Origin of the sequence: Chryseobacterium ginsenosidimutans (genome assembly GCF_039536845.1) — a bacterium.
GTDB lineage: Bacteria > Bacteroidota > Bacteroidia > Flavobacteriales > Weeksellaceae > Chryseobacterium > Chryseobacterium ginsenosidimutans_B.
The window spans coordinates 1-115,343 of sequence record NZ_BAAAZJ010000010.1 but is presented as its reverse complement, the minus strand read 5'-3'; the positions used below and the strand labels follow the sequence as shown (position 1 = coordinate 115,343).

Sequence of the window (115,343 nt, the reverse complement as noted above, 5' to 3'; positions counted from 1 at the left end):
ACGAAGGATAGGATGAAATCCTATTATCAATAGGAACGGGCTTTAGCCCGTTTAAAGATGAAGAGATACAATTTGGCTTTAGCCAAAATTTATTTAAATAAAAATTAAAAGAAAATCTAATGCGCTATTTCCGACTGTACATCCTATTATTTCTAATGATTCCATTAACGATTTTCGCAGAAGACGGAAGTCAGCTTTGGCTTCGCTTCCCTGCAAAGAATGGAGTTTCAGCAGATAAAATCATTTCCAAAGGAAACAATCCGACTCTGAATATCGCCAAAAAAGAATTAATGAATCATTGGCAAGGTCAGGAAATTGAACTTCGAACCGACAAATCATTAAAAAATCTGAAAGGCGGTTATACCATAAAATCACTTCAAAATAAACTGGTCATTTCTGCCGAAAAAGAAATCGGATTGTTGTATGGTGTCTATCATATTCTACGTTTGCAGCAGACAAAATCTATATTAACAAATTTGAATATTACCGAAAAACCATCATATGATGTCAGGATTCTCAACCATTGGGATAATCTGGATGGAACCATTGAACGCGGTTATGCAGGGCATTCGCTTTGGAAATGGGAAGATTTACCCAGTAAAATTTCCCCCAGATACGAAGAGTATGCAAGAGCAAATGCATCCATTGGAATCAATGCAACCGTTCTTAACAACGTGAATGCTTCACCAAATATGCTCCGTAAAGACTATCTTGAAAAAGTAAAAATTCTCGCAGATATTTTCAGACCTTACGGAATCAAAGTTTATTTATCAGTCAATTTTTCGTCGCCTAAAGTTTTGGACGGATTGGAAAATTCTGACCCGTTGAATAAAGATGTTCAAAAATGGTGGAAAGACAAAGCATCAGAAATTTATAAATTAATTCCTGATTTTGGTGGTTTTTTAGTGAAAGCCAATTCCGAAGGACAACCGGGACCGCAGGATTACGGAAGAACGCACGCAGACGGCGCCAATATGATGGCTGACGTTTTGAAACCTTATGGCGGAATCGTAATGTGGAGAGCGTTTGTGTACAGTCCGAGCAAAGAAGACCGCGCAAAACAGGCTTATCTGGAATTTGTTCCGCTAGACGGGAAATTCAGAGATAATGTGATTGTTCAGATTAAAAACGGACCAGTTGATTTTCAGCCTCGTGAAGCGTTTAATCCGCTTTTCGGAGCTTTGAAAAAAACTTCCGAAATGGTTGAATTTCAAATTACTCAGGAATATTTAGGGCAAGCCAATCATCTGGTTTACCTTGCTCCTTTATTCAAGGAAACTTTAGACAGTGATACGTATTCTGACGGAAAAGGTTCTACAATTGCGAAAATTACAGACGGAACTTTAAGACCTGCAAAAATTTCGGCTATTTCGGCAGTTGCCAATATTGGTGAAGATAAAAACTGGACGGGACATCACTTTGCACAAGCCAATTGGTATGCTTTCGGACGTTTAGCTTGGAACCACGATTTGACTTCTGAACAGATTGCCGACGAATGGATTAAAATGACCTTCACTGACAACGAAAAATTCCTCAATCCTGTAAAACAAATGATGCTCACTTCAAGGGAAACGGCGGTAGATTATATGATGCCGCTTGGTTTGCACCACATTTTTGCAGGAATGCACCATTACGGACCGGAACCGTGGGGTGACTATAAAGGTACGAGAGCAGACTGGTCACCAGTTTATTATCATCAAGCAAATACGCAGGGTTTAGGTTTTGACAGAACCAAAACGGGAAGCAATGCTGTTTCACAATATTTTCCTCCACTCAACGACATCTACGGAAATATCAAAACGACTCCCGAAAACCTTATTCTCTGGTTTCATCACGTTCCGTGGGATTATCAGATGAAAGACGGTAAAACCTTGTGGGAAGAACTATCATACAAATATGATACAGGTGTAAAAAATGTCAGAGATTATCAGAAAATCTGGGACAAAATGCAGCCTTATGTTGATGAAGAAAGATTTACCGAAGTTCAATCAAAATTAAAGATTCAGTCAAAAGATGCCGTTTGGTGGAAGGATGCTTGTCTGTTGTATTTCCAGACGTTTTCAAAAATGCCGATTCCTTACGACATAGAAAGACCGGTTCACGAACTGGAAGATTTGAAGAAAATCAAACTCCCAATGGGTCATCACAATTAAATAAAAATTTAAGCAACAACTTTCTGAATCTTTTTAAGACAGAAAATTGTTTGTTTTATTTATTAAGTGTAAATTTAACACTTAAAATACAATTTAAAATATAAACATTCACTTTGATAAATTATAATCAAATTTCAACAACACCTTTGTCATTCCGTAGGAATCTAAACTGCTTTATTCTTGCTGTGTTGAGATTCCTACAGAATGACAAAAGGGTGCTGAATGGAATGAAATAATCAAACCTAATAACTGAACTAATAACAAATAAAAATCTACATATGAAATTTTTTATCGACACTGCCAATCTGGATCAGATAAAAGAAGCTAACGATTTGGGAATTCTGGATGGCGTAACTACCAATCCATCCTTGATGGCAAAAGAAGGAATCAGCGGAACAGAAGCTATTTTACAACATTACAAAGACATTTGCGAAATTGTAGATGGCGATATTTCTGCGGAAGTCCTATCTACAACATATGAAGAAATGATTGCAGAAGGTGAAATTCTGGCAGCAGTTCATCCAAATATCGTTGTAAAAATTCCAATGATAAAAGATGGTGTAAAAGCTCTCAAATATTTTTCCAACAAAGGAATCAAAACCAATTGCACCTTGATTTTCTCTGCCGGGCAAGCTCTTTTAGCCGCAAAAGCAGATGCGAGTTACGTTTCTCCGTTTTTGGGAAGATTGGATGATATTTCGACAGACAGTTTGAATCTTATTGAAGAAATCCGTCTTATTTTCGATAATTATGGCTACGAAACAGAGATTTTAGCGGCTTCCGTAAGACACAGTATGCACATCATCAATTGTGCAAAAATCGGTGCTGATGTCGTGACTTGTCCGATTCAGCCGATTCTTTCCTTGTTAAAACATCCTTTAACAGATTCAGGACTGGAGCAGTTCGTCAAAGATTCACAAAAAATGCAATAATATATGGAACACGATATTTCAAAACTTAATCACATCGCTTCGCAGGTCAGAAGGGATATTGTAAGAATGGTTCATGCCTGTCAATCCGGTCATCCCGGCGGTTCGTTGGGTTGCACAGACTTTCTGGTCGCTCTTTATTTTGATGCGATGAAAAGAAAGGAAGGATTTGATATGAAAGGTAAAGATGAGGACGTTTTTTACCTGTCCAACGGTCATATTTCGCCTGTTTTTTACAGTGTTTTGGCGCACGCAGGTTATTTTGATAAATCGGAACTGGCAACTTTCAGAAAACTGAATTCAAGATTACAGGGACATCCCACCACGCACGAGCATCTTCCGGGTGTTCGCATTGCTTCCGGTTCTCTGGGGCAAGGAATGTCGGTGGCAATCGGTCACGCAGTCGGTAAAAAACTGAATAAAGATAAAAATCTTGTGTTCACCCTTCACGGCGACGGCGAATTGCAGGAAGGGCAGAACTGGGAAGCCATAATGTATGCCTCTCACAATAAGGTTGATAATTTGATTGCAACCATCGATTATAATGGTCAGCAGATTGATGGCCCGACTTCAAAAGTCCTTTCTTTGGGTAATCTTAAAACCAAATTCGAAGCCTTCGACTGGAAAGTTCTCGAAGTGGAAAACGGAAACGATATGGAAGAAATTCTTAACGTTCTGGACGAAGCAAAATCATTGACCGGACAAGGGCAGCCGATTTGTATTCTCCTGAAAACCGGAATGGGTCACGGTGTCGATTATATGATGGGAAGCCACGCGTGGCACGGAAAAGCGCCTAACGATGAGCAACTGGCAAAAGCATTAGACCAGTTAGAGGAAACTTTAGGAGATTATTAAAATTTAGTTGTTTGTTGATAGTTTTTAGTTGATAGAAAAAAATCTACTTTACTTTCTGACAACCATCAACAGACAACCATCAACCAAAAATAATACAATGAAAAAATATACCTACACAGAAAAAAAAGATACCCGAAGTGGTTTCGGAGCCGGTCTTGCAGAACTGGCAGACAAAAATCCTGATGTCGTGGCACTTTGCGCCGATCTTATCGGTTCTTTGAAAATGGAAAAATTCATCGAAAAAGCACCGGAACGTTTTTTCCAGATTGGAATTGCCGAAGCCAATATGATTGGGATCGCAGCTGGCTTAGCGATAGAAGGCAAAATTCCGTTCACGGGAACATTTGCCAACTTTTCTACCGGAAGAGTTTATGATCAGATTCGTCAGTCGGTGGCGTATTCCGATAAAAATGTAAAAATTTGTGCTTCTCACGCCGGATTGACTTTAGGCGAAGATGGTGCAACACACCAGATTCTGGAAGACATTGGATTAATGAAAATGCTTCCCGGAATGACAGTCATCAACACCTGCGATTACAACCAGACCAAAGCGGCAACGATTGCCATTGCTGATTATGAAGGTCCGGTTTATCTGCGTTTCGGAAGACCTGTGATTCCTGTTTTTACAGACGAAAATCAAACATTCGAAATAGGGAAAGCATGGATGGTGAACGAAGGAAAAGATGTAACGATCATTGCAACCGGACATTTGGTTTGGGAAGCGATAAAAGCCGGGGAAATCCTGGAAGAGCAGGGAATTGATGCCGAAATTATTAATATTCACACCATCAAACCTTTGGATACTGAAGCAATTTTAAAATCAGTAAAGAAAACAGGTTGCGTTGTAACTGCCGAAGAACACAACAGATTAGGCGGTTTAGGCGACAGCGTTGCTCAACTTTTGATTACAGAATATCTTGCACCTCAGGAATATGTAGCTGTAAACGACAGCTTCGGAGAAAGCGGAACTCCAGACCAACTGATGGAAAAATATGGATTGACCGCCAATGACATTGTTGAAGCCGCAAAAAAAGTAATGAAAAGAAAGTAATTGCATGATTTAAAATATGCCACGAATGCGCGAATGTTTTTTAGAAAATATATTTTTATTTGAATTTTTGTTTCGGAAGGATTATTAAAAAGTTATTGATTTAAAATAAATAGGTCCCGAATGCGCAAATGTTTTCTTTAAAAAAATATAAATTTTTATTCGTGCATTCGTGGCAAAAAAAGATTTAAAATCATAAATTGCAGTCATCTATGCAGGAGAAATTAATCAATCATACCAAAGAGGCGTTTCAATCGGCCTTTCAATCTGAGCCAGAAAGTTTTTTTCTGGCTCCGGGAAGAATTAATATTATCGGTGAACACGTTGATTACAGCGATGGCTTCGTACTTCCTGCCGCCATCGACAAACATATTTGTTTTGCTGTCAAAAAGGTGGAAGACTCAGAAATCTGTACTTTTTTTGCAAAAGATTTTAATGAATCCTTCAGTTTTAATATTCATCAAAAGCAGACTCCGGTTGAGCAAACCTGGGCTAATTATTTGCTGGGTGTTTTCAGTGCGATTCAGGAAAGCGGTAAAGAGATTGGCGGTTTGCAGATTGCCTTCAGCAGTACGATTCCGATGGGTTCCGGCTTGTCGTCTTCGGCAGCTTTGGAATGTGGGTTTGCCTATATTCTCAATCAGGTTTTCGATTTAAATTTATCTAAAAAAGATTTGGCGCTGATTGGTCAGAAATCCGAACATACCTTTGTTGGTGTAAAGTGTGGAATTATGGACCAATTTGCATCCGTTTTCGGTAAAGAACACCAAGTAATTATGCTCGACTGCAATTCTCTGGAACATCAGTATTTTGAAGCTAATATCGAAGGTTACAGTCTGGTGCTTTTCGACAGTTGTGTAAAACATACGCATCTTACTTCCGGCTACAACGACCGAAGAAAAGATGTTGATAACGGGAAAAAAGTTTTGTGGGAAAAGTTTCCTGAAATAGAGAAATTCAGAGATTTCAGCTTTTCAATGCTGGATGAAGTGAGGGCAGAAATAGGAGAGACGTCTTACAAAAGATGTCTGTATCTTTTGAAAGAAATAAAAAGAGTAAAAAAAGCTGCAAAAGCTTTATCAGAAGGAGATGTGAAATATTTAGGACAGCTTCTAATCGAAACGCATTCCGGACTTTCAAAAGAATTTGAAGTGAGCTGTGACGAACTTGATTTTATGGTGGAAGAAACTTTAAAAGAAAACGGTGTTTTGGGTGCAAGAATAATGGGTGGTGGTTTCGGCGGATGCAGCATCAATCTTATAAAAGATGAAAATGTTGATGAAGTGATTAAAAATATCAGCGCAAAATACAAAGCAGATTTTGCCATCGAAATGAAAGTGTACCGTGTAAAAATATCAGATGGGATTAATGAATACAAAAGAAATGAATTCGTCATTTAATCAAAAGCAGCACCCTCACAGAAGATACAATCCACTTTTGAATGAGTGGATTCTGGTGTCTCCGCAACGAGCCAACCGACCTTGGCAGGGACAGACCGAAAAAGTAGCTGAAGAAAAACTTCCTGCTCACGACCCGAATTGCTACTTGTGTTCAGGAAATATACGTGTGAATGGTGATAAAAATCCTGACTATAAAGGTGTTTTTGTTTTTGACAATGACTTTGGTTCTTTGATGAAAGATGATGTTGAATTTTCTGAAGAACAATCTGATTTTTTTTCATTAAAGCCGGAACGTGGTATCAACAGAGTCATTTGTTTTTCGGAAAATCATAGTCTCACTTTACCGGAAATGGAAGTCGATGATATAAAAAAAGTGGTAGACGTTTGGCAAGAGCAATATAAAGATTTAGGTTCTGAAGATTACATCAATCACGTTCAGATTTTTGAAAATAAAGGAAGCGTGATGGGATGCAGCAATCCGCATCCGCACGGACAGATCTGGGCGCAGTCTTCGATTCCGTCGACAGTTTTGAGAACGCAGAAAAATCTTAAAAAATATTTCGAGAAAAACGGAAGTTCGCTTCTGGAAGATTATGTCAAAAAAGAATTAGAAGCCGGAGAAAGAATCATTCTTGAAAATGAGGATTTTGTCGCATTAGTTCCGTTTTGGGCAGTCTGGCCTTACGAAACAATGATTATCAGCAAAATAAAAGCGGAAAATATTCTGCAGTTTTCTGATTCAGAAAAGCTTTCATTGGCTGAGATTATTAAAAATTTAACCACAAAATATGACAATCTTTTTGAGATTTCTTTTCCATATTCAGCAGGAATTCATCAGTCTCCAACGGATGGAAAACCCCATCCTGAATGGCATTTCCATATGCATTTTTATCCGCCATTGCTGCGTAATGCTGAAGTGAAAAAATTTATGGTCGGCTACGAAATGCTGGCAGAACCGCAACGTGATATTACACCTGAACAAAGTGCGGAGATATTGAAGAATCTTTCTGATGTACATTATAAAAATAAATGGTAACTATACGCAAGTGGTAACGGTTCAGATGTAGAGTTTTAACTTAATTCGGATAGCTTGATACGAAAATAATGGCTCTACAAAGAACTTTCATTTACCTGACGGTTCAGATGTGGAGCTGATAGACGTCGAAATAGATGTTTTCATTGTAATTAAACTAAAAGATTGATCATTGCATCAACTTGTGTTTTATTTTTATATAAAACGTAATTCTTAAGTAGAGCGGTAGATGAGCTTGCAAAAAGGGCAGCAATAGTTTCTGTATACAGATAAGTTAGTACTTCCTTCATCAGTTAACCGCTATATGTTCGGGTAGCTAGGGGCAGTAACAAAAGCAACTGGACAATATATTGCCAGTTGCTTTTTTTATCCGACTGTTAAATTAAATATTGACTATTATATGTAATTATAGCTTGTAGAAATACTTTTCAATGATCATCAGAAATTGAAATATAACTTTTTACACCCTGGTATTTTTAATACTCCTTGTACTGGAAAGGTGAAAAAATATTCCAATGAAATTTTAATATCAAAAAGCTTAAGAGTTTTTTTTGACGACATCTATCATATGATCGATATCAAAAGGTTTTTGGAGATAATCGTCCGCTTTGCATTCTTTTGCTATTTGCGGTAGGTTGTTTGAAGTGGAAGTAAGTACAGCGCCGATTTCATCGGTATTAGGATCAGATTTTAATTCTTCAATCACTTTTGATCCTTTTTTCCCACCCTGTATATGATCATCTATAATCACTACGTCGGGGTCAATTTCTTCAATTTTTTCTACGGTCTTAGTGGTTAATGATGGAGTAACGTCAAAACCTTCCTCCTCTAATACCTGATCCATGATATCCAAAATATGTTCATTGTCTTGGATAAGGACAACCTTCTTTTTCATAAGAATTAATTTTATATAAAAATAGTGAAAAAAAACATTACGAAATATACTACCATCTGAGTATAAATAAACAACCGCTAAAATACAATATCAAAAAAATAACAGTTAGAAAGCTCTTCTTCATCAAAGCAATTATGAGATGATTCATACATCTACCAGCAAAGCATTCATTTTGCTTGGCACGAGCACGGTACTTTGGCTGATAATATTTATAAAAGGCAGTTTTCTACTGATCCGAAACTGTATAACCGTGTTGTAACAGATTTCCAACAAAGCCGATTGACTATTATAATGAGCCTGTGAAGCAGCTTCCAACCGTCCAGTATTTTGCTGATCGATTGGGATTAACGACTAATTATTTGGGAGACATCATTAAACACTTTACTCAAAAATCGGCTTTGGAAAATATTCACGATTTATTATATTCAAATTATTTTTCAAAATTTTTTAAAAGACAAGAAGGTCTAACGCCCAAACAATATCGTTTGCAATACGCCAAAACACATCAAAATTAATTTAAATGAGTCTTAGCTGAATGTCGTTGGTCTATAACGGGTCGTTGATTTTGTAAGTTTGGAACACTGAAGTCTGATTAAGAAAAGCCTAACGGTAAAATGTTTCTTTTATAGTAGTAATCTGTCTCCATCATATTCAGGAATGAGCTCTAATTTTGAACTGTCAAATTAATGAGGTTTTTACAAGTGCAATGTTCAGTAAAAAATTTCTTACAGGAGACGGTCGTTCAGAAACATATGTTGCTGCTGATGGTTTCATAACAAAAATCGACTGTATTTTTTGTGTTCGTATTTAAAATAGAGATAAAATTAAGTATTATTGTACTAAAATAATCTGTTTGTGGAACATTGGGAAATCATATTGTTTTTTTTAATAATCGCTTTCATTTATTCTTCTGTGGGATTTGGTGGAGGGTCTAGTTACCTTGCTGTTCTGGCAATGTATAGTCTCCCTTATCAGGAAATACGGTTAACAGCACTTATCTGTAATGTTATTGTGGTAATAGGAGGTGTATTTATTTACATCAAAAATAATCAGATCGATTGGAAAAAAATACTACCTCTTACAATGATAAGTGTTCCCATGGCATATCTGGGTGCTGTTTTAAAAATAAGCCAGGAAACTTTTTTTCTGATTTTGGGAATCACTTTAATAATTGCAGCATTGCTGCTGTGGCTAAAAACAGAAACAAAAAATGTAGAAAATACTTCAGCAAATGCAGAAGCTTCCCCGTTCAAAAACGGATTCTTAGGTGGTGGAATAGGCTTCTTGTCCGGATTGGTGGGAATTGGCGGTGGGATTTTTCTTTCCCCTTTACTAAATCTGATAAAATGGGATACTCCTAGAAAAATTGCGGCAACATCAAGTGTTTTCATATTGGTAAATTCATTATCAGGAATTTTCGGTCAATTATCCAAACTGGCTGCAGGTATGGATTATTTCAGAATTCTGAGTTTGTGTTTTGCTGTATTCATCGGCGGGCAGATCGGTTCCAGGATGTCCCTGAAATGGAAACCTTTGGTCATCAAAAGAATGACCGCTGTCCTGGTTTTGGTAGCCGGAATAAATGTTTTAATAAAATATTGGTAATCAGCTAAAATTAAAAATGATACTTAAAATATTAGCATTCGGAATAACGAAAGATATTTTCGGAGCATCAGAAAAAGAAATAGAAATAAATGAAGGTGCAAATGTTAATGCGCTAAAAGAGCTTCTGGAAAAAGATTTTCCGGAACTGAAGAGATTGAAATCCTATTTTATTGCCGTTGACGATGAATATGCGGAAGACGATCAGATAGTAACAGTCTCTAACGAAATAGCAATAATTCCTCCGGTAAGCGGCGGATAAAAGATATGGTTGATATAAAAATAACAGAGAATATACTGGATCTTACGGATTGCTTTAGCCTTGCATCCGATCCTGCATGCGGAGGAATGGCATCATTTGTAGGAACAGTACGAAATCACACCAAAGGTAAATCTGTTACCCGCTTGGAATATGAATGCTATGAATCTATGGCAATTAAGGAAATACAGAAAATAACGGATAAAGCCATTTCGTTATTTTCGGTAAAAAATATTGTAGTTCATCACCGTACCGGAATTTTATTTCCAGGCGATGTTGCTGTGATCATCGTGGTGAGCGATGGTCACAGAAATTCTGTTTTTGATGCGTGCAGCTATATGATCGAAAATATTAAAAAAACTGTTCCCATCTGGAAAAAAGAAATTTTTGAGAATGGAGAAGAATGGGTTTCCGCACACCCGTAATTTAAGGAACAAAATTTTTGTACCTTTACTATACCAGTTATTAAATTATGAAAACTCATTTGTTATTAAATAAGTCGGTAAAACAGATAGAAATTGTCAAAGTTAAGGAGAACAGCAGTTTTCCTTATACGGATGATGTTTCTGTAGAAGAACCTTTGGAAATCAGAGTTTCTTATTATGCAGGAGATAAAAAAGAGTCTAAAAATATATCCGTAACGATGCGGACTCCGGGAAATGATGCAGAACTGGCAATCGGTTTTTTATTTACAGAAGGAATTATTTCCAGCCGTCAACAGGTTAAAAGCACATGTTTTCCGGAAGCAGAATGTTCCAGAAACAGCGAAAATATTGTTATTGTAGAACTTACAGAAGGTTTTATTCCTGAACTTATGAAAGCCGACCGCAACTTTTATACCACTTCGAGTTGCGGTGTCTGTGGAAAAGGTTCCATAGAATCCATAAGAACAGTAAGTACTTTTCATAATCATAGAAAATATAACACAGCAGTTTCCCTGGAAACCCTGTATCAACTATCAGAAAAACTGCAGTCATTCCAGAACAATTTCAGTGCTACAGGCGGTATACACGCTTCCGGCATCTTTGATTCGGAAGGCAATCTTCTTGCTTTACGTGAGGATGTAGGAAGGCATAACGCATTGGATAAACTTATAGGATATGCATTATCTGCAGATTTGCTTCCTCTCGACAATAAAATTTTGGTTCTGAGCGGAAGAGCCAGCTTCGAGCTTATTCAGAAAGCTGCCATGGCAGGAATTACGATTGTCGCGGCAATAGGAGCTCCATCCAGTCTGGCAATAGATCTTGCAAAAGAATTTGATATCACTTTATTAGGCTTTCTCCGGGATAACAGGTTTAATATTTACCATTCCGGCAGCCATTTTAAAATTGAAAATTTGTTATGAAAATAAGAATTAAAGACAACTCAATAAGATTCCGTCTAACCCAATCCGAAGTTGCAGAATTAGGACAAAACGGAAGCATCTCAAGCTTTACAGAATTTGTAGACCGTCCGTTTATTTATTCTATCGAAACAACGGATAACGAAGAGCTTTCAGCGGTTTTCATCGAAAACAGAATTGTACTGAAAATGCCTAAAGCTATGATAAATGAGTGGGTTTCCACAGACAGAGTTGGCTTTGACGGACAAGCCGGATTGGTGAAAATTTTAATAGAAAAGGATTTTGTATGCATTGATAACACACTGGAGGATCAAAGTGACAATTATCCCAACCCTAATATAAAATGCTAAATTTTTTCATTTTTTAAAATTTAAAAATCATGGAAAACAAAGATTCATTCGATAAAATAAAAGAGGGCAGTAGATTACCTTCTGCAGAACCTCCATATAAATTGCTGGATTTGAAACTGAAACCGCCAAAAGCCTGGGCAGCCGGCGTTCCTGCTGTTATCCATTCATTGGACCAGTTGGTTCTCAATGCCTCTGTTATTCGTGGAGGAAGGGCTCTTTTCAGTATGAATCAGTTTGATGGCTTCGATTGCCCAAGCTGTGCATGGCCCGACCCGGATGATGAACGTTCCAGGTTGGGTGAATACTGTGAAAACGGAGCAAAGGCCTTAGCAGAAGAAGCTACCTCAAAAAAGATAGATGCAGCGTTTTTCAGAGAAAATTCAGTGTATGATTTAGCAAAACTAACGGATTTTGAAATCAGTCAGTTGGGAAGAATTGCAGAACCTATGTATCTGTCGCAAGGAGGAACGCATTATCAGCCGATAAGTTGGGATGATGCTTTTTCAAAAATTTCTCAAAAACTAAACACTCTCGATTCTCCCAACGAAGCCATATTTTATACTTCAGGCAGAACAAGCAACGAAGCAACATGGGTGTATCAGTTGTTTGCCCGTGAATTTGGAACTAATAATTTTCCGGATTGCTCCAATATGTGCCATGAAACTTCCGGTTATGCGCTTTCAAGAAGCATAGGTATCGGAAAAGGAACGGTAAAACTGGAAGATTTTTACGATACGGACCTTATTATTATCATCGGTCAGAACCCGGGAACCAATTCGCCAAGAATGCTTTCTGCTTTGACCAAAGGAAAGAAAAACGGAGCAAAGATCATGGCAGTCAACCCTCTTCCTGAAGCGGGATTAAAAGGTTTCAGAAATCCTCAGGAAGTCCGTGCTTTGCTTAATAAGCCTTATGAATTGTCAGATTTGTATCTTCCTGTAAGAATTAATGGAGACATGGCACTTTTAAAGGCACTTCAGATCCTGGTATTGGAAGAAGAAGCCAAAAATCCCGGAAAAGTTCTTGACCATGATTTTATCGCTAATAAAACCGCAGGCTTCAACGAGTTGGCTGCAGAATTAAAATTGTATGACCTCGATTATTTATCGGAAGAATGTGGAATTTCGATTGAAAATCTAAGGGATGCCGCGCAAATGATTGCCTCAAAAAAACGTATTATCATTTGTTGGGGAATGGGAATCACGCAGCAGCACAACGGTGTGGAAATGATTTATAATATTGTGAACCTCCTGTTGATGAAAGGAAGCATAGGAATCCAGGGGGGAGGAGTTTGTCCTGTTCGAGGTCACAGTAATGTTCAGGGTAACAGAACATTGCTTATTAACCACCATCCTACGACCGAACAACTGGACAGACTGGAGGAATACTATGGCTTTAAGGTTCCGCGAGAAGGCGGCTATGATGTTGTAAATGCCCTGAAAGCGATGCATAAAGAAAAGGTGAAATTTATGTTCTGCATGGGAGGTAATTTCCTTTCGGCAGCACCGGATACAACCTTTACGGCAGAAGCAATGCGAAAATTAGAAATGTCCGTAATTGTTTCTATAAAATTGAATAGGAATCATCTTATCCATGGGAAAGAGGCCCTTATTTTACCGGTCATTTCCAGAAGTGAAAAAGATATGATAAACGGCGAACTTCAGCATGTGAGTACGGAAAATTCAATGGGGGTTGTAGAATGGTCAAGAGGAGTTCTCGATCCTATTTCAAAACATCTGATCAATGAAACACATGTTGCATGCAGAATGGCAAAGGCGGTTTTGGGTGAACGTTCCTTAGTGGATTGGGACAAATTTATCAACAGTTATGATGCTGTTCGTAATGACATCGAACAATGTATTCCCGGATTTGAAAATTATAACGAAAGAGTAGTGCAGAAAGGAGGTTTTTATCTTCCGAACGGACCAAGGGATGGTATTTTCAACAGTGAATTTTACCCGGGAAAAGCCGCTTTCAATGTTACAGCTGTACCGGACAATTTGCTTGCAGATGACGAATACCTGATGGGAACGACCAGGACACATGATCAGTTCAATACAGTTGTTTATGGTCTGAATGACCGTTACCGTGGGATTTTCAATGAAAGAAGGGTTGTCATGATGAATGAAAAAGATATTGAGAAAGCCGGTCTAAAAGAAGGCGATCATGTAGACCTTTTCAATTATGATGATGGAATCGAAAGGATTGCTCCTCTTTTTATTGTTGTAAAATATCCAATTCCTCAGAAAAGTACAATGACCTATTTCCCGGAAACGAATGTATTGGTATCCATCAATAATGTGGTTAATGGAGCCAATATGCCTGCTTCCAAATATGTCCGTATCAAAATTCGCAAGCACAACCCTGAGATCTTTAAAAAGATTGATGATCATATAATGGCTGCAACAGGTACTAATCCTGATTAGTAAAACAATAATATTCTTTTAGATAATATTTATATCATGAGGAAACTATTTTTTCTTATTCTGCTTTCCTTTTGTGAGATAGCAGCGGCTCAATCTAATTTCAGATTAAAAGTTTCCGGCGAAGTTTCCCGGCCTTTGGAATTGAGCTTGTCTGACCTTTCAAAAATGCCCCGGAGAGAAGCCATAATGAAAGATAAGGAAGGGAATTTACATACTTTCACTGGAGTCCCGCTCATAGAAATTTTAGGAAAAACGGGAGTTCCATCCGGAAAAGCACTTCACGGGGCAGAAAATTTTTCAAAATATGTATTGATAAAATGTTCCGATGGCTATCAGGTTTTATTTTCACTGGCAGAACTGGATCCTTCAATTCAGGATAAAAATGTCATTATTGCCGATTCTGTAGACGGAAAACCCTTGCCAAAAGAAAAAGGACCGCTTAGAATTATTGCTGAAGGTGAGAAGAAACCGGCAAGAAGTTCTTATCAGGTTACGGAGCTTATCATCGGATCAATTAAAAAATAAGTGCCAAAACTATATTTTAAAATTTAATAATGATAATAAGAAAAAAGGAACATTGGTTCAGAATGCTTTTTGTATGGCACGGTTCTGTTTTGCCGGCATTACTTCCCCGCTTGGGATTGCTTTTAATTCTTTCTTTATTAGTGACTTATTTTCATGGAATAATTTTTTCGTTTAAGATTCCTTTAAATCCTGCACCACTTACCCTATTCGGTTTTGTATTGGCATTATTCCTGGGATTCAGGAACAATGTCAGCTATGATCGGTTCTGGGAAGGGCGCAAACTGTGGGGAGCTTTATTAAATACAGCACGCTCACTAACGCGTCAGGCAATGACTTTGAAAAATATAAAGAACAATAATGTTTCAGTTCACGATTTTGTTCAGCTGCTTAGTGCTTTTGTATTTGCACTGAAGCATCAGTTAAGAGGGACAGATGCCCACGAAGATTTAAAATCCAGGCTTAATGAAGACCAGCTGAAAATAATAACGGCATCAAAATATAAACCCGCAGTTATTATGCGGCTGCTTGGAGAATGGATTCAGAAAGCAAAAGATGAAAATTGTTTAGATTCTATCCAACAGGCACGTTTTGATGAGAATTTTGATAAACTCTCTGATATTTTGGGAGGATGTGAAAGAATAGTTTCTACCCCGATTCCTTACAGTTACCGTGTTCTGCTGCACCGAACGGTGTATATTTATTGTTTCCTGTTACCTTTTGGGCTTGTAGATTCGCTGGGATGGTTTACGCCACTTATTGTTGTATTCGTTGCTTATACATTTGTTGCGTTTGAAGCGATAGCTGATGAAATTGAAGAACCGTTTGGAACAGATGCAAATGATTTGGCTCTCAACAGCATGTGTATTATGATCGATGAAACCATTCATGAGATGGTCGGAGAACAGATTACTGTTTCTCAAAAAATAACTCAGAATATTATTGATTGATTACTCAAAAGATAAATAAGTGGTGGTTTTAGAGAAACAGGTAATAATGCGGTTGGAGATTCCATCTATTCATTTGGAATACTTCATTTAATACTAAAATTCAATAATAGACTATACTTACAAAGATTTAGTTTGTAATCTTATAGCGGTATTTTGCGAATGCCGTCTTTTAAAGAAAATACTTCTTTTTCAGGAAAAATCTTTTTTATTTTTCTTACAGCTTCTGCACTGCGTTTACCAGATTGGCAATAGACTAAAACAGGTCTGGAACAACTGGAAATATAATCTGAATGATCCTGTAATTCTTCTACGGGAAGATTGATTCCTCCTATATTAAACTGTTCATGTTCTTGTGATGTGCGTACATCTATGATTTCAAAATGATCTTTCTCCTGCATAAGCTGCTCAAACGTAATGGTCTTAACCGTCTGAGCCAAACCTGTAATCTGCACAGAAGTTTTTCTTAATTTAATAATCTGGGTTTTGCCGTTCAGAACATTCATCATCCAGAGTTTTCCAGCCAGTGAATCTTCGGGATTTGTAAAATATTTTATAGCTTCATTAGCCTGCATGCATCCGACAATTCCTGCCAAAGTAGGAATAACACCACCTTCTGCACAATTCGGAACCTGCGCATTTTCCGCATCGGGAAAAACGTCGCGGTAATTGGGAGAAAAATTGCCTTCTTTTTGCCTTACATTCCAAATGCTGACTTGCCCTTCATATTGATAAATTGCTCCGTAAACCAAAGGTTTTCCAGATAAAACGCATGCATCATTCAGCAAACATTTTGTTTCAAAATTATCAGTTCCTTCAATGATTAAATCAAAGTCCGAAATCAAATCCATTACATTGTCGGAAGTTACCCGAAAATTGAACGGAATGATTTTTACCGATGGATTTTGTTGCAGTAATTTTTTAGTGGCAATATCAACTTTTGATTTTCCAATATCTTCCGGAGCATATAAAATCTGGCGGTGCAGATTGCTTTCGGAGACCGTATCATCATCCGCAAGACCAATCGTCCCTATACCTGAAGAAGCAAGATATTGTGCCGAAGGACAGCCCAGTCCGCCCATACCTACTATCAAAATTTTAGCATCTTTAAGTAATTCCTGGGAAGAAATACCAAATCCGGGTAAAGCCATCTGGCAATGATAACGTTCAAGCGGGTCACTCATATGCTTTTTATCTTCGGTTAAATCTATTTTCTTAAAATTTCCTTTGCCTTTGCCATGTCTTCAGGTGTGTTCACATTCATCAAAGCATCCGGGTTACCCGGTTTCAGGATTAATGTATCACTGTTGATGAGAACTTTTCTGGGGCAGGTATTTCCTGATCCTAAAAAATTCAGAAGCAGAGGATAGCTTTTAGGCTCCCAAATTGTAATTAATGGTTCTGGAAGTCCATCAAACGGGCTTTCATAAGTGGTTGCTACTTTTTCGGTATTTCTGTTTTCAATTAAAAATTCTAAAGATCTTTCATCCAATAAAGGTAAGTCGCAGGCAACAACCAACCAGGCTTTATCTCTTTGAGAACGTAATGCGGAAAGTATCCCGCCGAAAGGTCCCATATTTAAAAAAGTATCGGTAAGGGCATTATAATCCGTGTCAAAATTTTCCAGCTGGTCTTGTCTGCAGGAAATAAAAACTTCATCACAAAACGGAGCTAAAAGATCAGCCGCATAATATTTTTGTTCTTTTCCATGCCAATTGATTTTGTCTTTAGGATTTCCCATTCGCAGGCTTTTTCCTCCGGCGAGTATCAGTCCGTTTAATTTGGGGAAATTAGTCTCTTTTAAAATCATTTTTACCTCCTGATTTTTCCATTAGTTTTATTTCTTTAATCACAATATCATGACTCAATGCTTTGCACATATCATAAATGGTAAGTGCGGCAACAGATGCTCCTGTCAGTGCTTCCATTTCGATTCCTGTTTTAGCTTCAATCTCGGCAGTACAATAGATCTCAATTTCGTTTTGAGAATTGATTTCAATATCTATCTCGCAGTTATCCATACCGATAGGATGGCAGAGAGGAATCAGGTCACCTGTTTTTTTTGCTGCCATTATTCCTGCAATAATTGCGGTCTGGAAAACAGAGCCTTTTTTAGTTTTGAAGTCATCTTTTTGAAGTGCTTCCAGAATATTTTCGGGAAGTATCACAATAGCTTTGGCAACGGCTTTTCGGTGCGTGATTTTTTTACTGCCAACATGTACCATACCCGGTTGCTCCTTTTTATTTAGATGTGAAAAGTTTGTCATGAGTAAAATTAAAAATTATATCTCCATATTTTATACACTTCGCCTTTCTTAAACTCAGTTTTTTCCAGAGGAAGTTCTATGAATGCATCGGTTTCTGCAAGATGAGAAAAATCTCCGGAACCATTGGTATTTACTGATTCGGCGATTAATTGTCCCGATGGGTTCACACTGAGTTTTACCTGCGCAAAATATTGTAACAAAAAAGGAAAGTCTATATCATTTTGTAAAACCGCATATTGAGGATTTTCCGGGATTTCCAAAGATTTTTCCAGCCAGGGAATAAAATACCGGTGCAGACACATAAATACGGAAACAGGATTTCCCGGAAATGCAAAAACCAATTTTTCGTTTTGGCTTTTTCCAAACCAAAATGGTTTTCCCGGTCTTTGTTTTATTTTGTGAAAAAGCTTTTCTACTCCCAGCTCTTCGCAGGCTTTTGGCAGATAATCGAATTTCCCCATAGAAACCCCGCCGCTCATTAGTAAAATATCGTATTCATCAATACATCGGGAAAGTTCATTTTTTATTAATTGAAAATCATCATTCCAATGCAGCCAATCTGCATTGATTTTATATTTTTCCAAAACGGATTTTATGGTAATCCCATTGGAACGTCTTAGCTGGAATGGGGTAGGAACGTCTTCGGCGGATATCATCTCATCTCCGGTGGAAATAATAATAACTTTGGGAAGTTTTTTTACGGTTAAAATTGTTTTTCCGACCGACGCAGCAATTCCGAGAATAGATGGAGTAATGAGCTGATTGGCTTTTACCAATATTTCCCCGGCTTTTTTATCTTTTCCTTTCCAGTGAATGTTTTGTCCTTTTTTAATAATGATATTGATGGTTGCAGTTCCGTTTTCGATTATCAGATCTTCGTAACGAATAACCGTATTTACTGAATTATCCAAAGCTGCTCCGGTCATGATTTCTATGCATTCGTTTTCTGAATCAATAGAAATGGGTGGTTCGCCTGCGGGTTGTGTTGCTTTGATTTTAAATGTACGAAAACTGTTTTCATAAGCATTAAAATTAATGGCAATTCCATCTACCGTAGACCTGTCAAAAGGAGGTAAATCACAATCTGTCACAATATTTTCAGCTAAAATTCTTCCTAATGCATTTTCGTAGAAAATCTCTTCTGTTCCGAAGTTTTTGATTTGAGAAAATAGGATTTCTTCTGCCTGTTGTACGCTAATCATTTCCATAATTATCCTCCTATTGTTGCCATTGACTGATGAATTTGTGATGTAGTCAAGCTCGATTTTTGAGCTTCCCATCCGTCTTTTGGTTTGTTCTGTACGCTGTTGATGATGATGTTTTTCAGCTCTTCGTCCGTTTTTCCCATACGGATTTCATCTTTCAGGTTTACGCCGGTTCCTTCATACAGGCAGGTTTTTAAAATTCCGGTGGGCGTTAAGCGAAGACGGTTGCAAGTTCCGCAGAATGAGCGTGTATAAGCTGCAATAATTCCAATATTTCCGTTAAAACCCGGAATGTTGTAATTGTATGATGTGGAATTTTTGGGATCTTCTGTCTTTTGAATTTCAGGAAAATGAGATTTGATGTGATTTAGAATCTGAACAGAATTCCATTTTAAAGAAAGAGAGTGTGTTCCACCATTAAAAGGCATTTCTTCGATAAAGCGGACATCTACCGGAAGATCTTTTGTAAGCATTACCAGAGGAATCATATCATCAATATTTTGGTCTTCCATTACCACAGTATTTATTTTTACTTTGATGTTGTGTTGCAATAAACTGTTTAAAGTTTTCATCACTTTATCAAAGCTTTTTCTACGGGTAATTTTGAAAAACCGTTCTTCGTCTAAAGTATCCAAACTCAAATTGACGGATTTTATTCCAAACTTTTTAAGTTGTGGAATATATTGTTCGGTAAGAAGCCCGTTGGTTGTTATACTGAGGTCAGTGAGTCCATCTAATTGTGATATATTTTGGATGAGTTCGATACTGTTTTTTCGGACAAAAGGTTCTCCTCCTGTTATCCTGATTTTATTTACTCCCATTTCCGTAAATATTGTACAGATTCTGAGCATTTCTTCATCGGTCATTAATTCCTTTTGCTTAATCCAGGTAAGACCGTTTTCCGGCATACAATAAGTACAACGGAGATTACATCGGTCTACGATAGCAAGCCGGAGATAATTGATGTTCCTTCCAAATTTATCTGTCAACATTTTTAAATACGATGAGTCGTATTACAAATATACTTATTGTTTTCCTACGATAGGCTATTTTTCGTAACGCTCATGATGAATCATATGTATTACAAATTTTTGAATATTCATGAGAGATCAATTTTATTATGAATCTCAATAGATTAGATATTTAAATCCAATTCAAAATTCATCCAATATTCTTACTGTTGATTTAAATAAAATCTTGTGTATAAGTTGTGAGTATCTGCAGAATCAAGATTAGATTATTAATGTTTACTGTACTTAAAATTGTAAAAGCGGATACTTGAGATTAACTACAAAATTATTTTCAAATATTTTCCAAAATTATTCTGTCTTATTCAATTGATAAGATACTGAATATTAATGTTTTAATTTGTTTTATTCATTGCATAAAAAATGATCTTTTTTCTTTAAAAATTTATCATTTTTTCGGAATTCATCTTGTTATTAAATTGTGATGTGTGCTTTATTAACATAATATTGTTCAACCTATTGGGCCTCACGATTCTAAGACACACTGAAAAAAAATGAAAACACAAATGAATGAAAAGGGTAAAGAAAGATCTTCTCTAGCTAAAAGGGGAAGATTCTTTCTTTTTGTGATTTCAGTGGTTTTATTTTTTCAGCCTTTACATGCGATGGTTCCTGATCATCCTGGAAATGAAAAAATTGCTGAAAGTGATTCTCTCAAGTCTTTTGATGACAATATAGCGAAAATTTACGTTACAGGAGATGCTCAGATCTCAGATATAGAAAATGTAATTACTTCACCTGTCATTATTGTTAAAAATAGCGAACATAAACAAGTTTTAAAAAAAGAAAAATTAAAAAATAAAGTTGTTGCGGAAAAAAACGCAAAAAAAAATACTCAAAGCCAAACTTCCACATCTAAATTTTATTATACAAATCCTCAGGATAAAAAATTTAATTATTTTGTTGTCGGATCAGATAGAGCAGTGGTAACAACTACTCAACAAATCAAATTATTTTCAATAAATAAATTTCTAATTCTAAGTTTAGTATTCTTATGGAGTCTATACTTAATTCCTTTTTTTAAAGAAAATATTTTTTTTATACAATTTTCGGGCAAAAATTTTCAACGACCCCCACCATATTTTTCTGCGCAATTATTTTAGAAACGACGGGATTAATAGCATTTGACTATCTATTAATTACCTGTTATATCATTTCCTTATTTCTTTTTCCCAAAGTAAGAAGTAAGGAAATAAAAAAATAATAACTAAATAATTAAATAATGAGAAAAATATTAACTTTCTTAATAGCGGTATCATCGCCATTAATACTATTTGGACAATCGCCGGGTGGAGTCGTTCCGGCAGCCTGGTACAAAGCTGATGCTTCGAGTACATTGTTTTCAGATGCAGGAGTTACCAACTCAGCTAATAATTCGACAGTATATCAATGGAATGATGCCCAGGGTAACGGATTCAATCTCTTACAGGCAACTGCCGGATTACGTCCTACATTTTCAAATACTACAACATTGGCAAACTTCAATCCTACTGTTACGTTTCAAAGTAAATGGATGGAGTTTCAGCCGGGAACGGGTATTAATATCATAGATCGTGTAAATGGAACATTATTTACAGCTGGATATATAAATACATTAACAGGATGTGGAATTTTCGGATTTGATTCTACAATGGATTATCCGGGATTACACACTTCTAATAATGGCTTAAACAATTTATTGTTTTTTACCGGAGGCCCTGGGTATCAGGGATTAACCAGCAATAGTTTTCAGAATAATTTCTACTTCACGGCAGGAAGCAGCTGGCAAAATGGAGCGGGAACAAATGCTTCATATGCTGCAGCTACTGTATCTCTGAACGGAAACAGAACGGATTATTCAGGAAGTCAGCTTCAAAATGCGGTTCAGGATGTTAATGCAAGAGATATTCGTGTAGGAGGGGATACCAACTGGGGCTCTCTGAATGGGCAGGTAAACGAAATGCTTATTTTTGAAAACAGACTTACTGCCGATGAAATGGATCGAGTTGAGTCTTACTTGTCAGTAAAGTATGGAACTACCTATGCTCAGGGAACCAAAGATTATAAAAATTCTTCTAGTACCGTAGTCTGGAGCTCTTCCGCTAATAGTGCATATAACAATAATATTGCTGGTATTGCAAGAGATGCAACGGGATTAAATCAAAAACAATCATGGAGCGTTAATTCGGGTAAGCAAATATTGATCGGAACAACAGGTTTGGCTAATACGAATGCAGCGAATTCAACTTCCCTTACTGCAGGACAATATCTTATCTGGGGAGATAACGGCTTACAAAAAACGCCAGCTGTTGCAATTTCTGGAATTTCTGGAATTAATTATCGTTTCGCCTCAATCTGGAAAGCTCAGAATACCGGAAATGTAGGAACAGTAAGAGTTACCTGGCCAACCGGATTGACTAACTTAAGACTTATTCAGAGTAATGATGCTGTATTTGATAATACAGATACGGTAACGGATATGTCTGTAAATACTCAGACAGTAAATGGTGTTATTTATAACTATGCGGATGTAACATTAGCAGACGGGCAATATTTCACATTGGCAGCTTATGTCCATGCACCTGGAGGAGTCCTTTCTTCACTTTGGTACAGAGCCGATAAAGGATTAGTACCGGCAACTGGTGCGGTAACAACCTGGACAGATTACTCTGCAGGGCAAATACCTGTTACACCTGCATTATCAAGCAGTACTTCAGCTCCAACTTCAGTGAATGGAACTGGGCTTAACTTTAACTTTAATCCTGCTGTTACCTTTTTGGCAGCTAATGCTTTAGGAAATTCTTCTGTGCTAAATGCTGTTTCCAGTACCAACTATTCGATATATACCAGTATAACATCGGTTACAGGATCGGGTTATGACAGGGTTGTTGGGTTAAATTATTCGGCACTTACAGGAGGTAATAAATATGACAGTCCGGGGATTGCTGCTGTTAATATTAACATGAGGGATAATGCAGCAGGTTCCCATATTAATGCAGCTGTAACACCTGTTGCGGCTCAGTACACACAGCTAAACAATACAACCATTGTAAGAAATAGCTTTACCAACAATCAGTTCCAAAGGGCTCTGAACGGTGCGGCAATCCTTTCTAATATGGCAATGACAGCTCTTACCACTTGGCCGGACGGAGGAATTATATTGGGAAGAAATGCAAATGATGGCGGCGATGATAACGGTACCGGAATGACTATGTCTGAAACTATTGTTTTTGACGGAGCTTTATCAGCAAATGATGTTAACAGAGTAGATTCTTATCTTGCAATTAAAGGAGGTATTACATTAGATATTACCAATACGCCTAATTATTTGAGCAGTACCTCAGCTAATGTGTGGAATAGCTCTACAAATACAGGCTATAACAATAATATTTTTGGTATTGCCAATGATTTTGTTTCTGATCTGAATCAAAAGCAGTCAAAAAGTATAAATAACTCACAAAAGTTAATTATTGGTGCAGGGGGTGCATTAGCAAATACGAATGCTTTAAATACAAATACTTTAACAGACGGTCAGTTCTTGCTGGTAGGAGATAATGGTTTGAAACAGGGCCTTTCTGTTCCTATCAATGGAATTACAGGCATTAATTACCGTTTTGCATCGATCTGGAAAGCACAGAATACGGGTAACGTTGGAACGGTACGTATTGCATGGCCGGCTGGTTTAGCTGCACTTAGATTAATTCAGAGTCCGGATGCTGTATTTGATAATACGGATACGGTAACAGATATGTCTGTAAATACTCAGACAGTAAATGGTGTTACCTATAACTATGCCGATGTAACATTAGCAAATGGTCAGTTCTTTACTTTCGCAGCATTTGCACATGCTCCGGGAGGGATTATCAATGGATTGAGCCAGTGGTACAGAGCTGATATTGATGCAACTAACACAGGAAATGCAACTGATGTAACTTCTTGGAAAGATTATTTCTCAGGAACGGTCTCTGCTCAGATCGCAGGTAAGGCATTACCGAAATATAAAATCGGAGATGCAACGTACTTCAATTATAACCCGGGAGTTAGCTTCACTGCAATTACTCAGACGTTAGGTAATATTACTACACAGACGATAACTAATACAAGTAATGATGTATTTACACTTACTAAAGAAGGAATGACATTCCCGGGAAGTCCGAACCCTCACTTCTTTAGTATTACAGCAGATAATGCTACAACTGATGCGTCGAGCTGGGATTATTTAGGATTTTTCCCGAATGCTACCATAGAAAGAAGGGTTGTAGGAGGCGGAACACAGCTTCCGAGCTCAGGAGTAACTTATTCTACTACAATACCGAGTATTATGTATAATACCTTCACTAATACAAGTTTGGCAAGAGGTCTGAATGGGGCTGCAAACGGTTCTACAGTAACAACTTCTGCAATGGGACTCGCTTTAGGCGGTCATGTATTTGGTGATACACGATGGACAGGTAATTCAAGTGATAACGGAGGTATTGTTGGAGATATGGGTGAGACAATTATCTATGGTGATGGTAATCTTACAGCAGCAGAAAGAAGAAAAGTAGATACTTATCTGGCGATCAAGTATGGTATTACTTTAGGACGTGTAGCTACTGACAATTACGTTTCTTCTGCAGATGCTGCAATTTGGAATGGTGCGCTTAACAATACTTATAATAACAACGTATTCGGATTGGCAAAAGATGATATTTCATCTTTACACCAAAAAGTTTCTAAGAGTGTGAATACAGGAACTATCCTTACAATGGCAACGGGCAATGATTTTGTATCTCAGAATATTGCAGCGTCCAGAACTTCATTGTCAGGGGATCAGAAGTATTTCTTAGCGGGAGATAATACGGTTACCGCAACGCCGCTTGTAGGCTTTACGGTTTCGGGTAACCCCGCACAGCGTATCCAGAGAATCTGGCTGTCACAGAGAACAAATACTTTAGGTAATATTTATTTTGCAGCAGATCTTTCAGCTTACGGAACCGGTCTTGCGTCAGGAAATAATGTTCGTATGTTCGTGGCAGACGATGCCGCGTTCACAGTAAATGTACAGTCTGTTGCAGGTAGCTACAGCGGAGGTAAGTGGATATTCAGCAAGAGTTTCGACAGTGATGCAACGGCGAGATATATTACTTTCGGTTCAGAGTTACAACCTCAGGTACTTTGGGTAAGAGCTGATAAAGGGGTGAATACTGCATCAGGCGTTCCGGCTGATAATACGCAGATCACAACATGGTACGATCAGGAAACTGCCAACGGAAGCCAGGATGGTACTACACCTACTGTAGATCCGGGAGAACCGGCAGAAACAGCAGGAACTCTTCCTACATTGCCTTTCTATAAGTATAATGCTACGGATAATTTCAATTTCAACCCTGTTATTAACTTCTCAAATCTTAACAGAGGTAATGCTGTACAGTTTACGACTCCTACATTCGGAAGTCAGACGGTAATCAGTGTATTCAAAGCAGCTGGATTTGGAAATTCTCAGGCTACAAGTATGCTTTTATATGGCGGTGATGTTTCCAATCCTAGTGCCGGAGACGCTGCACCTGCGAGAGCAGATATGTCTTTTGGTGTATCAGCGGGAAGCTTTCTTTCTTTTGGAGGAGGTTCGGCAGGTGATTATAATTATATAGGAAACCTGGGACTTCAGACACAACCGGCAATCGGTGTTCTGAAAAGAAACAGAGTGGGAGATGAAGAGATCTATTACAGCTCATACGGAAGCGGGTCAAATGATATTCTTAATCAGAATGCTGACCCTTCTAATACATTGACAGGAGAAGGAAGATTATTGAGTGGATTGGTAAGAATCGGTAAACATTTCTCTGCGCCTACAACCCTTAACGATCCTACGGGAAGATTAAATGGTGCTTATGCCGAATTAATTGTTTACGACAGAGTACTTACAGAAGCTGAAAGAGCAATGGTAGAATCTTATCTGGCTGTGAAATATGGTATTACATTAACAGGAGGTACAGATCAGTTTGGTGCTACTGCAGGAAATGTAAGCTATCCTTATGTCAACAGTTCAGGAGCAGTTGTTCGTGCTTCGGATGCTACTTACAAATATGACGTGTTCGGTTTGGGCAGAGATGATTATTATGGACTTAACCAGCGTATCTCTAAATCTAACGACGCAGGAGATATATTAACAGTGTCTACGAATACTGATTTTACATCATTAAACCTTGATGCAACGCGTACAGCCATTGACGGAGATCAGGAATTCATGTTGTTTGCCAATAACAAGGGAAGCGGAAGTGCAGTTGTTGAACAGATAACAGAATTACCTGCAAATGTAGGAAGAAGACTGGATCGTGAATGGAAGGTAGCTCAAACCAATACAGACGGAACAGATATTTCAAATGTATCTTTAAAATTCAACTTAACAGGTATTACTTTAACGGGAGCTACGGCTGCTAACGTAATGCTTTTAGTAGATACAGACGGAGACGGGGATTTCACTACCGGAACGGTTCAGGTGATTCCTGCTTCATCTTACACAGCAGGTTCTGCAGTTTCTTTCAACAGTGTGGTTCTTGCAAACGGACAGGTGTTTACGTTAGGAATTGCTCAGGGATTATGTTATAAGCCCGGAGCTGTAGCAAGTGCAGGTAATCCGGCTCTTAATAGCAAAGTAGGTATTACTTCTCTTAATAGAGCGGGTACAGCCGGAGACAACTGGCCTGGAATCCGTACAGGAGGCTGGCTGGTACTGGAATCTAAAACAAAAGGTTTCGTACCGAACAGAGTAGCGTTCTCAGGAGCTAATCCTGTAGGAATCGCACCTGCCAACTTTGTAGAAGGAATGTTGGTATATGATACTACCAATAAATGTATGAAAATATACACTTCACAGGATAACGGAGTTACTTTTGGATGGTATTGTTTAACGACACAGACTTGTCCGGATTAATAATAGTAAATAAGGGGTTGAGAGTATCAATTCTCAGCCTCTTTTTAACAATTTAAAGTCAATAACAATGAAAAAAATAATAGTAGTATTAATAGTTTCTTTGTCAGCTTCGCAGATTCAGGCTCAGGTGGCGATCAGTAAAGCAAATGTTACGAACGGATCTGTGTCCTTAGAGTTTGCCAATACGGAAAACAGAGGGCTTGTTCTTCCTTATGTCATCGACAAATCCGGGATTACAGAAAACGGGACGATGCTCTATGATACCACAGACCATAAGGTAAAATATTTAAAAGATAACGCATGGTTTGATTTTAGTGTTGATGCCTCAGGTACGGCGGATCTAAGCATACAGGGAACGGATAAGACAGAACAGCCGGGAGCAAAGGTTGCTATCTACACAACCGGAAATCCGGATAATACAGCAGGAATACTGGTGCTTGGTGATACCAACAAAGCAATGATATTACCGCAGGTAGCAAGTCCGCATCTTAATATCATTAATCCCAGTCCGGGAATGATGGTATATGATACTACAAAAAGACAGCTGGCTGTATACAACGGTACGGTCTGGTCTTTTTGGAAACCATAATAAATATGGCTAATTAATTAGAAAATATCTTCGGCAGTCTGAGCTGAGCATAAAACAGAATGTTCATCCAAATTTTTACCCTGAACGCGAAGCTGCCGGAGAATTTCTCTCACAGATATTATCCTTATAAAACACAAAAAAACAACACAAAAACATAAAAAAATTATATAGCAAATGCCTTTTTTAAATTTCGAAAACAGACATTTTTCCGATACGGAAAAATCAGAAGTATTGAATGCTTTAGCAGCGTTACAAGAATCATTATCAGGAAAAACAGCAGTGCTTACTTCCGAGGAACGCCAGCAGTATGGCAGTGTGAATGAGCAGAATAAGCTTATCATCAACAAAGTAAAAGATTTCAGGGATTCTGATCCCGCATTATCCAGTCCGGAAATAGACTGGGATGAGTTTACTAAAGATTTTGAAAGCCGAAATCTTTTGCAATCTTTAACAGCATCGCTCAACGAACTTTCAAGAGGGCTTGATAATGCTAAGCTGATGCATGACTGGGACAACTATCAGGCTTCTCTGATAGATTATCAATATACCAAATACCGAAACGACTCTGGAAGTCCGGGATTTCATACAAAATCTGAAGAATTGAAACAGTTCTTTAACAGAACGGCTTCTCAAAATACAGATACTACAGAAGCTCCAAAGGAATAAAAAATACCTTTTGACGTCAGGAACTCCAATGATGAGGTCAGGTAACGTCAAAAATGTGGCAGTTAGCGTCATTTTTGACGTCAGCCACGCCAAAAATGAGGTTGTTAGCGTCAAAAATGACGTTATGGTATGTCAAATTTGGCGTAAGGAATGTCAAAGTTGACATTGGTGACCACAAAAATGGATTCCGGAACGTCAAAAGTGAATGATCTACAATAATATCCTATGCCAGTAAAGTCATCCTTTAGTGTCATCTGATAAACAACAATAAGTATAATTTTTTTCACTGAGTTTTTGTTATGAAGCCTCCTATTGTCAGAGGAAATCAATATGGAGGCTTCCTTTTTATAAAAAACGGAATACTTAAACCTTTGGAAAAAAATATAAAATATTTAAAACACACTATACAAATGAATAAAAATACATTCTGGAAAAACAGAAAGCTCTCAATTTCCAATCAACGATAATATTAGGGAAAACAAAACAGGAACTTATAGAGCTGTTTGAGCATAAGATCATTTCATGCCCTCAAGTGGGAATATTGGTTTGTAAACTTTCTAAAAAGTGGTTCGTACAGTGAAGAACCTTCTTACTTTATAGAATTTGATTATAAAAGAAAGCAGCTACTATTTAAAAAAAAGAAAAATAACTTTTTAAATAAATTTTTTACTAAAAACAACAAATGAAAAAAATTATAACGACAATTGTACTCACCGTAAGTATGGCTGTTTACAGCCAGGTGGGTATCAATACTACTACACCTCATGCCAGTGCCAGTCTTGAGCTGGGATCAAACAACAAAGCACTCTATCTTAATAGGGTAGCTAATACAGCTACAATAGCAAATCCCCAGCCGGGAATGATGATCTATGACCTTACAGATAAATGTATAAAAGCTTATCAAAGTAATCCGGCTTCATGGTCTTCCTGCCTTACTGGGTATGGATCTACGGGTATGGTGACAGCTATCAACTGCGCTGCCGCTTATTTTACGCCGGCTTTTGCAACAGTAGGTCAGCCTTACACAGGAACATTGACTGTTCCATATACTGGAGGTAATGGCGGAATTTACGCAGCACAAAGCTTTACACAGAACGGTCTCACTTTCACACTTCCTGTAGGTGTTTTTGCTAATGGGAATGGTAATGCAGTCTACAATATCACAGGAACACCTGTTACCGCAGGAACGACTGCTGTAAGTATTGCTTTTGGCGGGCAAAACTGCTCCGGAGCCAACGCTATTTCGTTAACAGTAAACCCTGCAGCAGGTAATCCGGTCAATGTATTGCCGGGAACTGTTATACTGGCACAAAGCAGCCGGTATTGGATAGCCTCTGTAAACGATAATGATTATTTACCTTATACAGCACCTATAGCTCCTGCAAATACTTCTGTAATAAATGCAGATGGAACTGCAGATCTTTTGGTGGATGTACAGGGTAGCATCACAACTACGGGGATTACGGTATATATACCGGCTACCGTAACGGGAAGTGGTGGGAGTGTAGCTGCATGGAGCAATACGATCACAGTCCCTGCAAACCTTACACAGGATGGCATATCCAGACAGGTACAATTATCCTGGGCTTCACAGACCCTTACAACTTCCAATACAGCTCTTGTTGCTACTATAAAAGCTATTGGAGGAACTTTGAATGCCAAGAAATTAGACATCAATGCAGGGATAGGAAACGATTACCTGGGATTGTTATTAGGAACTTTCCAATATCCATATAACCAGGCAGGAGCACTCACTGCTTATCAGTTGCGCGATATACCGGGCATCCCTGACAGAATGTTTGGGCAGATAGACAACGCCGGCAAATATGAACACAACTTCCTTTATCTTCCGGTACAAGCTGAAGATGGCAAAATATGGCTGAACAACAACCTTGGGGCAAATTATGCTAATCTGGATCACCCGGCATTTAACCTGACACAGCAGGCAACAAGTACAACAGATATAAATGCTATGGGCTCTCTATTGCAATGGGGTAGAAAAGCTGATGGGCATGAACTTATGGAAAGATATATTAGTGGTACAAGTACAGGGACTTTTAAATATGGATATGTATATGGACAAGTGGCGACCTGGAATCCCACTCATCCTTATACTATATTTTCAACACCTACTTACAGTCCTGCTGAGTGGACATCCATCACCGTACCACCCAAAGCTGACAGGTGGTTGGCTTCTTCCCCCAACAATCCGTGCCCTCAAGGTTTTAAAGTACCGATAGCAACGGAATGGCAGGCTGTGATTACTGCATCTGGCAGTGGTGGAATATATTCAACAACTAAAAAATTAAGGTTAACTAATGCAGGAGAAAGTGATAGAACCGGAGATACATTTAATTCATCTGTTCCTGTCTATTCGGTAGCGGATGGTTATATTGCCGCAAACAATGGCACAAATACTTTAATGAATAGTACTGTGAACCCGGGTAATACAGGTAATGCTGAAATAGATAGGGGTAAATCTGTACGCTGCATTCAGGAGTGATAAATATTATTTCATACAGAGGTAAGAGAATTATATAAGATACCAAACCTTACATGCTTTATTTCGGGTGGTTTTCTATAAAGTGGAAAGCCATAAAGTTATCAATAGTAAGGTTTGGTGTAATCTAAAAAAAAACAAAAATGAGATATAAAATATTAAAAAAATTAACAACAGGCTTGGCGCTTATATTAGGAGTGATTTCCTACAGCCAGGTGGGCATAGATACTAATACACCTCATACGAGTGCCGACCTTGATCTCGCTGCTTCTAATAAAGCACTCTATCTTAATAGAGTAGCTAATGTCAGCGTAATTGCCAATCCTCAACCAGGGATGATGATCTATGATATATCAGAGTATTGTGTGAAAACGTATGGAGGGAATCCGACAGGATGGTCAGGATGTCTTGTAGGAAGCACAGATGGAAACGGTACAGTAGCATCACTTACGTGTGGCTCTGTAGTATTCAATCCTACGACGGCTACTCAGGGACAGGCTTATACAGGTACACTTACAGTACCCTATACAGGAGGCAACGGAGGAAACTATGCGGCGCAAGGCTTTACACAGAACGGGCTTACCTTCACGCTTCCGGCAGGAAGTTTCAATACAGGAGCAGGAAATATAGTATACAATATAAACGGTACACCAGTAGCCTCCGGCATGACCTCTATCAATGTAACCATAGGAGGGGAAAGTTGTACAGGACTTACATTTCAGGTACAATGATCAATAAAATCATTGGAAATTAATAGCCAGTTTGACATTATAACTGTACTAAATACAGTAAAATATAATTAAATAAACAGAAAAACATTTTTTAACAAACACTAAAATGAAACACATTAAATTATTTGCGAGCGCAGCATTTCTAGTGACAGCAGCAAATTTATCGGCACAGGTCGGAGTAAATACAACAGCTCCCAATTCCACAATGGATATAAGTGCCAAAAGAGATACAAGCGGTAATATTGTAGATAACACACAGCTCATCGGGTTACAGGCACCGCGTCTTACCAGAGCAGAGCTTACGGCTAATACAGCAACGTATGGTGCGAACCAAAAAGGAGCACAGATTTACATTACAGATGTATCCGGAGGAACGGCTGCGGGACAGAGAGTTAATATAACGACTACGGGTTATTATACTTTTGATGGTACTTTGTGGCAGAAAATGCAGGATACCAATATCTATACAGGAAACGGTTCACTTACCGGAAACCGTGTTTTGACACAAAATGGCTATTCTCTCCAATTTAACGGAACTAGCCAATCTACTGTGTTTTATCCGAGTAACGGAATATATCAACAGACTGCGGGAACCGGAACAAGAGCTTCAATGAGGTTTGATGCCAGTGGCAGCACACTGGATCTGTTTGTTGATAAAAATTCAATAGCACAAATAGTGACTACCGGTAGCAGTACAGGATTAGCACTTGGAAATTCATTTACCAATGCACCAGGTTTTGTAAGTTTTTCTACGACACCAACTTCAGGTGTTGCCGGCACCGAAAGGATGAGGATCTCATCTGTAGGAAACGTGGGAATCGCTACCCAAAACCTTTCTACTGAATTGTTGGATGTAAATGGTAATACGAGATTGAGAGCTCTTCCTTTGGATGGGGCAACCAATGCCATTTTTACAACGTCAGGAGGTTCGGCATCGGCATCGCGGGATCAAACATTTACTGCAACCAGAACCGTCGTTGCTGATGCTAACGGAGTATTGGGTTATGTTGCAGGGACACCTTCATCTCCGGGAGTACCAAAATTAGTCGTAAGTGCAGGGGTTCCGGGAACTCAGAATATAGGCAATAGTAATAATTTGGTGGGAAATTTTTCTGTTGAATATCTGGATGTATATAATGCTTGGACTTCCAATGTCTTTACAATACCTGCCGGTCAAGGAGGTATATATATTATCGCTATGCAATCTTCACACTTACATACAACAGAAGCCGGTTCGTGGTTTACTATTGCACGTATCCAAAAAAGTACCGATGGGGGTACCACTTGGACAACTGTATTGAATGATACCTCATCAAACAATCTAGGTGCAGATTTAGATAACGGAAACAAATTGTATTGGACAAGCGCTTTAAATGCTGGCGATAAAATAAGAATAGTTTATCAGTGTAATAGCACCGCCAATAATATTGTTATTCTGGGTTCTGTTACTGTAACACAACTTAATCAATAAATTAAATAAACAGAAAAACATTTTTTTTAACAATTTTTTAAACAAACACTAAAATGAAAAATTTTGGATTATTACCAGCAGCGTTTTTATTCTTAAGCGCAACAGTTTCAGCTCAGATCGGAGTAAACACAACAGCTCCAAAAACAACAATGGATGTAAGTGCCAAAAGAGATACAAGCGGTAATATTGTAGATAACACACAGCTCATCGGGTTACAGGCACCGCGTCTTACCAGAGCAGAGCTTACAGCTAATACGGCAACGTACGGAACCAACCAGCAAGGTGCACAGATCTATATTACAGATGTTTCCGGAGGAACGGCTGCGGGACAGAGAGTTAATATAACGACTACGGGTTATTATACTTTTGATGGTACTTTGTGGCAGAAAATGCAGGATACCAATATCTATACGGGAGATGGTACGCTCACCGGAAATAGAACTTTAACACAAGGAGGAAAATCGCTGAGATTTCTTGGTTCTGATCAAGAAACACAATGGACTACATATGGCTATTTAATGCAGAAGGGGCTAACTTCTTCAATCTACGGAGATGCATCAATAGGTGCAACTGGTGCAGATCAAAATGGAAACGGACACACTACGCGTTTATATTTTCAGGCTTTTCCTGACAGTTCAACTCAAATACAGGCAACAGGTGAGGCGACTTCATTAGCAATCAATACAAATGCAACAGATGCCGCTTCTCCCATAGTATTTTCAACCAGTCCGGGTGGAGGTGCTTTAGGAGTGCAAAGAATGTTGATTACAGGAACTGGGAATATAGGCATAAATACTGCTACGCCAACCGAAAAATTGGATAATGGAGGTATTACAAGGCTGAGAACATTGCCTTTGAATGGTGCAGCTAATGCAATCAATACAAATTCTTCAGGAAATGCATCCGCTTCGCAGGATCAAACCTTTACAGCTACAAGAACGGTAGTTGCCGATGCCAATGGTGTATTGGGATATGTTACCGGTCTGCCTTCTACATCAGGGGGAGGAGGAGCACTCTCCGTAGGATCAAGTATTACAGCAACTTATTCTGTACCGAATGCAACGGCTACTGTAGGCAGCGGTAATTTTAGGTTAGGAGCTTATGTAACTGCCAATGGGCTTACTCCTCTTCCCACGATCGATGGAATTCAGATGGATTTACTAGGTAATGATTCAACCTATTACAATCCAATCATTGAGAATGTATCTTCATCTTCTCTGTTGATAAGTTATCAATCTTTTGCCACCCAGGTAAACGAAAACAGAACAAACCTGAATCAGACTTTATCACCATGTCCTTTTGCCGCCACTACATTCACAGGTAACTGGAATGATGGTAATAATGCTGCCGGATGGCGTGGTGTTGATCAAAATAATATTGTATTCTGGAATACGGCTAATGCAGAAGTGGAAACTACCAATCTTCAGGTACAGGTAAATGCTACTACTTACAGATGGTACGAATTAAAGTGGTGGTGTATGGAAGTATCGGGACAGAAGAAAATTTTCCTGTCTTTGACGAGAAAAGTTTAATTTTTAGTTGATGAGTTAACAAAAGCAAATGCTGAATAGCATTTGCTTTTTTGTTGGAAAGATAATTTTATTAATTAAATAAAAGTTTTGAGTATTCCTATGAACGGAATTTTAAGATTTTCAAAACAGGTTAATATCAATAAATTTAATTTTTCTGTATTTTTTTTAAAAAATAAGAAAACGGGATTCCCGTAGCTTTCCTAAATGCGTACATAAATTCAGATTTTGAATTAAAACCTGAAATATCAACAAAATAGTTTTCTTTGTGTATTCTGAGTCTACTGTCAGAATATAAAAGGAAAACAATATGATTGATTCTTAAATCATTGATGTAATTATTGAATGTTTTGAATTTATATTGTCTGAGAATTTCAGAAAGCTGATCCGGGGCTATTTCAAGCTGGCTGGCAAGGGAGTTTAGAGTAATGTCAGTGTTAAGGAACTGTTTCAGTTTTTCAAAATTATTTAATTTATTTAATAAAATATTTGCAGGATCATTGTTTGAAGTATTTTTTATTGAAATTCCAGCGTTTTGATTGACGTATTTTGATTTCTCAATAAGTTTTTCATAATCTTCCTTCAGTTTTTTGTTTCTTCTCTTCCAGAATAACCAGCCACATAATAAAAGTATAACGGATATCACTGCAGATATGAAAATTACATTTTTCACAGTGCTGTTTTTTTCTTTTTCTTTATTTTCTATGATTACTTTTACAGGAGCATTAATCCCTCTTTTTTCAGCATTCATCATACTGTCATTCAGTTTTATATAAAGATTGGTGTACTTCCCGGAGGTTTCCCGATCACCTTTCGCTAAACTGGATTCGTAAAGTATTTGAAAAAGATCGCTTCTTATTTCTGGTGAAGAGCTTTTTTTCTCAAGTATAATTGCCTTTTGAGCATGTACTATGCAACTGTCATATTTTTTCTGATCCAGAAATAACCGTGCTATTTCAGTGTTTGCGAAAAGAGGAGTATTATTATTGGTAAACTTATATTTTCTACAAATGTCCAGAGCCTTATGAAAATAACTTTCTGCTTCCTGTGGATTTTTCAGTTCACTGCTTGTAATACCCAAATTTAGATAAAGCATCGATAATTGCGCATTTTTTTTCTGCGTCATTTTTTTATCATTCTCATCTACCTGCAGAAGCGCCGATAATTGCTTTAGATAACTTTTTTGCACTTTATCCAAATTGGGTGAAGATTCTCCTTTCATACCTTCTACAAAAGCAAAACCACTATATATTACACCTAACGAATAGTATTTATCATTCCCATTTTTTAATTTTTCGTTATATACCAATGCTTTATTCAGACAGTTCTCGGCTTCATCGAGTAATCCTAAATAGGAATAGGCTGAAGCTACATTTGCATAATTAAGACAAACAAAATAGTCTGCTTTTATTTTATTTATTAAAGTATCATTTTCTTTTCCTATTAAAGTTGCTTCTTTATATTTACCGGTAGCATTATAAGCAAATATTAAAGACATATTACATTTAAATATGCCATAATTATAGTTTATTTTTTTTGCATATTGTTTGTATTCTTCTGCCGTTTTGATTATCATTTGAGGACTGCCGGAAAACTCCAGCTGGTCGAGCTTGGTAATCTCTTTTTTCTGAAATTTTTCTTCAGCTGTTTTTTGTTTTTCTGTCGGATTGGAGCACGAAATTCCGAGAATAAGTAATAATAAAAAATAGAAGCTTTTAGTCATAATTTTTTAATTTGTTTGATGATATTTCAAGTTTTTTCAAAGTGTGCTTTTGCTGAATGAAGAGTTTATATTTTTCCGGAGATAAATTATTTGACCGCAAAACGGAATTATATTTTTAATACTCATAATACATGAAACCTTAATATAAATTATCCTTTCAATGTTATCTATAACAAATATAGCGATAAGATAGGCAAGGTTCCGGCAATTTTGCAATACGTCAATAACTTCACTATTTATTTCTGACAGAGAGTTATATAACCGGAAATTAGAATTGAAATGGCGGTGTATAAAAAGTAATACTGGAAAGAGAGCTTAATACTTGAGCAGTTAATGGTGAAAGAATAGGGTAAATGCAATACATACAATATTACGTGTTTATTTTTACTGAAGGGATGTTGGTTTCTGAGCTTTAAGATTATCGATAAAATATGATGGAGGAATTCCATTTTCTTTTTTAAAGGCAATAACAAATACCTGAGAAGAAGAATATCCGCATTCTTTCGCAAGAGCAACTATTTTATACTCTCTATATTCAGGCTTTTTGTATAACATATGGGTAATGTAGCTTATCCTGAGTCCATTAATATAACTATTGAAATTTTTTCCTCTGTATATTTTAATGGTTTCAGAAAGGTACTTGGTGTTCGTATTCATATAATTGGCAACCCATGTTAAAGTAATATCTTTTTTTAGAAATTTTTGGTCTTTTTCGAATCTTGCCAGTTTTTTAGCTATAGTGTTTGCGGTTTCGCTTGAGATACAGTAGTTTTTTTCGGTTTCTTCGATTAAGTTATTTGGATCATTATTTTCTTCAGGTCTTTCCAGTAAAATAGTATCGGCAGTAGAAATATTGTTGTCAAATGTTTTTTTGTTTCGTCTCCATATCTGCCAAAATAATATAACTACTAAACTTAAAAGTATACCGGAACAGATAAATATTGAATTACTACCCAACAAACTTTCTTTGATCGCATTTTGAGATTGGGAAAAGTAAAATTGAAAAACTAAGATGGAATAAAGCAGTAGAATTTTTTTCATAATATTTAATTAGTAGGCATGTTTATATTGACTGTAGAAAGTTTGGTAAAAGTATAAACTCTAGGGGTCTTTTACTGAATTGTTGTTGATATTTATTCTGATATTATTTGGATTGTTTATTCGTTAATTATTTGATTATCAAGTAATGTTTTTTGTAAAATAAGTTTTTGGCTAAAGTTTTATTCGGTATTTATTTGTTGAAATATTAGGAAAAAATTCTGCATTCATGTTATGTACTATAATAAGATTGATAGTAATTTATATATATTAGTTTCGAAGAGTATCGATAGAATTTTGATACGCTTAAAATTAATTTTGAATTATTACGACTATAAAAAATGATAAGTTTTAAAGAAATAAACATCGGAAATTTAATTAAGCTCCGGGTCGAGGAATGCCAGATCGAAACAGATCGCATCTGTAAATTTTTTAGCTGTACAGAAAAGGAAATTCTGGAGATGTACCAAAAGGATGATTTGGGAGCAGGAGATCTTCTTAAATGGTCTAAGCTTCTGGGATATGATTTTTTCAGAATATACTCACAGCATTTAATTTTTTATTCTCCTCCCTCCGGTTTTAATTTCAGTATTCCGGTAAAAGATAAATCTGCATTACCGCATTTCCGGAAAAATATTTATACTAGAGAAATTATATATTTTATTTTAGAAAAGATCAATAACGGAGATAAGACGAAGGAACAGGTCATCAGAGAATATAAAATCCCCAAAACCACTTTGTATAAATGGATAAGTAAATATAAAAGTTAAAAAATACAATAACACATATTATGAAAATGACAACTCCCGATTATAAAAGAATTTATAGTGATCTGATTGCCGAAAAATTTCCCGATAGAAAAGAATGTAAAATAATTTTAAGCAAGGAAAGATTATCAGAATTGGATGTTATAACTCTGAACAATATCTTATTCAAAGACAATAATAAAGATACTACATCCCTCAATCAGAAACACCGTTCTTACAACCAGGATACAATTCTGGAAATTTTACGATATCAGAAAAAAAATAAACTGAATAATATACAAGTGGCAAAGCACTTTAAATTAAGCCGTAATACAGTTGCTAAGTGGAAAAAAATATTTTTATTTTAATTGGGATGAAGGGAATTATAACCAAAACGGCTTCATTAATTAGCTCTTAGTTGCTCAATAAAATATGAAGGAGTTACTCCGGTTTCTTTTTTAAAGGCTATTGCAAATACTTCTCTGGATGCAAAGCCGCAATATTCTGCCAGATAAGTGATCTTATATTCTCTATAAATAGGTTCTTTGTATAAAAGCTGCATAATGTATTGGATCCTTAATCCATTAAGGTAATTATTGAAATTTTTCTCTTTATATTGTTTGATAATCTCTGAAAGGTAACGTGGATTGGTGTCCAGAGAACTCGCTAAAGAAGTCATATTAATATCTTTTTTTAGGAATTTTTTCGATTTTTCAAACTTATCCAGTTTTTGAAGAATCGTATTAATAGTACTGTCTTGAATGTTAATATTCTTATCGGCAGTGGATGAAACTCTCGAACTGTCGATGGTGTCTGATGCAGATGACTGTAAACTATTAATTTCTTCATTTTTTAATTGACTGATAATGTTTTTGTATCGTGAATGAAAAATTTTCTGGTTTCTTCGCCATAATAGGAAGATGAAAAGAGATACTATAAGAAGTACGCTTCCTATAATTATTAAAATGTAAGTAAGATTACTTTTATGCTCTTCATTTTTTTCTGCAATAATATTTTTAACAGGTGCATTGATAGCGCGTTGCTCTGCATCAATCATACTGTCATTAAGCTTCATATAGAGTTTACCATATTTTGAGGAGTTCTGAGCATCATCTTTTTCTGTATAAGATTTATATAATACTTCATACAGATCTCTTCTGATGATGGGTTTACTGTTATTCTTTTCAAAAACAATTCCTTTTTGGGCGTGTGAAATACAGCTGTCATATTTTTTCTGATCAAATAACAGCCATGCTGTTTCATTATGTAGCATGAGTGGAGTATTTCTTTTTAGATTGTATTTTGTGCAGATATCCAAAGCTTTACGGAAATATTGTTCAGCTTCTTTTGTTTTTTGCTGCTGAACATTAAGTACTCCCATATTCATATATAGAAATGATAATAAATTATTTTTTTGGATTTCATATGTTTTACCATCATCTATTTGCTGAATTGCCCAAAGTTCTTTCAGGTATTTTGTTTGGATAAGTTCCGGAGAGTTTGTTCTTATTTTTTCGGCGGTTGCCAAACCACTGTATACTAGTGCTAATTCATAATATTTTTGGTTGTGTTTTGATATACCCTCATTATATTTTAAAGCTTTATTTAGGCAGTTTTGCCCTTCATCTGATAAACCAATATTTAAATAAGCAGCTCCTAAAATTCTATAATTAATACAGGCACGGTAATTATTTTTTATTTTTTTTATATATTTTTCATTTTCTTTGCCAAGCTGTATTGCGTCTTTATTCTTTCCTGTATTAGCTAAAGTATTCATTAGTATAATATTGCATTCTGAAATACCTTCGCTATAATTCTGGAATTCAGCATCTTTTTTAATTTCTTTTGCTATTTTAATAACTTTTAAGGGATTAATAGAATCCTGTGATCTTTGTAGTTGATCAATCTTTGTTTGAATTGATTTTTCTCTTTTATTAGAATCAGAACAAGAAACTCCGATAATTAGCAATAATAAAAAGTAGAGACTTTTAGTCATATGGGTTTATGTGTTTTATATAGGATGTAAGTGTTAATAAAATACTCATTGCAATTTTAATAAATCTTTGATAATTTTTCTGTTTTAATGGCAACTAAATCAGGGAAAAGTACTTCTGGATAAGTATATTTCTTATTTATAAATATACTGCAAAATGCTACATACCACAAAAAAAAGTAGTATTTGTTAATGAAAAAATAAAATTGTTGAATTAATTCGGAAATTATATAAATTGTACTTGTATTTAATATTTTGACTGTTAATCCTATAAAGTGGAAAGTATATTGTAATTTCATTGGCAGGCTTTCGGAATAAATTTCATCATTCGCAGTTCCTAACTAAAGTTAGGGTTCGGACTTCGTTGGCAGATGAATTATCTTGAGAACATTCAACAGAAAGCAGTTTTATTTTTTGAAAGTTTTATAATTTTTGGTACTTCCGTCCTCCATATGAAGATTTATAAAATAAACTCCATTTTTAAGATCACTTAGATTTATCTCCTTGTTTGGTAAAATGGATTTTACCTGTCTTCCGCTAGCATCATTAATAGAAACTGATTTTACATTTTTTAAACTGGAAATATTTACCACATCATGGAATGGTGTAGGGTATATGACAGCATGCTCTTTTCCTGCTTCCGAAACAGACAAGGTAGAGGAAGCCTGAACGATATTTAAATCATCAATATTAAGCCCTCCATTTCCGGAACTTGTTTTGTAAAAATCAACACCAATACCATATTCAGTACCTATTGTAAGTGCGCCTTCGGGAATTGTCCCTGTGAAAGTTACACAATCCAAAGTACTAGAGGTTACATTTGGATTCATGGGATTTATATCTGATCCGTCCACTGCATAATAGACGGCATTTCCCCAGGTGCTTCCTGTTTTTATTCTTGTAAACAACAGGAGTTTACCGACCATCGTGCCTGTTTTTTTTATGCGAAATGTAATACTAACGGCTTTCCCGTTATTAATCTGTCCCAAATCTGAAGGAGATAGGTACACACCACCTTCTGGAGCAGTTGAGCTATATGTTTTTGCATAAGACAGCCCACCACTGCAAGAATTCGAATTGGTAGTAACGCCACCGCCTCCAAAATAATATACTCCTGCAAGAGTACTGTCAAAATTTTGATTTGTATCGTACACCTGTGCGTTTGCTATAATTCCTAAAAAAATAAAACAAGGAAGTAGTAATTTTTTCATAATATTTTTATCTAATTTTTTTAAATCTGGACTTTTCTTCATCATCTCATACCATTTGTATAACTATTGACTTTCATGTAAATTTTATTACCTGAATCAATTTTAAATGTTTCCCAAACCTAATAGGATATTAAGTTAGACACAAGCAGTAAACATCCCCTTTTCCTGAAAAAGGTAATGATAAAACAAGATCATTATGCATGATTTACAAGATGTTAAGACAATAATTACTCACCACTGTATAGAATAGAAATAATATTCAGTCCTAAAATAGATTTTTCAGTATCTATAGAAAAACTAAGAATTTTATGATTTTTTGGTGGAAAATTGCCTGAGAATTTCAGATATTGTTTTCTTGCACCTAAGCAGAAATTTAATTTACTATATTTACCATCTGCCGTTTAATCCGTTTTTTTAACCTTAGTTGTAAACCTATATGAAGTTTATCATTTTTATTCTTCTCTCCTTTTTATCTTTGCAATTGTCTTCGCAAAACAAAAGTGATTTCAATAGGATTTACACGAAAACTTATATAACGACATCGCACGAAGACTTCAGAAAGGCAATGAATATAGCTGATTCTTTGTATTCAGCATCAGAGGAACCCTATTTCAAGGCTAAGAGTCTAATGCTCTCCGCTGCTCTCCTGCAGGAAGCTGGGGAAGTGAAACAAGCAGTCGAATATGCAGTAAAGGCAGGGGAAATATGCAAGAATTCAAATGACAGGGTACAAAGTGCCGAAATCTATGGTTTTTTAGCAACCCAATTCCGAAGGCTAAAACTTTATAGCCAATCAACTTCATATATCCAAAAAACATCTGAAAAGGCGGGACAAATTGAAGATACAAAAGTCAGAAGTAGAATTTTTGGATTAATTGCACAGGAGAATGCCAATTATGAAATTGATCAAAAACATTATAAAAAAGCAATTCTGCTGATTGAAAAATCTCAGGTTTACTTCAGGGAAAAGAATACTAACCAAGCACTTTTCTTAGCCAGCAATGAAAGACTTTTGGGTGACTGTTTCTATTATCTGGCAGAATATGATAAAGCACTGTCACATTACACACTTGCTTCAGGACTCTTGGAAAAATTTCAGGATAATTTTCTAAAAGGTTTTATATACAGTGGTATTTCTGCTGTTTACATCAAAAAAAAGGAAATAAAAAAAGCAAAGACATACATAGGTTTTGCCCAAAAGATAGCGGATAAGACACAATATCTGGACTTGAAGAAACAAATTTATAAAACCTCCCAAGAGTATTATGCTTTGGAAAAAAATTTCGAAAAATTCAGTCAGTTAAAAATTAAAGAAGATGCACTTACGGAAGTTATTGCAGAGAAAAAAAATTTCTTTATAAATAATGAGCAGACGAGCTTAATAAATGAAAATGAAAAACTTCAAAACAATAATATTATTTTAATATTAGCTTCTGTGTGTATTCTGCTCATACTTAGTGCCATGCTTTTCTTTTACTACAAAAGGAACCATTCGGAAAAATCAGGAAACCTTCCACGGGAGGTAATTTTAAGTAATAAGATTTTGGCTAATACTAAGATTAGTGAAAACAGCAAAACTTTAAGCCCTCAGGTCGAATTAAAGATCCTGAAAAAGCTGGAGACCTTTGAAAACTCGATAATGTTCACGCAAAAGAACATTTCCCTATCTTCCTTGTCAATTTATTGCTGTACAAACGTGAAGTATCTGTCCATAGTTATAAATTCCCATAAACAAAAAGATTTCAATAACTACATTAATGAGTTAAGGATTAAATATCTGGTCAACAAAATTAGAAAAGAACCACAATATCTGAAGTACAAGATAGTGAGTCTGGCAGAATTTGTGGGTTTTTCAACACAGAGCAAATTTATAGAGGCTTTTAAAAAGGAAATGTCCGTTACCCCATCAGCATTTATAAAAAGTATTAAAGAACAGCAGTTAACGGACAGAATCCACACTTAGTGACTAAAGATTCCGGCTACCGGTTTAAAGTATCACTGCAAAATATTTACTTGGTTCACATAAATTCGAACTCATTATCTAACAAAAGTCAAGTGTATTGGTCAATAGTTATTGGAATTTTGTGTCATTAAAACAAAACATTATGACACAGAAAAATCTGGCTTTAGTATCCGGTGCCAACGGACATTTAGGAAATAATCTGGTTAGACTATTGATAGCAAAGGGAATTCCTGTAAGAGCCACTGTACGGAACATTAATAATAAAGAATCTTTCAGAGGTCTGGACTGCGAGGTTGTACAGGCAGATATTACCGATAAATCATCTTTTGTAAAGGCTTTACAGGGAGTGGAAACTTTTTATGCAGTTGGTGCCTCTTTCAAACTCTGGGCACAGGATCCAAAAAAAGAAATTTATGATGTTAATATTCTAGGGACTAGAAATACTATCGAAGCGGCAGCAGAGGCGGGAGTGAAACGTATTGTATATGTAAGTTCCATAGCAGCACTGGATTATAGCATCCTGCCTACCAAAGAAAGTTACGGCTATAATCCTGACCGCAGGGATATGTATTACAATTCCAAGAATGATGGTGAAAAACTTGCTTTTAAGCTGGCAAGTGAACTGGGGATAGAAGTAATTTCCGTTATGCCTTCAGCAATGATCGGGAGTGAGGCTTTTCTGCCATTGAATGTTTCCTATGGAATTTTGAAGCTGATCCTCAATAAAGAGATCCCAGTAGACACCAAAATCACCCTGAATTGGATTGATGTAAAAGATGTAGCAGAAGGCTGTTACCTGGCTGCTTTGCATGGCCGTGCCGGACAGCGCTACATTCTTGCTAACGAAAAGTGTATGACTATTACTGATACTACCATTTTGGCCAATACATTATTTCCTGAACTAAAGATCAAAATACCGGGTTCGGTGCCAAAATTCATTCTGTCTTTTATTGCCGGGATAATGGAGTTTTCAGCTAAAATGAAGGGTATACCACCGGTATTGACCCGTAAGGATATTGCTATGTTTTCAGGTCTGCAACAGAATTTTGATATTACAAAATCAAGAACCGAACTTGGATTCAATCCGAAAAGCCCTGAAAAAGCTGTAAAGGAAGCACTTGTTTATTTAATGGAGCATAAAGAGCTATTAAAATAGTTATTGTAAATTTGAAACAGATATTCTTAAAAGGTATGATGCAGCAGAAATTAATTGATTTTATCCGTTCCGGGCATTCTCTTTCACAAGAGGATGAGGGTTTGATTATTCAATATTTTGAGCCGGTACTTTTTCCTAAAAACCGCATTATCGAAGAAGAGGGGAAAGTACCGGAATACCTTTACTATATTATATCAGGCTATCTGCGTTTATTCCATTTTAATGAGAATGGAGATGAAATTACAACCCATATCAATTGTCCGCCCGGATTTTTCACCTCTTATTTTTCTTTTATAAATACAGAAAAAGCCACGGATAATGTTGAGTGCATCACGGAATGTGAGCTTTTGCGGATTACAAAAAAAGATCTTGATGTCCTGACTTCAAAAAGTGAAGCGATGAAAGATTTCAGTATCCGGATTTTTCAGCAATCCATATCCTATAACGAAAAACGTTCTACAGAACTGGCAACACTTTCCGCAGAGCAGCGCTATATAAAACTTATTAAAACTTATCCGGGAATCTTACATAACGTTCCGATTAGCTATATTGCTTCCTTTTTGGGAATGAAGCCCGAAAGCCTGAGCCGTATCCGCAGGAAAGTAATTTGAACCTAACGAACATTTTTATCTTCACTGCGCAGGCGGTTACTGAAGTATGATGGCGGCGAGCATTCTTCAGGCAAGAGGTTACAGGAATTTTCTGAAGTTGAAGGTGGGTTCAATGCAATCGTACAAACCGAGGTTTCCCAAAAGTAATTTCGTTTGTCAAAATAAAATGTTGAAGTAATCTGGAATTTATTTTTGTATTAGGAATTTTCTTCGGAGGAATTATTGCTGCACATTTTCTGATGAATCCCGGAGAAATTACAATAATCCAAAGCTCAAAGCAGAATTGGTAATCTATGGGATCACCGATTGCAGTAATCTAGTCCCGACACAATTAATAAATTTTGAAAGTCTTTTAAGTCTAAAAGAACTCATTACAATGATTTTCGTTTTTTTATAAGTCTTTATATCTCAACATTTACTGTGCGCTCGCAACCTGACGAGTTTACATCCTCAAGACTATTACCAACAATTTTTCTTCTGTGTACAATTCCCCAGTCTGTAAGATTGGTGATGATGGTTTGCAGTGTATCACCATGCTCCGTAAGTTCATATTGAACTGTTATAGGTTGTGTACTTAAAACCGTTCGTTTGATTAGCTGGTTTATTTCCAGTTCCTTTAATTCTTTGCTCAGCATTCTGTTGGAAATTCCTTCTATGTCATTCAAGATATCTGAAAATCGTCTTTTGCCATAACAGCAAATAGAAGAGATAATAGCGATCTTCCATTTTCCGCTCAAAACGTCCATTGAATCCTGAACAGCTCTCATTCTTTTCTTTTGTTCCTGTTGGAACTCTTCTATTTTACATCCCATTGTTACTTAGTTATCTCTGTGTTACTGTTATTTTTCGGTACAAAGTTACTAAAAATAACCTAAGTAGTCTACCTTTGTCTCTCAATCTTAAAAAATAGAATAATGAGTAAATTAAAAAATAAGGTTGCCGTGATTACAGGCGGCAACAGCGGTATCGGATTTGGTATTGCCCAGGAATTTAAAAATGAAGGTGCTAAAGGAGTTATTGTCGGCAGAAATCAAGAAACATTAGCCAGTGCTGTGGCACAGCTTGGAGAAGATTTTATCGCCATAAATGCCGATGTAACCAACCCTGCCGATCTGGAAAGAGTATTTAAGGAAACCTCTGAAAAATTTGGTAAAATAGACGTGGTAGTAGCCAATGCGGGTGGCGGAACTGTAGGAACTGTGGAAAGTATTGGTGAATCGGAATATGATAAGACAATGGATTTAAACCTGAAAAGTGTTTACTTCACTGTTCATAAAGCGTTGCCTCATATGAATGATGGCGGTTCTGTTATTCTTATTGGTTCAAATGCAGCACATCGGGCATATGCATCATTTACACTGTATGGTGCTGCAAAAGCAGCTGTGATCTTTTTTGCGAAAGCATTTTCAAGCGATCTTTTAGATAGGAAGATAAGAGCAAATGTAATAACACCAGGTACGACGGATACACCGGCATTTGACAAGTTTGTTCCTGCAGAACAAATTGAAGCTGTAAAAACACACTATGCAGGAGTGATGCCGACAGGCAGAATAGGGCAACCGTCTGACATTGGTAAGGCAGCGGTTTTTCTGGCTTCTGATGATTCTTCGTTTATGCTTGGTGCTGAGCTTCTTGTTGATGGCGGTATGACCTATTTGGCTAAGTAATTGACGCCGAGGTGCCAAGAGTTTGAATTCGTATCATTAAACAATTAAATAATTTTCAAAATGAATAAATCAGAAAACAACGTAGAGAGCTACGCAATTATCGGCTTCGGCAATATCGGCAAGGCTCTGGCCAGAGCATTTGTCCGCAAGGGTATCGAAGTATCCGTTGCAACTACACGTGAACCGGAAAGCTTTGCATCCGATGCAGCTGCTATCGGAACAGAGATCATTCCTACGACACTTGCAGAAGCAGTTCAGGCAGATATCATCTTTTTGGCGGTTCGTTTCGAGTCGCACCCGGATGTTGCAAAAGTACTTTCCAGTTGGCAGGATAAAATCATAGTTGATGTGACCAATGCGTACGGAGTTCCGCCTGAAAAGATGGGAGGACAGCCTTCTGCCAAATTCGTCGCTAAAGCCTTCATTGGTGGAAAACTGGTTAAAGGTTTCAACCATTTGGGCGCTGCCATTCTTGATCAGGACCCGGCGGTGCATGGTGGCAGGAGAGTCGTATTTCTGTCGAGTGACGATGACGGCGCAGCAACGGAGATTGGTACACTCGCAAAAAAGCTGGGTTTTTCACCGATTCAACTTGGTGGACTTTCTGAAGGCGGACTGCTTGTGCAGGCGCACGGAAATAGCTGGGGACAGTTAATTTTTAAGGACCTGATCAAGTTTGATTAATGAATCTTGACCACAATTTAGATATAATCCTGCTAAAGAGGACAACTTCAATTTAATTGAATCGATCAATAACTAAATTAAACCGTCAATAAAAACCAATAATTAACAAGTTAAAAACAAAGTAGCGATTGTTACAGATGGATCCAAAGGAATTTTTTGCTTCCGAAGATGCAGCCTGGATTACGGGAGAGCAAATTTTTGTTTCGGGTAGAATTATGGTTTTTAAATCATAAATTCAAAAAAAGATGATCCTTAGGACAAAATTTTCAGTAGTGTTTTTAATAATCATCTAAAAACAATTGTTTCAAAATTATAAGCTTTTTTTAAATCCCCGTTTCTTCTGGAAGCAGGGATTTTTTATTACTTCAAATAGCTAGCCAAAAAGAAACTAGCCAAAAAATAGATTGGTTAAAGATAATAAATATATAATAGTCATTGCTATTGCTGACAATTACGGGCAATCTCATTTACGAATTTCAGATAACAAACGGAATATGAACCTGCAAACAGACATTTCATTTGATATGAAATTTACAGCCATTAATATATTTAATTGGTGCATAAAAGCAATTTACAAAGCTCTTTTGCAAAATTGATACTAAGTTATAGTAGAAGATTAAAACAAATTTGCAATTTTGTTATTATGAAAGTATTTAGTGATTTAGCAGACTATAACAAATATCTGAATTTAGCAACACCCTTGCATCCGTTAATGGACAGCAGAGTCTGCAAACAGGCGATTCCGAACTTTCCCCAGTCGAGTAGTGAGATTCAGGTCAATCTTTTCAAAATTTCATTAAAGAAAAATTTCACTGGCGATATCAATTACGGAAATAATAAGTACTATACAGAAAACGGATTGATGTTATTTAGCGAGCCGGGACAGGTAGTTTCCTGGGATAGTCTTACGTTTTGGGATGGTTATGCTTTTGTTTTTCATCCCGATCTCATCAAAAAAAATCCAATTGCCAGTAAGGTCAATCAGTACAAATATTTCAGTTATGAGATCAATGATGCATTATTTATGACTGCGGAGGAAGAGGAAACAATCACTTGGCTTTTTACAAAAATTCATTATGAATTGGCTGAAAATAAAGTGAATGCCAATATCAACATCATTCTTTCATTATTAAATGTAGTTCTTACATATGCCGACCTTTTCTATGAAAGACAATTTAAAGAAAAATCAACGAACGCTGTTTCTGTCATTTCAAAAATAAAATCTCTGTTGCAGCAACATTACAGTGATCTTTCAAAACCGGTTAAGAATATCCCGACAGTTTCTTCAGTTGCTGAAGAATTGCATTTGTCATCAAATTATCTTACGGACTTGGTAAGAGCAGAAACTGGGAAAAGCACTATCAATCTTATCCACGAATTTGTCATTGAGCAGGCTGAGATCCTCTTGCTTCAGACAGATTTGAATATTAGTGATGTTGCCTATCAGCTTGGATTCACCAATGTTCCTTATTTTTCAAGGTTTTTCAAAAAAATTAAAGGGATTTCTCCGAGTGAAGTCCGAAATCCGAGAAAAGGATAACATAATCCTTGATTCGTGTTAAAAGGCGACCTTCTGTTCAGGTAATTTTGGATAGATAAAAAAGTCTTTTATTATGAATTCATCTTTTTCAAATTCTGAGACACAGTTTATCAGGATCAATGATGTTCAGATTGCTTACAGGCATTTCGGAGAGGGATTTCCTATTCTGTTTTACAATCGTTTCCGTGGAACTCTGGATACTTGGGATCCCTTATTTTTAGATTCGTTAGCTTATGAACATACAATCGTTTTATTTGATTATCCCGGAATTGGAGATTCAGAAGGTGAGCTCTCATCGGATATTCTGGAAGTAGCATCAGTGGGAACACAGTTGATAAAAGCCTTAAGATACGATAAATTCCACGTGGTTGGCTGGTCTTATGGAGGTCTTGTGGCTCAGACAGCATTATTTTTAAATCAGGACAGGATTCTGAAGACCATTCTTATGGGAACCAATCCGCCAGGCAATAACGAAGTGCCTTTTGATAAAACTTTCTTTGAAAGAGCTTTAAAGCCTGTCAACGACCTTGATGATGAAACGGTTGCATTCTTTGAACCTTCTTCCGAAAAAAGCAGAGCCGCAGCTAAAGCATCATTTGATCGAATTGCAAAACGTCTCGATCGTAAGAAAATACCTTCTACACAGGACAAATTTCAAAAGTATTTTGATGGTTCGGCAATGATGAAAAAAGATGAAAATCATTTCAGAGATCAGTATAAAACTTTGACCAATCCTGTATTGGTAATTTCGGCGGATCACGACATCAGTTTCGCCGTAGAAAATTGGTTTCCTCTTCTTAGAAATGCCCCGTCGATGCATCATATCATAATAAATGACGCTGGTCACGGAGTACAGCATCAGTATCCCGAATTAATTGCCGGATACATTAATTTATTCCTTAATAATTAAAGCTACATTTTAAACTTCATTAAATTTAATAATATGATTTTCACAACACAAAAAATAAGCGAAAGCTACTGGAAAGTACTCATTGATAACCCTCCGGTAAACGTATTTGATCCAGAATTTTCTGTTCAGCTGAGAACAGCAATGGACGAGCTGGAAGCTAATGAAAACCTGAAAGTGGTCGTATTTGAAAGTGCTAATCCTGATTTCTATGTCGCACACGCAGAGCTTGTAAATATCTTTGATTTTCCTAAAGGAGTAGGGGAAACCGGACTTTCTATTTCCTGGCCGGATATTGCGAAACGTTTGGAACAGGCACCGTTTGTAAGTATAGCATCCATAAGAGGAAGAGCCAGAGGTTTAGGCAGCGAGTTTATTCAGGCATTTGATATGCGTTTTGCAAGTAAGGAGAAAGCTGTTTTTGCTCAACCCGAGATTGGTATTGGTTCTTTTCCTGGTGGTGGCGGACTGGAACGTCTGCATCTGCTTACAGGTAAAGCAAGGGCATTAGAGATTATTTTAAGCGGTGATGATTATGATGCTGAAACCGCTGCTGCTTATGGCTGGATAAACCGTGCTTTTCCTGACGGCGAGTTAGACACTTTTGTAGAAAATTTAGCAAAGAGAATTGATTCATTTGATAAAAAAATCATAACAACCATCAAATCCATTATGAACGAAAGGGTAATAATTCCAAAAAACGAACATATTATGGAAACTCAAACACGATTTTTTACATCACTTACTGAGCCGGAAGCCAGAATAAGGATCAAAAATTTATTGGATCAAGGACTGCAAACTTACGGTGATGTAGAATTAAACCTCGGAAAATATTTATAATCGTCTTTTTGACTTTACATAGAAAAGTTTCGGTATGTTACCCGTGTTTTAGTCTATATTGGCTTGTAAATTGATATTACAGATTTTATTGAATTTTAATTATTGATGAACAAATCGATTATAACTTTAATTTTCTTTTTAAATTGTTTTTTCTTTTTGAATGCGCAGGAGAAAAAAGATTCGCTTTATTATAAAATTGAAAAGTTTTCAGATAAAAGAAAGGTTACCAAATTCATTCATCGTTTCATATTTCGGAGGGAGGCAGATTCGGTTTCTGTTAAAACAAGAACCGAAAGATTGTCGCAGGAGACTTATAGCGGAAAATATATCAGAAATATCAGGATAGAAACCATTGACCCGTTTGGATATGGTTCCAAAGATAAAAAAGAAAAATCCAAATGGTACGATTGGTTTACGAATCATCTTCATTCCAACACAAGAGTTTCTACCGTCAATAATTATCTGCTTTTTCAGAAAGGGGAAGAATATAATGCACAGAAAATCTACGAATCCGAACGTTTGTTGAGAACAATGCCTTTTATAAACAGGGTTAATATCAGTATTTCCGATAGTACTTCTACCAAAGATTCTATCGATGTTGTTGTAAAAGTTCTAGATTCGTGGAGTTTAAAACCCAGACTCAGTTATTCCGGAAGTAAAATTGGTTTGGGAGTTACCGAAGAAAACCTGTTAGGACTGGGACACGAGCTGAATCTTCTTTACAGAAACGATTCTAAAGAAAAACAGGATTATCTTTTAGGAAGTTATACAGCATACAATCTTTTTGGTTCTTATATCAATGCTCAGGTTTTAGGAGAACGGGATTTTTTTAAAAATGAAAGAATCAATTTCAATGTCAGAAGAGATTTTTTCTCACCATTAACGAAATGGGCAGGAGGTTTTACTTTCGAATACTTTATGCGAAATGTTTCGCTTCCGATAGAAAATGATACTTCTTTTCCGGGAGTGCAAATCAAAGTGTACAGTCAGGATTTGTGGGGAGGTTATCAAATTCCCGTTTCATCCAATCCAGGTGAAAAGATATCCAGTAATATCGCATTGATAGGGAGATTTCAGAATTATCAGTACAAAGACAGCCCGGGAATCGATCAATATCAGTATTTTAGTTCTTACAGCAGTTTTCTAATGTCTGCCGGATTTATTCAGAGGAAGTTTTCGGTTGAGAAAAATATTTTTCAATATGATTTGCCGGAAGATATTGCTTACGGTAATTCTGTGAATCTGACTGGCGGATTTTTATCAAGAAGTAATAAGATGATTCCTTATGCGGGAATTTCTGCATCTTATGGTAGTTTTACAAAGGTTGGTTATTTCAATGTAAAAGCTCAGTTTGGAAGATTTTTTAACGAGGACAGTCAAAACCGTGAGTCTTTCCGCCTGGATGGAACTTATTTTACCAATCTCATGGATTGGAAATTTGCAAAGGCAAGACATTTCTTTTCTCCGACTTTAGCACTAGGAAATCCACAGCATAATTATTCTTATAAAGACAGGATCAATCTTTCTTCGGCAGACGAATTTCCTGTTTACAGTGCAGATTATATCGGAACTCAGAAATTGGTTTTAAGATATCAGCTTCAGCTTTTCATTAATAAAACATGGAAAAATTTCCATTTCAGTCCGTATTTAACTACAGCAGTAGGCTGGTTAGGAATGCCGGGGGATAAACTGTTGAAAACAAATACTAATACCAAAATAGGAATTGGTGTTTTGATTAATAACCCTTATTTGGTTTTCAACAGGATACAAATTTCTTTTACCTATTATCCTCGCGTTCCTTTTGATAATAATTCGATTTTTGATTTTAACAGTAACCGGAATAACCTTTTACCAATGAACGGTTTTACAACAGATATTCCGCATTTTGTGAATTTTGGAAATTGATATTTTAATATTTTAAAATAATGACCCTCTTTACTTATGCAGAGAGGGTTTGGTTTCTGCGACACAGTATTTGACCGTTTATTTCACAAGGCTGTTAATATAATTTTCCAGATTAGTATAGCCGGTTTGGGTTATAGCTGCTCCATCTGCCGCATCCTTAGCGTTCAGATTATTTTTAGTTTCCCAGCTGTCAGGTATGCCGTCTGCATCTGTATCTTTTAATTTTGAGGTCTCCTGCTTTACTTCCGGTTGTCCGCCGGCATCAGCTTCAGTTTTAAAAATCTGACCTTTCTTACCAAGACTTTTAAAATAGCCGATAATCCGGTTATCTACTGCATCTCGTTTTAAGGAAGAACCAGCTTCCTTCATAACTGCTTTCCAGGCATCATCTGCAGCACTGATTGTAACATTACTTCTTGATATTGATGAGGGTTCTTTTACTAAAGTAGCTGTTTGTTTGATAAAATCTTCATCAGTAACCAAACGTCCGTTTACTTTGCCATCTTTATTGAGATCTACATAATTATCTTTGTGATAAACATGATCAGTAGGAGTGAACATACTTAAGAAATCATTGGTCGAACTTGGTCCGGCAATAAAGTAATTTCCTACAAGATCCTGATAATGGTCTGTGGCCGAATGTCCTCCAATGAAAGCACTCTTGCCCCAGTTATAGACTACATTATTAAGATATTCAATTTTCGCTTTCGCTTTGGGATTACGGCTTTGATTTCCTGTCCACAAACTATGATGGACTGTCATATCAACAGGGTTTTCCAATAAGGCTCCAAAACGCTGTGGGTCTATCCCTTCACCGATAAGGCAATATTGAAGGGTAACATTGGTGCTGTTTTTTACATGCAGATTATCCCATCTTCCCCATTCGATAGAAACGTGGTCAAAGATTATATCCTTTAGTTCATCTGCTACTACGGTGCATGCTCCTTTAGGCATATTAATGCTTCCTCTGAATCTGATATACCTTATAATGCTATTACCGCCAAAAGATATGCCGTTGCCATAAACGATGATGCCTGTTCCCGGTGCAGTCTGACCCGCGATAGTAATTCCGGGAGCAGCAGCAATCTTTTCTTTGATTTTAATCACACCGGCAACATCAAAAACAACCGTTCTGCCAGTCTGGCTTACAGCATCCCTGAATGATCCAGCACCAGTATCGTTGAGGTTGGTCACATGATAAACAGTACCACCACGTCCACCAGCTGCAAAACGTCCAAAGCCTTCAGCTCCGGGAAAAGCGATTTGCTGTGCGTAAGTTAAGGTACAGCATGAACCTAATAAAAATAAGGATAGATATAGTTTCCGAAACATAATGATTATTTTTGATTGTATTATTTATGGTAATTTATTCACGTTTTCCACTCTTATATGCCAGTTTCCATTCTGTGGAAATCCCGGGGCATTGGTTTCCGGTCCGTTGTCCCATCCTGCAGCCATCAATGCAACAGCTGCAAGAAATGCACTGTTTGTAGGTAAATAAGCAGGGCAGGCTAAAGGTTCTTTAGCGCGTTGCACATGCCCATTTTTTAAAAATACAGCTCCAGGCAGGGTATTACACAATATATCCACTGCTTTATCCTGTTCACCTAAGCGTGCCGCTGTCATGGCTCCTTTACCCAGGCTCCAGCTGACAAAACTCCTTAAACCATTACGTTCATATATGGTATTAAAAGTATTGGACATGATTTTCGGATCAATTAAAGGTGTTTGTGGAAGCTGTCCCAAGCTCATGAGCATTGCAGACGAAAAGCCTCCTTTTCGGTTATACATATCGGGATCTGTTTCCATTTCCAGGTATTTATCATCCTTTATAGTTGGGTGAGCTAATTTTTTCAACACCTCATCCCAGTGCGCATCTCTTGTCATACCCATGCGTACGCGCCAGTCTTGGGCAACTTTTAATCCGTAATACCATTGCGTTAACTCAAAAGTTGGATTTTGAGTAGTGTTTTCAGCAGTGCTTTCATTCACGCTCTTGAGTGGTGGTCCTAATATATAGCGGTCAGTTTTAACATCATAAAAAGCATAAGAAGTCAGAAATTGAGCTGACTCAAATACAACGTCACTGTATTTTTTAAGAGTTTCAGTATTTGGATGGGCTCGATAAATCAGTTCGGCAAGATAAATAGGATTGGGTTGGTTCCAGATGATAAAAGGATTAATTCCTCCGGGACTTGTTTTGCCGTCAATACCAGCCATTTTTGGCCATCTTGCACCTTCAAATCCCTCGCGTTTAGCTTCTTTTAATGCAATAGGTAATATTCGTTTATACCAGTTAAAGCTTTTTTCGAGTAAATCTGTATGGTTCCATTGATAAAATTGCGCTGCATGCCACCAATACACCTCAGAATTATGCTTGCCATACCAGCTGATATGCGTTAAACCTGTTTCCTGCGGGGGAAAAGAGCCTGCGTAATTTACCTTCATCAGGTATTGTGAAAGGATAATCCTTCTTTCCAGTTCATTTGCGCGTGGATCCTTGCTGCCTGAAAAATCAACAGCACCGCCTTTAGTCCAGAAATCTTTCCAGGAAAGAGCACTTGCATTGCGGATTGCAGCAAATTGTCGTGGCGTTTGTTTAATAAGTACAGGAGAAAACTGGCAGACGATTTGTAAGCTATCTGACCCTATTGCATTTAGGTAAAAACGATGAGGTCCATCCAGTTCAAATTTCGCCTTTCCCTGCCAGTGAATGGTTACATAATATTCAGTAGTATTAATTACTCTTTTCAAAACCACATTATTCAACCCTTTGCTGACTATTGTAGTTTGGTGCATATTAGGTTGGGTCCAGCTAAAAGGAGGTTTATTTTTAATCGATAAATCGTAAGAATATGGAAAACGGAACGCCGGTTTTAATTTTCCTTCTTTTAATAATGATGATTTAATACTAAAAGCTACTGTGCTATTTTCAGGGCTGCTAACGGTTTCTACTGAAACTTGTTTTCCGTTTAATTGATAAGAACTTGAGAGTAAACCTTTCCAAAGATCAAGTTTTTGATTGATCTGGCTCAAATCAGATAATTCAATAGACTTTCCGTTTTCTTTTACGAGACTGATCTGTCCAAGCGGAGCCGGATGTGGATTCATCCTGAAATATTCACCTGCAGCACTTTTTTCCTGACTCGCGTACATGATTTTACGCCCATGAAAATCGTTCGGTTTCATGGCATCTTCCAGTTTTAGATTCTTCGTATTCGGAAAGGAATGCCAAGCCCAGGTAGAAAGTGTTTCGAGTGGAATCCCGTTTTTATAATAATGCTGTTCCAATGACTGCATCCCTGTAACATCTGCTGTATAGGCGAAATCTCCGTTGCCTACCGATAGTGAAGCCAACGGATCGATCTCTTTTAAGATTACATTGTGCCTGTTCACCAGATCAAACCGGTCAATAGTCTGTGCCATGCCTTTGATCGAAAAAATAAGACACAATGCAGTAAATAGAAGCGAAGTTCTCTTTGCCATTAAAAATGCTTTATATACATTTAGGTTCATTTTATTTTTTTAGGACTGGCAAATCGCAAAATCTTCGTGTGAAATGTTTGGATAGCACATTGATTTGATTTACAGCTAATTTAATATGAACGCTTTAATAGAGTATCCTGCACTCTCGGCTTTTAAAAATCATGTATTAAATACAGTAAAAACCTCTCAGAAACTGAGAGGTTTTTACTGTTACAGATATTTAACTTGTATTAAACTATCAATTTATTTAAGGTTCTTTGCTAAATAGGTGTAAATTTTATATTATTATTATTATTATTATTATTATTATTATTATTATTATTATTATTATTATTATTATTTCGCTTTATCTACCATCCTAAATAATAATCCGGGCTCAGCCAGATCGGACGATGCATTCCAAAATATTCCTGAAGCATTTTTTCGGCTTCACAGAAAGCGCCTTCCACCCAGCCTTGCTGATCAGAATAAGCTTCTCCACAAATATGAATCTGCTCATCGGCTACCGGTTTTCTCATGTACGGCATCACGTTTTCAACGGAGTAGCCTGCTTTCCATGCGTGATATCCTGCACCGAATGGATCGTCTGTCCAGTCTTTAAAATAAGTTACATAAGGTTCCGGAATCGTTACCTGATCTCCGTGAAGTTCTCTAAGCTGATTCATCAATTCGTCAACCATTAATTTGGTAGCCTGAACATCATCTAATTCATGTAATTCTTTTAAGGAAGCAGATTTTGCAGCCTTTACCTCAAAAAGTACCTTGTCATCAGAAAGTGCTTTCCAGAAAGTCTCGGTTTCCATATCTCCGTAACTTCCCAGTAGCATTGAGTTGTCGGTGTGTTGATCTGTTCCGAAATAATAACACTGTCTCATCGGTAAATCGGTGATCGAGTGTCCGGAATCGATTCCCAATTCTTTCCACCAAGGATATGGGAAGCCCATTAATATTTTAAAGGCAGGCTCCATAATTACAGAACGGATATTGTAATTCAGGGTTGAATTTTCATTAATATTAAAGAAGAAATTATTCTGATCCAAAAGCTCCAGAGATTTTCTTGGCATTGCAAGCACTATCGAATTGGCATACACCTTCCATTGGGTGTTGGTTTTCAGATTCAGAAAAGTCAGTTCGTATTTATGCGTATCTGTCAGAGGATGCGCTTTTGTGAAAGTAAGTAGCTTATTTTCAGACCAAATGGTAGCTCCATCATGCTCCATATAAGAATTTGCCAGGGCATAAGCGATGCTGTCATAGCCTTCTTCAATGGTTTTATAGATTGTTCCCGCAGAGAAATCTCCCACCATATAAGGGAAAGCTTCCGCTGAATTCCAGTTGATGGTGTTTGAATAATATCCACCTGCATTTGCCAAAAATTCATAGCCTTCCTGCGAAACCTGATCTTTGATTAAATTCCAGAAACCTAAGTCATTGACTTTACGATTGTCATAAGGAGAATTAGGAAAGTTATAGACTAATTTAGGCTTAATATCATCCCAGTCTCTGCTGTCTAATTCAAAAGAGTAATCGTAAATTGTCTTTCCTCTTTTTATTTTATCACTATATTTTTCAGCAACCCAAGGATCTGCCATCAAAACATCATAAATAATTTTATTAAATAACTGATCTGAGCTAAATCCGTAATCATCATCATTTAAATAATATCTTGTCGGAAGTTTTTCACCTACTGCCTGTGCAACGTTCCATGCATCTTGTTTGAAGCGTTCTTTTCTAAGATACATTAATAATTTTGAAGAATCACCCATTGGGAAAGGCACAGGCGTCATTTGATCTGTCAAAACAGGAATATGTTTGGTCGGATCTTCTGGCAGGGTATAGCCTTCAATCAATGTGGTTACAATTTGCTGAGAAGTCAGATAACGCATACCTCCCAATTCTCCCCAGAAATTCATTCCCGGCATGACAACAGATTCCAGTCTTCCGCCCAGCTTATTGTTCATATCAAAGATTTGTACATCACTGGTTGTAAATTTTTTATCAGTTACTAAACGATAAGCCGTGTACAATCCGGAAGTTCCGGCACCGATAATAGCGACTTCAATTTTTAAATCAGGATGTTTTCCCGGATTTAATGGAGTGTTTTTGTTCATGGTATTTTAGTTTTAATTTAGTTTTTTAAATTGCTTTAAAGTATTTTCTTCCTAATTGGAAAGGAGTAATATCAAAATCAGTATGTCCGTCCAATACAAGATCTGTCATGATTTTTCCTAAAAACGGAGTGAATTTCGCCGCCCAGCCTGTGGCGTACAACACGATGTTTTTATGGTTAGGAACATAACTTGGAGCAAAATCGATCAACAGTTCTTTGTTGGCTATTTTACTTAATGCTATAAGACAGGTTGAAGTATATTCCGGTTCTGTGCCTAAGCCAGTCATGTGTTCTTTTACCCATTCGGAAGTATATCCAAGTTCCTGTTGATTAGGAATTAATGTTCTGTCATTCGGTTCTTCCAAAGGAGTGATTACAAAATCAGGCGCGACACGAATATATTCCGGATGATCCCAGTCAACGGATGGGAAACCGTAAAACTGATTTCCGTTTTCGCCTATTGCATTTTGGAACACAAACCATGTCGGATATTGAATGCTGGGATCTGTTTTCTTAAAATAAGCCGAAGACATATTCCAATAAGTTGCTTCAATTTTAAAATCCAGTAAATTGATTACACTGTTGATGTACGGACCGGGAATGATCGCTAATTTTTTAGTAATATAGCTTCCATTCGGTGTAATGACTTCAAAAAGATCACCTAATTGCTCGATTTTAAGAACAGGAGAGTTTTCCTCTAAATGTACCGTTTCTGATTTTTTACAAAGATCTAAAAGCGTTTCAATGGTCGCTTTAAAATTAATACTTGCTCCGTCCGGCTGAAACAATCCTGTATATGTGTCCGGCAGGTTTCTGAAGTAGTATTTTTCTTCGATTTCTTTTGAGGTAAGGGTAGTGTAGGGAACATTTAGTGCTTTTAAAGCCTGTTCAGCCTCAGCAATATTTCCTTCAGTAGAATGTACGTTGGGATCTCCAAACCAAAGAGTTCCGACTTTGTCAAGCAATTGGGTATCGGTTTGTTTTTGCAGCTCGTCCCAGTAAGGCTCTGCATCCAAGGCCATTTGTACCATGTATTCTTGAGGATACGGGATTCGGAACTGTCGGGATACTCCTGCAGAGCTTCCCAATTGATTCACAAAAGTGAATTGTTCCAGAACTAAGGTCTTTGCCTTGCGTTTTCCGAGATGATACGCAGTAGCCAAGCCGATTGCTCCTCCACCAATGACGATTACGTCGTAGTTTTCTTGAGTCATGTGTTATACGTTTTTAGTTTTATGGTTGTCAGAAATATGCAATAGAAAAGGCACAAAAATTAAATGTGCCATCTTTACTTATTCAATACAATTGAATAATTTAAAAATTAACCTTAAATACTCGTCTGCCGGTACAATCAAGTATATTATTGTAAAATTAATACCATAATATTAATATGGTTTTCAAAGTAACAAAAAATAATGAAAATGTGGTATAGTATAAATACTTATTAATGCTTTTAGTAAAAATACTTAATATTGGGTTTACTTGACAATGATAAATATTTTGCCCGGTAGGTTTGAAAATATTTTTACAAAACGAATTTTAGTCATTGATACGAATAAGTAGAGTGAGGATGGTCTTTTAAATATAGAAATATTAATAGTAATTTTCATGTATGTATTTGAATTGTAAATGGATATCTATATAAAATTCAGGGTTTTCCCCAGTGTATATATGGGTTTTCTACTGCGATTTTATCATTTTATTTTAGGCAGCTTTGTTGGTATAAACTGATGCCATGAAAATCACAGAGTTTCTTTCGAAACTTGTTACTGCAGTAAATGCAGAAATAACAGGAACTCCAATTGTTGAATTAGCCAATATTGCTACTTTGAACGATGGAGATGAATTTCTGTCTTCCAAATCTTCCATTATTTTATCAATTGTAAATATCGAAGAAGATAAAATACTTAAAAATCAGACTTTATATAAAAATTATATTCCCTCAAGTGAAAGTATAGAAAAATACAAAAATCCCACTCAGAATTTAATTTTATCACTCTTATTTGCTTCTTATAATATAGACCAGTCGAAATACGCGGAAGGAATAGATAAACTGGAAGTCGTTATTCGGTACTTTCAAAACAAACGTGTTTTTTACTGGCAGCCGCCAAATTTATCAGAAAATATACCGGGTAGCGGTTCTTATGACAAGCTTATATTTGAAATGGTAAGCCTGAAAACCGATCAGCTTAATCAAATGTGGTCTTATCTCGGAGCGAAATACATGCCTTCGGTATTGTATCAGGTACAGATGATTTCCATTCAGACAGGAGAAACTTCGTCAGATGAAATCATTAAAAAAGCTAAAATCCAGCTTTGGGAAAATAATCCTAATGATGCTACCGGACATCTTGAATCCGGTACTTTCACTAAAGATGCCAATAACGAAATTATAACAACTACTTAAAAATTAGTAATCATGAATATTAGTGCCATTAAAACTCCCGGAGTGTATATCAATGAAATTGATGCATTTCCTCCATCTATCGCTCAAGTTGCTACCGCTATTCCTGCGTTTGTAGGATATACCCAAAAAGCAACTTCTCTGAATGTTCCTACTCGAATTTCTTCTTTAATGGAATACGAGCAGTTTTTTGGCGGAGCTCCTGCTCCTGCAGGAATCTCAGTAGATTTAGACAGTAATCTGGTTCCTTTGGATACTTCCTCTGTTACAGAAAGTAAATTCAAGCTTTACAACAGTATGCGTTTGTTTTATGCCAATGGAGGAGGAGAATGCTATATTGTTTCTATCGGACTTTATACTGATAGTCCATCTTTTGATGCTACTACAAAAGGAAAATTTACCGACGGAATCGACAAACTGGAAAAGTACGATGAACCTACATTAATATTATTCCCGGATGCTGTTAATTTATCAGCCGCTAATTTAGGAGCGGTACAGGTGCATTCGTTAATGCAGTGTCAGAAACTGATGGACAGATTCACCATTATGGATGTAAAACAATCGGCGAACTTAATCGATGACAGCGAAGACTTCAGAGATGAAATAGGAAACCAGAACCTGAAATACGGAGCAGCTTATTATCCTTATTTACAGGCTAATTTTCCTTATCAGTTCAGGTTTAATGATATTAACGGAACTACCGCAGGAAAAGTAAATTTTGCCTCTGTCTATGCCACAGATTTAGCTATAAAGCCTTTACTGGATAATTTTGATGTTACCTATAAAAAAGTATATCAAAATACGGCTCCAAAAGGATTCAGCGTAGAATGGAACGAACAAAATAAAGATAAAGTAACGATTTTAGACGATTTTAGTAATTCTAAAGATTATGTAAATAAATTATGGGATTATCTGGAAGTTCTTGGTCAGACTACAACTTTAGCCAATCCGTTTAAAACTTATGTACAAGGCTTGATTCCGGTTTCTCTGAAACAATATGCTCAGAAATTGGTTGATTTTAAAGATATTTACGATACGTTGCAAATTGCCGGAGCTGATCCGGATGTAGATCCTCCTGTTAATTTAGCCGACCTTGATGCAAATCCTGATGCAGATTTTGATGATACAATCTGGAGAAATGGTGCATTTGCGGCTTCAGTTACAAATCCATATGCAGGAGCATTAATTACTGCCGGTTTAGCTGATAAAGCAAAAATTCAGGCAGCTTTGGATAAACTGAATTCACAGATTATTGCTGCAATGAGCTCCGCAATGAGCGCATTGGAAAATTATGTAATGGAAGAAGAAAATAATCTGATTTCTAACATTCCGCTTTTTTCAATAATTGTTTCAAAACTTTCTCAATCAATGAATACAGTTCCCCCTTCAGGAGCTATTGCGGGAATTTATGCACAAACTGATGCGACAAGAGGTGTTTGGAAAGCTCCGGCGAATGTAAGTGTAAACTCAATAATAGGTTTAACGGACGATATCAACGATAAAGATCAGGAAAATATGAACATCCACGAAACCGGAAAATCCATCAATGCGATCCGAAAATTTACGGGAAGAGGAAATCTTGTCTGGGGTGCGAGAACTTTAGCAGGAAACAGCAACGACTGGCGATATGTCAACGTAAGAAGATTAGCCAATATGATCGAAGAATCTGTAAAAAAAGCCTGTATGCAGTTTGTATTTGAGCCTAATGTTGCCCAAACATGGGTCAATGTGAAAGGAATGATCGAAAATTATTTAACAACCCTTTGGAACGATGGTGCTTTGGCAGGAGCAAAACCTGAACATGCATTTTTTGTAGCAGTTGGATTAAACCAAACCATGTCTGCACAGGATATTCTGGAAGGCAGAATGATCGTAAAAATAGGATATGCTCCTTCAAGACCTGCAGAATTTATCATTTTAGAATTCAAGCAAATGCAGCAAAAATCTTAATTATTAACTCTAAAACTATACATCATGCCAAATACAGATTTTCCGCTACCAAAATTTCACTTCAGTGTAGAATGGGGCGGTAGCAAAATAGCTTTTACGGAAGTTTCCGGTTTAAATAAAGAAATGGATGTTATTGAACATCGTGTAGGCTCAAGCCCGGAATTCTTTAAAAAGAAAATGCCCGGAATGCTGAAACTCAGCAATATTACACTCAAAAGAGGAGTGTTTGCAGGAGACAATGAGTTTTATGACTGGTACAATACGGTGGCTTTAAATACCGTGGAACGCCGCAATATCACGATCTCTTTATTAGACGAAAACCACGAACCAAAAGTGGTATGGAAAGTAAAAGACTGTTTTATAGTTTCTTTAAAATGCACCGATATGAAATCTGATGCGAATGAAGCAGCCATAGATACAGTAGAAATAGCCAATCATGGATTTACAATGGAACACGTATAAATCTAAACATCATGCCTGATAGCAATCCCATCCCCGGTTTTTACTTTTCTGTAATCTTTGAATTATTGCCACAATTTAGTGTCGATACAAAATTCCAAAGTGTTAACGGACTGAAAGTTACGATGGAAACCGAACCTTACACCGAAGGCGGACAAAATAAATTCAAGCATAATTTGCCGTTGCGTTCCGGATACCAGGATTTGGTTCTGAAAAGAGGATTAACTTCGGATATGTCTGGTTTGTCGATGTGGTGCAGTCAGGCATTGGAAGATTTTGTTTTTTATCCTGCCAATCTGATTGTTTCTTTATTAAACGAAAAAGGAAACCCTCTGAAAGTCTGGTATGTATCACATGCTATTCCGTTGAGTTATGAATTCAGTGATTTTGATGCAGAACAAAATAAAATTGTTATCGAAACCATAACGCTGAAATATAACTTTTTTAAAGAGCTTCCGGTTCCTAATTTTTAATGATTATTGAAATGGCTATTCAGATTAAAGAATTACACATCAAAGTAAAGATTGAAGAAGAGTCGGTAAATTCTGCCCGTTCTCAGCAAATAGATCCTTTAAAAATACAGGAACTAAAATCGCAGCTCATTAAAGAGTGTACCCGTGAAGTATTGGAAAAACTTAAAGAAAGAAAAGAAAGATGATACAGGCAGCATTAGGGATTATAGACAAAATGCGGATCGAAGTATACGAAAGTAACGACTATAAAAAGACCCCTAAAAAAACCATTTTTGTTCAGCTTAATCCCGAAAAATACAGTCTTAAACATAACGTAATGTTTTGTGATGGACAGCCAATGGGAGCTTCTTCTAATAATTTAAGTTTTAACAGAATAGAAGGGGAAGAAGTCACTTTTGATTTCGTGTTTGACAGTTCAGGGGTTGTACCGCCGGGAAAAATAAAAGACGGAAAAGGAGAAATGTCTTTGCTGGATAAAGCCGGAGATGTTCTTGATGCTTTATCACCTGCCATTGTAAATCCTTTTGCCGAAATTAAAACAGTGGAAAAGGATGTAGAAGAATTTAAGAATCTTGTAATGGGTTATAACGGGAAAACCCATCAGACAGCCTATTTACAGATCCTTTGGGGCGGCTATAAGTTACAGTGCCGCTTAAAAAGTATGGATATTGAGTACACCCTTTTCAGGAAAGACGGACGACCGATCAGGGCAAAGGCAAAATGTATTTTCAAAGGTACCGCGACATATGAAGTAATGGTTGCCAGACAAAATAAAATGTCTCCCGATTTAACGCATCTCAGAACGGTTAATATGAATGACAAGCTGGCTTTAATGGCAGAAAATATTTATGAAAATCCTTCATATTACATAGATGTAGCTCAAACCAATCAATTATTAAGCTTCAGAAAAATAGAAACCGGGCAAAACATTTCGTTTCCGCCCATTAAATAAAATGATATGCCTGTTCAACCTTATATATCGACTGATGACCTTCTAAAGCTGGAATTTTTAACAGACGGAAAAGATAATGGTCTCGATGCTTTACTTAAAGAAGCACAGGTTACTTTTGAGCTGAATAAAATACCTTTTGCCAAATTTACTTTTATCGCTTCAAATCCGGATATAGATACGAAAGCAGATTTACCGACGGATTTGCTTAAAAAAGGACAGAAAATAGAAATAAAAGTAACGGTAAATAAAACCCCTCAGACTTTGTTCAAAGGATTTATCAAGTCTATTGAAAAAAGTATCAGCGATAGCTGTACGACGGTAAAAATTGAATGCAAAGATCAGGCTTATCAATTGACGACACCATCTGAGGAATCTGATGACAGTACCGAAACATTCAAAGCAAAATTAGATAGTTTTTTGACTCAGGCTAATGTTATCAATAAAATTGAATCAAACGGGCAGAGTTGGGAAGATGAACACATAACCCGCAATCTTCATACGATTCCGTGGGATTATCTGGTCGGGTTTTTAGATTCAATCGGGATGATGGTGAATGTAAGAAACGGAGAATTCAATGCTTTAGATATTTTAGAAACCATTCCCGAAGAAAAATATGCAGCAGAAAACGGAATCAATGTATTCACATTTTCAGGCAGAGAAGACGAATCAAAAAAACTAAGCAAAGCTTCAATCGAATATTGGGATCCATCTTCTCAGTCAATGGAAAAAATAGAAGCAGAACAGGAAGCTGAAAAAAATATAAAAACATTGACGCTTAACGAAAGCCGTTTTTTGGTTTCTACAATGACAAGAATGGCAAATACTTTCCTTAAAAGAAGTAACCACGCTGTCATTCAGGGAGAACTTTCAACTTTCGGAAATCTGGAAGCGAAAGCAGGAGATTTTTTAAGTTGTAATAAAGTGAATAAAGAAATTGATAAAAAGAAATTATTAATATCTAAAGAATATCACACCTTTGAAAATGCCTGTTGGAAAACCGAGTATACTTTGGGTATAGAAACAGAACAGTCTTTTACTGAAGCCAATTCGCCTTCCGTTCCTGCTCAACAGGCGCAAACCGGACAAACCAATTCGGTAAGCGGATTACAGATCGGTGTTGTGACTCAGATCGAAGAAGATCCTGATAATCAATTCAGAATAAAAGTAAGAATACCCACACTTTCTGAAAGCGGTGAAGGAGTCTGGGCAAGATTAGCCAATGTGTTTTCAGGAAACGAAATGGGAAGCTTTTTTATTCCCAACGTGAATGATGAGGTGATTGTAGGATGTCTGGGAAATAATCCGGATACACCAATTATTTTAGGAAGTCTTTACAGTTCACAAAATGCAATGCCGTTTCCTATTGAAAAAGAAAATTACACCAAAGCTTTTGTAACCAAAGAAGGGACAAAAATACAGTTGGACGACGAGAAAAAATCTATCGAACTCAGTACAAAAAAAGGCAATAAACTTTTGATCAGCGATGATGAAAAAGGCTTTGTACTCGAAGATGAAAATGGAAATAAAATATTGATGAATGCAGACGGAATCACATTAGACAGCAGCAAAGATCTTATTCTTAAAGCCAAAATGGATTTCAAAATGGATTCAGCAAAAGCGGCGCTTTCGGCGTCTGCAACAATGGATGTAAAAGGATCAATCATAAAACTCAATTAATATGCCCGCAGCAGCAAGAACCAGTGACATGCACGTTTGTCCGATGGTTACAGGAACAGTACCCCATGTAGGTGGCCCTATTTTACCGGGAGGAAATTCTACGGTATTAATCGGCGGAATGCCGGCTTCGGTAGTAGGAGACAGTTGCGTTTGTACGGGACCACCCGATACAATTGTAAAAGGCTCGGCAACAGTGCTTATCGGCGGAGCTCCTGCCGCTAGAATGGGAGATTCTACAGCACATGGAGGAACGATCGTTTTAGGTTGTCCGACAGTGATCATTGGAGGTTAAAAACTAAAAACTATGAAAACAAATGATTTTTTAGGAAAAGGATGGGGATTTCCTCCGACTTTCAATACGGTTACCAGAACGGTTGAAACAGTTTCCGGTGAGAAAGATATTCAGGAAAGTCTGCAGATTTTACTGAGTACACAGCTTACGGAGAGGATCATGCGTTCAGACTTCGGCTGTGATCTCACACCGCTTCTGTTTGAAAACGTAACAGTAACGCTCCTCACAAAAATTAAAGGCATCATTGAACATGCTATTTTAACGTATGAACCGAGAATAGATGTAAATGATATATATTTTGGCTCAGAAACCAATGATACACAAGGAATTATTAGAATTGAGATTGAATACACGATTCGTGCTACCAACTCAAGGCTTAATTATGTATTTCCGTATTATCTAGAAGAAGGAACTTTTATTAAAATCTGACATCATGGAAAATTGTTCTTCAAAAATATCAATCCATCAGGGAATGGGAACAACCCAAAATGCAAGGTTTTTGTCTGCCTTACAACCCTCTTATTTTCTCCTGGATGAAAGAGAGGAGATAGATTATGTTGTGTTGGCTCAGAAAATGTCTCAATATGTAAACTATTTTAATGAATCTGATTCTCATAATGCGCAAAGCGATTGGTCACCATTTTTTGGATGGGAATCTACCGCGATTTTAGCTCAGATTTTCAAGTGGAATATCGAAGATTATGAGAAAAAATATAAAAATAATAAAAAATCTATTGCGTTAATCAGTGATAATGGAGAGCAGAAAAAAATCATAAAAAAAGTCTTTGAAAAAATTCAATATGATTTTACCAAACTTACAGATAAAGTAACCACTTTAGATGACAGTATTTCAATAAAAGAATTTTTAGTAAGTTCTAAAACAGCGATTGAAGCTCAATTGAATGCGATTTTGTTAAAAATCACCAATGAAAATTCAATCATCACTTTATTACAAAGTTATCAGTTTAATAAAAATATTCAGAATCTTTTCGGATTGCTTTTATATTGGAAAAACAGCACTGAAAAAGCATTCACACAACAGTTAGAAAGTTATCCTTCTCACGCTCCGCATTATGCTTTGTTTCTGGCTTTTTTAAAGCTTTTAGGCATCGCAAAAAATCATCTGAATGACTTCACCAAAAGACATCTTGATTTTTATTACAAAGATGTTTTACAGTTGCTTCCACAGAAAGCACAACCGGATTTTGTTCATTTATTAATCGAACCTGCTGCCAATAAAAACTCATTTCTGTTACCGAAAAATACCATTTTCTCAGCAGGAAAAAATTCGTTGGGGAAAAATAAATTTTATGCTTCCACTTCAGATCAGGCGATTAATTCTGTGAAAATTAAATCTTTTCTAAGCCATCACATTGATCAGAATGTCTGGAAAAAAACAGATTTATTTCCTTTAAATGCAACAAATATCCCTTTTTCTGCATTTCCATCTTCCTCAGAAAATACGGAAACCGGTTTGCTACTGGCAAGTCCGTTATTTTACATGAAAGGTGGAACAAGAACCATTACTTTGAAATTTGATCCTCAGATTTTAGATCCGAATTCATTTGATTTCTGGATTACCGGAGAAAAAAAATGGGTGGAAATTACTCAGGAAAATAAAGAATTAACTCAGAATAAACGTATTAAACTTACCATTCCTGCTTCCGAAAAAGCGATTGTTCCGTTTAATAAAGAAATTCATACGGGAGAAATTATTGCAACATCACACCCGATTCTTAAAATAATTCCTAAAAATAATACCGAAAAGATTGATTGTAAAACGCTCGAAATCGAAATCACTGTAAACGGATTGAAAAATCTGATTGTTGCGACAGACACAGGAGTTGTAGACATCAATAAGCCTTTTAAACCTTTCGGAGATTTTCCTAAAAACGGAAACGGATTTATCATCGGCTGCAACGAATTTTTCCTGAAAAAAGGCGCAATTGCCAACTTTTCAATTGAAAGTGATGCGATTTCGTCTTATCCTTTTGCCGGAACATTAAATTCTGCTGTCACAAATAATGTCAGTAATTTAGCGCAAAGCAGTGCCAATACTTTAGCGCAAAGTAATATTTGGGCACAAAGCAAAATATCAGATGTTCAAAATTTAAGTCTGAATACAAATTTTTCGGCAACATTTGATAATCTTGCTTCTCAGATATTTATCGGCTCAATTTATACTTATAAACGTTTGGTTGATAGTTCTTTATTGTTGGAAATGAAGGATGGCAAATTTGTTGAAAGCGGAACTGCAACTTTCAATTCTGTTTACACTAACAGTCAATGGGTTAAAGAATATGCTGAAGACGTTATTCCCGATAAAGAAAGCATTTCCGGATACATCAGAATTCAGCTGGAAGATCCCAAATATGAAGGTGAAAAATTTTTGCAAGACTATATAAAAGCAGCGAAATTAGAGTCTCCCGTTTTGCCGAAAGTTCCTGTTATTCAGTCTTTGGTGATGAATTATTCGGTCACTCAAAAATATAATTTCAATGCTTCAGATAATAGTCTTAATGTATTGGAGTATTATCATCTTTTACCTTTCGGATATGAAAAATTAAGTCCGAAATCTTCTTTATCATTAATTCCGGATTTACCACAAAAAGGAGAGATTTATATCGGATTTGAAAATGCGCAACCCGGAAACGGATTAAGTGTCCTTTTTCAAATGGCGGAAGGAACAGCCAATCCGAGAAAAGAACCGGCAAAAATATCCTGGGAATATTTATCCGAAAATCAATGGACATCGATAGATTCACACGATATAGGAGATGAAACGCTAGGTTTATTGCAATCCGGAATCATCAATTTAACTGTTCCTGAATTTGATAATACACAAACTGTCGTTTTACCGAAAAATCTTTTCTGGTTAAGAATTTCAGTGGATGAATCAGACAGAATCTGTCATTTTGTAGGGATCCACGAACAGGCTTTAAAAGCCGTTTTATTTGATTTTGAAAATAACGGAAGCGATTTTCTGGAGGTTACGCCAAAAGAAACGGTTTCAAAATTATATCAACCTCATGCTTTTGTTAAAAAAGTAAAACAGCCATATCCTTCTTTCGGAGGGAAAAAGCAGGAAGAAGATACGCAGTTGTATCAACGAAGCAGCGAAAGACTGAGACACAAACAAAGAGCGATCACTTCGTGGGATTATGAAAGGCTTATTTTACAGGAATTTCCTGAAGTGTACAGAGTGAAATGCTTAAACCATTACCGATACGATTCAGGAAGTGTTTCCAATGTTTCTGCGGGTTATGTAACGCTGATTCCTGTTGCGAAATCACTCAGTTCATCCACCGTTTGGGAATGGAAACCGTTATTAAGTTTAAGTACTTTACAGCGTATCAAAAACAGAATCATGGGATTGTGTTCTCCGCATGTTCGTTTGTGCATAAAACCGCCTGTTTTAGAGAAAATACAGATCACCTGTAAAGTAAAATACAGAGAAATTCCGGGTGCAGATACACGTTTGTATGCAGATCTTTTAAAAGAAACGATCAACCGATATATCAGTCCGTGGGCTTACAGTGATCTTGATATTGATTTTGCAAAGAAAATAGAATTGTCCTCACTAATTCAGTTGATAGACAATCGGTCTTTTGTAGATTATATAATTGATTTTAAGGTGAATCAGCTCATTCTGGATAATGAAGAAAATACGGTCATTAAAAAAATGGCAGATGTAAAGGAAATTGTTCCGCAGACAGATTACACTTTGTTTATTCCTAATGATATCCATGAAATTAAAGAACTCAAAAACAACTGTTAACCATGAATCCCGAATATTACATACCATCAGAAAGAATATTGAAGCCTTCGCAGGATTATAATTTTTTGCGAAAAGAAGGTTTAAAATATATCGAGAAACTGGGCAACACTTTCTGGACAGATTACAATGCTCATGATCCGGGAATTACAACCCTGGAAGCACTTTCTTATGTGATAACAGAACTGGGATACAGAACAGATTTTGAGACTAAAGATCTTTTGACCAACGAAAACAGACAAATCCTGAACGGGTCATTTTTCACAGCCAGAGAAATCATGACCAATGGAGCATTGACAGAACTGGATTACAGAAAATTGCTGATTGATATTGAAGGCATTACAAACGCTTGGTATTTAGCGACAAGAAAAGAAACCGATCCATTTGAGTATCATTTGCCAAATCCTGCAGAACAAAAATTATACATCAATGTTTTAGAAGATAAATTAAGCTTTGCTTCAAAAGATAAAAACAACAAATCATTAGAACAGCTTTCTGTAAGAGGTTTAAATAAAATTATCATCGAACTGGATGAAGATGTAGCTCTCGGAGATCTCAATACAACTGGGCTTGAATTTGCATTTTTACAATCTTCACGTTGGGTACAGGTCAATATAACTCCCGAATTTTCTTCATGGAATGATCCTAAAGCGCTTTTGCTGAGCAAAATGGATAAAACCTTCAAAATAAAAAATAAAAAAGTAGAGATAAAAGATGATACCGTGGTTATTGTTGTTGAAAGAACAACTCAAGTAAATGATACCTTAAAATTTATCGTCGAACCTTTTGATAAAAATGAACTTCAACAGGTGAAAGATCATTTCAGCACAGAAAAACCGATCTGTGAGATCATTACTTTACTGAAAGATAAAAAAGAAAAAGTGGACGGAATTTTCAGAACCGTTCAGCAAAAACTGCATCAAAACAGAAACCTTACCGAAGATTTTCTTTGTGTAGAAACCATCAAAAGTGTAGAAATAAGTTTCTGTGTCGATGTAGAATTAGCACCTGAAACCGATTCAGTGGAAGCAATGGCTCAGATTCAGATGGCGATTGAAAAAATCCTGAATCCTCCGGTTCGTTTTTATACTTTGTCTCAATTGATGGAGCAGGGTTTACATTCCACCGAAATATTTTTAGGACCAAAATTGAAACACGGTTTTCTTAATGACGTTGAGCTTCAAAAAGCCCAGCTTCCGAACAGCATTCACGCTTCAGATATTATTGCCGCCATTATGGAAATTAAAGGAATCGTTTCTGTTGAAAATCTTTTGATGACGGCTTATAATTCTTTGGGACAACCGATTACAGGAAGTATGAACCAAAAATGGTGTCTGCATTTATCAGGCGAAGAAAAACCTTTGTTTTCTGCTGAGAAATCAAAAATATTACTGTTTCAGAAAAATATTCCTTTTCTTTTGTCAGAAAACAGTCAAATGTTGGTGGATCAGAAGGTTCAGCAGCTTAAAGCTCAGATAAAAAATTACAAATTATATTCGGTTCAGGGTGATTTGCCTGTTCCAAAAGGAGAATTTTATCAATTGGATGAATATTACAGTGTCCAGGAAGAATTTCCGGTGAATTACGGTTTAGGTGCCAACGAAATCTCGGATAAAGCTCCCGAAAAAAGAAAAGCCCAGGTGAAACAACTGAAAGCGTATCTGCATTTTTACGATCAGTTACTGGCAGATTTTTTCAGTCAGTTGTATCACGCTAAAAATATTCTGGATATTGAACCTGTACAATATACTTATTTCCCTAATTATCTGGATAAAAACCCGAAAACAGGAAAAGATTTTTACTCAAAAGAAATTTACAGAGATGATTTTAAAAATGCACTATTAAACGGCGAATCTGAATTTGATGTTTCTCTTGAAGAATCGCAAACTGTTTTCAATGACAGACGAAACCGGGCTTTAGATCATCTGATGGCTCGTTTCAGCGAAAGTTTCAGCGATTATGTCTTTATGATGTACAAAGTAAGTCAGGATTCCGGAGGTTTGGGAGAAATGACTTTTCAAGCTCACGATCTGATTCACGATAAAGAAGCATTTTTAAAAAATTATGCCGAAATCAGTTCTGAAAGAGGTTTGGGAATAGATTATCTCAACACAAAAATCAACAATAATAAGTTTGATTTTCAGAATTTCTGGGAAACAGCTCACAGAGGAGGTTACGAAAAAAGAACCGCAAAATTGTTGGGAATCAATAACATCGGTTTGAGAGACATCGTAACAGAAGATGAGGTTCAGGCGCAATGGACATTGCCTGTAAAGATTAATAATCAATCTGTTATCTGCAAAATTATGCAGCCTTTAATTGATTTAGGTATAAAATGGAAATGGACTCAACAAAATTTACTCAATCCAGGTGTTTATTTCATTCATAAACAAGGCAGTAAGTTTTTCATTTATTTAGGCGAAAATCCTAAGAAAATAGCGACGATAGACAAAACTTTTAAAAGCTATGAAGAAGCATCCGAATTTTTGTATCAACTGATTCAGTTATTAAATGAAGCGTATGAAAATTTCTACTGTTTAGAACATATTTTGATAAGACCTTTTCCTCCTTTTAACAATGATACAGAAGATTTGTTGACGGTTTGTTTAAAAGATGACTGCAAAGACGAAGCTAATAATGATCCTTATTCCTTTAAAGCAACCATCGTTTTACCGGGATATTTATCAAGGTTTAAAAATATTACTTTCAGAAGATATGCAGAGCAGATTTTCCGTCAGGAAGCTCCTGCTCATGTTTTACTCAAAATTTGCTGGGTAGGATATGAAGACATGCTGAATTTCCAGAAAGCGTATAAAAACTGGCTGGAAAACTATAGATATTTCAAACTTAAATATTGTAGCAAAACTTTAATTAAAAAAGATTTTACAATTTTTAGTCAGTATCATAAAGAGCTGATAAAAAGGCTTAAAGAACTCAACACTATTTATCCTGAAGGAAATTTATACGATTGTCAGCTCAGCGAAACCACCAATCCGATTGTACTAAGTAACACCTCATTAGGAACTCTTTAAAATTTACAACCATGAAAACTCAAAATCCATCCAAATATCCTGTTTTTGAAGCCGATCAGGTTTTAAGTCAGAAACACCTGAACCGTGCCATAAGTTATCTTGAAGAGCAAGATCGGATTACCCGTGTCGGAGGCATCGGCATTGGTATTGTCTGTGGTCTGGAAATTTCGCATCCGCAATCGAGCCAGATTACCATAAGTTGCGGTACAGCTATTACTTCATTGGGTTATCAGATCAATTGGGAAGAAAAAACGTTCAGTTATTATCATCCGATCGAATTATCTGCTGATTTTCTCGCTCCGAAATTTATCGATGGAGAGTATCTTGACCTTACGTTACCTCACGCTAAAAAATATGAGCCGTTAAAAAATTCCATTGAACTTTTACCGACCAATACATTGGAAGTCGATCGAATAGCGATCCCGAATAATTTTTTCAAGGATAAAATTGTCATTCTCTTATTGGAAACCTCGTTGATTGACGAAAAAAACTGTGTAACAACCAATTGTGACGATAAAGGCAAAAGAATAGAGTTCAAAATAAGACCATTATTAATTTCTATTAATCAGTTAAACGCTTATCTGTTCCCGGAATATCCGAAAGTGGTGAATTTTGAAAAAATTTCGTTACCGAGATATAATGTTCCTCATCATCAATTGATAACAGGTTCTGATGTTTTGAATGAATTTAAAAAGAATTTGTCGGATTCTGTCATCAGCAATGTTTCAGATAAAATAAGTCTGGCTTACAAAAGTTATCAATCAATCATCAGCAATACCGTTGATTTTAATGTATTGAATAATCCTAAAACCGCTCTGGAAACAGTGATTAATGCTCATAAAAACAGTATTAATGTACAATATTTATGGGATTGGATGTCGGATATTTCTTCCGCTTACAACGAAATTATAGAGTTTAATGAAAGAAATCCTTCTTTATGCTGTGTGGATGAAACGATGTTTCCTTTTCATGTTGTTTTAGGAAAAGTGGATGATAATGATATTAATTACCGAACTCCATTTTTCTCAACTCAAAATAGTTCGTTAAAAAACAATCAGAAAAGAAAAGAACTGTCTTTGCTGTTTGAAAGACTGATTCATTTGATTAAATTCTGGAAAGTGCAGAATAATGGTATTAAAGTAACACCTTCTGTTTACGGAGATGTTCCGCTTTCTAAAAAATCGATTCCTTATTATTATGATCAGATTTTAGAACTAAACAGAAAATGGAGTCCTAAGAAAACAGGAAAAAATAAAAATAACGAGATCCTTTCTTATCATTCAGAAACAGCGAATTACACCAATTTAGATGTGGTGAAAAAACCTTTGCTGTATGATATTGAAAAGTTCAATTTCTTTAACATTGAAGGACATTTAGGTAAAAAATACACAGACGTGGTTGAAGAGCTGAATATTATGAAAAACAGTTACAATCTTCCGTTTAAAATCACTGCTTTGAATGCAACAGATTTTGTCGGAAAAGTACTGGATATTTCAAAATTTGAGGGAAGATGGGACGATCTGGAAACCGATTATGATTTGGCAAGAAAAAGATTGTACAACATCACAGAATTTGTAGTGAACTGGATTACAAGTAATAAAGCGACGATCGTTCAGCAAAATTTACTGGGAGCGGAAAGTATTGATAATTTAAAAAATATTTTAAGTCAGATTAAAAACTTATTACCGAATGATCTGAAAGATTTTCTTCCGAATTTCGTTAGTTTCAATCAGGTTTTCAAACAGTTGAACCAGACTTTCCTGATTCACAGATGGTGTATTCAGTTCACAAAACCTCAGTTATCAACGACAGCAGAAGATTTGATTGACAGATTTGATGATATTAATGAACTCTTTTTAGAGGATCCGTTTGCGGTCATTTATGAGGAAACGCAGATTCGTTGGCAGAAGATTTACAAAGATATTTTCTTTTCGACTTTTATTCAGAAACATCCCGGAATAGAGCATAAAGCGGGCGTTACGAAAGGCGGAACTTTTATTTTAGTGTATGTAGATTCTACGATTTTTAAAGCCGTAAAACCACTTTTACCTTACACTCAGATCCTGACTTTACTCACGAATTATCAGAATAATTTTACTCAGGTTCCGACAAGTGTAAAACAGGATATTGAAGCAAGTATCAATTTTAAAGATTATACAACACAAATTATCACTCCGCCCATCGAAGAACTTGATAAATGCAAACAGGAAACCGAAAACATCAAAGCAAATATCCTGAAACTGGCAGATTTTAATATGTCTCCGACGTACACCAAAGAAATGAAATCTTATTTATTGGGAAATCTTTCTTATGCGATGCAGTTTCAGGTGAGTAATGCGACCGATATTCCTAATCAGCAAATGGTGATTGCAGATTTTTTCCTTCCGTATTTATGTTGTAGCGAAGGAAATACTATTGAGATTAAAATAGAAAAAGCCGAACCTTTGTCTATTGCACTGAAAACTTTACAATATTGTAATACCGATGATAAAGAATATGAAGTTGTGATAAAAGGAAAATCCGGCGGAACTTTTTCGGGAACTGCAAAAGATGCAATCGTTCAGAAAAGTGATAAATATTTCTTAAAACCTAATCATGCATCCATTAAAAAAGCCGGAAAATATACTTTACAATATGAAAGTGAAGGCGAATTGAGCAATACGTTAGAAATTGAGATTTCCGAACCAAAAGAAATTGCTAATTGGAACGCTGTACGAAATTCCAGAGATATAACGGTTTTTGAATTCATCAATGCGGATCAGGAAGATAAGCATGAATATGAGATCGATTTTGGTGATAAATCGGAGAAAATAACCACCGATAAAAAATCAGTGAGACATGCCTTCCCGTTCAACGAAAAAGTGAAATCATTTACTGTAAATATTAAACAATTAGGAGAAATCTGCCCAAATACACAGCAAATTATCGTAAAAACCGGTGATTTCAACAATCCTGATTTTAATGATAAAGATTTTGATACTCAAAAATAATAACCCCAACTAAAAAACAAATATCATGGCAACAAGAACTCAGGTAGAAGCAAAAATAGCAGGAATAAATGATGGCGGAAATAATACCGCAGCTGAAGTACGCGATGTGCTCAGTAATTTGCTGGATTACACAGAAAATGTACCGTTTCCGTCGGTTCAGGAGATCGAATTTTTCCATTTCTGGACAGACGATAAGCCTGTTTTGGATAAGCTGCAAAACGTTTTATGGTATTCCATAAAAGGCATAAAAGATCAATGGATTAACCTTACTTTTAATATAGAAATTAATAAAACATCAACATCAGCGACTTCCAATGCTTCCAGTAATGTCTACGCTTTTCCGCTGCAGGATAAAGACCTTAAAGTGATAGAATATCTTAAAAATATTGTTCTCCTCAATGAACCGTCAGTTCGGTTTCTGATACCTTACACAACGATGCTGAATGAGCAATTGATAGATTATCCTCTAAGTACAAGCATTTATTTTCAGGAAAATAATATTGTTTTTGATTTCAATAATAATCTGATGATTAAAAATAATTCAGAATTGGGAATTGCGACAGGAAAAGCCACTTCATCTGTTTCATTTCATTATCCTTTTTCCGGTAAAAAATTTAAATAAATTATGCATCTTCTCCAGCAACATATTGTCGATGTTCAGTGCTCTTCTCAGCTTTTGGGGAAAGAGATACAGAATACATTGTCCGATGTTTTAGAGAAAGATTTTTATCCGAAACTGGAAGTTATTTTAGACAAATATTCAATCGAAAATTATGAATGGGAAATAGAAAACATCTCTCTTGATCTGCCGAAAATTTCTCAAAAAAACTGGAAAAAAGAACTTGTAAATCAGACATTATTTAAGATTGAAGAATATCTGAAAGATCATTTTCCGGTGTTGGAATTTAATAAAACCAAAGAAAAATTAGAAAATTTCGGGTTTGAATCACAAGAAAAATTAGCCGAAAATTTATTTTTTGACTATTTAAAAACAGGAATCATTGCCGAAAATTCATACTCGAAAAATATAGACGAAATCGTTGAAGCAATAGAAATCTCAGAACTTTTTATTGAGAAAATTATCAATGTTTTTAATGAAAATAAAACTGCATTAATTAGGTTTTATTTTAATTGTAAAGAATCTTTTAAAGAGAAAGTAAGCGCTGAAATTTTAAAACTTTCGATATCAAGACAACCGATTTCTCAGATATTAAAAGCCTTTTTTAATTCTGAAATTAAATTTTCTTCCATTGAAGAACTGGAAAATTGGTTAGAAAATCAGCAACTTTTCTCTGAAAATAGAAATTTACAAAACAAAAATTTGAAACACAAAGAATCACAAACTAAAGATAACGGGCAAGATGATTTTAATGAAAATTATCAAAAAAATAAGCCATTTAAATCTGATAAAGATGTGGTAAATCAAGAAAATAATTCAAATGAAATTAGCAATGAAAAACTTTCTCTGAATAAGGGGAAAATCCCTGAAAATGACACAGAAAATAGTCTTAACTTTAATGAAACTAATGATCAGAATATGAAAAAAGATCAACCAGATATTCATAAAAATGTAGAGGCAAATATTTCAGAATTACAGATTTCGTCTCTTTATATCGACAATGCAGGTCTTGTTATTCTGCATCCGTTTTTATTAAATCTTTTTCAAAAACTGAATTTGTGCAATAATGAGGTTTGGACTGATAAAGAAAGTCAGCATAAAGCTGTTTTACTAACTCAGTATTTAATTACCGGACAGGAAATTTTCTTTGAAAATGAATTGATTTTAAATAAGCTTATTTGCGGTTTTCCGATTGAAGGTGTGATTAATACCAAGCAAGAAATCAGCAATGAAGAAAAAGAAATTTGCAATGATCTGTTACAGGTGGTTTTAGAATATTGGTCGCTGATGAAAAATTCATCAGTAGAAGCACTCAGAGAAACTTTTTTACAGAGAGCAGGAAAATTATCCCTGTCAGAAGCCCATTCCTGGGAACTGTGGGTGGAAGAAAAAGGAGTAGATGTTTTATTAGCCAGCTTACCTTGGGGAATTGGCATGATTCAGACTCCGTGGATGGACAAATTTTTACATTGCTATTGGAACTAAAAAACAAAAAGATCATGGAAACAGCAAATCTTCAAAAAGAACAGAAAACGTCATCGAAAAAAAAGAATTCAACATTCTTCAAGCCTGCCATTCAAAAAAAACTGAGTGTAGGTTCGGCTAATGACTCTTACGAAGTGGAAGCAGATCAGGTTGCAGACAAAGTGATGAAAATGTCTGAGCCTTCTCCACACATTACTCATACCGGAGCATTAGTCCAAAGAAAATGTGCCCATTGTGAGCAGGAAGAAAATCTTCAGATGAAACCTTTGGCGGAAACTATTACTCCATTGATTCAGCGTTCATCAAAAGAAAGTTTAGGAGAATCTCATGCTCCAAATCATATTGAAAGTCAGATAAGTTCCCATAAAGGAAACGGAAGCAGCATGGATAGCGGAACTAAAAACTTCATGGAAAACCGTTTCGGAACAGATTTTTCAAGTGTGAAAATACATACAGGAAGTGAAGCTGTACAAATGAGCCGAGAACTTAATGCACAGGCTTTTGCGGTGGGAAATGATATTTATTTTAATGAAGGAAAGTATAGTCCCAATTCTGATTCAGGGAAACATTTACTGGCGCATGAGTTGACGCATACCATACAGCAAAATAAATTATCTCAAATATCTGCAAAACGTATTCAGCGTACTGTAAATACTTGGGGTGGAACATGGGATACAGACCAGTACGATTTAGTGACTCCAGCTACAGCAGCAGGAAGCAGAGGTGTGGATATTAAACTTAAATTTACACCCAATGCAAATGTAAATGCAGAAATGATTGGGCTTACTCAAACTGTACAAGGCATTATTGGAGGAGCTACTGCGCTTACTCCTGCTGCGGCAACCCGTGCTATTTCTGCTACAGATGCGATCAGCATCAATACAGGAACAGGTGAAACAGATGAAGGAACTGCTATCGACAGAGCATCAGGATATAATAACCCGATTTATCCCGTGAGTAATGCAGCAAGTGCATCACTCGACGATGCAACTGTTTCGGCCGGTTGGGGACAACACGGATGGAGATATACTGATGCTTCCGGGACTTTACAAACACAGGATGGTAAGCTAAATGATTCACCACGCCGATCAAATGCACAAGCGAATGCAAGACATATTTTTGAGACTACGGCATTGGCTACACGGGGTGCACAATCAGGTTTTTATTACGGATCTGTACGTTGGGGATGGAGAACAGACAGTGCAGGTGCATTTTCCAAAATACCTTTAGCAGTTGTCTCACAGGGTGCACCTTCTTCTACTTTTTTTAAAGCTGCTGAAAACTGGAATCCCGGAAGTTCTTCCACAGGAGCAGGTAATGTTGATCTACCCATCATAGATGTACAAGTTACTACAGTATCTATCACTCAGCAATTATCTGCAAGTGTTTTTGGTCCGCCAATTACTTTACCGGCAGGTACAAGAGTAAGATATGTACCCAATATTCCTTATATCAACCCCAAAATAGAAGTTGTAGACGGTCCTCATACAGGAATTACCATAGAAATATTACCATCAGATATGGCAAATATAAGAGATGAAAGATAGAAATAAGTACATTATTTTTTTATTTATGCTGATAATTACAGAATGCCAATCATATAAAAATATATATATGCAAGATACAATCGACAAAATAGCTAATCAAATTACTGAAACAAACTATGACCGACTTTTCTTTTCAGGAAATTATAATCTGATAGATTCCTTATGGAAAAATGGGGAAAATAAAAATGTATTGACGGAAATAGCGGAAAGTGAAAAGTATGATAATCATACACGTCTATTGGTTTCTGAAATATTATTTAATAAAGAAAAAGAATACTTTAGAACGAAGGTTTTTGACTCTTTAGCAAGTGTTTACGCTAAAGCAATGATATTTGCAACAGATGAAGGAAACACCAGACTATCAGGAAATTTATGGGGTTTTATGTATTATTCGGATCAAAACAATATTTCTGATTATGGAATCTTGGGTGAACGTCTGATAATTTTAGGTAATAAGGTCCTTCCGTATTTAGAAAAACTTCTGGATAATGAAGATATTATTTTATATGAAGGAAGTCAGGATGCAACCCTTGGTAATAGTTTGAAATACAGAGTGAAAGACACAGCAGCTTATTATATAGGTAAAATTTTGAAAATTCAGGTTAATTTTTTTGAAAATTTTGAAAGAAGAGATGCTGAAATTGAACGATTAAAAAGTGTTTTAAGAAAAAAATAATCTTTAAGAGATATTTTGAGCCCTCCTTAAGTATCAGATATGATAAATCTATATTATTTTGATCATAAACAGGAAAAACTTAGTAAATCATAAATATTTTAATAATATGCCTTTCCAGAATCTAAAATCATATATACTTCAGAAATTTACTCCTTTTGTGGAAGAAGAAGAAAGCTATGATTTTAAAAATACTTTTTCGGAAATTCTAAAAAAAGAAACAACGCACGAAGAAGCTGTAATTTTATTATTAGCATTAGTTCCTCATGTATTGCCAAACTTTTTTGATGATATTATTAAAGAGCTTCATCCCGAAGGAGGAGAATTTCCGGAATTGGGAGGTATTCGGTTAGAAAATCACAGAGGAATGTTACCAACCGGAGAAACTGCACAATATCTCTTAGCAAAGGAAAATATCGAAAAGCGTTTAAAAATTCAGCAGTTTTTCGAAACATCTCACTGGTTTTTCAAAGAACAGGTTATTACTATAGATTCTGTAAAAGAAGGAGAACCTTTAATGAGCGGAAGACTTATTTTAAAATCTGAAACTGTACATTTATTATTATACGGAGAAAAGTTAAAGCCGAAATTCAGTCCTGATTTTCCGGCTAAAGAGGTTTCAACCCAATTAGAATGGCATGATTTGGTGGTAAATACAACTATTCAGAATCAAATTTATCAAATGAGACTTTGGGTAAAGCATCATAAGACTTTACGGGAAAGCTGGGGAATGGGAAAACATCTTCTTCCGGGATACAGAGCCTTGTTCTATGGTCCTTCGGGAACGGGGAAAACTCTTACGGCAACTTTATTAGGTAAAGAATTTCAGCGTGAAGTATATCGTATTGATTTATCACAGGTAGTTTCTAAATACATTGGAGAAACGGAAAAAAATCTTGAAAAAATCTTTACCCAGGCAGAAAACAAAAACTGGATATTGATTTTTGATGAAGCAGATGCCTTGTTTGGAAAACGTACTCAGACCAAATCTTCAAATGACCGGTATGCAAATCAGGAGGTGAGTTATTTGCTTCAAAGAGTAGAAAATTTTAATGGATTGATTATTCTTACCACAAATTTTAAAAATAATATTGATGATGCTTTTCTGAGACGATTCAATTGTTTAGTGAGTTATAATAAACCTGATGCAGACGACAGATTTCTATTATGGCAAAAAATGATTCCGGCAAATATTACCTTAGAAAATCCTGATATTTTACATACAATTGCCACAAATTATGATCTAACCGGAGCCCAAATTGTTTCTGTCATTACTTACGCTTGCTTACAGGCAATTGAAGAAAAAGAATCTGTTCTTAAAAGTGTTTTTCTATTAAAAGGTATAGAAACTGAATACCAGAAAGAAGAAAAAACATTTAATCATTTATCAATTTAATCCTTCTTATTAAAAAGCTAAATAAATCATCCGGAATTATATACATTTTAAGAAAAAAAATATGCTGAATTTTAATCATTAAATTACAAAAGTGCAATTATAAGATCCATTATCGGATGTAGTCAATAATTTTTTGTTCTTTTGCAAATCGTTTAATATTAAATAAGAATATGTCGAAGTTTGATGAGATCAGACCTTTTTACGATCATGAAGTTAGTGATGCTTTACAAAGTATAACTAAACATCCGATGATGAAGGCATTAATGCAGTTTACTTTTCCCGATCGCAATGAGGAATTTTGGCTTAATCAATTTAAGAATATCAATTCAATAAGTGATTTTCAGCATCGTTGTATTTCGCAGACCGTTCGTCAAATTTTGAAACAGAGCTCAGAAGGCTTAAGTACATCAGGATTCGATAAGTTGGATAAAAATACGGCGTATCTATTCATATCCAATCACAGAGATATTGTTTTGGATACCTCACTGCTTAATTTAGTGTTGCTTGATCGGGGATTTATCATGACTTCTTCTGCAATCGGAGATAATCTTGTTCAAAAAACATTTCTGCATGTATTGGCGAAATTGAACCGTAATTTTTTAGTTCAAAGAGGATTACCTCTTCGTGATCAACTGAGTAGTTCAAAGATCATGTCTGAATATATCTATAATTTATTACAGAAAGAAAACCGTTCTGTATGGATTGCGCAACGTGAAGGCCGTACCAAAGATGGAAATGATGCAACACAGCAAGGTGTTTTGAAGATGTTGGCAATGGCAGCAGGAGATCAGCCGTTAACGGATTTTTTTAAAACGCTCAAAATAGTTCCGTTATCCATTTCATATGAATATGATCCAACGGACGCTCTTAAAATGCCGCAAGCAATGGCAAAATCCAAAAATGAAGTCTATATTAAAGATCAGGATGAAGATTTTAAAACAATGCTGAGTGGAGTATTGGGGCAAAAAAAACGTATTCATTTGCATGCAGGTGAGGTTTTGGATGTCGAGTTTGATGAGATTGCATCAAAAACCGAAAACAAAAACAAACAATTACAGGCAATCTCACAAATCATCGATGACTCTATTATTCAAAACTATAAGCTTTGGCCGACCAAGTTCATTGCTTATGATATATTGCATGGAACCACTCAATATTCTGAACATTATACAGAGGACGAAAAAATGCTGTTTGAACGAAGAATGGAAATGCGCATCGATATCTCAGATTCTGTTTTAAAACAGAGTTTTTTAGCAATGTATGCCAATCCGGTGATTAATAAAATGAAATATCAGTAAAATTTTGTATTGTTAAAATGTGGTACTGGTAAGGTACTTACAACCTATATTTATTTTTTAGTGGCAAGTAATTTGTTTATGTTAAAATAAATAAACAGTATGAATAATAAAGTAAAAGTAGCATTAGCTTTAATCGCAGGCGGGACTTTGATTCTTGCGGGTTTAAGAAGAAAAAAGCGTGAAAAACTAAAAATTTTTACTGCGCCGGACGGAAATAAATATAAAGAAAATCAAATTTATCGTACGTTTGATAATCAACTTTATAAAAACGGGAAGCATATCCATTTTAATACTCCGGAAACAGAGCCGGAAAATCATTCCTCAGGTAATTATTACAATGGAAGTACAGGTAATTTCTCTAAAAATAATCTAAGCAATAATAAAAATACCAGTTATCATCAAAAAGGTAACCGACATCAATAAAATTCAAAGGTTGGGCTTTTAACCTGTCTTTTCTTTAAACTAAAACGGCATCCGTAGATTTCTACCAATGCCGTTTAATTTAATAGTCTTACCTATTAGTATCTTAAGATTCAATAAACTCCAAAAGATCTTTATTAATAATATCTGCGTGAGTTGTCGGCATTCCGTGAGGGAAACCCGGATAAGTGATTATTTTTCCGTTTTTCAATAATTTAATTGATTTTAATCCTGCGTTTTGGTAAGGAACAATCTGGTCATCTTCTCCGTGAAGAACCAAAACAGGAATAGCAACGGCTTTTAAATCTTCTCTGAAATCAGTTTCAGAAAATGCTTTGATACCGTCATAGTGAGCAACAATACCTCCCATCATTCCCTGTCTCCACCAGTTTCTCTGGATTCCCTCTTTCACATCTGCACCTTCTCTGTTGTATCCGTAGAAAGGGAAAGTCAGGTCGATGTAAAACTGTTGTCTGTTGTTTAATGTCTGATCTCTGATGCCATCAAAAACTTCCATTGGAACTCCATCAGGATTGCTGTCGCTTTTTACCATAATTGGAGGAACTGCACTGATTAAAACTGCTTTTTTAGCTCTTCCGTTGGCATATTTGTTAACATAACGGATTACTTCACCACCACCCGTTGAATGTCCGATATGAACCACGTCTTTCAGGTCAAGGAATTCTACCAGTTCAGCTGCATCAGAAGCATATTGTTCAATGGTGTGATTGTAAATGTCCTGGCTGGAACGACCGTGACCTCTTCTGTCGTGGGCAATTACCCTGTAACCTCTCTGTAAGAAGAAAATGACCTGTGCATCCCAATCGTCTGATGATAAAGGCCACCCGTGGTGAAACATCAACACTGGTCCTTGTCCCTGATCTTTGTAGAAAATCTCTGTTCCGTCTTTTAATTTTAATGTACTCATAGCTTGATTTTTTTAATGTTTGTGATTAATTTATTTAATGTTATTTTGTTGTCTTAATTCTTTAGCAAATGTATTGCATTGAAATCGAATTGATGTTAATCTAGTTTAATATCGTTCGCTTTGATAAAAAAATATTGTATAATTTTATTTGGACAGCTTAGAACTTTGTTCGTAAACTTCGATAAAAGCCTTCGTTTTTTTCTCGTTTATGCATTAAGAAACTGTATTTTCATTCAAAAGTTGGAGAAGATCTTCTGCACCTCCGTTGAATTTTTTCCCATTCACGAAAAAAGAAGGTGTTCCGTTCACGCCGCTGATGATTCCGCTTTTAAAATCGGCATCTATTTTATCAGCTAATTCGGTATTTTCAATATCTGTTTTGAATTGAGGAATATTTAAGTTTAATTTTTCTGCCAGTTTCATCAAGAAATTTTCATTTAGTTCTTGCTGATTTTCATAGATTGCATCGTGCATTTCCCAGAATTTTCCTTGAAGATTTGCCGCTTCTGCTGCGAGAGCCGCAGGTCTTGCATATTGATGCATTTCGGATAACGGGAAATTTCTGAAAACGAATTTTACCTGACTTCCGAATTGGCTCATCAATTCTTTTAGAACCGGATAAGCCGCTCTACAATATGGACATTGATAATCTCCATATTCTACAATGACTAAATCTGCATTTGAATTGCCTTGTGTATGGTCAGTATTACTGACTGTTGGTTTTAATGACATAGTTATTTTGTTTTAAGTATTATTTTATAATTTGAATGAGAAAGTATTTGTCAAAAGATAACCGATATCAAAGTCTATATTCAGGTTGAATAAATATTTTCTTTGCAGGAAATTTTTCTATTTCGCCTTTTTTTAATCCGAAATTGGTTACAATAACATCTTTCGGATTTCCAGCCAACCATTCGCTCAAATCAATAGATTCGTAAACGCCATTATTAAATCCAATTAAAACTTTACAAACCGTATCTCCTGTATTTTTAATGTAATGTCCTGCTCCCATTGGAACATAACCGACATCTCCCGCATTGAATTGTTCTGTAACCACCGTTCCTTCCGCTAAGAAAACCGACATTTCTGCCTGACCGGAAATAAAATATTGCCATTCGTCTGCATTCGGATGCCAGTGCATTTCTCTCAAAGCGCCGGGTTGTAACTCCAGAACAGAACCTGCCATTGTTTTGCTGATAGGAAATTCTTTACTCGTAACCAATCTCTGCAAACCTCCTCCCGGAATAATTCTCGGTTGTTGAGAATGCAAAGGATAACGGTGAAAACTGGTCAGTTCTATATCAGATTCTTCAGGACGGGCTGCTGCTGAAAATGATAATTCATCGGGAACGATACCCGCAGCGAAATAGGCTTCTTTTTGTGGCAACGCTGCAACTTCTTCAAGGGTTAAACCTAAATTCTGAGCAACAATTTCAGGAGGCATGCTTGATATAAAATCTGTAACACTGAATGTATGATCTTCAGAAAAATTTCCATTATCAAAAATCAAAATAAAATGAGATTCTTCTGTTCCTGTAGCCTGAATAGAATGACCATAGCCTTTTGGAAAATACCAAACATCACCCGGCTCAAAATTATCTGTATAACTTTTACCATCAGGATGAATAATCGTCGTACGAACTGTTCCGGAAATAACGTAAGCCCATTCTGCTGCGTTGGCATGCCAATGTAATTCTCTCATGCTTCCCGGCTGCAATCTCATAGAAACCCCTGCAATACCAACAGAAGCAGGAAAGTCTTTTACAGAAGCTCCTCTTGTCGTTCCACCGTCGTTGGTGCGGGGTTCTTTTTTTTCTAATTCGTATCTAAAGTTTAATTCGGTGTTCATAGTATTATTTTTTAGGTTTGATATTAGATTTTGTCTTTATTTCTATTGTAAAACTACTTCGGAATCAGGTTTTTTTGAAGTATCATTCGGCGAATGGGCAAAAAGGATCGTTGAGGATTAAAAAGAAATAGTTGATGAGTTGATTTGTTATCTAAGATAGTGGAGTTTTTTTACTTTTATTTAAGCTAAACATATAATTGATCTTAAAAAACTTGTTTAAACGAGAGTTGCTTTGTTTTAAACAAGTTGCGGGAAACAAAATACAAAGTTGATTAGTTTTAACAGATTGTTTCGAGCAAAAAAAAGCTTTTATTATCATAAAAAAATCACTGGAAAACTCCAATGACTTAATGTAGGTTATATATTGTTAGATTTAAAAAGGTTGATTGTATTTTCCTGTCAACGCTTTGTTTTCGATACTTTTAGCAAAGTTTGGTGTTTCTTCATGATTATGTGCATCGGAAGCAGATTGTCTTGAAGCCGCAGCATCTGCAAGGTTAACTCCGTGTTCTTTCAGATATTCAAACATTTCAGGTGTTGCAGTTGCGTGGATTTCGTTGGTGTAAAGTGTTGTGTTGTCATCGATTTTTGTAGCTTTCAGTTCCCATAAAACCTGAACTTTTGTACGTCCGCCTTTAGTAATAGAATCAGAGATTGATAACATACGACAGTAATCAGGACGGTGAACAACAGCAACATAATGTTGTACCATCAGTGCATCTCCAATTGTTTCAACATTTAATGATACCGGTTCGCCATCATAGGTTGAAGAAATAGCAGCTCCGATATGCTGAGTTGAACAACGTTGATATTCGGCATCCGGAAGGTTTAATAACCAATCTGCAATGTTAACTTTTTCGATGGGTGCATTAATGATTGCAGTTACTGTTGAGTGAGATAATGCGTTTTCTGGGGTTTGTAGAATTTCCATAATTGTTTGGTTTAAATTGTTTGTATTATTTGATGATGTAAATCTACAACCAGCTCATTTTAAAATCAATTGCCGTTCGATGAACAGGCAGAAAATGTCGTTGAATGTGGGTGAAAAACTTATTGATGAAACTAAAGAAAGTAATAATGAATTTATGATATCTAAAATAAATCTTGTACATAAAGTTTGTCATTCCGTAGGAATCTAAGTTATCTTCAAATACTTAGTTGAGAGTCCTACGGAATGACAAATCTTAAAAATAAAGTTATTATAAATGAAAAAAATCACTAAATTTTTCCAGTGATTTATGGTTTGTCGGTTTATATAAATCCAAATTATTTATACAGCCATTTTTTGATCAGTTTTGTATAATTCGGCATTACTGCAAATACCATCAGAAATACAATGAAACCTGAATTAATTAAGCCATCGGAATAATGGTTTTCAGGAATTTTCAAAAATCTTAAAAAAGGCAGTACGAGTAAAGGAATCAACAATGATAACGGGTAAATAGCAGACCAGGTTACGAGAAACTGTTTCCAGCGTACAGGAACTTTATTCCCTTCATTTTCGGTAGTAAAAAGGAAATCCAAACCGGACTTTATCTGATAATTGTCATTTTTTCGGAATAGAGGATTCGCTTTTTCAATTAATTTTTTTCTGTCATCAGATTCCATCCAGTTTTTAAGATGACTGATGGTGTCAAATCGGATAATAACGGTATAAACAAAGGTTAAATCAGGAATCGGACGTACAATCTGCAAATCGATAAAACCTTCAGAATGTTTCGTGATGGGAACGATTTCGTCTAACCATTTTTCGTATTCCTGTCGTTTTCCGTCCAAAATATGGTGGGTAATAACGACAGATGCGCCTTGATTTTCCATAACTGATGTTTTTTGTTTAGACTTAAAAAGCTCTTTTATACTGCCACGGAATTTCTATTTCAATATCTAATTCTTTAGCAGAATGAATGGCGAAATAGGGATCGCGTAAATGCTCTCTTGCAATAATAATTAAATCTGCTTCTTCATTTAAAATAATATCATTCGCCTGTTGGGCTTCTGTAATCATTCCGACAGCTCCTGTCAGAATTCCTGTCTGCTCTTTAATAGCTTTTGCAAACGGAACCTGATAACCTGGGAAAACCCTGTCTTTGCTCACATTGGTAAATCCGCCACCGGAAGCAGTGATAAAATCTACACCATTTTCTTTTAGTATTTTTGAAAGGGAAATGCTGTCTTCCAAGGTCCAGGCTTCTTCAGATTCGATGTAATCAACAGCTGAAATCCTTACCAGTAAAGGCATCGATTCCGGAATTGCTTTTCTGATCTCCTGAACGGTTTCTACTAAAAAACGGATTCTGTTTTCAAAGCTTCCACCATATTCGTCCTGCCTTTTATTGATAACTGCGGAATAAAACTGGTGAAATAAATATCCGTGTCCTGCGTGTAATTCAATTGTATCAAAACCTGCATCCACAGCACGGAACGCCGCCTGAACGAATTTAACTTTCAACTCGTGAATTTCAGGAATGGTTAATTCTTCTGCGAAAACACCGTTAAAATCTCTTGCGGAAGAAGATTTTATCGTCCATCCGCCTTCTTCCTCGCTGAGCGGTTTCATCCGTTCATTAGGATGTTTCAGGCTTCCTTTTCCTCCGGAATGCCATAGCTGGATTCCTATTTTGGCGTCCTGTTCGTGAACGAAATCCACAATGTTTTTCCACGCATTTTTTTGTTCTTCGTTCCAGATTCCGACATCATTTAATGTAGCCAATCCTTCGGGAGAAACGGCTGTACATTCGGTAAGGATTAAACCTGCACCACCAACGGCACGGCTGCCTAAATGTACAAGATGCCAATTTCCGGGAACTCCGTTTTTTGCGCTGTACTGCTGCATTGGAGATACTGTTATCCTGTTTTTTAATGTAAGGCTGCGAAGTTGTATAGGAGAAAATAAGTTCATTTTTCTAAATTTTTAAAGTGATTTTGAAAATTCCTCTGTTTCGGAAACAGCTTGTGAAATAATGTTTTTTACATCTTCTAAAATTGTTTCTGCTGTTGGATTTTCTTCCGTTGTCATTTCAAGCGTATCCAGTTTTTCCTGTAGCAATGGAAGCAATCCCATTATTGCAACACTGGATTTGAGATCGTGTGCACGTAATTTTACGGTTGTAAAATCTTTATTTCGATAAGCTGTAATCAGTTGTTGCAGGTGATGAGGAACGTTATCGATAAACTGCTGACTGACAATTTTTTCAAAACTCTTATCACCACCGCTTACCGACTGCATATAAGTGAGGTCGATATATTGATAAACAGGTAATTTTTCTTCAATTTTTAATCCATTATTGTTTCCTTCCTTCAATCCGAAATTTGAAATCAGTTTGAAAAGCTCTTCTTCTTTTATCGGTTTTGAGATATATTCGTTCATTCCGCGGCTCAGACATTTTTCTCTTTCACCAGCTAAAGCATGCGCTGTCATGGCAATGATCGGAATATTTAATTTCAGTTCTTCCCGAATTTGTTGAGTAGCGGCATAACCGTCCATTTGTGGCATTTGAATATCCATTAAAACAAGGTCGCAATCATTTTTTCGAAGATATTCTACAGCTTCCAAACCATTAGATGCAGTTTCAAAATCGATATTCCATTGTAACAGCAAATGCTTCATCAAACTTTGATTGATCGTATTGTCATCTACTACCAAAACGCGCAAAGGTGTATTCGATTTATCTTTGAAATAATGGGTATCAACAACAGGAATCACATTAAGCTGCTCTTTTGCAATCCCATAAGGAATGTAAAAATGAAAAGTCGTTCCTTTTCCCTGTTCGCTCGTTACTTCAATATCACCTTTTTGCAGCAGAATCAAGCTTTTCACAATCGATAAGCCTAAACCTGTCCCTCCATAATTTCGTGTCGTAGAATCTTCACCTTGATTAAATCTTTCAAAAACTTCATTCAGTTTTTCTTTATCAATTCCGATTCCTGTATCTGAAACTTTGAAGCCGATAATGACTTCGTTGTCAGATTGCTGTTTATTGTAAATTTCGATATTAATGCTTCCTTGGTGTGTAAATTTGATGGCATTTCCTATGAGGTTGACCAAAATTTGTGTCAGTCTGGTTGCATCACCTGTTAATGTATCCGGAATTGAGGTCTCAACTTTGCTGGAAATCGTCAATCCTTTTTCTTTAGCTCGTTCTATAAAAAATGTTTCTACAGAATTCACTAAACCATTGATACTGAATATTCCGGGTGTGATGCGCATCATTCCGGCTTCGATTTTAGATAAATCAAGAATATCATTAATAATCGCCATTAAATTTTCTCCCGACCGCTGAATTGAAGAGACAAACTCTGTGGAAGTTGCATCCAAAGGTCTTTTTTGTAATAAATTGGTAAAGCCCAGAATTCCACTCAAAGGTGTTCTGATTTCGTGGCTCATATTGGCAAGAAAATTTTCTTTGGTTTGTGCTGCAACTGAAGCTTTTTTCTCTGCGACATCCAATTCCTCTATCAATAATCGTTGTCTGCTGAACTGGCGAAGGATGTGATAACCGACAATTGCACCGCTTAAGATTAATAAAATCAATAGAGAAATATCATACAATCTTGCTTTCTGTCCCATTTCCTCGCTTCGTTTACTGAGCCCAACCATATGTAATCTTCTGCTTTCATATATTTTAGCGGTAATACTTGTGATTTCATTCGAAATTTTTCTCGCTCGTGGATTGGCAATCGAAGTCTGATCGTCCATATTTCCTAAAGAAAGGTAACGATGCAGTAATTTTTCTTTCGTTGTTTTCTTTTCCATAGCAAGAATACTGAGACGGTGTATCAATCGCTCTTCTTCGGTATCAGCATTGTCTTTTGAAAGCGAATCGAGAAAGTTTTCTATCTGATTTATCTTTTGGTCGATACCTTCCAGATGTGTTGTGTCATTGGTTGCGATTGATGCTCTGATTCTGCTTTCAACACCCAATATATCACGGTCGATTTCTCTTAAATGATTACTTGAACGTAACTCGTTTAAAAGTCTGTTGTTGTTTTGAATAAGTTCTTTGGTGTTTTTGGCTGAATTGATTTGTATAGCTATCAATAGGAGAGAACCCGCAATGAAGGCGATTATAATAAAATAACTAAATCGTTTGTTGCCCATTACAGAAGATGTATTTATCATAAATGAATATGTTCTTTTTTATTATAGAGTTTGTCATTCTGTAGGAATCTAAGCAATGACTTAAAACTGAATTTCTAAAAAATAAGTCTGGATTCCCACGGAATGACAAATATTGTGTTAAATTCTAATGTCTAAACTTGCGTGGCGCAGCCCGGCTTGAGTGGAAATCCTTTTTTAAAATGGGAAAAGCTTTGGCAAAAAAGATTGGGAACGGAAGACGGATTAAGCTGCCCGAATAATAAATAAGCTTGATGAGATTTAAAAAACATTCATTCTGCTGTTGAGCGCCTTTCGATACGCATCTGCAACGGGAATGAATTTTCCGTTTATCATAATTCCGCCGTCCTGCACCGTGTCAATTTTGCCGACAGAAACGATGTAGGAGCGATGAACTCTGATGAAATTATCTTTTGGAAGACGTTCTTCCGCTGTTTTCATCTTGCCGTGGATAGCAAACATTTTTTCCCGAGTGTAGAATTTCACATAATCGCCCATTGCTTCAGCATAAAAAATATCATCCAGCTTCAAACGCCTTGTAATATTGGAATCCCGGACAAAAAGGAACTCATCTTTGGTAACCTCTACATTTTCTTTTCTGCTGTCGATAATTGCCTGAGCCTTGCTTACTGCCTGTAAAAATCTCGCAGGCATCACCGGTTTCAGGATGTAATCTGCAATATTCAGTTCGAAAGCTTCGAGTGCATATTCTTTGTTGGAAGAGGTGAAAATGATGATGGTATCTTTCCCCGAAAGGTTTTTTGTGAGTTCAATTCCTGTCATTTCCGGCATTTCGATATCCAAAAATATCAAGTCTACCTGATTGGTCTGCAGATGATTATAAGCCTCTATTGCATTAGAATATTCGTTGATAATCGTAAGATTCGGAACTTGTTTTGCCAGATGTACCAAAGTTGTTCTTGCAATATCATTATCATCAACGATTAAAGCTTTCATAGGGATAGTTATTTATGGTTGACACAAATATAATTATTCCTTTTTGTTTTTCATATTTTTGAAGTCTATTATCTGAAATATGAACGGATCATCCAAGCCATTTCTTCGTGGGTTTCCATCAGGCCTGTAATGAAATCGCTGGTGCCATAATCTTTGTATTTTTCCGCAAAAGGAGTGATATTTCCTCGGAGAAATTCGATGATGCTTTCATGATCGGCAAGTAAGTCTTTCATAAAGCCAAGACCGTCATTCGTTCTTTCGCTGTATTCTGTAAGATGCGTTAATTCCAGATAAATTTTCATTGTTGCAGGTGCATAATGTCCGATTTTTCGCATACGTTCTGCAACACTGTCGATCAATTCGTCTAATTGTTTGTATTGTTCTTCGAAGAAAATATGGTTGGCGTGGAAATTGTCGCCAGTGACGTTCCAGTGTGCATTTCTGGTTTTGGTGTACAATACAAATTCGTCAGCTAATAATTTTGCTAATTCTGCAGCAACTGCGTCTGCGTTTGTTTCTGTAATTCCGATTTTTGCTTTCATAATGATATGATTTTTAGTTTTAAAGCTTTATTGCTCTTTTTCTGATGTAAAGATCAGTCGGAAATCTATAAAATTGATTGAATTTTCGGTGAATAGGCAAAATAGATCGTTGAGTTGAGTCGAGATTGTGTTGGAAAGAACTTCGAATTTCTCTTAAATACCTTAAAATTAATTTGAGACTTTATTTTGATCGCAAAAGTCACAAATGAATAACATATTAAATACTTTAAGCTTATTGGTAAGCTGAAAAGTAGGATCACAATGGCTTTTAAAAGCTTTTGATAGGCCAAATTTATATTACATTAATTGTGTTTTTTTTACAAAAAAATCCCCGACTTGCGACGGGGATTAAAAACTAATAACCATGAAAACTCAAATTAAACATGAGAAATTCGGTGCAAATATATAAACTATAAACGAAACCCCTGCAAAAAACAGGGGTTAAATTTGAAAATATATTTAAGTGAAAAAGTGATGCCTTTTAATATTCAAACATTGTGCCGTGAGTATTTTTGTGAAAATATAATTTTAACCTAAAAGTTAGATTAGGTTAATTTTTTACTATTAAAGTGCTGAATTGGAGTAAGAAATTTTTAAAATCTTTGATTGAAACTTTTTCTAAAAAAGTAATTAAACAGCTCGAAAATGTGGTATCTGCATCTATAATAGTTAAAAAATGACTGTTTTTCGAAATATTGTAAGTATTTTTGAAACTAAAGAAAATATAATTAATTATTGATTTTACGTTTCTATGATCTTAATTGTTGATGATAACCAAAGTAATCTTTACTCCTTAAAAAAATTATTAGAGTCTAAAGATTTTCAGGTGGATACAGCTGATTCTGGAGAAGAGGCTTTAGGAAAAGCATTGAAAAATGACTATGCCTTAATTATTTTGGATGTGCAGATGCCCGATATGGATGGTTTCGAAGTTGCCGAAACGTTAGCTGGTTACAGCAAAACAAAGGAAGTTCCTATTATATTTTTGTCTGCCGTAAATACCGAGAAAAAATTCATAACACGTGGGTATGCTTCCGGAGGAAAGGATTATGTGACAAAGCCTGTAGATCCTGAAATTCTGATGCTTAAAGTGAAAACTTTTTACAATCTTCAGGAACAGAATATTGCAATGAAAAAAACTCAGCAAAGTCTGGAATTAGAAGTAAAAGGTAGAAGAGAGTCTCAGGTTACAATGAAATCTCAGATCGATCATTTCCACTTAATGCTGGAATCTTTACCACAAATTGCTTTTACGTTAAATGAAGAAGGAATTGTCGACTTTGTCAATGTAAAATGGTTTCAATATTCAGATTCTGAGCAGGATTTTCCGGAAACTCATCCCGATGATCTTAATATCAAAGAAGAATTTGAACGCTGCAAAAAGAAAGGAAAAGCACTTGAGCTGGAAGTCAGAATCAAAAATATTGAGACCGGAAATTATCGCTATCACTTGCTTCGGGTAACTCCTGTTCGTGAAGAAAATAGTATTAAAAACTGGGTCGGAACTTTTACAGATATTGATGATCAGAAGAAAGTTGAAAAAGAAAAGGATGAGTTTTTAAGTATTGCCAGTCATGAATTGAAAACTCCTTTAACGAGTATTAAAGCTTATGTTCAGCTATTAGAACGAAAATTAAAGCTCAATAAAGAAAGTGCTGAAGCAGGATTTGTAACAAAAGTTCAGGATCAGATTGACAAATTGAATACTTTGATTACAGATTTGCTGGATGTTTCTAAAATTGAAAATGGCAAGCTGAAAATCAATAAAAAGCCGACTAATCTTGGAAATGTTATCACTAATGCAATCGAAACCATATTGCAGACTCATGAGAATAATGTAAAAATAAAACATGACGGGATTATATCTGATATTTTAATTCCGCTTGATGAAATCCGGATTGAACAGGTTTTGATTAATTTCTTAACAAACGCTATCAAATATTCTCCTCAAAATAATCAGGTTATCGTAACAACCTTTGTGGACGAAGAAGAACAGGAAGTAAAAGTAAATGTTACCGACTTCGGAATCGGAATTCCTGACTTCAAACAGGAAGCTGTGTTTAATAAATTTTATCGTGTTGAAGAATCTTCACTTCAGTTTCAGGGAATGGGAATCGGTCTTTTCATCTGCTCCGAAATCATCAAACAGCATCACGGAAGCATCGGAGTTTCCAGTAAAGTAGACGAAGGTTCTACATTTTATTTCACGTTACCTTTAAATTAATTTCTATGCCGAAAAAAATCATAAGAAATCTTCAGTTTGGAGTAGGACTTTCGCTACTGATCTTAATTGCGAGTTCAGTTGCATCTTATATAAGCATTCAGAACCAAATGGAGCACCGCGAAAGCTTATCTCAAAGCCGACGTTCCATCACTGCCGTAAAAGACATATTGATTGCTCTTCTGGATGCCGAAACAGGAAGCAGAGGATATCAATTGACAGGAAAACAAAATTTTCTGGAGCCTTACAACCGCAGTTTAATTGAATATCCAAAAATATTTGAAAGAGCAGAAGAATTAAATATTAAGGATAAAAATCAGGTCGATCGCCTGAATGATCTGAAGAAAAATGTTGACAGTAATATCAGCAATCTGAAGTATTTTGTAGAAAACAGACGAAATGGAATCGTCATGACACAACAGCAGGTTCTGCTCAGCAAAACTTACATGGATAAATGCCGACAGATCGTTCGTGATTTTGTGCAATACGAAGAAAATCAGCTTGCAATAAAGAATAAAGATCTTAATCGTTCCTCGGATACGACAGTTTTATTCATCATTTTTTCAGCAATTGCGGCGATTATTGTCACGACATTTTTCTATATCAAATTAAGAGCAGATCTGATCCGAAGAGATAAGCTGGAGAAAATGCTTAAAGCAAAAGATTTGGAAATCAACAGACGCGTGAGTGCAATTCAGCAGATTGCAAATAGAGTCGCCAGTGGAGATTACAGCCAGAAAGTGGTAGATAATTCGGAAGATGATCTTGGGGATTTAGTCGGATCATTGAATCATATGACCGAATCGCTTAAAAACTCTTTTGATACCATTAATAAAAGTGACTGGCGTCAGAAAGGTCTAGCCATTTTGAATGAATCTCTGGTTGGAAACAAAACTGTAAAAGAAGTTTCTGAAGAGTCTTTAAATCAGCTGGTTGAATATGGGAACTGTATTAATGGTGCATTATATCTCTATGACGAAGGAGTTTTAAAGTTAAATACCGCTTTTGGCTTGGAAGGTAATATGAAAAAAACTTTCGAGCCGGGAGAAGGAATGGTTGGTCAGACTTTTATTAATGAAAAAATACAGGTTTACAACAATCTTCATGAGGATGATTTTGTAGTAACTTTTGCAAGCAGCACCATAAAAATCTACGGAATATTATTAATTCCGATTTTCTCGGACGGACATACAAATATCGGCGTTTTAGAATTGGGATCTACCTCCAATTTTGAGGAAGACAGAATTAATTATTTCACCGAGTGCAGCCGAAATATAGGAATTGCTCTAAGTGCGGCAAAAGGTCGTGAAAAAGAACAGCAATTGCTGGAAGAAACTCAGGCGCAATCGGAAGAATTGCAGGTTCAGCATTCTGAATTAGAAAACTTAAATACAGAACTGGAAGCTCAGACGCAAAAATTGCAGGCTTCTGAAGAAGAATTAAAAGTTCAGCAGGAAGAATTGATGCAGGCAAATGCTGAACTGGAGGAACGTTCAAGATTATTGGAAGATAAAAACCACCTGATCGCCGAACGAAACAACGAAATTCAGAAAAAGGTGGAGGAATTGGCTTTAAGTACAAAATATAAGTCTGAATTCCTTGCAAATATGTCTCATGAACTGCGTACTCCTTTAAATTCGATCCTTCTTTTATCACGCTTGATGGCAGAGAATCCTGACGAAAATTTAAATGAAGATCAGATAGAATCCGCAAAAGTGATCCAAAGTTCAGGAAGCAGCTTATTAACTTTAATTGATGAAATTCTGGATCTTGCCAAAATCGAATCCGGAAAAATGACACTTGAATATCAGGATATTACAATTGACGAGATTGTAAAGGATTTAAAAAGCTTATTTAATCCTGTTGTTCAGGAAAAAAGGCTTCAGTTCAATATTCAGATCGACAATGATGTTAAAAAATCTATTGAAACCGACAGGCTTCGTGTAGATCAGGTATTGAGAAACCTATTATCAAATGCTATTAAGTTTACGGAAGAAGGAAGTATTAATTTAAATATTAAAAAAGATCCGAAAAGAGCTGATTTCATCGTATTTTCAGTAAAAGATACAGGAATCGGAATTGCAGAAGATAAGCAGAGAATTATTTTCGAGGCTTTCCAGCAGGCAGATGGTTCTACGAGAAGAAAATTCGGAGGAACAGGTTTGGGCTTATCAATAAGCCGTGAAATTGCAAGATTATTGGGCGGAGAATTGATTCTTCAAAGTAAGGTGAATGAAGGAAGTGAATTCAGTTTAACAATTCCTGTAAAAGCAATTCCCGAGATTGATCATATTGAAACAGATCAGGATTTGGTGGAAATTATCCGTGAAGATGTTGAAGAAATTCAGAATATTTTGGAGGATGGAGAAGTTGAAATTGCCCGATCAACCAATTTATTAGAAATTCCGGAAAATGTAGCCGATGACAGAAATTATATTAACGAAGGCGATAAAGTAATTCTGATTATTGAAGATGATACGAATTTTGCAAAAGCTCTTCTGAAATATGCTCATTTACAAAACTATAAAGCAGTTGTGGAAGTGAGAGGAGATTATGGTTTATCTGCAGCGTTGCAATATCGTCCGCAAGCCATTTTGCTGGATGTTCAGCTGCCTGTAAAAGACGGATGGCAGGTAATGGACGAATTAAAATCCAATCCTGAAACGAAACATATTCCGGTTCACATGATGTCTGTATTACATGTGAAAAAAGAAAGTCTGATGAAAGGAGCAATTGATTTTATCAACAAACCTGTTGCTTTGGATCAGATGACAGATATTTTCAGAAAGATTGAAGAAGCTTTACAAAAAGGCTCTCAGAAAGTACTGATTGTTGAAGAAAATGCCAAGCATGCAAGTGCCTTGTCTTACTTCCTAAGCAATTTTAATATTTCGTTATCGGTTGAAAATAATGTGGAAGACAGTGTAAAAGCATTTACGACAGATCATGTAGATTGTGTAATTCTGGACATTGGATCTTCAAAAGGTAATGAATATCAAGTGATTGAATCTATAAAAAGTAATGACGGACTGGAAAATCTGCCGATCATTATTTTCACAGAACATAATTTGTCTAAATCCGAAGAACTGAAAATCAAGCAGTACGCCGATTCTATTGTTGTGAAAACGGCGCACTCTTATCAGAGAATTTTGGATGAAGTTGGTCTTTTTTTACATTTGGTTGAAGAAAAAAATAACTCAATTGAAAATGTAAGAAGTAAAACTTTAGGTTCTTTAACGGAAGTTCTGAGTGGTAAAAAAATCTTAATTACCGATGATGATGTCCGTAATATTTTCTCTTTAACCAAAGCTTTAGAAAAATATAAAGTAGAAGTTGTAGTCGCAATGGATGGAAAACATGCGTTGCAACAGATTAAAGAAAATCCTGATGTCGATGTTATTTTAATGGATATGATGATGCCGGAGATGGATGGCTACGAAACAATAAAGCAGATTAGAAAAATGCCGATGTTTACAAGGTTGCCGATTATTGCCATTACAGCAAAATCTATGATTGGGGAGCGTGAAAAGTGTATCACGGCAGGAGCTTCGGATTACATTTCAAAACCTGTGGATATCGATCAATTATTGTCCTTACTTCGAGTTTGGTTATATGAAAGTTAAACAGCTAGAATTCTGATGAATAAGAAAATTTTAATTGTGGACGATGATCCACGTAATATATTTGCTCTAAAACTGACCTTAAAAACCCGTGGTTATCAGATTGAAAGCAGCACAATGGCGCAGGAGGCGATTGATATTTTAAAGAAAGACAATCAGTTTACAGCTGTTTTGATGGACATGATGATGCCTGAAATGGATGGTTATGAAGCGATCAGAATTATAAGAAATACTCCTTCTATCAGTACGGTTCCTGTAATTGCAGTTACCGCACAGGCAATGCCGGAAGACCGACAGAAATGTCTGGATGCGGGAGCTCAGGATTATATATCTAAACCGATAGACGTGGATCAATTAATTAACGCCATTGAAAAACTGTAGTGCATGCTGGAACCGAGTATTGTAAAAGATGAAGAGGTAGAATACTTGATCAAGGATGTTCATGAAATGTATGGCTACGATTTTTCCGAATACAGCAGAGCGTCTTTCAAACGCAGGGTGAATCGTATCTGTCTGATTGACAGGTTTACGAGTTTTGCAGAACTTCGATATACCGTTCTTAATGATCCTGAATATCTGAAACGATTTATCGAAGAAATTACTGTTAACGTAACGGAAATGTTTCGTGATCCACAGTTTTTTAAGACTCTGAGAGAAAAGATTTTACCGCAGTTGGGTACTTATCCCTTAATCCGGATTTGGGTTGCAGGCTGCTCAACGGGAGAAGAAGCTTATTCGATAGCAATTTTACTGAAAGAAGCCAACCTTTATCATAAATCATTGATCTACGGAACAGATTTGAATCCTTCTGTTTTGGAAACGGCAAGAGCGGGAGTTTTTCCCTTAAATCAAATGAAATTATATTCTGAAAACTACATGTTATCAGGTGGTAAGAAAGATTTTTCAGATTATTATACAGCGAATTATGACAGTGTGAGATTTGATAAAAGTCTTCAGGAAAAGCTTATTTTATCAACGCATAATCTGGTTTCCGACAGTTCTTTCAACAGTTTCCAGTTGATTATCTGTCGAAATGTTTTGATTTATTTTGATCGAGGTCTGCAGGAAAGGGTTTTCCGTCTTTTTGATAACAGTTTGGAAAATTTGGGATTTTTGGCTTTAGGTGCAAAAGAAACCTTAAGATTTTCTAAATTAGATAAAAATTATCACCAGGTTGACGAACAGAAAATCTGGAAAAAGCTAGACCATCATTAAACTAATTTTACCATGAAAACAAAAAACACAAATACAGAATTAATTGTGATAGGAGGTTCTGCCGGAAGCTTGCAGGTGATTTTGGAGATGATAAAAAAATTAGATGATGAACTCAATTTTGCTATTTTGCTGGTAGTACACCGTAAAGCAAATTCTAACAATATTTTGCAGACTTTGCTTCAGCAGTTTTCATCGATGGAAGTTATTGAAATTGAAGATAAGGCAGAAATTCAGAATAATAAAATATATATTGCTCCGGCAGATTATCATTTATTATTTGAAGATAAAAAAATAATGTCTCTGGACAGCTCGGAAAAGATGAATTATTCCCGTCCGTCGATTGATGTTACCTTCAGATCTGCGGCAGAAATTTATGGTGAAAATATGATCGGAGTATTGTTATCCGGTGCCAATGCCGATGGAGTGGAAGGTTTGGCATATATCAAAAAAAATAAAGGACAAGTCTGGATTCAGGATCCCGAAACAGCGGAGGTAAATTATATGCCGAAACATGCTGTCGAAGAAATTGATTATGATTTAATCATTAAACCTGATAATTTAGCGAATTATATTAATCAATTATAAGGTAAGTAATCCCTAACTAAGTTAAATATAACTATTATGAGTAAAAAGAAAATTTTGATTTTTGATGATGATACGGCGATTTTAGAAGTGATCACCATCATTTTTGAAGAGAATGGTTATCAGGTCGAAATTTCAGAAACCTCGCATGATATTTTGGAAAAAGTAGAGCAGTACAGACCGGATGTTATCCTGATGGATAACTGGATTCCAAAAATCGGTGGTGTGGAGGCAACAAAGCTTCTGAAAAATCACGAAGAATTTAAAAATATTCCTGTGATTTATGTGACGGCGAATAATGATATCGTGGCTTTGGCAGAAGAAGCTCAGGCGGATGATTATGTTGCAAAACCATTTAATCTCGAGGATCTTGAAGACAAGGTTGCAAAATATCTGCAAGAGCAGGTCTGAAGCTAAAATACTCTTTAAAATACATTAAAAAATCCCTGCAATAAGTTTTGTGGGGATTTATTTATATCGTTCCTTTGGTCTTTCTAAAGGTTTTTCAGTTGGTTTCTTATAAAATCGGTATCGCAGTTTCCGATGTTAATTTGTGTAATAATTGATAATAAAAACATTTTAATTATTGGTTTTGACAGTATCTTATCCGAAAAAGTAGCAGCAATAATTGTTTTTTTTGAAACAAGATTTTCCACAAAAGCATATTCTCCTTTCAGATCAATATTTAAGTTAAATTGTTTTTTAATACTTAAGCTTAAATATTTGTTTATTAAGTCTTTATTTTTTAAAATATTTTCCATCTGCAGTATTTCCTTACATACATTAATATTTATGCCAAAGCCTAGCTTACAGAGAACTATTTTTAGTTACGTTTCTTGATATCCCAATTGTTATTGAATAAATATTAAATAGAATAAACTTATTTCGTTGTGCAATCGGTTGAATAATGTTAAATAAAAACACCTAAAAGTGAATTATGGCAAATTATTTGTTATTAAAACACTGACTTTAGTTATCAAATCACCAAAATTTTGAAATATGAAAATAAGAACTAATCATTTAATGATTGTATCATCGATGCTTTTTGCGGGCTGTTCAGATACTATTGATGAAAACGGAGGCAATAACGGACCTACGCTTCCTCCTGTTGAAACCAATGCAGCCAACACAAATTATCCACCCGCATTTCCCGGACAAACCAGAGCAAATGGAGTTAAAACTAACACAGCCTATGTTTCTGAAGTTGTAACTTCAGCATTATCTGCGCCTTGGGGAATTACAAGTTTACCGGACGGAAGATTGTTGATCACAGAAAAAGGAGGAACAATGCGGATTGTAAGCAATACCGGAACATTAAGCAATGCCATTACAGGAATTCCGGCTGTAAATTCCGGAGGACAAGGTGGATTATTGGGAATCTGCGTAGATCCGCAATTTACATCCAACAGAATGATATATTGGGTTTTTTCTGAAAATGTTGCAGGAGGAAACGTAACTTCAGTTGCAAAAGGCAGGCTTTCAAATGCTGAAACGACGGTGGAAAATCCTGTTGTTATTTACAGAGCAAATCCTTCAGCCAATGTTGGAAATCTGCATTACGGAGGACGAATTTTATTTGACAGTACAGGAAATTTATTTGTAAGTACAGGTGAGCGTTCGGATCTTTCAACAAGACCTTTAGCTCAGTCGGCAACGGCGGCTGTCGGTAAAATTTTAAGAATTACAACAAGCGGTCAGCCAGCTCCGGGAAATCCTACTTTCACACAATCAGGAGCTTTACCGGAATTGTATAGTATGGGGCACAGAAACCCGCAGGGAATTGCGATTCATCCTGTAACCGGAGAATTGTGGCAAAGTGAGCACGGACCGAGAGGTGGTGATGAAATCAACAGGGTTTTGGCGGGTAAAAATTACGGATGGCCAACAATTACTTACGGAATTGAATACAGCGGAGCTACAATCGGAGCCGGAATTCAGCAACAATCAGGGTTGGAACAGCCTGTTTATTATTGGGATCCGGTAATCTCTCCAAGCGGAATCACTTTTTACAAAGGAAATGCTATTCCGGAATGGCAAAACAATCTTTTCGTGGCTTCATTAAGCGGAATGCATATCGCAAGACTGGTTCTTGAAAATAATAAAGTAGTAGGAGAGGAAAGACTTCTTGCCACTGAAAACCAGCGTTTCAGAGATATTACACAAGGCTTGGATAATAATCTTTATGCAGTAACGGATGGCGGAAGATTATATCGTATCCGTAAGCAATAATTGAAGAAATTTATATAAAAAAGTAAAACCACCTAAATTTAAGGTGGTTTTTATTGATTTAAAGTTAAAATATGGATTTAAAAATCTAATTAAATTTAAATTTTGCCCTAAATTCCAGCGGAGCCATATTCGTTTTCTTTTTAAATAAAGTGCTGAAAGACTGTGCATGTTCAAATCCTAATGTATAAGCAATCTCGCTGATTGATAACTGAGTTGATGAGAGTTTCTCTTTGGCTTTACTGATGAGCTTTTCATGAATATGCTGTTGTGTATTTTGTCCGGTATGAATTCTCAGAAGATCACTTAAATAATTAGGTGAAAGATTCATGGCTTCGGCAATTTGCTGAACGGTTAAAAGTCCGTTTTTTGCAGCCTGTTCCTGATTAAAATAATCATTTAAAAATTGCTCAAACTTAGCCAATAACTGATGATTTCCGTTTTTTCTGGTGATGAATTGCCTTTCATAGAACCGTTTGGAATAGTTTAACAGCAAATCGATTTGTGATAAGATAATTTCCTGCGTATGTCGGTCGATATGTTGACATTCTTTATCGATTTTGTGTAATATTTCAATTAAATCATTTTCTTCATCTTCGGATAAATGCAAAGCTTCATTTACAGAATAAGAGAAAAACCCAAAGCTCAAAATAGTTTGTGCCAAAGGATGTTTTAATAAAAAATCTTCATGAAAGATCAATAAATAACCTTTACCATCACAATCTATCGTCTGTAAATCGAGCGAATGCACCTGATTCGGAGCTGTAAAGCTTAAAACTCCTTTATCGTAATCATAATGTTGCTGTCCGTATCTCACTTTTCCTGTGGCTTCTTTTTTTAAAGCGACACAATAAAATCTATTGACAAAACCTTTCCAGACTTCATCATCGAGAAACACACTTTCGGATAAATTGATGACGCTTACCAAAGGATGCTTCGGCTCCGGTAACGACAGCAAACGGTGAAAAGCGGAAACGGACTGGATCGTATTCATACTGCAAATGTAAAGGTTAATAATCTAAAAGGCCCATACTGAATTCATCATACGGCGCTCCTGTATCGGTTCCTAAAGGTACGATACTTTCCAGTTTCTGAAGATCATTTTCACTTAATTGAATGTTGGCTGATGCAATATTCTGTTCAACATATTTTCTGCGTTTCGTCCCCGGAATCGGAACAATTCCTTTGCTCATGATCCAGGCTAAAGCCAGTTGGGAAGAAGTGACTTCTTTTTCTTTTGCCATATTTTCAATCGCTTCTACCAATTCGATATTTTTCTGAAAATAATCTCCCTGAAAACGAGGAATTGCTCTACGAAAATCATTTTCCGGAAGATCATCGATTGAACGGATTTGTCCGGATAAAAATCCACGTCCTAAAGGTGAATAGGCTACAAAACCAATTCCTAATTCGTTTAAAGTTTTTAGAACTCCTTTTTCTTCAACGGTTCTTTCAAACAGAGAATATTCACTTTGTACAGCTGTAATCGGGTGAACTTCATGAGCTTTTTTTACGGTTTCAGAAGATACTTCCGACAATCCGATATACTTTATTTTTCCCTCTTTTACCAGATCACTCATTGCTCCTACAGTTTCTTCGATCGGAGTGTTTTTATCTAATCGATGCATATAGTAAAGATCGATGTAATCTGTTTTTAAGCTTTTCAGAGATCTTTCAACGGCTTTTTTTACATATTCTTTGGTTCCGTTGATTGCCCAGGTTACTTTGTTATTATCATCGATTTCCCAGCCGAATTTTGTGGCAATTATATATTTGTCACGATCGTTTCCGATGGCTTTTGCGATGAGTTGTTCGTTTTTTAAAGGTCCGTATAAATCGGCAGTGTCGAGAAAGTTTCCACCTAATTCGAATGAGCGATGGATGGTTGCAATCGCTTCACTTTCATCGGCTTCTCCGTACATGTCTGCTTCTTCAAAACCTGTCATTCCCATGCATCCTAAACCGATTTTTGGAATTTCCAAACCCTGACTTCCTAATTTAATGTGTTTCAAATTCATATTCTTGATTTTATTATACAAATTTCATCAGAAATAATGGAGTTGATGTATGCAAAACGATGAAGGTTGTATGTAAATTACGGATGATTTTTTATTTAAGCTTAAAACGGGATTTTTAATTTTATTTAAACAAAAAAAACGGACAATGAAAATCAATCCATCATCCGCTTTGATAATTAACATTAAGGATATTATTTTCCGCCGCCGCCGTTTTTCTCGACATCGGTTTTGGTATTTTCTTTTACTTTTTGGTTTCCGAAACGTTTTACAAAAGAAATGGAAGCTCCATACCAGTCCCATTTTGAGGCACTTCTCACATATCCTCCCGTATTGTAAGTTGTCGCATCATAATTTGGTCTCTGGAAAATATTCATCAGCTGAAGACTGACTTCCATCTGTGTTTTCGGGAATATTTTGGTAACAGAAATATTATGAAAAACATTCGCTTTATTGGTGGTGGAATTTCCGTTATTCTGATTAGAAACTTCAACCCATGCACTTAAATTGATATTTTTATTAAAAAGATTAGTGTATGAAAGATTGGTTGAAGCACTCAGATAACTGATATAACTATTGCCTTCAAGTTTATTTTTTTGATTAAAATCACTATTGTCAATATAATACCATCCGAGACCCATATTTACGGTAAATTTATTTTTGAAAAATGTTTGGTTGGTATTTGCATAAAGATAATATTTATGCACTTTTCCGCTAAAATTGGAGGGTTGCGTAATGGTAATTTTTTTAGTCGTTGTACCATCAGGAATTTCTCCCTGTACATAATCTGTCCAATAATCCTGATCGGTGAATGAATACCTTGCCGAAAGAAAATATTTCTTTAAAATTCCCAGTTTCATGTAAACTCTGTCGCTTGGATTGGGCTCCAGATCCATGTTTCCACGGCTGTAAATACCGTCTGTATTGGGAGTCATAAAAGGGTTGAACTCTGCGTACCAAGGTCTCCAGAGATTTCGGTTGTAGGTTAAACTTAAATCATATTTGTCTGAAAAATTATATTTTAATAATAAATTGGGCAGGAAAGTTCCGTAAGAATCTCTTCTTGATGTCCCGGCAACATCCTGTCGCATTTTATAATCGATATATTCATAACGGATACCGATTCTCGTTTCTAATTTTTTAAAGAAAGTCTTACTGTAATTAGCATATAATGAACTGATATTATCCTCGTAATGGAAGATATCATTCGGGCTCAGTCCGCTCAGCATATTTCCATATAAATTGTTCGGAACAACGTTATTATTAAAATTCGTTTTTCCACCGACTTCGAAAGTGGCTCCCGATTTTCCCAAAGGCTGAGTGTAGTCTACTTTTAAGTAATAATTTCGGTTTTCGGTGTCGGAAAGAACGCCTATATCTTTTGTTGAAGGACCATCAGTAACTGAAATGATATTATTAATAAAATAACTGTCTTCAGACTGACCGTAATAATTTGTTCCTACGTTTACATCTAAGATTTTATTCTTTTCCTTGTCATACCATTTATAAAAAAGATTGGTTCCCAAGTTACGGTTAAGCCCTGTTGCGTTTTGGTTTTGCTCAGAAGAACTGTCAAAAATACTATTGATATGATTTATTCTGCTCGCTTCGGAATTTGAGGTAGAATTACTCTGGTAATATTCCAATATAACCCCGAATGTATTTTTATTATTGATTTCAAATTCTGAAGTTGATGAAAAAGAAGGGCTCTTGCTTCTTCCCGTCACATAACTGTCAATCTGATTGGTAGAATTATCGGCGTACCAATTATACAAGCTTGAGCTTCTCTGAACGTAAGTATTATCACTGTAACCTCCGATGAATGTCTGCGTGAAGTTTTTCTTGTGATAATTAAGGTTTAAATTCGTGTATTGTGAGTTTTTGGTGTTTTGTCTGTTATTAAAAGTCACACTTCCTTTCAATCCTTCATCATCACGTTTTTTTAAAACGATATTAATTACTGATCCTGTAGCTTCATAACGTGAAGACGGGCTGGTAATTACTTCAATTTTCATCAGATTATCGGCAGGAATTGTTTTTAAATATTCCTTTAATTCTTTTCCCGTAAAAACAGTTTTTCTGTCGTTAATGTAAACGGTAACGGTTTCTCCTTCAGCTTTTATGGCGTCGTTGTTGTCAATACTTACCAAAGGGGTCATTCTTAGAACATCCCAGGTTGTATTTCCTGCAAGAATTGAGCTGTTGGAAACATTGAAGACCGTTCTGTCGGCTTTAGATTCTACCGTTGGTTTTCTTACGGTTACAGTAACTCCCTCAATTTCTTTCTCTTTCGATTTTATGGTGTCTTTTTCTGTTTGTGCAAAAGTAAAAATGCCCGCCAATAAAGCAATTGGTATCAAAATATTTTTCATGTAAAAAACTATGTTTCATCTATAAGACACTTATTAGGGAATATTTGTTACATCAAATAGAATTAATTCTACAAATAAATTTTCAACACTGGAAGAATGAGATATTTATGATGATAAAAAAAGCTATTTGGAATATTCCAAATAGCTTTTTTGTATTTTAAATTTTTTATTGAATAACTGTAGTTCTTGTTCTGACCGTATGCGCTGAAAAATATCCCAAAGCTCCGTTACTGATGTTACTCGGAGGATTTGTCGGCGTAATTCCTCCACCGGGACCGCCTCCTGAAAGCTGGAGAAGAGCAGAGTAGTAGGTATATACTTTGTCATCTATGCATTGCATTTCAACGTGAATTGTATCGCCTGCAATTACTTTGATGTCGTCTGCATCACTATCGTCATTAGGAAGTAACAAAGGTCTTTGATTGGGCATTCCGTTGTTGACATTATCAGAAAAATCCGAAAAGAATTTCTTAGGATTGTTATTCACCGTATAAACGAAAAGATAACGGTTCCCTAAAGGTGACGGATCTGTAAAAACAGGCAAAAGTGTATAACTCGTTTCACCACCAACCATGAAAGAATCCTGATCCAACCCGTTAAAAGAAACAGCTTGCGGCATTGTGCTTTGTGCGGTATATTGCTGTCCTTCAGCATTGATCTTTAATGTATAAGTTCTTCCGGATTGTCCGACAAAAGCTGATGTTTTATACGTTCCGTTTCCTACATATTGCAGAGTTTCAGTTTGCCCTGTATTATCACTCAAAACAACCTGTGCATTTTCTATGGCAGGATATTGATTGGCTTCTGTAACGGCTACAGATTTTGTTATTTTCACAAAATAAGGTCCGGCTTGGTCGGTCACATTTCCTTCGATAACGATTTTTCCGCTTTGATCTTCTAAATCTAAATCGATTTCCTTTTCACAAGAAGTAATTAAAAACAGCGATAATATGATTAAAAATATGTTTTTCATGAATTAAAATTTGAAATTATAAGTGATGTTTGGTACCCAACGGAACAATGAAGTCTGCATTGCGCGAGTTGTTCCAGGTTTGTCAGGATTGTCTTCAAAAGTGATGGTATAGGCATTTTCACGTCCGTAAACATTGTAAATTCCGAATGACCAAGAGCCTTTAAAACGTTTGTTGGTAACCGGTTCATACGTTGCACTCAAATCCATTCTGTGATAAGCGGGCATTCTGTCTGCATTTCTGCTGCTGTACTGGAAAACGGTTTGTCCGTTCAGTTCATATTTTCCTGTTGGGAAAGTCACTGCATTTCCTGTGCTGTAAAGGAATAATCCTGAAAAAGACCATTTCGGATTCAATTGATAAGTTGCTACAATTGAAAGATCATGGGTTTTATCTTGTCTTGCATCATACCATTCATTATCATTAATTCCATTGATTTTTCTTTCTGTTTTAGATAAAGTATAGGAAATCCAGCCTGTTAGTTTTCCGCTTTTCTTTTTGGCGATTAATTCTAAACCGTAAGCTCTTCCTTTTCCGAATAACAGTTCACTTTCTACATCTGCTGCAGTGTCGAAAGAGATTTGCGCTCCATTTTTATAATCAATCTGATTTTGCATGGATTTGTAATAAACTTCAGCATTCAGTTCATAATTATTATTGTTGAAATTTCTGCTGTAACCGATACTTACTTGGTCCGCAATTTCAGGTTTTACAGTATAACTGCTTCCAATCCATTGATCCGTAGGATTTCCGCTTCCGCTGTTACTCAATAAATGTAAATTCTGTGTATTTCTGGAATAACCTCCTTTTACACTGCTCACTTCATTAATTCTGTAATTGGCTGTAATTCTCGGCTCAAGATTGACATATGTTTTCCCGAATTTTCCTTTTTCTAAAAATTCAGAACCTATAAGATTTCCGTTTTGATAAGTATTAAAAGTGTCGCCGCCTAAAACACTGAACATCGAAAGTCTTGCTCCGTAATTGATTGTTAATTTTTCAGTTGCCTTAAAATCATCATTCATATAAACTGCATTTTCCCACGAATCTCTGGAATTTCTCGGAAAGCTGCTTACACTCGTTCCCGAAGCACTGCTTGGCGTAATGGTATGATAGATAGACTGTAAACCGAAACGTACAGAATGTTTATTTCCAGCGAACCATGTAAAATCCTGCTTAAGATTCCAGTCTTCAATTTTAGAATCAAGTCCGAACGTATTATTGTTGCTGCTGAGACTTACATTATAGTTGTAATTGCTGTAAATCAATGAAGTATTGGAGAACAATTTGCTGCTGATAATACTGTTCCAGCGTAAAGTAGCCGTTGTATTTCCCCAATCTGTAGAAAAAGTATCGCCTAATCCTAAAACATCTCTTCCGAAATATCCTGATAAATAAAGGCGGTTGTTTTCATTGATCTGATAATTGGCTTTTAAGTTTAAATCATAAAAATATAATTTACTGTCTTTAAAATCGTCAGTTCCTTTTAAAAATAAATCGGCATATGTTCTTCTTCCAGAAACAATGAATGAGGATTTTTCTTTTTGAATAGGGCCTTCAACACTCAGTCTGCTGCTTATCAAACCAATTCCTCCGTTGATGTTGTAATCTTTATTATTCCCATCCTTCATTTTAACATCTAAAACGGAAGAAAGTCGACCGCCATACTGAGCCGGACTGTTTCCTTTGATGATACTTGCGTCTTTCAGGGCATCACTGTTGAAGGTACTGAAAAAACCAAGCAAGTGTGACGCATTGTAAACCGCCGCTTCATCAAGCAGGATAAGATTCTGGTCGGTTGCGCCACCTCTCACGCTGAATCCGCTGCTTCCTTCACCGTTACTTTTGATTCCGGGTAGAAGCTGTATCGTTTTCATAACATCTTTTTCACCGAATAAAACAGGAAGTTTTTCGATGTTTTTAATGCTCAAAGTTTCAGTTCCCATCTGAGCGGAAGTAAGATTTTTATCTTTTTTGATTCCGGAAATAACAACTTCATCTATTTTTCCCGTTCTTTCTTCTGCTTCTCCCGAATCAAGCTGTAAATCCTGCTTAATATTATCTTCAACATTGATATTTTGCTGAAAATCTTTAAAGCCGGGATTTGAAACGATCAGATTGTAAGTGCCTTTTGGAAGTGAAAGAGAATAAAAACCGTATTCATTGGCGATTACCGAAATTGTAGGATCTTCAGCTACTTTTACGATGACTCCGATTAATAATTCTCCATTCTTCTTATCTTTTACAGTGCCGCTTACCGAGTATTTTTGTTGCGCAAAAACGATTGTGCTGAAACAAATTGCTGCTGCGGAAGTGGCAATTTTCAAGGATAATGTCTGCATTTAAGTTTGTTTATTATTTGAATATAAAAGTTTAAATATAATTTATTAAATCCCAATTATGTGAACAGAACGTGAAATTTTGTTGTCTAAAACTGCAAATTATAGCTATTCATAGTAATTAGTTCAATGTAGTAACGGGGTAGGAAGATTTTTATTTGATTAAATATTTTTAATACAGACTATTTCCAAATTAATAAAAATTAAAAAATGTTATACTTTTGCTGAAAACTCCGAATGATCATGAAGAATGTTTTAAGTTGGATTTTGGTTTTATTTCTTTTAGCTTCTGTTTTAAATAATTGTTTAAGTAATTCGGTGCAAAAGGAAGCTAATCAAAAAGTTGCTTTTATGGATAACCTGAGAAAATTATATTCTTCGGGTGATTCTTCGAAGTGGCCAAAACCAATTTTAGACCCCGAATCAATACCTTCTTTTTCAGAAATCGGTCATTTGCCGGTTGTTCAGTTTCCTGATGACAATCAATATTCTGCAGAAAAAGAATTGTTAGGAAAAACACTTTTTTTTGATCCGAGACTTTCAAAATCAAACCAGATTGCATGTGCTTCCTGTCACGATCCTGAATTGGGTTGGTGCGATAACAGGACGTTTTCTTTCGGGCACGACAGGCAGCTTGGAACCCGAAACGCCATGAGTATTCTGAATGTTGCCTATGCAAAATCTTTATTCTGGGACGGTCGTGCAAAATCTTTAGAAGAGCAGTCGCAGATGCCGATTCAGGATGAAAGGGAAATGAGCGAACACATCGATATCGCAGCAGGAAAAATCGGAAAAATAAAAGGCTACGAAGTTTTATTTGAAAAAGCCTTTGGTGATAAATCGGTTACGAAAGACAGAATTTCTAAGGCTATTGCCACTTTTGAAAGAATGGTAAAGAGTTCTCCAAGCAAATTCGATAAGTTTATTGACGGGAAATCAGATGCTTATACGAATGATGAATTGATGGGTTTGCATCTTTTCAGGACGAAAGCTCAGTGTATAAACTGTCATAATTCCGGCTATTTTTCTAATAATAAATTTGAAAATGTTGGGACATCATTATTAGGTGAAAAAGGGGAGGATCTGGGAAGGTATTTAGTGACAAAAACTCCTGAAGATGCCGGAAAATTCCGTGTGCCGAGTTTGCGCGAAGTGTCACGAACAGGACCCTGGCAACACAACGGATCAATGATGACTTTAACGGAAGTAATTGAGTTTTACAGCAAAGGAAACCCGGAATATTCGCAAAAAAGATCAACCGTTTACGAAGGAATTACCTTACATTCTCAAAAATCCGGAATGGTGAGAATGCTCGAATTATCGGATGAAGAAATTTCCCAATTAGAAGCATTTTTGCGAACTTTATCAACTAAACCAGAAAGAATTTCTCTTCCTGAGTTACCAAAATAGAACCTTCAAATATTTTTGAACGTTTGTAATTTTAAAACTTATTAAATAGTCTAAGTTTAGATTTCAATTTTTAATATAAAAAAATGGCAGCTACATAAAAATGCAGCTGCCATCAGCAAAAATATAAATCTAATAAATTAGTTTTTGATTGCTTTTACAGTAAATTGAGTTCCATCTTTAAGACGAAGTGTCACTAAATATAATCCGGAATTCAAGAAACTTAAATTGATTTCTTTTGAAGGATTGTCTATTGTTTTCACAACTCTTCCAGAAACATCACTGATGATTACTGATTTTACTTTTTCGATTTCTGAAATGTTTAATACATCTTTGAAAGGATTAGGATAAACCTTGATATTATTTTTAAGTGTTGAAACTTCGCTTGTTGCTAAAACAGGATTTTGTTTCACTTCTACGTTATCTAATAATAAATCATCATAAAAATAACCGTTACCATTCACATTTTTATCTACTGTAAATCTTACCTGAATGGTAGCTCCAATATAAGAAGCCGCTAACGGAATTCCTACAGGTCTCCACTGATTAGAGTTTGAAGTATCACTCCAAACAGAAACCCAGCCGTTTCCGTCATTTACCTCTACTGTAAGTTTGTTATTGTCATATGTTGAAGGAGTTACAGTCGTTGATGTAGACATAGAGTGGTTTTTAAACCATTCAAATGAAATGTACGGTGAAGTTAAACCTGTTAAATTGATAGATGGGGTTACTAATTGTACAGTATTAGAACCAGAACCGCTATATGGAGAACTCGCATCTACCCAAGCATAGGTCCCGGCAGGTCTTCCATTATTTGCCAGATTTGCTCCATAATCTGCATTTCCTGCAAATTTCCATAGTAAGTTAGCGCTTGTACTTCCCGGATTTATATTTGTCCAACAGTTTGGAGCTACTCCATTATCAAATGTTTGAGCGAATGGAACCGGTAAAGTTGCACAAGCTGTTGTGAATGTCACAGATCCCCACCATGAACTCTTGTTTGAAGAACTACATGCTGATCTTATCCAAACATAGTAAGTTGTAGCTGCAGCAAGTCCGTTTATAGTAGTGGATGTTGATGCGCTTGTTCCTGATGCTGCAGTGGCTGCAGTCGGAGCAGTGCTGCTTGTAGAATAATAATATTCATATCCATTTGCTGGTGTAGCAGCAGGAGCTGTCCAGGAAATATTTGCAGAATTAGCCAATACATTAGATGAAGTTAGTGCTGATGGGGCAAAACAGCTGGGAGTAGCTTCCCAATATACATCATCCCAATAATAAGATTTTGCATCTGCAGTATTTCTGATTGCCAATCTTGCATTTGCAGGTACAGAAGAAGGAACAATAACCGAATATTCGCTGCCTGCTGTTGCATATACTGTATTGGTAATACTTAAAGCTTGTAACAGAACAAAAGTTGAGCTATTTGCAGGGTCAGTTACATATCCTACATTTAATGTTCCTGTTGCAGCAGTAACTCTTGCTTTAAATCTTAACCAATTTGTTCCTGCATTTATATTACTGAATTGCGGAAGAACAACAGTGCTCGGGTTTTGTGTAGTTGAACTATACTGATAAATATGTTTGGTACCTGAAGCTACAGGAGTAGTAGTGGTAATAGTCTGACTTCCATTTGTATCAATAATTCTTGCCCAGCAATCAGGGACAATATTTCCTGTTGCATAAGATTCAAAATCCTCAGCCATAGAGGTCATAGGTCCACATAAAGTCTTAAATGTACCTGAGAATGACCATGCACTCTGGCTTGTTCCTGTACTACAGTTTGCTCTTACCCAGTAATAATAATTAGTATTCGGGTTCAAACCAGGAATTGTTGTAGAAGTTCCTGTAACTCCCGGAAGGTTGGGAGTTGTACTATTTGTTGGAGCGGTGTTGGTTGTACTGTAATATATATCATAACTTGCGGGAACAGTTCCACTTGGAGATGTCCATGAAACTGCTGCAGAATTTGCGGTAAGTGTTCCGACTGCATTCAATGTCGGAGGTACACAATCTGAATAGGCATCCGCAGAAAATGCAAAAACATTTGTATAACCTTGGGCTGTGGAAGTTTTAGTAATTGTAACACTTTGAATAGGTTTTGCCTGATTCGCAGCATCAATATTTAATAGAGTCTGATATAATCTAGGGTTTGTTCCGCTGCCTGATTCCAAAACATCATTTGTTCTGTTAATTCTTCCAAATCCTTGAATAGCAAATCCTGTAGCGTTGTACCAGTCTGAAACTACTACCCCTGTTATTATCTGCGAAGTTGCATCTGTAAAGTTTACGGTTACCGTTACAGTTGAAGCACCACTTCCGCTTGTTGCAAGCATGTATAATTTGAAAGCAGGTATTGGTGACGAGAAGGTTAATGTTCCCGAATCATTTTGATTGGCAAGTCTCAGAGAATTATTTGCACTATAGCTTGCCAGTTTATAAGTTAAACCGGGAGTTGTTGCTACAACGCTGTTTACAAGCCCGTCAGTTGGCAGGCCATAAGTAAGCAGCGTACTTGAAGAATTTAACTGAAAATCTCTTGAGACAAAAGCGAATGATACACCATCTACATCTGTACTTGTAGAAATTGCAGAAGATCCGATTCCGTTGGCAATTACATCTGCGGTAAGACCGGATGAAAAAGGCATTTGCTGGTAGTTTTGTGCAGCTATTAAAGAAGCTGACAAGAGTGCTATTGCTCCAAAAAATATTTTTACTTTCATATTTATTAGGTTTTATAATTAATATTTACTCTCTATTTTTGACAAGAATCCATCCTGCGTATTTTACGGGAGTATTTTTCTTATCATTTTCGTTCCATGAGACTGAGAACCAGTAGCTTCCGGTAGGGATTTTTCTTCCGGCTATGGTTCCGTCCCATTTGTATTTGTTGGATTGGTCAGCCTGATGAATTTTTGCTCCGTATCTGTCGAATATATTGAATACAAGGTTCTGTTTTCCTGCCAAAGCCGAATAATCGATCACATCGTTGACTCCGTCACCGTTTGGAGTAATTACATTGATAAGATTCGGAACGACGATGGTAACAACGATGGGCTCACAGTCGTAAGCGTCTTTTACATAGATTTTTGAGTCACCTCTCGGCACGTCTTTGAATTCATTGGAATCCTGCCATTGAATCCCGTCCATCGAATACTGGTAAGAAGGAGTTCCTCCCACAACATGCACAGTGATCGTATTGCTTGAAATATCAACACTTGAAATCACGGGTTGTTCCGAAGCGAACACTTTTACATTTTGGGTAACAACACATTCTCCTGTTTTAAGCTTAACCCAGTAGGTTCCTACTCCTACA

Annotated in this window: 94 protein-coding genes and 1 pseudogene; 62 read left to right on the top strand and 33 right to left on the bottom strand. The window is 36.2% G+C overall.

Annotated elements, in window-relative coordinates; genetic code table 11:
• Window positions 1-119: 119 nt before the first annotated feature.
• The 6 genes from ABD745_RS12640 (at window position 120) to ABD745_RS12615 (ending at window position 7,421) form a co-directional block, all read left to right on the top strand.
• Window positions 120-2,153 carry an alpha-glucuronidase gene (locus tag ABD745_RS12640; protein ID WP_344830319.1) on the top strand — a complete coding sequence of 678 codons (2,034 nt, stop codon included), beginning with the start codon at window positions 120-122 and terminating at the stop codon, window positions 2,151-2,153.
• 278 nt (window positions 2,154-2,431) lie between these two features.
• The gene (fsa, locus tag ABD745_RS12635) at window positions 2,432-3,085 is read left to right on the top strand and encodes a fructose-6-phosphate aldolase (protein WP_344830316.1); all 654 of its coding nucleotides are present in this window, start codon (window positions 2,432-2,434) and stop codon (window positions 3,083-3,085) included.
• Between the two features lie 3 nt (window positions 3,086-3,088).
• On the top strand, window positions 3,089-3,937 hold the full coding sequence (locus ABD745_RS12630) for a transketolase (RefSeq protein ID WP_344830313.1): 849 nt from the start codon (window positions 3,089-3,091) through the stop codon (window positions 3,935-3,937).
• Window positions 3,938-4,034: 97 nt separating this feature from the next.
• Window positions 4,035-4,988, top strand: a complete 954-nt coding sequence (locus ABD745_RS12625; RefSeq protein WP_307307432.1) for a transketolase family protein — start codon at window positions 4,035-4,037, stop codon at window positions 4,986-4,988.
• 209 nt (window positions 4,989-5,197) lie between these two features.
• Window positions 5,198-6,385 (top strand): galactokinase, encoded by a 1,188-nt coding sequence (galK, locus tag ABD745_RS12620; protein ID WP_344830306.1) that lies wholly within the window; start codon window positions 5,198-5,200, stop codon window positions 6,383-6,385.
• Complete coding sequence (locus ABD745_RS12615) at window positions 6,369-7,421, top strand: UDP-glucose--hexose-1-phosphate uridylyltransferase (RefSeq protein WP_344830305.1); 1,053 nt, start codon at window positions 6,369-6,371, stop codon at window positions 7,419-7,421. The genes galK and ABD745_RS12615 overlap by 17 nt, the downstream gene beginning before the upstream one ends.
• A gap of 149 nt (window positions 7,422-7,570) precedes the next feature.
• Here the strand turns inward: ABD745_RS12615 and ABD745_RS12610 are convergent, their stop codons facing one another.
• A complete protein-coding gene (locus tag ABD745_RS12610; RefSeq protein WP_344830303.1) occupies window positions 7,571-7,708 on the bottom strand; it encodes a hypothetical protein in 138 nt (45 codons plus the stop codon).
• 248 nt (window positions 7,709-7,956) lie between these two features.
• A complete protein-coding gene (locus ABD745_RS12605; RefSeq protein WP_344830301.1) occupies window positions 7,957-8,313 on the bottom strand; it encodes a response regulator in 357 nt (118 codons plus the stop codon).
• Window positions 8,314-9,168: 855 nt separating this feature from the next.
• Between ABD745_RS12605 and ABD745_RS12600 the strand changes: the two genes are divergently transcribed.
• The 8 genes from ABD745_RS12600 to ABD745_RS12565 are packed head-to-tail and all read left to right on the top strand — an operon-like array spanning window position 9,169 to window position 15,767.
• Window positions 9,169-9,918, top strand: a complete 750-nt coding sequence (locus ABD745_RS12600; protein WP_344830299.1) for a sulfite exporter TauE/SafE family protein — start codon at window positions 9,169-9,171, stop codon at window positions 9,916-9,918.
• A 16-nt stretch (window positions 9,919-9,934) separates the two neighbouring features.
• Entirely contained in the window at window positions 9,935-10,177 is a 243-nt protein-coding gene (locus tag ABD745_RS12595; RefSeq protein ID WP_336379625.1) for a MoaD/ThiS family protein, read from the top strand.
• Window positions 10,178-10,182: 5 nt separating this feature from the next.
• The gene (locus ABD745_RS12590; RefSeq protein ID WP_344830294.1) at window positions 10,183-10,599 is read left to right on the top strand and encodes a molybdenum cofactor biosynthesis protein MoaE; all 417 of its coding nucleotides are present in this window, start codon (window positions 10,183-10,185) and stop codon (window positions 10,597-10,599) included.
• A gap of 47 nt (window positions 10,600-10,646) precedes the next feature.
• A complete protein-coding gene (gene fdhD / locus ABD745_RS12585; RefSeq protein WP_344830292.1) occupies window positions 10,647-11,522 on the top strand; it encodes a formate dehydrogenase accessory sulfurtransferase FdhD in 876 nt (291 codons plus the stop codon).
• Entirely contained in the window at window positions 11,519-11,869 is a 351-nt protein-coding gene (locus tag ABD745_RS12580; protein WP_344830290.1) for a DUF7009 family protein, read from the top strand. The genes fdhD and ABD745_RS12580 overlap by 4 nt, the downstream gene beginning before the upstream one ends.
• 29 nt (window positions 11,870-11,898) lie before the next feature.
• On the top strand, window positions 11,899-14,295 hold the full coding sequence (locus ABD745_RS12575; protein ID WP_344830287.1) for an FdhF/YdeP family oxidoreductase: 2,397 nt from the start codon (window positions 11,899-11,901) through the stop codon (window positions 14,293-14,295).
• A gap of 36 nt (window positions 14,296-14,331) precedes the next feature.
• Window positions 14,332-14,820 (top strand): molybdopterin-dependent oxidoreductase, encoded by a 489-nt coding sequence (locus tag ABD745_RS12570; protein WP_344830284.1) that lies wholly within the window; start codon window positions 14,332-14,334, stop codon window positions 14,818-14,820.
• A gap of 29 nt (window positions 14,821-14,849) precedes the next feature.
• Entirely contained in the window at window positions 14,850-15,767 is a 918-nt protein-coding gene (locus ABD745_RS12565) for a bestrophin family protein (RefSeq protein WP_344830282.1), read from the top strand.
• Between the two features lie 140 nt (window positions 15,768-15,907).
• Here the strand turns inward: ABD745_RS12565 and ABD745_RS12560 are convergent, their stop codons facing one another.
• Genes ABD745_RS12560 through moaA form a run of 5 tightly spaced genes read right to left on the bottom strand, consistent with a single transcriptional unit; the run spans window position 15,908 to window position 20,228 of the window.
• The gene (locus ABD745_RS12560) at window positions 15,908-16,948 is read right to left on the bottom strand and encodes a ThiF family adenylyltransferase (protein ID WP_344830275.1); all 1,041 of its coding nucleotides are present in this window, start codon (window positions 16,946-16,948) and stop codon (window positions 15,908-15,910) included.
• Between the two features lie 23 nt (window positions 16,949-16,971).
• Complete coding sequence (locus ABD745_RS12555; RefSeq protein ID WP_344830272.1) at window positions 16,972-17,574, bottom strand: NTP transferase domain-containing protein; 603 nt, start codon at window positions 17,572-17,574, stop codon at window positions 16,972-16,974.
• Entirely contained in the window at window positions 17,555-18,031 is a 477-nt protein-coding gene (gene moaC, locus ABD745_RS12550; RefSeq protein WP_344830269.1) for a cyclic pyranopterin monophosphate synthase MoaC, read from the bottom strand. Before moaC ends, ABD745_RS12555 begins: the two co-directional genes overlap by 20 nt.
• Before the next feature lie 8 nt (window positions 18,032-18,039).
• A complete protein-coding gene (locus ABD745_RS12545) occupies window positions 18,040-19,311 on the bottom strand; it encodes a molybdopterin molybdotransferase MoeA (protein ID WP_344830267.1) in 1,272 nt (423 codons plus the stop codon).
• The gene (gene moaA, locus ABD745_RS12540; RefSeq protein WP_344830264.1) at window positions 19,242-20,228 is read right to left on the bottom strand and encodes a GTP 3',8-cyclase MoaA; all 987 of its coding nucleotides are present in this window, start codon (window positions 20,226-20,228) and stop codon (window positions 19,242-19,244) included. Before moaA ends, ABD745_RS12545 begins: the two co-directional genes overlap by 70 nt.
• Before the next feature lie 530 nt (window positions 20,229-20,758).
• Here moaA and ABD745_RS12535 point away from each other — a divergent pair.
• The 8 genes from ABD745_RS12535 to ABD745_RS12500 all read left to right on the top strand — a co-directional run bounded on the left by ABD745_RS12535 (window position 20,759) and on the right by ABD745_RS12500 (window position 34,648).
• Window positions 20,759-21,367 carry a hypothetical protein gene (locus ABD745_RS12535; RefSeq protein ID WP_344830262.1) on the top strand — a complete coding sequence of 203 codons (609 nt, stop codon included), beginning with the start codon at window positions 20,759-20,761 and terminating at the stop codon, window positions 21,365-21,367.
• Between the two features lie 119 nt (window positions 21,368-21,486).
• Window positions 21,487-27,159, top strand: a complete 5,673-nt coding sequence (locus tag ABD745_RS12530) for a beta strand repeat-containing protein (protein WP_344830260.1) — start codon at window positions 21,487-21,489, stop codon at window positions 27,157-27,159.
• A 67-nt stretch (window positions 27,160-27,226) separates the two neighbouring features.
• Entirely contained in the window at window positions 27,227-27,748 is a 522-nt protein-coding gene (locus tag ABD745_RS12525; RefSeq protein ID WP_344830257.1) for a hypothetical protein, read from the top strand.
• Window positions 27,749-27,922: 174 nt separating this feature from the next.
• Complete coding sequence (locus ABD745_RS12520; protein ID WP_344830255.1) at window positions 27,923-28,414, top strand: hypothetical protein; 492 nt, start codon at window positions 27,923-27,925, stop codon at window positions 28,412-28,414.
• Between the two features lie 682 nt (window positions 28,415-29,096).
• Entirely contained in the window at window positions 29,097-30,917 is a 1,821-nt protein-coding gene (locus ABD745_RS12515) for a hypothetical protein (protein WP_344830253.1), read from the top strand.
• A 140-nt stretch (window positions 30,918-31,057) separates the two neighbouring features.
• Entirely contained in the window at window positions 31,058-31,645 is a 588-nt protein-coding gene (locus ABD745_RS12510) for a hypothetical protein (RefSeq protein ID WP_344830250.1), read from the top strand.
• 106 nt (window positions 31,646-31,751) lie between these two features.
• Window positions 31,752-33,116, top strand: coding sequence for a hypothetical protein (locus ABD745_RS12505; protein ID WP_344830248.1), 1,365 nt, complete (start codon window positions 31,752-31,754; stop codon window positions 33,114-33,116).
• A gap of 53 nt (window positions 33,117-33,169) precedes the next feature.
• Window positions 33,170-34,648 (top strand): hypothetical protein, encoded by a 1,479-nt coding sequence (locus ABD745_RS12500; protein ID WP_344830246.1) that lies wholly within the window; start codon window positions 33,170-33,172, stop codon window positions 34,646-34,648.
• A gap of 145 nt (window positions 34,649-34,793) precedes the next feature.
• Here ABD745_RS12500 and ABD745_RS12495 read toward each other — a convergent pair whose 3' ends face one another.
• On the bottom strand, window positions 34,794-36,368 hold the full coding sequence (locus ABD745_RS12495) for a tetratricopeptide repeat protein (protein WP_344830244.1): 1,575 nt from the start codon (window positions 36,366-36,368) through the stop codon (window positions 34,794-34,796).
• Window positions 36,369-36,752: 384 nt separating this feature from the next.
• Window positions 36,753-37,409, bottom strand: coding sequence for a helix-turn-helix domain-containing protein (locus tag ABD745_RS12490; RefSeq protein WP_344830243.1), 657 nt, complete (start codon window positions 37,407-37,409; stop codon window positions 36,753-36,755).
• Window positions 37,410-37,747: 338 nt separating this feature from the next.
• Here ABD745_RS12490 and ABD745_RS12485 point away from each other — a divergent pair, with 338 nt between their 5' ends.
• Window positions 37,748-38,176, top strand: a complete 429-nt coding sequence (locus ABD745_RS12485; protein ID WP_344830241.1) for a transposase — start codon at window positions 37,748-37,750, stop codon at window positions 38,174-38,176.
• A gap of 20 nt (window positions 38,177-38,196) precedes the next feature.
• Window positions 38,197-38,520, top strand: a complete 324-nt coding sequence (locus ABD745_RS12480; protein ID WP_344830240.1) for a helix-turn-helix domain-containing protein — start codon at window positions 38,197-38,199, stop codon at window positions 38,518-38,520.
• 35 nt (window positions 38,521-38,555) lie between these two features.
• On the opposite strand, the gene ABD745_RS12475 is transcribed toward ABD745_RS12480, so the two are convergent.
• A complete protein-coding gene (locus ABD745_RS12475; RefSeq protein WP_344830238.1) occupies window positions 38,556-40,148 on the bottom strand; it encodes a helix-turn-helix domain-containing protein in 1,593 nt (530 codons plus the stop codon).
• Window positions 40,149-40,552: 404 nt separating this feature from the next.
• Complete coding sequence (locus ABD745_RS12470) at window positions 40,553-41,356, bottom strand: T9SS type A sorting domain-containing protein (protein ID WP_344830236.1); 804 nt, start codon at window positions 41,354-41,356, stop codon at window positions 40,553-40,555.
• A 565-nt stretch (window positions 41,357-41,921) separates the two neighbouring features.
• On the opposite strand from ABD745_RS12470, the gene ABD745_RS12465 reads away from it, so the two are divergent.
• From ABD745_RS12465 to ABD745_RS21565, 4 genes and pseudogenes are all read left to right on the top strand, one after another.
• On the top strand, window positions 41,922-43,319 hold the full coding sequence (locus tag ABD745_RS12465; RefSeq protein WP_344830234.1) for a helix-turn-helix domain-containing protein: 1,398 nt from the start codon (window positions 41,922-41,924) through the stop codon (window positions 43,317-43,319).
• Window positions 43,320-43,461: 142 nt separating this feature from the next.
• Entirely contained in the window at window positions 43,462-44,475 is a 1,014-nt protein-coding gene (locus ABD745_RS12460) for an NAD-dependent epimerase/dehydratase family protein (RefSeq protein WP_344830231.1), read from the top strand.
• A gap of 11 nt (window positions 44,476-44,486) precedes the next feature.
• The gene (locus ABD745_RS12455; RefSeq protein WP_344830229.1) at window positions 44,487-45,086 is read left to right on the top strand and encodes a Crp/Fnr family transcriptional regulator; all 600 of its coding nucleotides are present in this window, start codon (window positions 44,487-44,489) and stop codon (window positions 45,084-45,086) included.
• Window position 45,087: 1 nt separating this feature from the next.
• A pseudogene (locus ABD745_RS21565) lies at window positions 45,088-45,264 on the top strand (rhodanese-like domain-containing protein); the annotation flags it as partial.
• 223 nt (window positions 45,265-45,487) lie between these two features.
• On the opposite strand, the gene ABD745_RS12450 reads toward ABD745_RS21565, so the two are convergent.
• Complete coding sequence (locus ABD745_RS12450) at window positions 45,488-45,898, bottom strand: winged helix-turn-helix transcriptional regulator (RefSeq protein WP_344830226.1); 411 nt, start codon at window positions 45,896-45,898, stop codon at window positions 45,488-45,490.
• A gap of 102 nt (window positions 45,899-46,000) precedes the next feature.
• On the opposite strand from ABD745_RS12450, the gene ABD745_RS12445 reads away from it, so the two are divergent.
• From ABD745_RS12445 to ABD745_RS12420, 6 genes are all read left to right on the top strand, one after another.
• Window positions 46,001-46,753 (top strand): SDR family NAD(P)-dependent oxidoreductase, encoded by a 753-nt coding sequence (locus tag ABD745_RS12445; protein ID WP_344830222.1) that lies wholly within the window; start codon window positions 46,001-46,003, stop codon window positions 46,751-46,753.
• Window positions 46,754-46,813: 60 nt separating this feature from the next.
• Window positions 46,814-47,437 (top strand): NADPH-dependent F420 reductase, encoded by a 624-nt coding sequence (locus tag ABD745_RS12440; RefSeq protein WP_344830219.1) that lies wholly within the window; start codon window positions 46,814-46,816, stop codon window positions 47,435-47,437.
• Window positions 47,438-48,080: 643 nt separating this feature from the next.
• Entirely contained in the window at window positions 48,081-48,977 is an 897-nt protein-coding gene (locus ABD745_RS12435) for a helix-turn-helix domain-containing protein (RefSeq protein WP_344830216.1), read from the top strand.
• Window positions 48,978-49,050: 73 nt separating this feature from the next.
• Window positions 49,051-49,887: an alpha/beta fold hydrolase gene (locus tag ABD745_RS12430; RefSeq protein ID WP_344830214.1), complete on the top strand. Its 837-nt coding sequence runs from the start codon at window positions 49,051-49,053 to the stop codon at window positions 49,885-49,887.
• A 33-nt stretch (window positions 49,888-49,920) separates the two neighbouring features.
• A complete protein-coding gene (locus tag ABD745_RS12425) occupies window positions 49,921-50,724 on the top strand; it encodes an enoyl-CoA hydratase/isomerase family protein (RefSeq protein ID WP_344830211.1) in 804 nt (267 codons plus the stop codon).
• Between the two features lie 156 nt (window positions 50,725-50,880).
• Window positions 50,881-52,629 (top strand): BamA/TamA family outer membrane protein, encoded by a 1,749-nt coding sequence (locus ABD745_RS12420; protein ID WP_344830209.1) that lies wholly within the window; start codon window positions 50,881-50,883, stop codon window positions 52,627-52,629.
• A gap of 78 nt (window positions 52,630-52,707) precedes the next feature.
• Here the strand turns inward: ABD745_RS12420 and ABD745_RS12415 are convergent, their stop codons facing one another.
• The 4 genes from ABD745_RS12415 to ABD745_RS12400 form a co-directional block, all read right to left on the bottom strand.
• Window positions 52,708-53,961 (bottom strand): hypothetical protein, encoded by a 1,254-nt coding sequence (locus ABD745_RS12415; protein ID WP_344830206.1) that lies wholly within the window; start codon window positions 53,959-53,961, stop codon window positions 52,708-52,710.
• A 24-nt stretch (window positions 53,962-53,985) separates the two neighbouring features.
• Window positions 53,986-56,145, bottom strand: coding sequence for a hypothetical protein (locus tag ABD745_RS12410; RefSeq protein WP_344830203.1), 2,160 nt, complete (start codon window positions 56,143-56,145; stop codon window positions 53,986-53,988).
• A gap of 320 nt (window positions 56,146-56,465) precedes the next feature.
• On the bottom strand, window positions 56,466-58,226 hold the full coding sequence (locus ABD745_RS12405) for a flavin monoamine oxidase family protein (RefSeq protein WP_344830200.1): 1,761 nt from the start codon (window positions 58,224-58,226) through the stop codon (window positions 56,466-56,468).
• Between the two features lie 25 nt (window positions 58,227-58,251).
• A complete protein-coding gene (locus ABD745_RS12400; RefSeq protein ID WP_344830197.1) occupies window positions 58,252-59,439 on the bottom strand; it encodes an FAD-dependent oxidoreductase in 1,188 nt (395 codons plus the stop codon).
• 521 nt (window positions 59,440-59,960) lie between these two features.
• On the opposite strand from ABD745_RS12400, the gene ABD745_RS12395 reads away from it, so the two are divergent.
• From ABD745_RS12395 to ABD745_RS12305, 19 genes are all read left to right on the top strand, one after another.
• Window positions 59,961-60,632 (top strand): Pvc16 family protein, encoded by a 672-nt coding sequence (locus ABD745_RS12395; protein ID WP_344830195.1) that lies wholly within the window; start codon window positions 59,961-59,963, stop codon window positions 60,630-60,632.
• 12 nt (window positions 60,633-60,644) lie between these two features.
• Window positions 60,645-62,579, top strand: a complete 1,935-nt coding sequence (locus ABD745_RS12390; protein ID WP_344830193.1) for a phage tail sheath C-terminal domain-containing protein — start codon at window positions 60,645-60,647, stop codon at window positions 62,577-62,579.
• Window positions 62,580-62,603: 24 nt separating this feature from the next.
• A complete protein-coding gene (locus tag ABD745_RS12385) occupies window positions 62,604-63,041 on the top strand; it encodes a phage tail protein (RefSeq protein ID WP_344830191.1) in 438 nt (145 codons plus the stop codon).
• Window positions 63,042-63,052: 11 nt separating this feature from the next.
• The gene (locus ABD745_RS12380; RefSeq protein WP_344830189.1) at window positions 63,053-63,511 is read left to right on the top strand and encodes a phage tail protein; all 459 of its coding nucleotides are present in this window, start codon (window positions 63,053-63,055) and stop codon (window positions 63,509-63,511) included.
• 11 nt (window positions 63,512-63,522) lie between these two features.
• Window positions 63,523-63,696, top strand: coding sequence for a DUF5908 family protein (locus tag ABD745_RS12375; protein ID WP_344830187.1), 174 nt, complete (start codon window positions 63,523-63,525; stop codon window positions 63,694-63,696).
• Complete coding sequence (locus tag ABD745_RS12370; RefSeq protein WP_344830184.1) at window positions 63,693-64,463, top strand: CIS tube protein; 771 nt, start codon at window positions 63,693-63,695, stop codon at window positions 64,461-64,463. The genes ABD745_RS12375 and ABD745_RS12370 overlap by 4 nt, the downstream gene beginning before the upstream one ends.
• 6 nt (window positions 64,464-64,469) lie before the next feature.
• Complete coding sequence (locus tag ABD745_RS12365; RefSeq protein ID WP_344830181.1) at window positions 64,470-66,140, top strand: phage baseplate assembly protein V; 1,671 nt, start codon at window positions 64,470-64,472, stop codon at window positions 66,138-66,140.
• Window position 66,141: 1 nt separating this feature from the next.
• On the top strand, window positions 66,142-66,432 hold the full coding sequence (locus ABD745_RS12360) for a PAAR domain-containing protein (RefSeq protein ID WP_344830178.1): 291 nt from the start codon (window positions 66,142-66,144) through the stop codon (window positions 66,430-66,432).
• 12 nt (window positions 66,433-66,444) lie between these two features.
• Window positions 66,445-66,861: a GPW/gp25 family protein gene (locus ABD745_RS12355; protein ID WP_344830175.1), complete on the top strand. Its 417-nt coding sequence runs from the start codon at window positions 66,445-66,447 to the stop codon at window positions 66,859-66,861.
• Window positions 66,862-66,865: 4 nt separating this feature from the next.
• Complete coding sequence (locus tag ABD745_RS12350) at window positions 66,866-70,210, top strand: hypothetical protein (RefSeq protein ID WP_344830172.1); 3,345 nt, start codon at window positions 66,866-66,868, stop codon at window positions 70,208-70,210.
• Between the two features lie 2 nt (window positions 70,211-70,212).
• The gene (locus ABD745_RS12345; protein WP_344830169.1) at window positions 70,213-73,239 is read left to right on the top strand and encodes a hypothetical protein; all 3,027 of its coding nucleotides are present in this window, start codon (window positions 70,213-70,215) and stop codon (window positions 73,237-73,239) included.
• Window positions 73,240-73,250: 11 nt separating this feature from the next.
• The gene (locus tag ABD745_RS12340) at window positions 73,251-76,229 is read left to right on the top strand and encodes a hypothetical protein (RefSeq protein ID WP_344830166.1); all 2,979 of its coding nucleotides are present in this window, start codon (window positions 73,251-73,253) and stop codon (window positions 76,227-76,229) included.
• 25 nt (window positions 76,230-76,254) lie between these two features.
• Window positions 76,255-76,851 carry a hypothetical protein gene (locus ABD745_RS12335; RefSeq protein ID WP_344830163.1) on the top strand — a complete coding sequence of 199 codons (597 nt, stop codon included), beginning with the start codon at window positions 76,255-76,257 and terminating at the stop codon, window positions 76,849-76,851.
• 3 nt (window positions 76,852-76,854) lie between these two features.
• A complete protein-coding gene (locus ABD745_RS12330) occupies window positions 76,855-78,333 on the top strand; it encodes a contractile injection system tape measure protein (protein WP_344830161.1) in 1,479 nt (492 codons plus the stop codon).
• Window positions 78,334-78,347: 14 nt separating this feature from the next.
• On the top strand, window positions 78,348-79,880 hold the full coding sequence (locus ABD745_RS12325) for an eCIS core domain-containing protein (protein ID WP_344830160.1): 1,533 nt from the start codon (window positions 78,348-78,350) through the stop codon (window positions 79,878-79,880).
• Window positions 79,870-80,556 (top strand): hypothetical protein, encoded by a 687-nt coding sequence (locus ABD745_RS12320; RefSeq protein ID WP_344830158.1) that lies wholly within the window; start codon window positions 79,870-79,872, stop codon window positions 80,554-80,556. Before ABD745_RS12325 ends, ABD745_RS12320 begins: the two co-directional genes overlap by 11 nt.
• A 106-nt stretch (window positions 80,557-80,662) precedes the next feature.
• Window positions 80,663-81,949, top strand: a complete 1,287-nt coding sequence (locus tag ABD745_RS12315) for an ATP-binding protein (RefSeq protein WP_344830156.1) — start codon at window positions 80,663-80,665, stop codon at window positions 81,947-81,949.
• A gap of 170 nt (window positions 81,950-82,119) precedes the next feature.
• Entirely contained in the window at window positions 82,120-83,247 is a 1,128-nt protein-coding gene (locus ABD745_RS12310; protein WP_344830154.1) for a lysophospholipid acyltransferase family protein, read from the top strand.
• A 99-nt stretch (window positions 83,248-83,346) separates the two neighbouring features.
• Window positions 83,347-83,670 (top strand): hypothetical protein, encoded by a 324-nt coding sequence (locus ABD745_RS12305; protein ID WP_344830151.1) that lies wholly within the window; start codon window positions 83,347-83,349, stop codon window positions 83,668-83,670.
• Between the two features lie 103 nt (window positions 83,671-83,773).
• On the opposite strand, the gene ABD745_RS12300 is transcribed toward ABD745_RS12305, so the two are convergent.
• The 4 genes from ABD745_RS12300 to ABD745_RS12285 all read right to left on the bottom strand — a co-directional run bounded on the left by ABD745_RS12300 (window position 83,774) and on the right by ABD745_RS12285 (window position 87,375).
• Complete coding sequence (locus tag ABD745_RS12300) at window positions 83,774-84,595, bottom strand: alpha/beta fold hydrolase (protein WP_344830148.1); 822 nt, start codon at window positions 84,593-84,595, stop codon at window positions 83,774-83,776.
• A gap of 213 nt (window positions 84,596-84,808) precedes the next feature.
• Window positions 84,809-85,327 (bottom strand): DsbA family protein, encoded by a 519-nt coding sequence (locus tag ABD745_RS12295; protein ID WP_344830145.1) that lies wholly within the window; start codon window positions 85,325-85,327, stop codon window positions 84,809-84,811.
• A gap of 67 nt (window positions 85,328-85,394) precedes the next feature.
• Window positions 85,395-86,444 (bottom strand): cupin domain-containing protein, encoded by a 1,050-nt coding sequence (locus ABD745_RS12290; protein WP_344830142.1) that lies wholly within the window; start codon window positions 86,442-86,444, stop codon window positions 85,395-85,397.
• Between the two features lie 373 nt (window positions 86,445-86,817).
• Window positions 86,818-87,375: a hypothetical protein gene (locus ABD745_RS12285; protein WP_344830139.1), complete on the bottom strand. Its 558-nt coding sequence runs from the start codon at window positions 87,373-87,375 to the stop codon at window positions 86,818-86,820.
• Window positions 87,376-87,454: 79 nt separating this feature from the next.
• Here ABD745_RS12285 and ABD745_RS12280 point away from each other — a divergent pair, with 79 nt between their 5' ends.
• Window positions 87,455-87,583, top strand: coding sequence for a hypothetical protein (locus ABD745_RS12280; RefSeq protein WP_344830136.1), 129 nt, complete (start codon window positions 87,455-87,457; stop codon window positions 87,581-87,583).
• A gap of 127 nt (window positions 87,584-87,710) precedes the next feature.
• Here ABD745_RS12280 and ABD745_RS12275 read toward each other — a convergent pair whose 3' ends face one another.
• The 5 genes from ABD745_RS12275 to ABD745_RS12255 form a co-directional block, all read right to left on the bottom strand.
• The gene (locus tag ABD745_RS12275) at window positions 87,711-88,262 is read right to left on the bottom strand and encodes an antibiotic biosynthesis monooxygenase (protein WP_344830133.1); all 552 of its coding nucleotides are present in this window, start codon (window positions 88,260-88,262) and stop codon (window positions 87,711-87,713) included.
• Window positions 88,263-88,284: 22 nt separating this feature from the next.
• Window positions 88,285-89,343, bottom strand: coding sequence for an NADH:flavin oxidoreductase/NADH oxidase (locus ABD745_RS12270; protein WP_344830130.1), 1,059 nt, complete (start codon window positions 89,341-89,343; stop codon window positions 88,285-88,287).
• A gap of 12 nt (window positions 89,344-89,355) precedes the next feature.
• The gene (locus ABD745_RS12265; protein ID WP_344830127.1) at window positions 89,356-91,563 is read right to left on the bottom strand and encodes a hybrid sensor histidine kinase/response regulator; all 2,208 of its coding nucleotides are present in this window, start codon (window positions 91,561-91,563) and stop codon (window positions 89,356-89,358) included.
• 258 nt (window positions 91,564-91,821) lie between these two features.
• Window positions 91,822-92,517, bottom strand: coding sequence for a LytR/AlgR family response regulator transcription factor (locus ABD745_RS12260; protein WP_344830124.1), 696 nt, complete (start codon window positions 92,515-92,517; stop codon window positions 91,822-91,824).
• Between the two features lie 68 nt (window positions 92,518-92,585).
• Entirely contained in the window at window positions 92,586-93,059 is a 474-nt protein-coding gene (locus ABD745_RS12255) for a Dps family protein (RefSeq protein WP_344830121.1), read from the bottom strand.
• Window positions 93,060-93,810: 751 nt separating this feature from the next.
• Between ABD745_RS12255 and ABD745_RS12250 the strand changes: the two genes are divergently transcribed.
• Genes ABD745_RS12250 through ABD745_RS12225 form a run of 6 tightly spaced genes read left to right on the top strand, consistent with a single transcriptional unit; the run spans window position 93,811 to window position 101,108 of the window.
• On the top strand, window positions 93,811-95,283 hold the full coding sequence (locus ABD745_RS12250; protein WP_344830119.1) for a hybrid sensor histidine kinase/response regulator: 1,473 nt from the start codon (window positions 93,811-93,813) through the stop codon (window positions 95,281-95,283).
• Between the two features lie 5 nt (window positions 95,284-95,288).
• On the top strand, window positions 95,289-98,903 hold the full coding sequence (locus tag ABD745_RS12245; RefSeq protein WP_344830117.1) for a response regulator: 3,615 nt from the start codon (window positions 95,289-95,291) through the stop codon (window positions 98,901-98,903).
• A 15-nt stretch (window positions 98,904-98,918) separates the two neighbouring features.
• Window positions 98,919-99,281: a response regulator gene (locus tag ABD745_RS12240; protein ID WP_344830115.1), complete on the top strand. Its 363-nt coding sequence runs from the start codon at window positions 98,919-98,921 to the stop codon at window positions 99,279-99,281.
• Window positions 99,282-99,284: 3 nt separating this feature from the next.
• Window positions 99,285-100,115 (top strand): CheR family methyltransferase, encoded by an 831-nt coding sequence (locus ABD745_RS12235; protein ID WP_344830113.1) that lies wholly within the window; start codon window positions 99,285-99,287, stop codon window positions 100,113-100,115.
• Between the two features lie 12 nt (window positions 100,116-100,127).
• Window positions 100,128-100,700, top strand: a complete 573-nt coding sequence (locus ABD745_RS12230; RefSeq protein ID WP_344830111.1) for a chemotaxis protein CheB — start codon at window positions 100,128-100,130, stop codon at window positions 100,698-100,700.
• Window positions 100,701-100,736: 36 nt separating this feature from the next.
• Window positions 100,737-101,108, top strand: coding sequence for a response regulator (locus tag ABD745_RS12225; RefSeq protein ID WP_344830109.1), 372 nt, complete (start codon window positions 100,737-100,739; stop codon window positions 101,106-101,108).
• Between the two features lie 83 nt (window positions 101,109-101,191).
• On the opposite strand, the gene ABD745_RS12220 is transcribed toward ABD745_RS12225, so the two are convergent.
• A complete protein-coding gene (locus tag ABD745_RS12220; protein WP_344830106.1) occupies window positions 101,192-101,458 on the bottom strand; it encodes a hypothetical protein in 267 nt (88 codons plus the stop codon).
• Window positions 101,459-101,696: 238 nt separating this feature from the next.
• On the opposite strand from ABD745_RS12220, the gene ABD745_RS12215 reads away from it, so the two are divergent.
• Window positions 101,697-102,926 carry a PQQ-dependent sugar dehydrogenase gene (locus ABD745_RS12215; RefSeq protein ID WP_344830103.1) on the top strand — a complete coding sequence of 410 codons (1,230 nt, stop codon included), beginning with the start codon at window positions 101,697-101,699 and terminating at the stop codon, window positions 102,924-102,926.
• A gap of 85 nt (window positions 102,927-103,011) precedes the next feature.
• Here the strand turns inward: ABD745_RS12215 and ABD745_RS12210 are convergent, their stop codons facing one another.
• From ABD745_RS12210 to ABD745_RS12190, 5 genes are all read right to left on the bottom strand, one after another.
• Entirely contained in the window at window positions 103,012-103,917 is a 906-nt protein-coding gene (locus ABD745_RS12210) for a helix-turn-helix domain-containing protein (protein ID WP_344830101.1), read from the bottom strand.
• Between the two features lie 16 nt (window positions 103,918-103,933).
• The gene (locus ABD745_RS12205) at window positions 103,934-104,941 is read right to left on the bottom strand and encodes an aldo/keto reductase (protein WP_344830099.1); all 1,008 of its coding nucleotides are present in this window, start codon (window positions 104,939-104,941) and stop codon (window positions 103,934-103,936) included.
• A gap of 191 nt (window positions 104,942-105,132) precedes the next feature.
• A complete protein-coding gene (locus tag ABD745_RS12200) occupies window positions 105,133-107,310 on the bottom strand; it encodes an outer membrane beta-barrel protein (RefSeq protein WP_344830097.1) in 2,178 nt (725 codons plus the stop codon).
• Window positions 107,311-107,476: 166 nt separating this feature from the next.
• A complete protein-coding gene (locus ABD745_RS12195; protein WP_344830095.1) occupies window positions 107,477-108,283 on the bottom strand; it encodes a DUF4249 domain-containing protein in 807 nt (268 codons plus the stop codon).
• 3 nt (window positions 108,284-108,286) lie between these two features.
• Window positions 108,287-110,623, bottom strand: coding sequence for a TonB-dependent receptor (locus ABD745_RS12190; RefSeq protein ID WP_344830092.1), 2,337 nt, complete (start codon window positions 110,621-110,623; stop codon window positions 108,287-108,289).
• Between the two features lie 240 nt (window positions 110,624-110,863).
• On the opposite strand from ABD745_RS12190, the gene ABD745_RS12185 reads away from it, so the two are divergent.
• The gene (locus ABD745_RS12185) at window positions 110,864-112,030 is read left to right on the top strand and encodes a cytochrome-c peroxidase (RefSeq protein ID WP_344830089.1); all 1,167 of its coding nucleotides are present in this window, start codon (window positions 110,864-110,866) and stop codon (window positions 112,028-112,030) included.
• A gap of 137 nt (window positions 112,031-112,167) precedes the next feature.
• Here ABD745_RS12185 and ABD745_RS12180 read toward each other — a convergent pair whose 3' ends face one another.
• Window positions 112,168-114,750 (bottom strand): fibronectin type III domain-containing protein, encoded by a 2,583-nt coding sequence (locus ABD745_RS12180; RefSeq protein ID WP_344830086.1) that lies wholly within the window; start codon window positions 114,748-114,750, stop codon window positions 112,168-112,170.
• Window positions 114,751-114,775: 25 nt separating this feature from the next.
• Window positions 114,776-115,343, bottom strand: a 568-nt coding sequence (locus ABD745_RS12175; RefSeq protein WP_344830083.1) for a T9SS type B sorting domain-containing protein, incomplete at its 5' end; no start/stop codon positions are given.

Coding starts and splice junctions, on each gene's coding strand:
- ABD745_RS12640 (WP_344830319.1), top strand. CDS start 120: ATGCGCTATTTCCGACTGTACATCCTATTATTTCTAATGATTCCATTA.
- fsa (WP_344830316.1), top strand. CDS start 2,432: ATGAAATTTTTTATCGACACTGCCAATCTGGATCAGATAAAAGAAGCT.
- ABD745_RS12630 (WP_344830313.1), top strand. CDS start 3,089: ATGGAACACGATATTTCAAAACTTAATCACATCGCTTCGCAGGTCAGA.
- ABD745_RS12625 (WP_307307432.1), top strand. CDS start 4,035: ATGAAAAAATATACCTACACAGAAAAAAAAGATACCCGAAGTGGTTTC.
- galK (WP_344830306.1), top strand. CDS start 5,198: ATGCAGGAGAAATTAATCAATCATACCAAAGAGGCGTTTCAATCGGCC.
- ABD745_RS12615 (WP_344830305.1), top strand. CDS start 6,369: ATGAATTCGTCATTTAATCAAAAGCAGCACCCTCACAGAAGATACAAT.
- ABD745_RS12610 (WP_344830303.1), bottom strand. CDS start 7,708: ATGAAGGAAGTACTAACTTATCTGTATACAGAAACTATTGCTGCCCTT.
- ABD745_RS12605 (WP_344830301.1), bottom strand. CDS start 8,313: ATGAAAAAGAAGGTTGTCCTTATCCAAGACAATGAACATATTTTGGAT.
- ABD745_RS12595 (WP_336379625.1), top strand. CDS start 9,935: ATGATACTTAAAATATTAGCATTCGGAATAACGAAAGATATTTTCGGA.
- ABD745_RS12590 (WP_344830294.1), top strand. CDS start 10,183: ATGGTTGATATAAAAATAACAGAGAATATACTGGATCTTACGGATTGC.
- fdhD (WP_344830292.1), top strand. CDS start 10,647: ATGAAAACTCATTTGTTATTAAATAAGTCGGTAAAACAGATAGAAATT.
- ABD745_RS12580 (WP_344830290.1), top strand. CDS start 11,519: ATGAAAATAAGAATTAAAGACAACTCAATAAGATTCCGTCTAACCCAA.
- ABD745_RS12575 (WP_344830287.1), top strand. CDS start 11,899: ATGGAAAACAAAGATTCATTCGATAAAATAAAAGAGGGCAGTAGATTA.
- ABD745_RS12570 (WP_344830284.1), top strand. CDS start 14,332: ATGAGGAAACTATTTTTTCTTATTCTGCTTTCCTTTTGTGAGATAGCA.
- ABD745_RS12565 (WP_344830282.1), top strand. CDS start 14,850: ATGATAATAAGAAAAAAGGAACATTGGTTCAGAATGCTTTTTGTATGG.
- ABD745_RS12560 (WP_344830275.1), bottom strand. CDS start 16,948: ATGAGTGACCCGCTTGAACGTTATCATTGCCAGATGGCTTTACCCGGA.
- ABD745_RS12555 (WP_344830272.1), bottom strand. CDS start 17,574: ATGATTTTAAAAGAGACTAATTTCCCCAAATTAAACGGACTGATACTC.
- moaC (WP_344830269.1), bottom strand. CDS start 18,031: ATGACAAACTTTTCACATCTAAATAAAAAGGAGCAACCGGGTATGGTA.
- ABD745_RS12545 (WP_344830267.1), bottom strand. CDS start 19,311: ATGGGAAGCTCAAAAATCGAGCTTGACTACATCACAAATTCATCAGTC.
- moaA (WP_344830264.1), bottom strand. CDS start 20,228: ATGTTGACAGATAAATTTGGAAGGAACATCAATTATCTCCGGCTTGCT.
- ABD745_RS12535 (WP_344830262.1), top strand. CDS start 20,759: ATGAAAACACAAATGAATGAAAAGGGTAAAGAAAGATCTTCTCTAGCT.
- ABD745_RS12530 (WP_344830260.1), top strand. CDS start 21,487: ATGAGAAAAATATTAACTTTCTTAATAGCGGTATCATCGCCATTAATA.
- ABD745_RS12525 (WP_344830257.1), top strand. CDS start 27,227: ATGAAAAAAATAATAGTAGTATTAATAGTTTCTTTGTCAGCTTCGCAG.
- ABD745_RS12520 (WP_344830255.1), top strand. CDS start 27,923: ATGCCTTTTTTAAATTTCGAAAACAGACATTTTTCCGATACGGAAAAA.
- ABD745_RS12515 (WP_344830253.1), top strand. CDS start 29,097: ATGAAAAAAATTATAACGACAATTGTACTCACCGTAAGTATGGCTGTT.
- ABD745_RS12510 (WP_344830250.1), top strand. CDS start 31,058: ATGAGATATAAAATATTAAAAAAATTAACAACAGGCTTGGCGCTTATA.
- ABD745_RS12505 (WP_344830248.1), top strand. CDS start 31,752: ATGAAACACATTAAATTATTTGCGAGCGCAGCATTTCTAGTGACAGCA.
- ABD745_RS12500 (WP_344830246.1), top strand. CDS start 33,170: ATGAAAAATTTTGGATTATTACCAGCAGCGTTTTTATTCTTAAGCGCA.
- ABD745_RS12495 (WP_344830244.1), bottom strand. CDS start 36,368: ATGACTAAAAGCTTCTATTTTTTATTATTACTTATTCTCGGAATTTCG.
- ABD745_RS12490 (WP_344830243.1), bottom strand. CDS start 37,409: ATGAAAAAAATTCTACTGCTTTATTCCATCTTAGTTTTTCAATTTTAC.
- ABD745_RS12485 (WP_344830241.1), top strand. CDS start 37,748: ATGATAAGTTTTAAAGAAATAAACATCGGAAATTTAATTAAGCTCCGG.
- ABD745_RS12480 (WP_344830240.1), top strand. CDS start 38,197: ATGAAAATGACAACTCCCGATTATAAAAGAATTTATAGTGATCTGATT.
- ABD745_RS12475 (WP_344830238.1), bottom strand. CDS start 40,148: ATGACTAAAAGTCTCTACTTTTTATTATTGCTAATTATCGGAGTTTCT.
- ABD745_RS12470 (WP_344830236.1), bottom strand. CDS start 41,356: ATGAAAAAATTACTACTTCCTTGTTTTATTTTTTTAGGAATTATAGCA.
- ABD745_RS12465 (WP_344830234.1), top strand. CDS start 41,922: ATGAATATAGCTGATTCTTTGTATTCAGCATCAGAGGAACCCTATTTC.
- ABD745_RS12460 (WP_344830231.1), top strand. CDS start 43,462: ATGACACAGAAAAATCTGGCTTTAGTATCCGGTGCCAACGGACATTTA.
- ABD745_RS12450 (WP_344830226.1), bottom strand. CDS start 45,898: ATGGGATGTAAAATAGAAGAGTTCCAACAGGAACAAAAGAAAAGAATG.
- ABD745_RS12445 (WP_344830222.1), top strand. CDS start 46,001: ATGAGTAAATTAAAAAATAAGGTTGCCGTGATTACAGGCGGCAACAGC.
- ABD745_RS12440 (WP_344830219.1), top strand. CDS start 46,814: ATGAATAAATCAGAAAACAACGTAGAGAGCTACGCAATTATCGGCTTC.
- ABD745_RS12435 (WP_344830216.1), top strand. CDS start 48,081: ATGAAAGTATTTAGTGATTTAGCAGACTATAACAAATATCTGAATTTA.
- ABD745_RS12430 (WP_344830214.1), top strand. CDS start 49,051: ATGAATTCATCTTTTTCAAATTCTGAGACACAGTTTATCAGGATCAAT.
- ABD745_RS12425 (WP_344830211.1), top strand. CDS start 49,921: ATGATTTTCACAACACAAAAAATAAGCGAAAGCTACTGGAAAGTACTC.
- ABD745_RS12415 (WP_344830206.1), bottom strand. CDS start 53,961: ATGTTTCGGAAACTATATCTATCCTTATTTTTATTAGGTTCATGCTGT.
- ABD745_RS12410 (WP_344830203.1), bottom strand. CDS start 56,145: ATGAACCTAAATGTATATAAAGCATTTTTAATGGCAAAGAGAACTTCG.
- ABD745_RS12405 (WP_344830200.1), bottom strand. CDS start 58,226: ATGAACAAAAACACTCCATTAAATCCGGGAAAACATCCTGATTTAAAA.
- ABD745_RS12400 (WP_344830197.1), bottom strand. CDS start 59,439: ATGACTCAAGAAAACTACGACGTAATCGTCATTGGTGGAGGAGCAATC.
- ABD745_RS12395 (WP_344830195.1), top strand. CDS start 59,961: ATGAAAATCACAGAGTTTCTTTCGAAACTTGTTACTGCAGTAAATGCA.
- ABD745_RS12390 (WP_344830193.1), top strand. CDS start 60,645: ATGAATATTAGTGCCATTAAAACTCCCGGAGTGTATATCAATGAAATT.
- ABD745_RS12385 (WP_344830191.1), top strand. CDS start 62,604: ATGCCAAATACAGATTTTCCGCTACCAAAATTTCACTTCAGTGTAGAA.
- ABD745_RS12380 (WP_344830189.1), top strand. CDS start 63,053: ATGCCTGATAGCAATCCCATCCCCGGTTTTTACTTTTCTGTAATCTTT.
- ABD745_RS12375 (WP_344830187.1), top strand. CDS start 63,523: ATGGCTATTCAGATTAAAGAATTACACATCAAAGTAAAGATTGAAGAA.
- ABD745_RS12370 (WP_344830184.1), top strand. CDS start 63,693: ATGATACAGGCAGCATTAGGGATTATAGACAAAATGCGGATCGAAGTA.
- ABD745_RS12365 (WP_344830181.1), top strand. CDS start 64,470: ATGCCTGTTCAACCTTATATATCGACTGATGACCTTCTAAAGCTGGAA.
- ABD745_RS12360 (WP_344830178.1), top strand. CDS start 66,142: ATGCCCGCAGCAGCAAGAACCAGTGACATGCACGTTTGTCCGATGGTT.
- ABD745_RS12355 (WP_344830175.1), top strand. CDS start 66,445: ATGAAAACAAATGATTTTTTAGGAAAAGGATGGGGATTTCCTCCGACT.
- ABD745_RS12350 (WP_344830172.1), top strand. CDS start 66,866: ATGGAAAATTGTTCTTCAAAAATATCAATCCATCAGGGAATGGGAACA.
- ABD745_RS12345 (WP_344830169.1), top strand. CDS start 70,213: ATGAATCCCGAATATTACATACCATCAGAAAGAATATTGAAGCCTTCG.
- ABD745_RS12340 (WP_344830166.1), top strand. CDS start 73,251: ATGAAAACTCAAAATCCATCCAAATATCCTGTTTTTGAAGCCGATCAG.
- ABD745_RS12335 (WP_344830163.1), top strand. CDS start 76,255: ATGGCAACAAGAACTCAGGTAGAAGCAAAAATAGCAGGAATAAATGAT.
- ABD745_RS12330 (WP_344830161.1), top strand. CDS start 76,855: ATGCATCTTCTCCAGCAACATATTGTCGATGTTCAGTGCTCTTCTCAG.
- ABD745_RS12325 (WP_344830160.1), top strand. CDS start 78,348: ATGGAAACAGCAAATCTTCAAAAAGAACAGAAAACGTCATCGAAAAAA.
- ABD745_RS12320 (WP_344830158.1), top strand. CDS start 79,870: ATGAAAGATAGAAATAAGTACATTATTTTTTTATTTATGCTGATAATT.
- ABD745_RS12315 (WP_344830156.1), top strand. CDS start 80,663: ATGCCTTTCCAGAATCTAAAATCATATATACTTCAGAAATTTACTCCT.
- ABD745_RS12310 (WP_344830154.1), top strand. CDS start 82,120: ATGTCGAAGTTTGATGAGATCAGACCTTTTTACGATCATGAAGTTAGT.
- ABD745_RS12305 (WP_344830151.1), top strand. CDS start 83,347: ATGAATAATAAAGTAAAAGTAGCATTAGCTTTAATCGCAGGCGGGACT.
- ABD745_RS12300 (WP_344830148.1), bottom strand. CDS start 84,595: ATGAGTACATTAAAATTAAAAGACGGAACAGAGATTTTCTACAAAGAT.
- ABD745_RS12295 (WP_344830145.1), bottom strand. CDS start 85,327: ATGTCATTAAAACCAACAGTCAGTAATACTGACCATACACAAGGCAAT.
- ABD745_RS12290 (WP_344830142.1), bottom strand. CDS start 86,444: ATGAACACCGAATTAAACTTTAGATACGAATTAGAAAAAAAAGAACCC.
- ABD745_RS12285 (WP_344830139.1), bottom strand. CDS start 87,375: ATGGAAATTCTACAAACCCCAGAAAACGCATTATCTCACTCAACAGTA.
- ABD745_RS12280 (WP_344830136.1), top strand. CDS start 87,455: ATGAACAGGCAGAAAATGTCGTTGAATGTGGGTGAAAAACTTATTGAT.
- ABD745_RS12275 (WP_344830133.1), bottom strand. CDS start 88,262: ATGGAAAATCAAGGCGCATCTGTCGTTATTACCCACCATATTTTGGAC.
- ABD745_RS12270 (WP_344830130.1), bottom strand. CDS start 89,343: ATGAACTTATTTTCTCCTATACAACTTCGCAGCCTTACATTAAAAAAC.
- ABD745_RS12265 (WP_344830127.1), bottom strand. CDS start 91,563: ATGATAAATACATCTTCTGTAATGGGCAACAAACGATTTAGTTATTTT.
- ABD745_RS12260 (WP_344830124.1), bottom strand. CDS start 92,517: ATGAAAGCTTTAATCGTTGATGATAATGATATTGCAAGAACAACTTTG.
- ABD745_RS12255 (WP_344830121.1), bottom strand. CDS start 93,059: ATGAAAGCAAAAATCGGAATTACAGAAACAAACGCAGACGCAGTTGCT.
- ABD745_RS12250 (WP_344830119.1), top strand. CDS start 93,811: ATGATCTTAATTGTTGATGATAACCAAAGTAATCTTTACTCCTTAAAA.
- ABD745_RS12245 (WP_344830117.1), top strand. CDS start 95,289: ATGCCGAAAAAAATCATAAGAAATCTTCAGTTTGGAGTAGGACTTTCG.
- ABD745_RS12240 (WP_344830115.1), top strand. CDS start 98,919: ATGAATAAGAAAATTTTAATTGTGGACGATGATCCACGTAATATATTT.
- ABD745_RS12235 (WP_344830113.1), top strand. CDS start 99,285: ATGCTGGAACCGAGTATTGTAAAAGATGAAGAGGTAGAATACTTGATC.
- ABD745_RS12230 (WP_344830111.1), top strand. CDS start 100,128: ATGAAAACAAAAAACACAAATACAGAATTAATTGTGATAGGAGGTTCT.
- ABD745_RS12225 (WP_344830109.1), top strand. CDS start 100,737: ATGAGTAAAAAGAAAATTTTGATTTTTGATGATGATACGGCGATTTTA.
- ABD745_RS12220 (WP_344830106.1), bottom strand. CDS start 101,458: ATGGAAAATATTTTAAAAAATAAAGACTTAATAAACAAATATTTAAGC.
- ABD745_RS12215 (WP_344830103.1), top strand. CDS start 101,697: ATGAAAATAAGAACTAATCATTTAATGATTGTATCATCGATGCTTTTT.
- ABD745_RS12210 (WP_344830101.1), bottom strand. CDS start 103,917: ATGAATACGATCCAGTCCGTTTCCGCTTTTCACCGTTTGCTGTCGTTA.
- ABD745_RS12205 (WP_344830099.1), bottom strand. CDS start 104,941: ATGAATTTGAAACACATTAAATTAGGAAGTCAGGGTTTGGAAATTCCA.
- ABD745_RS12200 (WP_344830097.1), bottom strand. CDS start 107,310: ATGAAAAATATTTTGATACCAATTGCTTTATTGGCGGGCATTTTTACT.
- ABD745_RS12195 (WP_344830095.1), bottom strand. CDS start 108,283: ATGAAAAACATATTTTTAATCATATTATCGCTGTTTTTAATTACTTCT.
- ABD745_RS12190 (WP_344830092.1), bottom strand. CDS start 110,623: ATGCAGACATTATCCTTGAAAATTGCCACTTCCGCAGCAGCAATTTGT.
- ABD745_RS12185 (WP_344830089.1), top strand. CDS start 110,864: ATGAAGAATGTTTTAAGTTGGATTTTGGTTTTATTTCTTTTAGCTTCT.
- ABD745_RS12180 (WP_344830086.1), bottom strand. CDS start 114,750: ATGAAAGTAAAAATATTTTTTGGAGCAATAGCACTCTTGTCAGCTTCT.